The organism is Novosphingobium sp. HNCC26BN242 (assembly GCF_057180525.1).
In genome coordinates this window covers 340,281-452,967 of the sequence record NZ_JBXUGM010000002.1, presented here as the reverse complement: position 1 = coordinate 452,967, position 112,687 = coordinate 340,281, and the positions used below count along the sequence as shown (strand labels likewise).

Sequence of the window (112,687 nt, the reverse complement as noted above, 5' to 3'; positions counted from 1 at the left end):
TGCGCAGAACGCCGTACTGCACGGCAATTGCGTGGCAAATTGACATCGCAAACTTCCACACCGTCACCCCGTGATCGACACGGGGCTTGGCTTTTCTTGCAGCCATGCGTTCGGCATCACCGCTTAATGGAAAACGGACGCGTCAGCGGCGTTTCGCGAGGATTGCGCCACAAGGCAGCCAAGCCCCGTGTCGAGCACGGGGCGACGAGCATTCTAGGCTTATCGCAAGCTCGCCGGGATCGGCAGCCCCTCAGCCAAGCACCACATCTCTGCGTTCTCCGCGCCCTCTGCGCGAAATCTGTTTTCCTTTGGAACTTCGTCGATTGCAAACACAACCGTTGTGGAAACCCTCCCCGCTGCGACTAAGGCACAACTGCAGTGTGCCAAGTCTCGCTCCCCTCCCTTAAGGGAGGGGTTGGGGGTGGGTTTACGACAGTTGCGTGTGCAAAATCCCTAAGCCCCAAAAATCAGCGCCCCACAACCCGAACCGGCCCGATTCGGGACAGGTGGGATTCTGCCGCTGTGGAAACCTTGGTTTCCTGCCGGTCATGATGGTAAGTTTGCGGTTAACGACCTTTCCCAACAGGGGGAATCCGCAATGCTTGCCCGTCTCACACTTGCCGCGCTTATCTTGGGTGCCACTGTCTCGCCCGCCCTCGCCAATCAGGCACGCGTGCCCGCTGGCGTATCCTATGGTGCCGGTCCCATGCCGGGTCCGGTCCATAACCCGCCGTTGGCAGGCCCGCCCTACCCCACCGTGGTGATGACGCAGCCGGTGAACGGCGCGATGCAGCAGCCGGTCTATCCTCAGGGTTACCCTCAGGGTTACCCACAAAACGCACAGGCCTATCCGCCCGTCGCACAGGGCGGCTATCCTGCGCCCGATCCGCGTTGGGCCGAAATGAACGAGCGTTGCGCCAAGGTCTATGGTGATCGCCATGTCGGTGGCACTGTGCTGGGCGGTGTGGCGGGTGGTGTGATCGGCAATCGCGTTGCCGGACGGGGTAACCGGGTGCTCGGCACCGTGATCGGCGGCGTCGCAGGCGCAGTGGCGGGGAACCTGATCGACAAGGGCGAAGACAAGAACCTGCGCCGCGAATGCGATGATTACTTCGCCTCAATCCCGCAGCAGGGCGCTCAGGGCTACCCCGGCGCATATCCCGGCTATCCGCCCGCCCCTTATGGCTACATGTGGGTTCCGGTCGTCTCCGGTCCGCAGAAGCCTTGCGTGGAAACCACCGTGGTCACCGAAAGGTGGGTCGATGTTCCGGTGCGCCGCCGCGTGATCCATAAGCGCACCCGGATTGTCCCGGACAAGCGCGTAAAGGAAAAGCGCGTCTACACCGGCTGATTCGCCCGGAGAAGCAGACCCACCCCCAACCCCTCCCGCTTGCGGGAGGGGAGCGAGACTTAGCGAGCCGAAGGCGAGATTAGTCGCAGCGGGGTGGGCTTCCAACTTCTCACACTTGCAAACAGCATAAGTGCCTTTGTATTTCTCACCCCCAACCCGCTCATGCTGAGCTTGTCGAAGCATGCTTGCGCCGTGTGGGTGTTACCACCCTTCGACAAGCTCAGGGTGAGCGGGTTGGGGGGAGGAGGCGCGTGCAACCCGCCCCCAAACCGTGTCAAACCAATCAGAGCTTGCGCCCGATCAGCTCCTTCATGATTTCATTCGTGCCGCCAAAAATGCGCGTTACGCGCGCGCCGCGCCAGGCGCGGGCGATGGCGTATTCGTTCATGTAACCGGCCCCGCCGTGCAGCTGCAGGCACTTGTCCATCACTTCCCACTGCAGTTCGGTGTGCCAAAGCTTGGCCGCCGCGCCTTCCTCGGCGGTCAGTTCCTTCTTCAGGTGCCGTGTCAGCGCCCAGTCGAGATGCGCCCAGCCCACCTGCAGCTTGGTCTTGAGGTCGGCCAGCGTGAAGCGGGTGTTCTGGAAATCCAGAATCGGCTTCCCGAAGGCCTTGCGCTCGCGCGTGAACTCCACTGTATCGTCAAAGGCCTTCTGCGCCGAGGATTGCGCGCTGATCGCGATCGACAGGCGCTCCTGCGGCAGTTCGCTCATCAGATAGATGAAGCCCTTGCCCTCTTCGCCCAGGCAATTGGTGATCGGCACGCGCACGTCTTCAAAGAACAGTTCCGAGGTATCGGCCTCGTCCTGCCCGATCTTGTCGAGATTGCGCCCGCGCTTGAAGCCTTCGCGATCAGCTTCGACCAGCACGATCGAAACGCCCTTCCATGCGGGCTGCACTTCGGTATCGGTCTTGCAGCATACCAGGATCAGGTCGGCGTTCTGGCCATTGGTGATATAGGTCTTGGACCCGTTGATCACGTAATGGTTGCCGTCCTTCTTCGCAGTCGTGCGCATGGACTGAAGGTCGGACCCGGTGCCGGGTTCGGTCATCGCGATGGCGGTCACCACTTCGCCCGAGACCATCTTGGGCAGCCACTTCTTCTTCTGCTCTTCCGAACCGTACGAGATCAGGTAGTTCACCACGATGTCGGACTGAAGCGAAAAGCCGGTGGTGACGCGGCCGTAATAGGCGCTTTCTTCGTCGACTATGGCGTTGTAGCCGAAGTCCAAGCCCAGCCCGCCGTATTCCTCGGGCACTGTCGGGCACAGCATACCCACTTCGCCGGCCTTGGGCCAAACCGATTTCGGCACGATGCCCGCGTCTGCCCATTCAGCGGAGTGGGGCGCGATCTCGTCTTGCAAAAAGCGGCGGACGCTGTGGCGGAAGGCTTCGTGATCTTCGTTGTAGGCACTGCGCGGAATCAGGTCGAGCGACATGACGCATTCTCTCCGGTTTCTGGTCTGGTTGCGCACAGCGTAAGCGCGACCCAGTCCCCCGGTCAACGAGAATTTAATCGCCTAATTAATGCCTGATAGTGCAAGTCTGGCGGTTAAAACTCACCGCCCGTCAGCCGCTGGCAAATCAGGTCCAGCTGGTCCAGATTCTTGTAGCGAATCGTCACCGCTCCGCTCACCGGATCGGAATCCGGCTGGATCTGCACTTTCAGACCGAGAAAATCTTCCAGGTGCTGCTGGATCGCCGAAAGATCGGCGGCGCTGACCGAATCTTTCCCCGCGCGGGCCTGCCGCCGGGTTCCTTCCGGACGCGAAGCCTTGCGGACCAGTTTTTCGACATCGCGGACTGAAAGGTCTTTGGCTACGGCCTCGCGCGCCAGCTTTGCCGGGTCGGGCGCATTGATCAGCGCGCGGGCATGGCCCATCGACAGTTCGCTGCGCACCACCATGTCGAGCACGTCGTCGGGCAGGCCGAGAAGGCGCATCATGTTGGCCACGTGGCTGCGCGATTTGTCGACGAACTTGGCAATGTCGGTCTGGCTCAGCCCCTCGCTGTCGGCCAGTCGCTGGTACGCGCGGGCCTCTTCCACCGGGTTCAGGTCTTCACGCTGCAGGTTTTCGATTAGTGCAAGTGCAGCCACATCGCGGTCGTCGAGCTTGCGGATGATCGCGGGAATCTCATGAATCCGCGCCTTCTGCGATGCGCGCCAGCGCCGCTCCCCCGCCACCAACTGGTAGCGCCCATTGCCCATGGGCCGCACCACCACCGGCTGGATCACCCCGCGCGCGGCGATGGACTGCGCCAGTTCCTCCAGCGCCTCTTCATCAAAGTGCCGCCGCGGCTGATCGGGGTGGGGTTCGATCGAGGCAACCGTCAGCATCGCCAACCCGCCATCGCGCGAGCCTTGCGCATCCTCGCCCGATACCGAAACCCGCGCAATCGGCTCCTCACGCCGCACCTCGCCCATCAGCGCGCCTAGCCCGCGCCCGAGGCCTGTGCGTCGTGTGGGGGTCTTTACCGCTGCTTCATCCGCGCCGCTCATGCCGCTTTCCTCCGTTCGGGCAACCGGCCAATCAGCTCGCGCGCCAGTTTCATGTAGGCCTGCGATCCGGGGCAGGCGTGGTCATAGATCAGCGCGGGCAGCCCATGGCTCGGCGCTTCGGACAGACGCACGTTGCGCGGGATCACGCTTTCAAACACCAGATCGCGCAGGCACGATCGCACGTCATCCGCCACCTGATCGGTCAACCGGTTGCGCCGGTCGTACATGGTAAGCACAATGCCCAGAATGCCCAAGTCCTTGTTAAACCGCTCCTGCACCCGCTCCACCGTCTGCAAAAGCTGGCTCAAACCTTCGAGCGCGAAGAATTCGCATTGCAATGGCACCAGAATCGAATCCGCCGCCGTCAGGGCATTGAGCGTGAGCAGCCCGAGTGAAGGCGGGCAATCGATCAGGCAAATGTCGTGGCCCGTGTCGCCGTTCAGCACCCTACGCAACCGATGCGTCCGATCATCGACGCTGACCAGCTCCACTTCCGCGCCGGAAAGGTCCATCGTGCCCGGCACGATATCCAAGCCGGGAATCCGCGTGGGCATCAGGCAATCGGCAACAGCCGCCTGATCAATCAGCAATTCGTAAGACGACCGTTCACGCTCTGTCGCCGAGATGCCGATGCCGGTGGAGCAATTGCCTTGGGGATCGAGATCGATCAGCAGCGTTTTCCAGCCTGTGGCGGCGAGGGCTGTGGCGATGTTGATGGCGGTGGTCGTCTTGCCCACTCCGCCTTTCTGGTTTGCGACAGCGATTGTGATCATTGGGAGCCTCGTTGACGAAATACATGCGCAGGAGGCGCTTTTTGGCCGAGGAGGCGGCCGGTGATGATGCCGGCTTGGGCATCGGTCAGCGAGTGTTCCACGTGGAACAGGTGATTCCATGATTCGGGGAGCATCTGCAATTCTTGCGTCGCCCCTGCCCCCTTCGGCAACAGCCAAAGCGTGTCGGGTGTGGAAAAGCGGGCGGAAAGAGTTACGAGCTTGTCCAGTGGAGCAAATGCGCGCGCTGATATGACGGCGTGTTGACCAGAGGGCAGATCTTCGACGCGGGACAGGACTACGCGAACGTTGCGCAAGTTCAGAGCATCGGCTGCGCGCTGTAACCATTCGGTGCGCAAGCGGCGCGAATCCACGAGAGTTACCGGGCGGTGCGGTTCAAGCGCAGCGATGACCAGTCCCGGAAATCCTGCGCCGGTGCCCAGATCGAGCCAATCGCCGTCGGGAAGTGTTTCACGTGAAACATGCAGCAGTTGCGCGGAATCGACGATGTGGCGCACCCAGACATGCGGCAAGGTGCCACGCGCCACTAGGTTTTGGCGCTGGTTCTCATCCAGAAGCAAATCGATCAATGTAGACAGTCGCTCCATGGCCGCATCGTCGATACCAAGCACATCGCGCAGCCAGCTTTGGGCGTCCGCCTCGGTGGTCAAGACAGCGGTCATGCAGCAATCCGGCGGCGGGCGTGGACAAGCAGGCTGGCAAGTGCAGCGGGCGTGATCCCGGCAATGCGTCCTGCGGCGGCAAGCGTATCGGGCTGGGCCTTTTCGAGACGCTCAACCATTTCACGTGAAAGGCCGGGGATGTCTGCGAAGGGAAAGCCCTCCCCCAGAGGCACGGCATCCGAGGCGCGCAGATCTCGCAACTCAGCCTCCTGCCGGTCCAAATAGGGCGCGTAGGCGGCGTCTTCTTCCACTTCCTCTGCGAGCAATGGATCGACTGGCTGCGTGCCCACCCATGGCTTGAGCGCCGCCAGATTGACTTCCGGGAAGCGCAGCCATTCCTGCAGCGTCCGGCGGGTGCCATCGGCGCGGACCGGCATTCCGGCGCGGTTGAGATCGGTAGGCGTGACCTGCTGGGCCAAGGCGGCCTCAAGTTCTTCGCGTTGGGCGCGGCGATCATCGAACCAGCGCGCGCGTTCCTCACCAATGCAGCCAACGGCAAGGCCGAGCGGGGTCAGGCGCGTGGAGGCATTATTGGCGCGCAGGCGCAGGCGGTATTCGGCGCGCGCGGTGAGCATGCGGTAGGGTTCGCTGACGCCGTGCAGCGTCAAGTCATCGACCATGACGGCCATGTAGCTATTGGCGCGATCCAGTTCCGGTGCATCGCGGCCCAGCACTTCAGCCGCGGCATTGATCCCGGCGATCAGGCCCTGTGCGGCGGCTTCTTCATAGCCGGTGGTGCCGTTTATCTGTCCGGCGCAATAGAGGCCGGGGATAGCTTTGACTTCAAGACTGCGGCATAGCGCGCGCGGATCGATGTGATCGTATTCCACCGCATAGCCGGGTACGGTGATCTCGGCCTGCTCCAGCCCTTCCATCGAGCGGATCATCGCGATCTGAATATCGGTGGGGAGCGAGGTGGAAATGCCATTGGGATAGACTGTGGGATCGTCCAGCCCTTCGGGTTCGAGGAACACCTGATGTCCGTCCCGGTCCCCGAAGCGGTGGATCTTGTCTTCGATCGAAGGGCAATAGCGTGGGCCTTGCGCGCCGATGGCACCAGTGAACATCGGGGAACGGTCCAGCCCCGACCGGATGATATCGTGCGTTCGTGCGTTGGTGCGGGCGATGGCGCAAAACACTTGGGGCAGCGGGCGCGATGAAGTGAGCGGCGACATGGTCCATGGCTCGGCATCGCTCGGCTGTTCGGGCAGGCGTGCCCAATCGATGGTGCGGCCATCGATGCGTGGCGGCGTGCCGGTCTTGAGGCGCGCCATCGGCAGAGCGGCGGCACGCAGTTGTTGGGCGAGCTTGTGGGCGGAATCTTCGCCGATGCGACCGCCTTCCATGCGTTCTTCGCCGCGGAACAGCCGACCGCCGAGGAAGGTGCCGGTGCAAAGGATCACCGCCCTGCCCTGCAGACGGGTGCCGTCGGCCAGATCGATTCCGGCGACGCGACCTTGTTCCATGTGAAGCGCAGCGGCTTCTCCACCGATCAGGGTGAGATTGGGCTGGGCCGCTATCAGTTGCTGGATTGCGGCTTTGAAGCGTTTGCGGTCTGCCTGCACGCGCGGGCCTTGCACAGCACTGCCTTTTGAGCGGTTGAGCATGCGGTAGTGAATCGCGCCTGCGTCTGCTGCGCGGGCGATCAGACCATCGAGGGCGTCGACTTCACGCACCAAGTGACCCTTGCCGAGCCCGCCGATGGCTGGGTTGCAGCTCATTGCGCCAACGGTTGCGGGATCGAACGAGACGAGCGCGGTGCGCGCGCCCATGCGCGCCGCCACGGCGGCAGCCTCAACGCCGGCGTGTCCGCCGCCGATCGCGATGATATCGAACTGGTGCATTTTGTGGGCGATACGCGAGTTGGAGATTCGCGTCAAAGATTTGGCGAATGCATCCTTTGCTTACGCTGGCGTCTCATGCCCACCCCCGACCCCTCCCGCTTGCGGGAGGAGAGTTAGATTTGCTGAGGTTTAGAAGGGAATTGGTTTCTCGCAGAGGCGCGGAGGAAGCAGAGACCGCGCAGGGACATGCGGAAAAGCCGGTTCAAAATTCTGGATCCTGCGTTTGGCGGAAGGTTATTTTAGTGAATAGCCTATCGGCACAGCGCTTGATCTCTGCGGCCTCTGCGCTCTTTGCGCGAAACCCTTTTTCTTGAGCTGGGTGTTTCACGTGGAACTTTTTTTGGGCTCCACCTCCCCCAACCCCCTCCTCTGAGGAGGAGGAGGCTACTTCATTTTGCGGGGTTTGGTTTTAGGCATATCTCCGTTCGTGTCGAGCGAAGTCGAGACACAGCGACATGTGTCTCGACTTCGCTCGACACGAACGGGACTGGGTGCCTGAGGTTGTTTCAATGAAGCTGTCTGCGGCGGATGCCCGCCTTCACGGAAACGATGAGCGAGTAGTGTGTTTCACGTGGAACACTCTTTCTGCTGCAGGTGCCCCTCCACTTGCAGGGGAGGAGCGCTATTTGCCGATGCAGAATTTGCCGAAGAGGGTGTCTAGCATGTCTTCGGTGCTGGTGCGTCCGATCAGGGCGTCGAGGCTGCGGCGGGCGAGGCGGAGGTTTTCGGCGGCAAGCAAAGGGTCGGGTTCGGTGGTGGCGTGTTGGAGGCTTTGCGCCACATCGCTGAGCAGCGTGTGCTGGCGTTGGTTGAGGGCGGCTTCGCCCGGAGCGGGGAGTGATTGGCGGGCGTGGGTGACGAGGGCTAGGCGCAAGTCATTCATGCCCTCGCCGGTGCGGGCAGAGAGGTGGATGGCGCTGGGGCTTTTGCGCGGTGCGGCGGGATCGTCGGAGCGGGCAGAGACTTCCCATAAGCTGGATTCCCGCCTTCGCGGGAATGATGATGAGAGATCGGGTCCTTCACCTTCAGGGCCCTCCCCTTCTGGACCCAGCCACAGGATCAGGTCTGCCTTTTGGGCGGCGGCGCGCGCGCGGGCTATGCCGATGCGTTCGATTTCGCCTGCGCCTTCATCGCGCAGGCCAGCGGTGTCGACGAACTGGAATGGTATGCCATCCATTGCGCAAGCATGAGTCAGCACATCACGGGTGGTGCCGGGTTCGGCGGCGGTGATGGCGGCTTCCTGTTCTACCAGCGCGTTGAACAAGGTGGATTTTCCAGCGTTGGGCGGGCCTGCCAAAACGACGCGGAAACCTTCTTTCAGCGGTTCGGCGCGCGGGCGGGTGAGCCACGTTTCGAGGTTTTGGGCGAGTTTGGTGCAATCGGCGGTGAAGCCCGAAGGCAGTGCGTCTTCCCCTGCCCCGACATCGTCTTCGTCTGAGAAATCGAGCGCGGCTTCGAGGCGGGCGGAGAGTTGCAGCAGCGTGGCGCGCCAGCTTTCGACTTCACGTGAAAATGCGCCTTCGGCCATGGCGAGTGCGGCGCGGCGTTGGAGTTCGGTCTCGGCGCTGAGCAGATCGGCAAGGCCTTCGGCCTCGGCCAGATCAATCCGGCCATTGGCGAAGGCGCGGCGGGTGAATTCTCCGGCTTGGGCGCGGCGCAGGCCGGGCAGCGTGGCAAGGGCGGCTTCGACCGCAGCGACAACCGCGCGGCCACCGTGGAGGTGGAGTTCGGCACTGTCTTCCCCAGTGGCGGTGCCGGGGCCGGGAAGCCAAAGTACCATCGTGCGATCAAGGTGTGTGCCGCCTTGCGGATGCGCGAGCGTGGCGAGTGTGGCGCGGCGGGGAGTGGGAAGCTTTCCGGCAAGGGCGATCAGAGCGGCACCTGCTTGCGGGCCGCTGATGCGGATGACGGCGATGCCTGCAGGCGGCGGGCCGGAGGAGAGAGCGAAGATGGTGTCTTGGGACATCTGTCCCGCATATTTGGTTCGCGCAGAGAACGCAAAGAGGGAGCGAACGCGAAGAAGGGGGTTGGAGGTTTTATCGCGCAGAGGCGCGGAGGGGTAGTTATGCTAATTCGGGCGCCGGAAGCCTACCCCCAACCCCTCCCGCTTGCGGGAGGGGGGCGATAGAGGCGCCTGTCCTTCTCCGCGAAATTCCTACTCTTTGGGCTTTTTCGAACCGGTGCTGCTGCTCATCGCGCCCATGGTGCTTTGTTCCATGAAGTTCTGGAACAGTTTCAGGCCGATCTCGCCCATCGGGGCGATCTGTTTGGCAAAGCTTTGCAGCTGGTCGAGGCTGCCTGCGCCTTGCATCGCCTTGGCCACCGATTCGACATAGACGTCGTTTGCCTTTGATACATCAGGCAGGCCGAGGAAGCGCCGGGCCTCTTCGGGCGTGCAATCGACTTCCATGGTGACTTTCATTGGCGTTCCTTCCCGCAGCGATGCCAAAGACTGTCATGCGTGCTTGGCAAAGTCCATGGGCAGGGCCAACATGGTGATCGACCAAACCGTTAGAATTGCAGGATGAACAACCATGGGTGAGCATATCACGTTTGCAGCGCTGGATGGCGAAGGCGAGATTCCGGGCTTTCTGGCCACGCCAGACGGGCCGATCCGCGCGGCGATCATCGTGGTGCCCGAGATTTTCGGCGTGAATGCCGGTATTCGGCACAAGTGCAAGGCCTGGGCCGACCTTGGCTATATGGCGCTGGCACCGGATATCTTCTGGCGCTTTGCGCCCGGCGCGGAGCTTGATCCTGATGTGCCTGAGCAGTTGCAGGAGGCCTTCGGTTATTTCGGGCAATACGATCCCGACAAAGGCGTGCAGGATATCGAGGCGGCGATTCGCTATTTGCGCGGGGTTGAAGGGATCGCCAAGGTGGGGCTGGTGGGCTTCTGCCTGGGCGGGCGCATGGCCTATATGGCGGCGACGCGGACCGATATTGATGCCTCGGTCGGCTATTATGGCGTGATGATCGACCAGATGCTGGGCGAATCGCACGCCATCGCCAATCCGCTGATGCTGCACATTCCCACTGCCGACCACTTTGTGGGGCCGGAAGCGCAGAAGGCGATTCATGATGGGCTGGACCCGCATCCCAAGGTGACGCTGTTCGATTATCAAGGGCTGGACCACGGCTTTGCCGCCGAAATGGGCGACAGGCGCGATGAAGAGGGCGCGCAACTGGCGGACCGGAGGACGCGGGATTTCTTTGCCCAACATCTGGGGTAACACATTTGGGGTGATTGCTGGCGGGAGTTGCACCGGATCAATGGCGGTGCGGCTCCCCTGCCCTACACGGATGCTGGATATTGGGAGAACGGCGATGAAACTTGGGTTGGCAGCGTGGCATCGGTACATGATTAGCGGCGATCCAGCGTTGCTGGATGAACTGGTGGCCGATGACGCGGTGTTTCATTCGCCGGTGGTGCACACCCCGCAAGAGGGGCGTGACAAGGTGTTGATGTATCTGACGGCGGCGGGGCAGGTCTTTGGCAACGGCACGTTCCGCTATGTGCGCGAATTGGTGGACGGGCCTGAGGCGTGTCTGGAGTTTGAATGCGTGATGGATGGGGTGCAGGTTAACGGGATCGACCTGATCCGCTTTGATCTGGAAGGGCGGATCGTTGACTTCAAGGTCATGGTGCGGCCGCTGAAAGCCATGAACAAGGTGTGGGAGCAGATGGCGGTGCGGCTGGAGAATACGTGAAAAAGCCCCGGTTTTGAGGCCGGGGCTTTTTCGCAAGACTTTGATTTCGCTTTGAAATCAGCCCTAAATCTCAGCCGTCGTAATCGGCGCCCAGCGAGGTGTTGCGCACAGGGGCCGCAGCGGTGATGCGCAGGGCTTCGGCAGATTGCGACAGCGAGCCGATTTCATCGACCTCATCATCGTCATCCGGCAGGACGCGCTGGAGCGACTGGATCAGGTTTTCCTTGAGCACGGTGGGGCGAACAGTCTCTTCGGCAATTTCGCGCAGGGCGACGACGGGGTTCTTGTCGCGGTCACGATCGACGGTGAGTTCTGCGCCACCCGAAATCGCGCGGGCGCGTTCGGCGGCGATCAGGACCAGATCGAAACGGTTGGGGATCTTGTCGACGCAATCTTCGACGGTTACGCGCGCCATCCGGGCACTCCGATATGCAAAAGGGTGTGGAAAGGGGTGCAGCTAGGCCGGGGGTGTGGAAAAGTCAAGGATTCATGGGAAGCGCTTACTCATCGTTCCCATAAGCCGCGCGCAGATCGTCCGAGGCGAGATCGGAGAAGCGGGTGATGCGGGCTTCGAAGCGCAGGCGGACCTTGCCGGTGGAGCCATGGCGCTGTTTGGCCACGATCAGTTCGGCAAGGCCGAAGACGCGCTCCATTTCGGCCTGCCAGGCGGCGTGGGCTTCCTGTGTTTTGGCGTCATCGGAGCCTTGGGGGACTTTGGGTTCCTTGGCGGCGACGTAGTAATCCTCGCGGAAGACGAACCAGACCATGTCGGCGTCCTGCTCGATCGAGCCGGATTCGCGCAAGTCCGAGAGCATCGGGCGCTTGTCATCGCGCTGTTCGACCGCGCGGGAGAGCTGCGAGAGGGCGATGACGGGGACCGAGAGTTCCTTGGCCAAGGTCTTGAGGCCGCGGGAGATTTCGGAAATTTCGTTTACGCGGTTGTCGCTGGCGCGGCCCGAGCCCTGGAGCAGCTGGAGGTAATCGACGACGATCAGGCCGATGTCGTGGCGGCGCTTCAGCCTGCGGGCGCGGGCGCGAAGGCTGCCGATGGTGAGCGCGGGCGTATCGTCGATGTAGAGCGGCAGTTCGGCGAGGCGCTGGCTGGCGAAGGAGAGCTGCTGGAAATCCTCGCGGCTGATGCGGCCCATGCGCAGCGCTTCGGAGCTGATACCGGACTGTTCGGCAAGGATACGCGTGGCAAGCTGGTCCGCGCTCATTTCCAGACTGAAAAAGGCGACGGCGGCGCCGACCGAGTCCTTGAGCGCGATGCCATCGGCCATGTCGCGGCGCAGGCGATCGGCGGCGTTGAACGCGATGTTGGTGACGAGCGAGGTCTTGCCCATGCCGGGGCGGCCGGCGAGGATGATGAGGTCCGAATCGTGCAGGCCGCCGATCTTTTCGTTGACCGAGGTGAGGCCGGTGGTCTTGCCGGAAATGTGGCCGCCTGAAAGCAGCGCCTTTTCGATCATTTCCAATGAGGCGCGGGTGGCGGTGGCGAAGCTTTGCGCTTCGCTGCCGGTCTGCGCGCCTTCGGAGACGGCGTAGAGCGCGGCTTCGGCTTTCTCTACCTGCTCTAAGGGTGCGACCGAATCGCTGGTGTCGAGCGCGCCTTCGACCAGATTGCGACCGACGGTGATCAGTTCACGCAACAGGGCCAGATCATAGATCTGTTCTGCCAGTTCGCGCGGGTTGAGCAGGCCCTGCCCGTCTGACGTGAGGCGGGCGAGATAGGCGACGCCGCCCAGTTCCTTCAGCCCTTCATCCGATTCGAAATAGGGCTTGAGCGTGACCGGGGTGACCACCGCTTTGCGATCAACCAGTGTGTGGATGCGTTCGAACACGCGGGCGTGGACGGCGGCGAAGAAGTGTTCTGGCTTGAGCGGGGTCTGCAGTTCTTCAAGGATGCGGTTGTCGATCAGGACTGCGCCAAGGAAGGCGGCCTCGGCCTCGACGTTGGAGGGGAGCGCGCGAATCTCTGTGGGTTCGCGGGTTAGGATGGCTTCGCTGGCGGACATACGGCGCATAGTGCCCGAGTGCGTGCGTTGCGGCAATGCATCGCCCCTGTGGATAGCGGGGAGGGAACCGGCAAAACCCTTGCTCGCCTCGCGCGCGTCTGCAACACAGTATCCCTCTATGGCTGACCCGCGCATTTCGCATATCGAGCTGGATGATGCGACGATCATCTGGCGCAACGCCGATATCGAGCAGGAGCGGCGCATTGCGATCTTTGATCTGATTGAAGAGAACACCTTCAAGCCGCTGCGCGCGTTCGAGGCGGGGCATACCGGCCCCTATCGGCTGAAACTTTCGGTGGACGACGGACGGCTGGTGCTGGCGGTTTCGGACGATGGCGGCAGTCCGCTGGAGACGGTGATTCTGGGCCTTGGGCGGTTTCGGCGGCCGATCCGCGAATACTTTGCGATCTGCGACAGTTACTATCAGGCGATCCGCAAGGCGACCGCGATGGAAATCGAGACGATCGACATGGCGCGGCGCGGCATTCATAATGATGCGGCCGATACGCTGCTGGAGCGGCTGGAGGGCAAGATCGAGACCGATTTTTCCACCGCCCGGCGGCTCTTTACCCTGATCTGCGTGCTGCATATCAGGGGCTGACCATTCGAATTTTCGGGGCGCGATTCTCTCTCCATGGCCAAGCAACCAAACAGGGTCCGCCCCCATGCTGCGCGCGCGCCGAAACGGCGGGCAGGCAGCGCGCGGCGGCGTGTGCTGGGCGCCGTGCTGCTGCTGGCGATGGTGGCGAGCGGGTTTGGCTGGTGGAAAGCGCGAACGTGGCTGCCCGACCGCAAGGACTATGCGGTCCAAGGCGTGTGGTTGAGCGATGACAATGGCGCGGTGGACTGGCGGTTGCTGCGCGCGGGCGGTGCAGACTTTGCCTATCTGACCGCCAGCGAAGGCACCGATACGCGCGACATGGCCTTTGCCGAGGGTGTGGCAGCGGCGCGCAGCCGGGGCATGCAGGTGGGCGCGGTGCATGTTTACGATCTGTGCGCGCCAGCCGACAAGCAGGCGGCCAACTTTGTGACGCTGGTGCCGCGCGACAAGGACCTGCTGCCGCCAGCCATCCGCATCGACATTTCATCGCGCACCTGCCCCGATGTTCCGGGCGAAGCGCAAATGCAAAGCGAGCTGACCACGTTCCTCAATCAGGTGGAGAAGCACACGGAAAAGCCCGTGATCCTGATGGTATCATCTGCGCTGGAAAAGCAGTTCCATCTGGCCGCGCGGATTGACCGCAATATCTGGGTGGAGCAGGACTTTTTCGAACCCGCCTATGCCGGGCGGCCCTGGGTAATGTGGACGGCAAACAGTGGCTTGCGGTTGAATGCGGCAAACACGCCGCTGCGGTGGGTGGTGGTGCAGCCGTGAGAGGCAGAATGGCATGAGTGATGTGGTGATTCCTGAAAGCCGTGAGGTGTTGATTGCGGCAGCGCGGGCAGCGATGGGCAATGCCTATGCGCCCTACTCCGGCTTTCACGTGGGTGCGGCGCTGCTGTTTGATGATGGCGCGATTGTCACCGGCGCAAACTTTGAGAATGCCAGCTATGGCCTGTCGCTCTGCGCCGAGACTGTGGCCTGCGCCAGCGCATCGCAAAGTGGGCGGCGCGGCGGATTGCTGGCCGTGGCGGTGATGGGTGGCATGGGCGGCGCGGTGGATGCCGCGATCAGCCCCTGCGGGCGCTGCCGACAGGTGGTGAACGAACTGGCCGCGCTGGGCGGCACCGATCCGCTGGTGCTGTGCGTGGGGGCTGACGAAACCGTGGAAATGCGGTTGTCGGTGCTCTTGCCCAATGCGTTTGGGCCTGCGAATTTGGTGTAGCGGTTTTGGGGTGACGTTTGCGTTGTGCAAGTGCCCGCCCCGCTGCGACTAAGGCTTGCTGCGCAAGCCCAAGTCTCGCGGCCCTCCCGCAAGTGGTAGGGCGGAAGAGAAGTGCAAGGGAGCGCCAATTGGCCATACTTTCCGATAAGTGGATCCGCGAGAAGGCGTTGAACGAGGGGATGATTGAGCCTTTCGTGGAGACGCAGCGGCGGGATGGGTGCATTAGTTATGGGCTTTCGTCCTATGGCTATGACGCGCGCGTGGCGCGTGAGTTCAAGATCTTCACGAACGTGGATTCGGCGATTGTCGACCCCAAGAATTTTGACGGGGCGAGCCTGGTGGACCGCGAGACCGATGTCTGCGTGATCCCGCCCAATTCGTTCGCGCTGGCCCGCACGGTCGAATATTTCCGCGTGCCGCGTGATGTGCTGGTGATTTGCCTGGGCAAGAGCACCTATGCGCGGTGTGGCATCATCGTGAACGTGACGCCGCTGGAGCCGGGCTGGGAGGGCCATGTGACGCTGGAATTTTCCAACACAACCCCCCTGCCCGCCAAGATCTATGCCAACGAAGGCGCGTGCCAATTCCTGTTTTTGCAGGGGAACGAGCCGTGCGAGGTGAGCTATGCCGACCGCGCGGGCAAGTATATGGGGCAGCGCGGGGTGACTTTGCCGAAGTTGTGAGTTTTTGCGGGCGTCCTTCGACAGGCTCAGGATGAGTGGGGAATGGGGTGGGTTTGCACGACTTGGCCCAATTTTCATCGTCATTCCCGCGCAGGCGGGAATCCAGCGATCGATAGTGTCATCGCGATGCGATGTCTTTCTTGTGGGACTGGATTCCCGCCTGCGCGGGAATGACGAAGTTTGGGGTGGGAAGGCTGAACTGCCTTCAATTTAACCCCGCGATTAAATCCTGTTGCAATCGGCCCTGACTTCGCCAAGCTGGCACGCAAGCACACCTAGCGGAGAGGCACATGGACAAGTCGGCGCGGCCCTATGACATCATAGTTTACGGGGCGACGGGGTTTACCGGGCGATTGGTGGCCGAGTATCTGGCGCAGCATTATGGGCCGGATGGCCCCGGGAAAGACGGGCCGCGCTGGGCGATGGCCGGACGTTCGGCGGACAAGCTGGCTGAGGTGCGTGACCTGATTGGCGCGCCTGCAGACACGCCGCTGATCGTGGCCGATGCCGCCGATCCGGCCAGCCTTGCCGCGATGGTCGAGCAGGCGCGCGTAGTGGTGACTACGGTAGGGCCATATCAGCTGTATGGCGAACCACTCCTTGCGGCCTGCATTGCGGCGGGCACGGACTACGCCGACTTGTGCGGCGAGCCAGTGTGGATGCGGCAGATGATCGACAAGTATGGCGATGCGGCAAAGCAGAGCGGCGCGCGCATCTGTTTTTCCAGCGGGTTTGATTCGATCCCGTTCGATCTGGGCGTGCTGATGCTGCAGAAAGAGGCCGTCGCCAAGTTTGGCCGCCCTGCCCCGCGCGTCAAAGGGCGGATGCGCGGCATGAAGGGGGGCGCTTCGGGCGGCACGGCGGCGAGTTTGAAGGCAACGCTGGCGGCGATGGGCCGCGATCCCTCGCTGATTGCGCTGATGCAGAGTGCGTTTTGCCTGACGCCGGGTTTTGAAGGGCCTGCGCAGCCTGCGGGCAATGGGGTGCAGTATGATGCGGCGCTAGAAAGTTGGGAGACGCCGTTTATCATGGCGGCGATCAACACCAAGAATGTGCATCGCACCAATGCCCTGCTGGGCCATCCGTGGGGTACGGATTTCGTCTATGACGAGATGGTGCTGACCGGGCCTGGCGATCAGGGCAAGGCGATTGCCGAACATCTGGCGAAAACGCCGATGATCGGGCGGCCCGATGATCCAAAGCCGGGCGAAGGCCCCTCACCGCAAGAGCGGGAGACGGGGTTTTATGACGTGCTGTTCGTGGGCGAAATGCCCGATGGGCAAGTGGTGCGTTATGGCGTGAAGGGGCGGTACGATCCGGGCTATGGATCGACCAGCCGAATGATTTCCGAGACCGGCATTGCGCTGCTGGCCAGCGATGCGGCGGGCGGGATTGGCACGCCGGGCGCGATTTTGGGCGAGGCGCTGGTGCAGCGGCTGTGCGAACATGCGCAGATCACCTTCGCGGCGGAGTGATTGGAGCGCCTGCCGTGCCCTTGCGGGTGGCAGGCGCAGCCATGGCGCATTCAGGCGGCTTTGGCGTAGGCTTCATCTTCGGCAGCGATGAGAATGTCGGCCAGCATCCAGTAAGCCTCACCCCAGGCGGCAAGGACTTCATCGGTGGCCACATCGGCGCCCACGACATCGCGAATCGCAGGGAGCAAGGCTTCGGCGACATAGGGGTAGTGTTCAGCCTTTACCCCGCAATCGACATGGCGCTGGACCATGCGGCCGACTGCGGGGCCGAGGTTCTCAAGCTTGTCGATATTCTTGGCATAGGCGAGGATGGCATTGGCAAGGCGGCGCGGCTGTTCGCCCGATTCCTGCGCGGCCTGATCGAACATCGCCTTTACATCTTCGTTCTGGAACAACCGCTTGTACATGGCGGTGGTGATTTCCAGCCCACGCGCTTCGATAACAGGTGCGGTGGATTTGACGATGGTGCGGGCGTGGGCAGAAGCGGTGCGCATGGGGGATCTCCAATCAGGTATTCCAAATACCGGTATTTCATTTGCTTGATTTGTGCAAGCCGAAATTCGATAGTGGGCAGATGCAACTGACCCAGCATACCGACTTTGGACTGCGCTTGCTGATAGTGCTGGCGCGCGATGCCGCTGGGATCAGTCTGCCCGCGTTCTCTGCGCAGCAGGGGCTGAGCTATCATCATGTGGCCAAAGTGGCGCAGGGGCTGGTGCAGGCTGGATTTGCGACCTCGCAGCGTGGGCGCAGTGGCGGCATTGCGCTGGCAAGACCGGCGGCAGAGATTGGCATTGGCGATGTGGTGCGCAAGCTGGAGCGGGGCCTGCGGCTGGCCGATTGTGCGACCTGCGCGCTGAAAGGCGATTGTGCCTTGAGCGGCGTGCTGGCCGAGGCGCTTGAGGCGTTTTTGGGGGTGCTGGACCGCTATACGCTGGCCGATGTAGCGCGTGAGGGCGTGCCGGCCTTTGCGCCCTGGGCGATGTTGCCTGCTACGGTAGGGTGCGCGGCTACGGAGCCTTGCGCAGCGCAGTAACGCAAGCGGCGCGATCAACTTCGCGGCCATCTCCGCGCCGCGCCTCCACATAGGTGGCGGTGGGCCTTGTGCCGCCAGCTTGCGGATAGAGGTAGACGTCGAGGATGCAGGCGGTGCCGGACCATTGCAGCTTGCGCGCGTCATCCTCGATCACATCGAGCCGGGGGGTGCCGAACACGCGGCCAAGCTGGAGTGCGTCGGCACCGATCACGCCTTCGAGGCCGGGGGCCATTTGCACTTGGGCCGTGGGGCGCTGCACCGGAGCGGGGCGCGGGACGGTGGTGCGCGCAGGGACTTTGGTGGTGCGGACGGGCGTGGCCCGGCCCGGCGGCACCATGTTCCCGCCGCACGATGCGAGCAGCAGGGCCAGAGGCAGGGCGACAAGGGCGGGGCGCAGGATCACGCTGTGGGGATGGCGGCTGCGCGCGGGCCGGTCAACCGCTGAAAGCTGCGATGTGGCGCAGGGGCGGGGCGGTCCGGCGCTTCTTGCTGCAATGCGGCAAACGCGCTAGGCGGTGTGCGATACCCCACGAATACGGAGCAAATCCTGCATGTCCGAAGCCGTTTATGATGTGATTGCCATCGGCAACGCGATTGTCGATGTGATGGCACCTTGCGAGGATGCCGACATCGAGCGGCTGGGGCTGGCCAAGGGCGGGATGACGCTGGTCGATACCGCGCGGGCGCAGGAACTTTATGATGCGATGGGCCCGGCGCGCGAGATTTCGGGCGGATCGGCGGCCAATACGCTGGCGGGCATGGCGGCGCTGGGCGCGAAGTGCGCGTTCATCGGGCAGGTGGCGGATGACCAGCTGGGCGAGGTCTTTGCGCATGACATCCGTGCAGGCGGGATTGCCTATGCAACGCCGGTGCGCGCCGACGAGCCGCCGACCGCGCGGTGCCTGATCTTCGTTTCGCCCGATGGGCAGCGCACGATGAACACGTTCCTGGGGGCATCGCAGTTCCTGCCCGCCGACGCACTCGACGATGCGACGATTGCGGCGGCCAAGGTGTTGTATCTTGAAGGCTATCTGTGGGACCCGGAAGAGCCGCGCCGCGCGATGCGCCGGGCGATTGCGGCGGCGCGCGGGGCCGGGCGCAAGGTGGCGTTTACGCTGTCTGACGCTTTCGTGATCTCGCGCCATGGTGATGATTTCCGCGCGCTGATCGATGAAGGGCAGATCGACATCCTGTTTGCCAACGAGCATGAACTGGCCGCGCTGACCGGGATCGAGGATTTTGACGCGGGCATGGCAGCGCTTTCGCCCAAGGTGCCGACGCTGGTGGTGACGCGCAGCGAAAAGGGCGCGTATGCGGTGAGCGGGGGTGAGCATGCCCACGTGCCGGCCGAGCCGATTGCCAAGGTGGTGGACACAACCGGCGCGGGCGACCTGTTCGCCGCCGGATTCCTGTTCGGCTATGTTCGGGGCAAGTCGTTGGCCGAGAGCTTGACGCTGGGCGCGGTTTGCGCGGCTGAGGTGATCTCGCACTATGGCGCGCGGCCTGAGGCCGATTTGCAGGAATTGGTGGCCGCACGTTTGGGGTGACGCCGACGGCCCACCGCCGAATGTCCAGCTTTGGCCCCTCCCGCTTGCGGGAGGGGGAATATGTTGTGCGTTAATCTACGGTTGGCGCGCCCTTCACCAGTCCTTCGAGTGAGCCGCCGTCGAGGCCGAGTTCCTTCATCAGGCCATCGATGATCGGGGCCTGTGCGCGGTAGCTGAGGGCTGCGGTGAGGGCATCGCTGGCGAGGTTGCCGTTTGCATTGCCCTCTCCTGCCCCGCCTGACGCGCGGGTGAGGCCATCGACTTGCACGATCTTGATCGAATCGATGGCTTCCAGCGGCTTGGCGGATTCGCGCACGAGATCGGGCAGAACCTTGAGCAGGGCCATTTTGGTTTGCAGCGAGATCTGGTCTGACGAGAGCAGGTTGGCGGCCTCGTTGATCGCGCGCTGGCCAGCGGCTTCGACTTCGAAACGCACGCGGGCGGCTTCGGCGCGGAGTTTTTCGGCTTCGGCCTCGCCCTCGGCTTCAAGCCGGACGGCCTCGGCGCGGTTGGCGGCGGCGGCTTTTTCGGCTTCGGCTTCAACTTTCACGCGGATCGCGTCGCGCTCGGCGGCTTTGGCGGCTTCGATCAGTTCGATGCGTTTGCCGCGTTCGGCGATTTCGGTTTCGCGCGAGGTGACGACCTGTTCTTCGGCAGCGGCGGCCTTGGCGCGGGCTTCGTCGGCAGTGGCTTTGGCCTGGCTTTCCTCGCGGCTTTTGTTCTGGATCGCGATTTGCTGTTCCTGCTTGGCGATTTCGAGCGCCTGCTGCTGGGCGATGCGGGCCTGCTGCACCGCGCGGTCGGCCTCGATTTGCTGGCTGTCGACCAGCTTTTTCGCTTCGATCCGCGCGCCTTCGGCTTCCTGACTGCGCAAGGACTGTTCGCGCGCCACTTCGGCGGCCTGTTCGGCGCGGCGCATCTCGATTTCGCGCTGCTGTTCGAGGCGGGCGAATTCATTGTCGCGCGCGATGCGGAGCGATTGCTGTTCGGCTTCGAGATTTTTGGTTTCGATCTGGACGCGGGTGTCCTGTTCGATGTCGTTGCGGGCCTTTTTGCGCAGTTCGATCTGCTCGGTCAACTTGGTAAGACCCTCGGCATCGAAGGCGTTGTTGGCGTTGAAGTGTTCGATGCTGGTCTGGTCCAGCCCGGTGAGCGAAACGGATTCGAGTTCGAGGCCGTTCATCGCCAGATCGTTGGACGAGACTTGCTGCACCTTCTGCACGAAATCGGCGCGCTGTTCGTGCAACTGGTTCATCGTCATGCCCGCCGCGACCGAACGCAGGGCATCGACGAACTTGCCTTCGACAAGGTCCTTCAGCGCTTCGGGCTGCATCGTGCGCATGCCAAGCGTTTGCGCGGCCATGGCGATGGCATTGGCATCGGGGCGGACGCGGACGTAGAATTCGGCCTTCACGTCGATCCGCAAGCGGTCGAGCGTGATAAGGGCGTCGGTGTTCTTGCGCTCTACCGCCAGGCGCACGGTGTTCATGTTTACCGGCATGGTTTCGTGCAGCACGGGCAGGACGAGCGCGCCGCCATTGATCACGACCTTTTCCCCGCCAAATCCGGTGCGGACAAAGCCAACTTCCTTGGTAGCGCGGCGGTAGAGCCGGGTCAGCGTGAGCGCGATGATCAGCAGCAGGGCAAGGCCGGTGCCTGCATAGATGCCGATAGGGATAAGCTGGTTCATCGAAAATTCTCCCGCTTTATCAGCGAATATCAAGTGAGCTTGAGGTTGATTTATGTGAGTTTGATCGGGCCATCGGCGTCGATGGCGTAGAACAGTTCGCCCTCGCGCCGCACGAGCAGGACTTGTGCCCCCTCGCCCAGAATGGCGCTGTCTTCGTGCGGTTCGGCCATGACCAGATGAGTCTGGCCGTGGACATCGCGCACAGCGACGCGGGCGGGGCTGCCACGCGTGGCCTTGCCGATTTGCACGGTGCCGCGTTTGCCCACCAGTGCATCGACCGGGACGGCGGTGGTTTCGTCATGCGGCCAGATGCGGCTGACGAGGCGGGTGACAACGGTGTTGACCGGCCATGCCGCGATCAGGCCCATGGCGGTGGCCGCGCCGGGGCCGAATGGGTTGCCGAAGAACGATGCGACCAGTTGCTGAAGCGACAGGCCGACCAGCGCGAACGTGGCAAGGAAGAACGAGAGCCAGACGATGAAGGGCAACGTGCCGATGCCGGTCACGCTGGCAAGGGCAGAGCCTGCGTCGATATCACCGTCGGGACTGTCTGCATCGCCGAGGAAATCGGACAGGCCGGTTACTTGCACCACGACAAGCAGAGCCAGCAGCGCCAGTGCGACCGCGAACGGCAGATTTTCGGGGGCCAGCAGACCGCCCATGTTGTGCAACTCCCCCGAGGTGTGAAGCGATCATGGCAAGGCGGCGGCGCTTGGCCAAGCGGAATCGGACAGTATTGGTGCGGAATTCGTCCTTCGACAAGCTCAGGACGAGCGGGTTTTTGTTGAGGGTGGCTGTGGACGGAGTGAGGCCATGCACAAGCATCCGCTCATGCTGAGCTTGTCGAAGCATCGGGCGTTGTGGGAGCGTCCTTCGACAGGCTCAGGACGAGCGGGAGAGGGGTGTTGCTTGGGAAGAGCTACGCTTGCTGGATGTATTCGCGCAGGGCGCCGGCTTCGGCTTCGATGGTGTCGAGCCGGTGCTTGACGAGGTCACCGATCGAGATGAAGGCGACCATGCGTTGGCCTTCGACCACGGGGAGGTGGCGGAAGCGGCGCTGGGTCATTAACGCGAGGGCTTCCATCACTGGGGTTTGCGGGGTGACGGTGATGACCGGGGCGGTCATCATATCGCGCACTTTCATGTGCAGGGCAGCTTCGCCGTGTTTGTGAAGGCAGCGAATCATGTCGCGTTCGGAGAAGATGCCGGCAACGCCATTGCTGTCATCTGCTACGGGCAGGGCACCAATGCGGTGGCGTGCCAGCATGTCAATCGCGTCTGAAACTTGTGCGTCGGCCGAAACGCTCCACACTTCGCTGCGTCCTGCAATTACCTGCGCAATGGTCATGGCATCCTCCTGTTCAGGGTGCGGACCGTGCGCCTTCGGGCGTCTTTGCGGACCGCCGTATCTCCATTAGCGATCATGACAGTTTACGGCCCATTGTCAAAGCCGTTGCAAACCCCGATTGCGATGCGCAAAGGACCCAGACAATGCACGGCCAATCCCCCCTTGATGATCCTGAAAACGCACGCTTTGCCTTTGCGCGCTATTGGGCGATCATGCGGGCCATGGCGTGGTTCAGCACCGCCGTGGTCGCTGTGGCGCTGGGTGTGCTGTACTGGCAGATCGGGTTGGTTTCGATCCATCTGTACATTGCCAGCGCGCTGGGCATCTGGCTGACGATCATGCTGATGGCGGCGCTGATGGGGCTGGTGTTCCTGTCCAGCGGGACCGGACACGATGAAAGCATCGAAGACCGGCTGGAGGACGAGCGCAACCGTTGAGGTTTCGGGCCATCGTGCCTATGTTGGCTGGATGACCCAGACCGCTCTTGCTTCGCCCGTATCCTTGGCCCGAAATGCTGCCACGCGGGTTGCCGCGATTGCCGCCAAGCAGGGCAAGCCTGCGATCCTGCGCCTGTCGGTGGAAGGCGGAGGCTGTTCGGGCTTTCAGTACAAGTTTGAACTGGCCGATGCGCCGGAAGAGGGCGACACGATTGCCGAAACCGATGGCGTGAAGCTGTTGGTGGACGAAGTGAGCCTGGGCCTGCTGGAAGGCAGCGAGGTGGACTATGTCGAATCGCTGGGCGGGGCGGCGTTCAAGGTTACCAATCCGCAGGCGGCGTCTGGTTGTGGGTGCGGATCGTCCTTCGCGATTTAGTGGCTGATCCGGCGTCGCTGCGCGACGCCTGCCCGGCACCAGCCCGCTCCCCCGCCTGGCCACCCACGGGAGTGTACACTAAATGGGTGGCCGGGCGGGGGAGCGGGCTGGTGCCGGACGCAATCCTGCCACAGCAGGATTGCCAGACATGACTCTCAAGGTCGCTTCGTTCAACATCAACGGGATCAAGGCGCGGTTGCCGCGGCTGCTGGAATGGCTGGAGGAGACGCGGCCTTCTGTCGCTTGCCTGCAGGAGATCAAGACGCAGGACGAGGGCTTTCCGGCGGCAGAGTTCGAGAAGATCGGCTATCACGCGATCTGGCACGGGCAGAAGGGCTTTAATGGCGTAGCCATTCTGGCTGACGGCGTGGCCCCGGTTGAGGTCCAGCGCGGGTTGGCCGGGGAGCCGGAGGATGAGCATTCGCGCTATCTGGAAGCGGATGTGTTCGGTCTGCGGGTGGTGTGTATCTATCTGCCCAATGGCAATCCGCAGCCGGGGCCGAAGTTTGATTACAAGCTGCGCTGGATGGAGCGGCTGCGCACGCGGATGGCGCAAATCCGCGCCGAAGAAGTGCCTGCGGTGGTGATCGGCGATTATAACGTGATCCCCGAAGACAAGGACACCTTTTCGGTAAAGGCCATGGCCGACGATGCACTGATGCAGCCTGAATCGCGCGATGCCTATCGCCGGTTGCTCAATGATGGGTGGACCGATGCGATCGACACGCTCAATCCGCAGGGCGGGGTGTGGACGTTCTGGGATTATCAGGCAGGCGCATGGCAGCGCGATCACGGGTTCCGTATCGATCATGCGCTGCTTTCGCCCGAGTTGGCTGACAGGATGGTGAGCGCGGGCGTGGACAAGGCCTATCGCGGGCGGGAAAAGGCCAGCGATCACGCGCCGGTTTGGGTAGAACTGCGCGATTGATTTCGGTCTGCCGCATGTAGAAAACGCTTGGCGGATTTCCATGTGCCCTTTGGGTGCCCTGTGCACGGCGTCACCGAACGTTAATACGAATCGGGCCAAGTGACTGGCTACCGAAGCAATCGATGAAAGCAATCCGATGGGCCTGTTCAAGCCTGACTTTTTCCGCTCGCTGGCCCTTGGGTTCCTGCTGGGTGCTGCCGTGATGGCGGCCTCTACTGGCACGACCGCGCTGGCTACGCCGGATACTGAACAGGTTTCGAACTAAGATGCGCAGCCCGGCCCTGACGTTGATGGTGGCGCTGGGCATCGGGACCGCTGCTTGCCAGCAACCTGTAATGGCGCAGGAAACGATGGCCACACCTGCCGCCGCTGTGGAAGCGCGAGAGACGCCGGGCAAGAAGGTCGCTATATTTGCAGGTGGATGCTTCTGGGGCATCGAGGCTGTGTTCAGCCACTTGAAGGGCGTGAGCAGCGTAGTTTCAGGGTACCATGGCGGCGAGAAGAAGACCGCCGCCTATGAACTGATCGATAGCGGCAAGACGGGCCATGCCGAATCGGTGCGCGTGACCTATGATCCGGCGGTGGTCCGTTATGACCAGTTGCTGCGCGTGTTCTTTGCCGTGGGCGCAAACCCCACGCAGCTGAATTATCAGGGGCCGGACCATGGCACGCAGTACCGCAATGCGCTGGTGCCGCTGAGCATTGAGCAAAAGGCGGTGGCGGCGGGATATCTGGCGCAGATGAAGCGGCTGGACCTGTGGAAGCAGCCGATTGTGACAGCGATTGAGCCGTACAAGGCGTTCTATCCGGCTGAGGAATATCATCAGGACTTTGCCGCCAAGAACCCCGACCATGGCTATATCCGCCGATGGGATGCGCCCAAAGTGCGGGCACTGAAGGCGATGTTCCCCGATATGTACAAGACCGCCTTCACACGGAACTGATTTGCGGTTCGTGTCTCACGTGCCTATCTAGGGCGCATGGCAACGCAGCATCAACATCGCGATCTGGAAGGCGAAACGCTGATAACGGCGGCGCGTGATGCGCTGATCGAATCGGGCGAGCAGTGGACCGACATGCGCGCCGATGTGTTCGAGCAGCTGGCCGGGTGCGAAAAGCCTGCCAGCGCCTATGACATTGCCGAACTGGTGGGCACAGCGCGGGGCAAGCGGGTGGCGGCCAATTCCGTTTACCGGATTCTTGACCTGTTCGTGCGCACCAATCTGGCGCGGCGGGTGGAAAGCGCCAATGCCTATGTTGCCAACAGCCATCCGGGGTGCCGCCACGATTGCATCTTCCTGATCTGCGACCTGTGCGGAAAGACCGTCCACAGCGACGATGACAAGCTGACCGGCGCGTTGCGGCTGGCAGCGCAGGGCGCAGGCTTTGCCGAAGTGCGCCCGGTGGTGGAGATTCGCGGGCATTGTGCGGATTGCGCCAGCGGGGATTAGGGCCTGCGTTTTTTGTGCCTTTGGGGGAGGGCCGCTTGCACGATCAGAACCATGCGCCGCAGCAACTGCCGACCAGAAAGCAGTTCGTGGCGGTCATTTCCGGCAATGCGCTGGAATTCTATGATTTCCTGAGTTTCAGCTTCTTTGCGGTGAACGTTTCGCGGGTGATGTTTCCGGCGGGCGCGCCGGGCAGCGCGCTGCTGCTGACTCTGATGACGGCGGGTGCGGGGTTTGGCGCGCGGCCTTTGGGCGCGGTGCTGTTTGGCGTGTTGGGGGACCGCGTCGGGCGGAGGCCAACGATGCTGGCGACGTTTGCGCTGATGGGGATGAGCGCGCTGGGGCTGGCGCTGACGCCAAGCTATGCCGCCATCGGTATGTGGGCGCCGGTCATGGTGGTGGTGTTCCGGCTGTTGCAAGGGCTGGCAGCGGGCGGCGATGTGGGGCCGACGACGGCGTTTCTGGCCGAAAGCGCTCCGCCCGAAAAGCGCGGGATGCTGATTGCGCTGCAACTGGTGGCGATGCGCATTGGCGTGCTGGCAAGCGGCACGGTGGGGTTGGTGCTGGCCAGCGTGCTGAGCCCGGCGCAGCTTGATGCCTACGGCTGGCGAATCGCTTTTGCGATTGGGGCGGGAATCGTGCCGCTGGCCTTCATCCTGCGGCGGCGGCTGGATGAGACATTGCACCGCCCCGAAGTGGGGCCGAACGTGGTGACCGTGCTCGACGTGCGCGCCTATGCCGCGGCGCTGCTGGGGGTGTGCGGGTTTTTGCTGGCAGGGGCGACGGGGGATTTCCTGTTCGTTTATGCGGTGACCTTTCTGAAGATCCCGGTGACCAACGGCTATCTGCTGCAGATGGCGGCGGCCGCGACGCAGATCGTGGGCCTGTTGGGCGGGGGCTGGCTGGGGGACCGAATCGGGCGGCAGAAGGTGAACTTTGCAGCGGCCTTGCTGGCGGCGGTGGTGTCCTTGCCCCTGTTTCGCTGGGGGATTGCTGACGGAACGTTGGGGCAATTGGCATTGGCCGCCGCGCTGCTGCTGCTGATGGCGACGGTTTCGGCGGCGGTGGCCTATGCCGCGCTCGTGGAGATCACGCCCAAGCGGCATCGCGCAGGGCTGGTGGGCATCGGTTATGGCGTGGTGGTGGCGCTGACCTTTGGCCTGACGCCGGTGCTGTTGACGCGATATATGGCGCGGACAGGGGATCTCGCGGCGCCGGGTTATGCGTTTGTGGTGGCGGCGGTGCTGTTGATGGTGTCTTCGGTGCTGCTGGGAAAAAGAGCGTCACGGACATTGGGGAAGCGCACAAAACGATGAACACGTTCGACAGCGCGAAATCATCTGTGTAAAGGCAAAGGGATGAATTCAGAACCGGCCACGCCGCTGCTCGACACGGTCAATACACCTGACGATCTCCGCAAGCTCGCTCCATCGCAGCTGCGACAGTTTTCGGACGAATTGCGTGCCGAAATGATCTCTGCCGTCGGCACGACCGGCGGGCACCTCGGCTCAGGCCTCGGTGTGGTGGAGCTGACCGTGGCGATCCACTATGTGTTCAACACGCCAACGGACAAGCTGGTGTGGGATGTGGGCCATCAGGCCTATCCGCACAAGATCATCACCGGACGGCGCGACCGCATCCGTACGCTGCGGCAGGGCGGGGGGCTTTCGGGCTTTACCAAGCGCAGCGAGAGCGAATACGACCCGTTCGGCACCGCGCATTCGAGCACGTCGATTTCCGCTGCGCTGGGCTTTGCCATTGCCAACAAGCTTTCGGGCCGTTCGGGCAAGGGCATTGCCGTGATCGGCGATGGCGCGATGAGCGCGGGCATGGCCTATGAGGCGATGAACAACGCAGGCGCTGCGGGCAACCGGCTGGTGGTGATCCTGAACGACAACGACATGTCGATTGCGCCGCCGGTGGGCGGGCTTTCGGCCTATCTGGCGCGGCTGGTATCGTCACGCCCGTTCCTTGGCCTGCGCGAGATTGCCAAGAAGCTGGCCCGCAATCTGCCGCGTCCGCTGCATCAGGCAGCGCGCAAGACCGACGAATTCGCGCGTGGCATGGCGATGGGCGGGACGCTGTTCGAAGAGCTGGGTTTCTATTACGTTGGGCCGCTGGACGGGCACAATATCGACCAGCTGATCCCCGTGCTGGAAAACGTGCGCGATGCGGCTGAAGGGCCGTGTCTGGTCCATGTCGTGACGCAGAAGGGCAAGGGCTATGGCCCGGCCGAGCAGGCGGCGGACAAGTATCACGGCGTGCAGAAGTTTGATGTGGTGACCGGCGAGCAGGTGAAAGCCAAGCCCGGTGCGCCCGCCTATCAGAACGTGTTCGGGGAAACGCTGGCCAAGCTGGCCGACACCGACCCCACGATCTGCGCGATTACCGCCGCAATGCCGGGCGGGACGGGCGTGGACAAGTTTGCCAAGGCGCACCCGGACCGGACGTTTGACGTTGGTATTGCCGAACAGCATGCGGTGACGTTTGCTGCGGGCCTTGCGGCAGAAGGCATGCGCCCGTTCTGTGCGATCTACTCCACGTTCCTGCAGCGCGCCTTTGATCAGGTGGTGCATGATGTGGCGATCCAGAATCTGCCGGTGCGCTTTGCGATTGACCGCGCGGGGCTGGTGGGTGCCGATGGCGCGACGCATGCGGGATCGTTTGACGTGACCTATCTGGCGACGCTGCCCAACATGGTGGTGATGGCCGCGGCGGATGAGGCCGAACTGGTCCACATGACTTATACCGCCGCCTGCCACGATAGCGGGCCGATTGCCTTCCGCTATCCGCGCGGCAACGGCACCGGTGTGGCCATGCCTGACGTGCCGGAACGATTGGAGATAGGCAAGGGCCGGATCGTGCGGGCAGGCAACAAGGTGGCGCTGCTGTCGCTCGGCACGCGGTTGGCCGAGGCGCTAAAGGCGGCAGAGCAGCTGGAGGCCAAAGGGCTATCGACCACGGTGGCCGACTTGCGCTTTGCCAAGCCGCTGGACCATGACCTGATTCGCCAGTTGATGGCGACGCACGAAGTGGTGGTGACGATCGAGGAAGGATCGATCGGCGGTCTTGGCGCGCATGTGCTGACCATGGCCAGCGACGAAGGGCTGACCGATGCGGGCCTGAAGATTCGCACGATGCGTCTGCCCGATCTGTTCCAGGACCACGACGCTCCCGACAAGCAATATGACACGGCCGGGCTGAACGCGCCGCATATCGTGGACATGGTGCTCAAAGCATTGCGCCACAATTCTGCGGGTGTGAGCGAAGCGCGGGCGTGATGGTATGAATGGTGGAGCGTGGCTCGTTGCGGGCTGCGTTGCTGCCATCGGCATTGGCAGCGTGTGGATCGCCGCCAAGCGCAAGTGGGATCGCATGGCAACGATACTGCTGGCGCGCCGTCCCAATCCTTCGCGCGAAGAGTTTATCGCGTTGTTGGCGGGGGACGTTTCGGCGGAAACGGCAGAGTGGTTCTGGCAAACGCTGCAAGTGTATTATCAGCCTTTGCTGACACCGCATCCAGACGACGATCTTCTGCAAGATTTGCCATTGGATCCTGAAGAGCCGGAAGACTGGGTGCGCGACTTTTGCCACTTGCACGGATTGAAGGAGCGTGAGCTTGGACTCTGGCTCGACGGGTTACTCATAACGCCGCGCAATCTTTTGCGCTGGTTGGAATGCGAACGCCGCAGACTTGCGCAGTCAATCTGCGCCTGACTACCTTACCCACATCCACAGACCGGCCGGGATGCCGAAGAAGTGAACGTGGACCCAGGAGGCGAGGAACCATACCAGGAAGGCGATGATCCAGACTATGCCGATGGCGCCGAATTCCGAGAGTTTTGGCCAGAAGCTGGTACGGCGCTGCCAAGGCTGAAATTCGCGCTTGTTTCCGGCGAGTTTCCGTTTGTCCTGCAGGTGTGATCCGACAAGGGCGAGCACGATCATGCCGGTCATCAGGATAAACGAGCGGGCCGTGGGAGCGGCGATGGCGTGGCCCAGTGCCCACAGGGCAATGCCCCACATCATCGGGTGCCGCGTGATCTTGAACACGCCACTGGGAATGACGGTGCCAAGCCCCGCTGCATTATTTCCGGGAAGGGCCGGATTGCGAACGAAGGAAGGCAGCAAAAAGGCCATGGCGGCAATGGTCAGCACGCTGGCCACCATCCAGGGCAGTGGGTGCATGCCATTCCAAAGACCGGGACCGGCTTCGGCCCGATCAAATACCACGATGGCCCACGCCAACGTGCCAAGTGAAACGAACGAATATACAAGAAGAAAAACCTGTTCGCCCAGACGCGTGATCAGGATCCTGCGCAAGGCACCCGACATGACGAAGTGCGATACCACAAAACTGAAAGTTGCCACCAGAAGGTGGACTAACGAAGCATCCATCTCCGTCCTCTTGTCTATTGGTTCAAAACGGACCAAACCTTTGTTATGAGGATCACAGTATTAGGTTGATCAGTGCATCACAAGCGACACTTGGCAAAGATAAATCCAATGCGGATTAAGAGCCTGATCCGAAAGTCTCCGAGTAGGCACGACGGGTCTTTTTCCGGTCAGGTTACGCCATGCATGAGCTTCTTCAGCGGGATCGCGACAAGCAGGAGTATGGCGCCAATGCCGACTGAGACCCAACCAATCGTGGTGAATACGCCGACATAAGTATCAAGGCTGACCTTCAGGTTGGTGACCTGCCCGCCCACCGTTTCGACACTGGCGATCTGTGCGACCATGCCGGCCACATATTGCGCCACGGCAATCGACAGGAACCATACGCCCATCATCATGCCGACAATTCGCGCCATCGAGAGTTTGGTGATCATCGACAGGCCGACCGGCGAAATGCACAGTTCGGCCATCGAGTGGATCAAATAGAGCCCAGCCAACCAGACCAGCCCGACCTTGAACTGCGCATCGGCAAATTGCGCGCCCCAGACCAGCAAGAGGAAGCCCCCGCCCACACCCATCAGTGCGATGGCGAACTTGACCGGGATCGAAGGTTCCACACCGCGTCGCGCCATGGCGTTCCACATCACGCTGAACAGCGGGGCCAGCGTGACGATGAACAGCGCGTTGAAGATCTGCGTCTGCCCGGCGGGCATGACGTAAACGGGATCGTTGCCGAAACCCAACGCACGGGCATAGGCCATGCCGCCAAAGCCAGCGAGCATGACCGCACCGAACGCCAATGACATCTTGCGCTTTGTTTCGGGCTGCTCACCGTTGCCGAAAAACCAGGACAGCGCCCAGCCTAGACCGCCCAGCAGAAGGGCAAAGAAGATGTAATAGCTGGCAGGTGTTTCCCGGAACATGGCGAACAGCGGACGTGTCCAGCCCACTTCGAGCACAGTGTTGCGTTCAGCAAAGAGCGTGAGCGAAGAGCCGGCCTGCTCGAACAGGGTCCAGAACACCGTGTTGAAGACGATCAACACCATCGCGGCCAGCATCATCTGGAATTCCTGCTTGCTGCCCGCCGACAAGGCCCAGATCAGGATGGCAGGTACGGCAATCAGGAAGGTGCCGAACATCATCTTGCCCATGATCGGCAGGCCGAAGAAATAGCCGACCAGACCTTCACCCGCTTGTGGCGGGACATAGGCCATCAGGTTGGTGAACAGGAAGAAGAACAACGGCACGCAAACCAGCGCCGCGCCATAGATCAGCCAGTCCTTGCGCGGATCGGCCCCGGCAGGGCGTTCGCCATAGCCATCAAGGCGGCCGCCATCGAACTGGAACAGCACCCACGAAAAGGTCATGCCCAGCGCGGCAAGACCAAAACCTGCCCACCAACCAACCGCTTCGGCCAGGATCGGGCAGAAGAACTGCGAGATCAGCGAACCCAGATTGATGCCCATGTAGAAGATGGTGAAACCGGAATCGCGCCGCCGGTCTCCATCTGCGTAGAGCGTGCCGACAATTGTGGAAATATTGGGTTTGAAGAAGCCGTTGCCGACCGTGACGAGCGAAAGGCCAATAAGCAGGATGCCGATGTGGAACGGCGAGCGTTCGCCATCGGACTGAAAGCCGCCGGGGGCAACGCGCTTTGCCTCGGTACCGTCAGCCGTTTTTAACGAGACCGATTTGTCATCGTTGCCAACGATTTCAAGCCGCTGGCCTGCCATTTCGAGCGAGCGGATTTCGGATCCGGCGGACTCGGTGACCGTCACGTCATAACGCTGGCCTTCGATCACGGCATAAGGCTTGGCCGCCTCACCGCCGAAACAGAGCATGAAATAGCCGATGGCCATCATGATCGCGCCGAATTTTACCGAGCGCTTTGAGCCGAGGTAGCGGTCGGCCAGCAGCCCGCCGATCAGCGGGGTGAGATAGACAAGTGCAGTGAAGCCGCCATAGATGCCGGTGCTGGTGCTGTCATTGAACAGGAAATGCTTGGCGAGATAGAGCGTCAGGATCGCCCGCATGCCGTAGTACCCGAAACGCTCCCACATTTCGGTGGTGAACAGGCGTTTGAGTTGGCCCGGGTGGCCAAACCATTCGCCAGCAGCGGAAGCGGGGCCAGAAGCGGGGCCAGAGGTGGTATTCACGGTTTCCTGAGCCATGCGGGCGCGCGTTCTCGCTGTTGTTGCATCAGTATGGGTTGTGCTGCGCCCAACGTGCGCAGCAAAGCGAGGGGCACTAGTGCCACGAACGTGAAAGGCAAGAAACTATTTTCATTCGCAACCAGTATGCCGATCATGCCCGATGGTGCAGGCCAGCAGGATATCACCGCCAGTTCGCGTGGCAGGATCTGTCAGGCGTTGTGAGTCTCGCTGTATTATGGCAGTGCATCACCATGAGCGCCAACCGCCCAGTCTATTTGCGTCTGCGTGACGAAATATGCGCAGCGATCCTTGATGGGGTCTATCCTGAAGGCGCGATGCTGCCGTCAGTACGGGCCTATGCTGCAAGTCAGGGGGCCAATCCTTTGACTGTGGCGAAGGCCTATCAGCAGTTTCAGGAAGAAGCGCTGGTGATCGTGCAGCGTGGCATCGGCATGTTCGTGGCACCCGGGGCACAGGCCGCATTGCGTGCGCGCGAACGTGATGCATTTTTGCGCGAAGAATGGCCAGACATCGCTTTGCGGATGCGACGCCTTGGTCTGACGCTGGCTGATCTGCCTGAAAAGGCCTGATCTGGTCCATTTTTGGCCACGACCGACACTATCAACCGATTGTAATGAATCTTGCAGCGTGGCAGGAACAAACAACGCGCCCGTGACGGGGGTCTTGGGCGCGGGGATCGAAAGCAATTTGGGGGGCATTCCACAGGAATGCCAGGCGGAGGGATAAGCATGATACGATCAGAGCTGCTCCAGGCACTCGCAAAAGAGAGCCCAGGGATGCGCAGCGAGGAAATCGAGCGCGTAGTTGACGTGTTTTTCGATGAAATCGGAAAGCGGCTGGCCGAAGGAGGCCGGGTTGAACTGCGCGGCTTTGGCGCGTTTTCAACGCGCGAACGCGATCCGCGCAAGGGCCGCAATCCGCGCACCGGGGAAACCGTGGAAGTACCCGGAAAGCGCGTGCCCTATTTCAAGGCAGGCAAGGAAATGCGCCTGCGCCTGAACGCGGACTGATCTTTAATTCGCGTAAAAAAAGCGGAAGGGCGTGGTGACGGAAGTTGCCGCGCCCTTTGCGCTGTGGCAGGCGCATCAGGGCATGCCCAATCAAGCAGGCGGACGTGGCGGAATGGTAGACGCCGGGGACTTAAAATCCCCTGATCCTTGATCGTGCGGGTTCGAGTCCCGCCGTCCGCACCACGGGTTTTCCGCCATTTTCTGGCCGTTCACACGGCAATAGCAGGTTGCTCCATATCCTCTGCCTTCAAGGCTTCGGCCAAATTGGGCGGCATGGGTTGTTCACGCTGTCCAGCCTTTGCTCTGGGAACGTGAATGCGCCGGTTCTCAGTGTCGATCTTTTCCGATCTGATCCGCAGAATCTCCGCGTGACGCATCCCTGTGCCAAGGGCGACAGCTACGAATATGTGATGCGTCGTTGCGGCTGATGACCTGCTGCCAATCGTCCAGTTCGAAACACACATCTGCCGCAGCACCCATGTTTGCGATCATGTGCTTTGTCAGACGTTCGTAATGGCTGATGAACAGGGCAATTTGCCTGTCGTCCATTGCTGCCGGGGCATCCGGCGTGGCGGCGCGCAGCTTATGTTCCTGTTTCAGGCGATTGCGCAGAACGGCTGCAAATGACGGTGCCTTCAGCATCACCAGACGGTCGATACGGGAGAACCAATCGGCATAAGGGCCGGATAGCTGTGCGTTCACATAGTGTCGCCAGCTGCCCGCCGGATCGCGGTCCGCCTCCAGCGCATTGACGGGCACGGCAAGCGCCGATGGTGGCTGAGGCGTTGCGCCGACGCACCAGCCTTCGAACAGGATCACATCGACCTTGCCGTGAATGTGCCGCGCCTGATGCGGTGGAAGCCTGTCGTCAAGCGCTTTGCTGAATTGCGGGAACTGCGCCGAGCGACCGGCCAGCAGGTTTTCCAGCAGCGATTGCCCCAGTGCTGCATCGTGCGTGCCAGGGACGCCACGCGTGGCCAGCAGGGGGTGGACAGTGCGGGCCAATTCATCGCGCTCTGCCCGCGTCAAGTAGAGATCGTCCAGCGCAACGGTGACGGCGCTGAGCCCCAGTTCGGGCAACAAGGCGCTTTCGAGAAACCGGCAGAGCGTTGATTTTCCGCTGCCTTGCGCACCGTTGATGCCGATGACCAAGGGACGGCCAGCCATGTCCCGCCACTGCGCAATCTGGACCGCCAGCGGACGCCACCATCGGGTTATCAATTCGTCATAAGCTGCGGGCAACCGTTCTGCTTCGATGATTGCCCGGATTTCGGGTGTCATGTCAGGCAGTTGCGCGGTTTGCGGCCTTCGCGCCAATCATCAAGATTGGCAAGGGCACATAGCCCCATGGCCTCGCGGGTTTCGATTGTAGCACTGCCGAGGTGGGGCAGGAGAACGGTGTTGGGCGCGTGGAGCAGGTCGGGATTGACCGCCGGTTCGCCCACGAACACATCGAGGCCAGCCCCCGCGATTGCGCCATCGGTGAGCGCCTTGACCAGCGCGGCCTCATCAACAACGTCGCCACGCGCGGTGTTGATCAGGATGGCGTGGCGCGGCATCCGGGCAAGGACGGCGGCGTTGATCATGTTGTGCGTTGCAGGGCCGCCAGGAACATGGAGCGACAGAAAATCGCAATGACCCGCCAGTTCATCCAGCGTCGGGAAATAGCGCGCGCCAAGCCGGTCTACCGCGTCTTGGGGGCCGGGTTTGCGTGAAAAATACGCGATATCCATGCCGAACCCGAACCGTGCGCGCTCTGCCGTGGCTTGCGCGATCCGGCCGAAGCCGACCAGGCCAAGCGTTTTGCCGCGCAGACTGGTGCCCAGCAAGTGCGTTGGCCGCCAGCCCTGCCATGCGCTGGCGCGCAATTCGCGCTCGCCTTCACCAGCGCGGCGCGAGGCCATGAGCATGAGCGTGATGGCAAGGTCTGCCGTCGCATCAGTCAGCACGCCGGGCGTGTTGCTGACCAGCACGCCGGCCTTTTCGGCGGCGGCCAGATCGATGTGTTCGAACCCTGCACCAAAGTTTGCAATGATCTGCGCCCGCCTGCCATCAACGCCCAGAATATCCGCACCGATCCGGTCGGTGATGGTGGAGCAGATGGCGTCATAGTCCCGCATCGCTGCCGCGAGCTGATCAGGCCCGAGGGGCAAGTCGGATTCATTGAAGGTCGCGTCGTAGCGTTCTGCGATCAAGGCTTCGATGCGTTCAGGCCATTTGCGCGTCACAAGCACGCGAACCCGGTCAGGCGCGGTCATCCTTCAGCTCTCCGGCACGGACGCTGCGAAGTATTCAGTGAAGGGATCGTCGGCCACAGCAGGCGCAGCGCCTTCGCGCACGGTTGTGCGGCGCATGTCGCGCCTTTCGTTGAAGATGTCGAAGTCGCCTCCACGGTGCATTGTGGCAAGATTATCCCAGATCACCAGATCGCCCGGCTGGTAGCTGACATCGAACACATACTGCGGCTGCGTGGCAAATTCGATCAGGTACTTGATAAAGGCCTGACCTTCGGCGCGCGGCATTCCGACGACATCGATGGCGTGGCTGCCGATGTAGATCGCGGTGCGACCGGTGGCTTCCTGCCGGATCGTCATGGGTTGACGCGCTTTGGGGCGGCCATCGATTTCCTCGATGGTGATCGGGAAACCAGCAAGCAGACGCGAATACCACAGCGAATGTTCGGCTTCTCCGGTATCGATGATTTTTCGGATGTCTTCAGGCAAGTCTTCGTAGGCCGAGCGCATATCGGCGAAATGGGTCAGCCCGCCAACCTTTGGCACTTCATAGGCCAGCAGCAGCGAATAGGATGATCGCATTGCCATGAACGATGAATCTGTGTGCCACAGCCGATCACCCTTCTTGTGAAGCACCATGTTCTCGTCGACCAGGATTTCGCCCTCCGGCGTGAGATTGCTGGCATCAAAGATTTCGGCATCGTCTGGATGGCGGCGCGGGCGGTTCTTCACGGCGGGCGCAGTTTCGAGATGGCCGAGATTGCGGCTGAATTCGATGTGCGATTTGTTGTTAAAGCCGGTGCCGCGCAGCACGCAGACGCCCCACTGGTTCATCGCATCGATCAGCGCATCGCGATCTTCGGCCGTGATCGGTTTGCTGAAATCAATGCCAGAGACTTCCGCGCCAAAGCGCGGTGTGATGGGGGTTACGGTCAGGGCCATGGGCAATTACCTTTTCAGGGTTTGGTCGTCTTAGGGTTTGGTCGTCAGCGGCCCAGCCATCGAGACGGCAGGATCGGCGGAATGTGATGGAATGGGAGTTGCCACCCGGCGCGCGTGGATGCGTCCGAGCAGGAAAAGCGAGATTGCAGATAACAGCGGCGTCACGGCCAGCAGCACGAACAGGTGACGCGGCGGAAGGTTGGTTGACAGCAAGTAGCCGCCGAGCAGCGGCGCGAAGATCGATCCGATCTTGGCCACCGAAGTTGCCCACCCGGCACCGTTGCCCCGGATGGCGCTGGGGTAGAATATCCCGGCAATGCTGTGCATCCCGAAGTGGGTGCCGCTGATCATCGCCATGCTGCACAAGGAGAAGATCGCAAGGCCCTGCAGTGACACATCGGCAAGGCCCATCAGCAGCAGCAACGGAACCGCCAGCGCCGGATAGAACGTGATAGCGATTGGCCCGAGCCGGTCGGTAAACCGCATCAGTGCAAGGCCTGCAAACAATCCCAGAACCGAACTGACGGACATGATCCAGGCGGCGTCGGTCCGCGAGAAGCCGACATCTTCGAAGATGATCGGACCCCAGTTGGACTTGAAATAGACCGCCATCGAACTGCCGATATAGGCCAGCCACAAGAAGCTGGTGATCGGCCGCAGATCGCCTTTGAAAAGCGTTGCGATGCGGAACTTCTGCGCCGGAGCGTCTGACCCTTCGTCGGTCACAACGAACCGGTCTTGCGCCTGCGCGCCCAAGCCGGGTTCCAGCGCATTGAGCGCCCTTGCGACCTTTTCGGGCGAGCGGCCAGTTACCGCGAGATAGCGGGCGGATTCAGGCAGAATCGCAAAGAGGATCGGCACGAGCGCAAGGGTGGCTGCCCCGGCAACGATGAACACCGATTGCCAGCCGAAATGCGGTGCGAGCCAGACTGTAAGCGGCCCGGCAACCACGCCGCCCAGAGTATAGCCCATCATGATGACGGTCACGACCGAAGCACGATAACGGGCGGGTACGAATTCGATGTTCAACGCCCAGATCAGCGGCATCAGTCCGCCCAGCGCCACCCCATTGACGAAGCGCAGGACCAGCAACTGGTCCATGTTTCCGGCAGCGGCAATCGCCATCCCCGTAAGCCCGAAAGCCGCGACCGAGGCGATGATGGTGGGCCGCCTGCCGAACCGATCACCCAGCCAGCCAAACCCAATCCCGCCAAGCATCGCGCCAAACACGCCTACGGAGAACAGTTGCCCGAGGGAGATCGCATCCGCTCCGAACCCGTCACGCAAATAGGGCGCGACAAACGAGATCACCAGCATGTCGAGACCGTCCAGAAACGTGACGGTCCACGAAATCACCACCAACCGGATGACGAATGCATTGATCTTCTGTCGCTCGATGACTTCGGTCACCGCGATGGTGGTGGGCGGTCTGGGGTCGGCTGCGGTCATCATGCTGGTTTCCCGATCAGGCCCTAACCACCGAAGTGGAAACGGGCTCCGATCTTGAACGCGCGGCCGACCGGATCGAACAGGATCTGGTTGGTGCCACCCGATGGGCCAGGGATAGCTGGCGGCTGGCGGTCGAGCAGGTTGTTGACTGTGGCGAACAACTGGAAGGTGCGGCCGGTGCCGGTGGCGACATTTATCTGGGCAGTCATATCCAGGTAAAAGCGACTGGGAACGCGGTTGTTGTCAACGCTGTTGGACAGGTTGACGGAATAGCCATCCTGATCGGGACCGATAAAATTGGTCCAATAGATGCCTGACGGTATATAGCGCCCACGCCCGGTGAGCTGAAAATCGCCCTTCGTCCAGGTTACGATTCCATCGATCATGTAATCTGGCACACCTGCGATAGTGCCGGTGCGCTGACCTGTCTGGCCGGCGCGGTCAACCGCACCCAGGGCGTCGACTGTTGTCAGCTTTTCGGTGATGTTGGCAATGATCTGGGTATTGAGGCTGCCAAGACCACCAAGCGGCTGGCGATACTGCAATTCGATATCGTAGCCGCTTGTTTCCAGCGCATTCGAATTGAGGATGACATCCCTGACTTCAAGGATCTCGTTCGAAGCATCGCGGGTAATCTGGCTGCAGAAAGCTGTTGCACCTTGTGCGCAGCGATTGACCAGCGTTTGCGCACCAAGTGCGCCGATCGCGTCGGCCACTTCAATTCTATAATAGTCGAACGAAAGGCGGAAACGTCCAAAAAAGCCACCGCGCGGTGCGATTACGACGCCCAGTGTAAGACTGTCTGCCTTTTCCACGCGAAGATTGCTGTTGGATCCGGTAATGACATTGGGGTTAGTTTGCAGACCGCCGTTGAGCGGATCGGACAGGCCGATCGATCGGCGCACTTGCGGACCAAACAGTTCGAAGATGTTCGGTGCCCGGATATCGCGCGAGCGGGTGCCGCGAAAACGGATACCTTCGACGGGTTCGTAGACCGCGCCGGCCTTCCACGTCGTTACTGCCCCTGATGTGCTGTAATCGGTGCGGCGGATGGCACCATTAAGGTCAAGAGCATAGCCGACTGCGGAATCGCGCAGCACCGGCACAGCGATTTCACCATAGGCTTCCTTCACCGTCACGCCGCCCGCCAGGGCCGAACCGTTAAGCGAGTAAAAGCCGTTGGCCGCCGAGACGGCATCTGTAGTGCCCGCAACCGTATCACGCCGATATTCGGCACCAATCGCAATCGAAACAGCCCCTGCGGGAAGTTGGAAAAGATCTCCACGCAGATCGACGCTGGCGACATGCTGCTCGTTCACAGTGCGCTGCAGACCATCGCCGGTGATGTAGCCCAGCGCATCAGCGCTGTAATTGCCTTCGCCAAAAGGATTATAAGGGCGGCAAGCCGCATCGTCATTTGCACTGCTGGCATCAGCGTTGACACGGCAGACGATCTGATCACCGACTTGCACGGCATCGGTTGCCTTTAGCAGATTGATTTGATTGACGAGGTTTCTGCCGCGTTGAGTGAAGTTGGTCCGACCATATTGATAGGCTGCTTCCACTGTCCAGCTAGAACCCAGGTCTGCCTTGACGCCAAGGACGCCGCGATAGGTCTCGGTGGTTGAAGTGGCTTGCCCCGGTCCGATATCGAACGCGGCTTTGCCAAGGATGAACGAGGCTACACCGTTGGCATCCATGGCAGCGGCCACGCCAGCAGGAATAAACGGATTGTCGCGCTTGATCCGGCCAAGCAACGTGCCATTGAAATCACGGAACAGGGCGCCGTCAACTGTTCCGGTTACCTTGCCATAAGACAGGTCGGCATTCAGCGTTACATCGTCGGTCAGGTCGGCGGTCACTGCGCCGTAGGTCGAAATACGCTCAAGCGGAACCTTCAGCCTCAGGCCGGAAATGAAGCCGTTGCGGCCTTGTCCTTCGCCACCAAGCATGAACAGCGGACCGACCAGCGTTCCATACTGGAATGGTGCCGGTGTGCCGTCGGCCAGAAACTTCGTTCCGCGCAACGGATCGGTGGCAGTGCTGCCGATGACTTGGCCTGCCGCATTGTACGACCGGTTGATCAACCCGCTCGGTGCCATCGTTGATGTATTCACCCCGGCGATAATCAGATTGGCAGGGCGCCCGCCCGCGCCTGGAGGCGTGTTGCCAAGGATCAGGGTCTGGCTGTTGCAGAAGGCGCGTGTGGTGCAGTTGCCCAGACCTTCGAGCTTTTCGTATTCGATCGCGCCAATTACGTGGATGCGATCGCCAAGGCTTGTGCCGCCTGAAAGGCTGGCAAAGAAGTTGCCATCATCGCCCCGCTGCGAAACGCCTGCTGCGACCTGACCGTCCAACCCGACCTTTTTGCGATCCAGCACGAAGTTGACCACGCCCGCGACTGCATCCGAACCATAAGCGGCTGATGCACCGCCGGTCACGACGTCGATCGTACGGACGAGCGAGGAAGGGATCAGGTTGGTATCGACCGAACCTTGCACGGTGCTGGGCACGAAGCGACGGCCATCGACAAGGACCAGCGTACGCTGCGGATCAAGACCGCGCAGATCGAGAAGGCGTGCACCGATGTTGCCACCAAGGTTGGCTTGCGCGGCTGGACCGGTCGAGGCACGAAAACTGGGGAGTTGGGTGAGCGCTTCACCGACGTTGGTGATACCAAGGGCATTGAGCCGCTCGGCTCCGACCGAGGTTACAGGCGTAGGTGCCCGGAAGCTCGATCCAAGACGTGTTCCGGTGACGACGATACCGTTTGCAGGACTGGCTTCGGGTGCAGACGGTTGTTCTGAGACAGGCGGCACCGCCTCGGCTTCATCGTTCGTGACTTGCTCCTGCGAGACTTGCTCCTGCGCAGACGCAACGCTGGGCAAAACCGATACGGCAGCGCTGATGATGGCCAGAAAACTTGCGCCATTCAGCGCCACTTGCGTGCTCAATCGCATTCCTAAACTCCCACTCGCGGCCCATCTAATGTGGACCTCGGTACGTAGTTTTTATGTATCATGATACTTATGTCGTCAACCTTCGATGTGAGACAATTTTCGGCACTTGGAAATTCCTGTTTGGTGCAGTCTGAAACTGCCCGCTAAGAGCAAACGCTGCGGCCTTTCAGGGGGCGCGGGATGGGGAGTTAAAGGTGGATCAGGAACAATCGGCTGACCCGTTCGACAGCACCACGCCGCAGTATCGTGCCTTATTTCCTGAAGACTCCCGCGATGAGGCAGAGTTTCGCCTCACGCGCATCCTGTCACTTTCCGCGCGCCGGTGGGGCACCCATGTGGAAAGCCAGATGCTGGCCGCGACCAGTCAATCGCGGTCACGCTGGCAAACACTGTTTGTGCTAAGTGTCGCGACACCGCCTGTCACCACATCGCTGCTTTCAGCCCGACTGGCAATTCAATGGCCACCGCTGATACGCACTTTGCATTCGCTGGAAGCAGATGGTCTGATTCGGCGGATCGCCAATCCGCACGATAAGCGCTCACGCTACATCGAGCTTACACCTGCCGGGCAGGCCGTCGTGGATGAAGTCCAGCCGGTCCTTTCAAGTATCCGGTCAGCCGTTTTTGCCTCCCTTAGCGAGGAGGAAATCCGCACCGCGACAAAGGTGCTCGAAAAGATTGTCGTCGGCGTCGCCCATGCACAGCTGGATCAGCGATCAGAATAGGTTGGAAAACCTGTAATCGTGATCTGCGGTGGACTGATCCGCGGCAGATTCGGCTCCAAGCCTTCTCGGGCCGATATCGCCATCGTCTATCGCGCCGCCGCGACGTTTAACGTCCCACGCGGTGCAGCCTCAGGGCCAGCCTGCATCCAGCGCACAAGGCAGCGCTGTATCAGGGAGAGACCTGCGGATGCGCAGGCAGGAGCCGAGCCAACACTACAGAAGCGGTAATCCGTCGTACCTCCGGCAGTATTTCAATCAGTCGATCGCGCAGACCTTCATACTGGCTGAGCTGACTGATGGAAACGCGCAGCCAATATCCGCTGTCGCCCGAGAGCCTCATGCCCTCAATGATTTCTGGAAAGTCGCAGATTACTTTGGCAAGATCGACTTTTCCAGGGGCCCTTCGCTTATCGATTTGCAGATGCAGCATAAGCTGCAACTGGTCCGGCTGATCGGTGAGATCATCGTTCATCGGACTTGCCCGGATTTGTGACCCGTTGAATGGAGAGTCTTCGGTATCGCCCTTGTAAATCTGGCCAGGAGATTGACTGCCCCTCGCTAAGTCCGATCAACCCTGCGCCAATCGGGGACATGACTGAAACACGGTCCAGGGCGATGTCCGCCTGACTCGGGTAGACGATTTCAACGGTTCGAACTGCGCCACTGCCCTCATCGTGAAAGCGGACGATCGAGCCAATGGTGGTGACGTTTGAAGGCAGATCACTTTTTGCCACGATCTTTGCGCGATCCACCTCGTCTGCCAGCATACGGCAAAGGTCGGGACAACGGTCACTCAGCGCTATGGCAAGTTCAAGTAAGGTATCGGCTTCTTTGTCAGCCAAAATGATGGCGGGCCGCAGTGACGCGGGTGCATCAGCAATCATGTTAATTCTTTCCGGTGAGCGGACGAATCAGGAGTGCTTGTTCAGCACTTGCTATTCCATCTTGCCCCGAGCCCGGCGCGCGCAGCGCCAGTACCCGGGGCTAATTGCCCACGAGAAGCTGACCTCCAAGACCAGCGTAGCGGAAAGTGCGCGTATGCGACTGCATATAAAGAGTTTTGCCTGACGACGGCAAAAAGGTCAAATGCAACTGTCGATGAGGCGACGCGTCCTGCTTTCAAGGCGATTGGCGAACTGCACACCAATGCATCGCACAAACTTGAGGGTGGCTTTTTAGGGATTGCCTGCACCAGGAACGCTGACTTTTAATGTGTCAACGCGGCCCGCCAGCAGCGAGGTGGTCAATTCGGGATCATGATCTGGCGCGCAGCAAATGTGTAATTCGCGCCGATCGCGACCGCCGAGCACACACGCATAGGGATTGGCGCCGATTGTGACGACCCGGTCAGCAATCTCTCCGCCTTCCCTGACACGGATCACGCATCTGTCGAGCGCGATTGCTGCCCAGACGCAGCCTTCGGCGTCCATGCAAATTCCATCGGGTGAGCGCCCGGCCAGATCCGCAAATACCCGGCGGTTGGAAAGACTGCCATCTGGCGCGATATCAAACGCCGTAAGGCGAAATCCAAAAGTCTCTGCAACAATCAGAGTTCGTCCATCGGGACTGATAACCATGCCGTTAGGGCAAAGCAGATCATCAGCCACGATTCGAGCCACACCGCCAACTTCTATAGCCACCAAGTTAGTGGGCTGGGGCAAATCACCCTTGAAATAGTCGAATCCTACATTTCCAACATAGGCTCGCCCATTATGACTGACGATCATATCATTACTTTGGCCCAGATGAAGGTGGCCCAATTCAGCATGGACCGCCAGCCCGACTTCTGATCGCCATCTGTAAACGCAGCGCTCATTCATCGATACGACCAAAAGGTCCCCATCGGGTAGCCAACCCATGCCAGAAGGCCCGCCGGGGGCCGCAATGTTCAGCACGCTAGTGCCGTCAGCCCCCAGAGCGTGGACTAAGCCCGTGTGCTGGTCGGCAAGCCACAACTGCCCCCGATGCCATCGGGGACTTTCTGGATATGCAAACCCTGTCGCGATGGTGATGGGCGTCGCGGATCGTACGCTTTCGTCTCGGGTGACATTTCGGCCAGTCATAGCGGCACCTTTCCGTATTCAATCTCGGCTTTTTAAAAAGTTGGCAAGTAATACAAGCACATACTGCGGCCCATGGGGCCTAGTGGTTTATGGCATGCTTTTTTAGCGCCCCGAGTTCGCGGTGCCTTGCATAGGGCGACGTATCATATGACGGGCGCGATCCGATAGCGCAGCTGCGACTGCCTCTTTATCCCAGGATAACCTTGCCGATCAGGAGCGAGTGCTTCGTCGCGTGGCGAACGGCAGAGATGGCCCGCCCCTTGCCGACCCATTTCGCTGTATAAGAGCGTGATTCGAACGCTTCCGGGTCGGCCTGACGGGTCTTTTTCGCGCTGATTTCGTCGCGATCTTGCCACGATTCAACCACATCGTGGCTGCGATCACGCCTCATCAGCACAAAAAATCCCAAGCCAGTCTTCAACCGGCGACTTTCGGATCAGGCTCTAAGACATGGCTCGCAGGCGTTCGCAACGAAGGCGGCGCCGGTCTGCGAAACACCAGCCCGAATGGAGCTTGGTGCGGTCTTCATGATGAAAAACAATGCTGCCGTGCCGTGCGCGCCATGCCTGTTGCAGTTCTGTGATAGCGCCGCACATGTTGTCACCAAACAGTCTCCGTACCGTCGCAAAACGGTCAGCAACGATCCCTAGATGGCGACGCAAAGCAAAGCGTTTCCATGAGGGATATCATAATGACCAAGCTTTCAACGCGCACACAGCGCGCAATCTTGCTGTGCGGCGCTGCTCTGTGCCTTGCCACGCCCGCCTTTGCGGCCGATGAACAACCCGTTCCTGCATCAGCCGACGACATGGCCGATGAGCAGACCCGCACGGCTCGCGAAATCGTGGTTCAGGGCTCGATCGGTTTTCGCAACCACAGCGATGAAGCCGAACCCAAGCTGGTTTATGATGAAGAATACTTCCGGCGCTTTGAACCGCTTACCGCAGGTGATGCGCTAAAGCGGGTGCCTTCGGTTACGTTCCTGTCGGACGTGCTGGAATCGGATGGTGCCCGTCTGCGCGGGCTTGATCCGGGCTATACCCAGATCCTTATCAATGGTGACCGCATTCCCGGATCGAACGTTGACCGTTCATTTTTCCTTGATCGCATCCCGGCCGAACTGGTGAAGCAGGTCGAGATCGTCCGCTCGAACTCGGCACGGCGCACCGGCGATGCCGTGGCGGGCACGCTCAACATCGTGCTGCGCGATGCGTTGACCATGGATGGCGGGTACTTGCGTGGCGGTGCGCTGATCTTTGACAACGGCGAGATCAAGCCTTCAGGCGGCCTGTATTATGGTGGCAAGTTTGGCCCCGGGCGTTTGCTGGCGGGGATCAACGTGCAGGGGCGGTACAACCCCAAGAAGAAGAGCAGCCTGCGTTATGGCGATTCGCCGGAAAACAATCCGAACTTTGCGACACAGGACTTCGACAACCGCGAAGATCAGACCGATGTGCGCGATGGCACCGACTATGCCGGTAACCTGAGCTGGGCCTATGATGATGGCGAGAACAAGTTCGAGATCGCCGGCAACTATGTGCGCACGGATCGCGATCAGATTGAACGGTCTTTCGAGTACAACAACGAGACGGCCATTTCGGGACCGATCAACATCAATGCCAGTGGCAACCTGCTGACCGACAACTACAATCCTCTGTTTATCAAACAGGAAAGCTGGGCCGCGACGGCAAAGTATGTGAAGGAGTGGGACTTCGGCAAGACTTCGGTGCGGATCGGCTTTGCCCGGTTCGACAACGAGGAAGACGAATTTGAACACGAAATCGACTTCAATCGCAACACGCCGCGCTACACCGGTGATCAGCTGCAAACGCGGATCCGGGACGATGAAATGTCTGCGCAGCTTGAGCAGACCTTCAAGTTTTCCGAAGGGATGGCCATTGCAGTGGGCGGTTTCCTGCAGAACAAGGACCGCGATACCAACATTTCGGAAGCACCGCGCAACCGCTTCAACATCTCGCGCACGACGCTGGCCCGGTACAGCCAGTTCAGCAATGCGCCGCAAGAGTATGCGATTGCATTTGGCGCCGTCGCCCCCATCAATGGCGGCCTGAATACGATCGAGGAAGATCGGCGCGATGTTTATGCGCTCGTCGAAGGTTCGAACGGACCGATCAAGTTTGAAGCAGGCTTGCGCTGGGAAAACACCACGGTCCGCATCAATGACCAGACGGTGGCAGCCGCTTTGGCGCAGACTAATACGAAGTTTAACTTCCTGCTGCCGTCGGCCTCGGTCAAAGTCCAGCTGGGCGATGGCCGCCTGACCGCTTCGGCTGCGCGCACCGTGCGCCGCCCGCGCTTTGACTATATCTCGCCTGCGCTGCTGGAAGCTGAAGTGGGTGACAACGACCTTCAGGGCAACCCCAATCTGAGGCCGGAAACGGCGTGGGGTGGTGACCTTGGCTATGAACACAAGCTGGGACGCACTGGCGTGGTTGGCGTCAACGTGTTCTATCGCAAGATCCAGAACCTGGTCGAGCTGACCAACACCGGCCTTGAAGGTTCGGAGAGCAATCCGCCGGAAACGCTGGCCTTCATCTACCAGCCGCGCAATGTGGGCGATGGTAATGTGTGGGGTGTCGAATTTGATCTTTCGGCAGATCTTAACGTGATCGGCCTGCCCAACACCGGCGTGTTCGGAAACCTTTCGCTGATCGACAGTTCGGTGCGCGATGAGTTCGGCAGCCGCCGCTTCAACGGCCAGTCGAAGTTTGTCTACAACTTCGGCGTGATCCAGAACCTGCCTGAAGCGGGTGCGTCGTTCGGTGCGACCTACCGCAAGCAGGGTTCGGCCTTTGACCGTACCGTGGGTGAAGAAGTGACGACGACTTACGGTGCGGATCTTGAGATTTTTGTCGAAAAACGTTTTGGCAAGAGCTTCACAATTCGCGCTGTCGGTTCGAACCTGCTCAATTCCAGCAAGGACGAAGTGTTCAACAAGTTCGCAGCCGGTGATGACCGGTCCACTTCCGGCAACCAGATCGCTCGCAATTTTGACGAATATGAACTGGAGTCCGAAGAAGCCGGTCCCGTGTTCCAGATCGTTGCACGGTATGCGTTCTGATGGGGCGGACTTCTGCTGTTATGTCAGGGCCGGGGGCATTGCTCCCGGCTTTGGCCGTTTCGCTTTGCGCTAGCCTGTTAGGTGGTTGTGCGGGGATGCAGGCTGCGCCTCGTCCGTTCTATCCTGCGACCGATGTTCAGGCCACGGGCGAGACTGCGCCGGTGGGCACGGGCAACAAGGCCGATGCTGCCGATGACCCGGCGATCTGGCGCAATGCGGCAAATCCGGCTGCCAGCCTGATACTGGGGACGGACAAGAAGGCCGGGCTCTATGCCTATGGGCTGGACGGCAAAGTGCGCGATTTTGTGGCGGCGGGGCTGCTCAACAATGTGGACCTGCGCGAGGTTGCGCCGGGGCGGATCGTTGTTGGCGCAAGCGACCGGACCAATGGTGCGGTGCCCAAGATTGCGTTGTTCGCGCTGGATGGGGCCACGGCCAAGCTGACTGCGCTGGGCGCGCAACCCTTTATGCCAGCAGGGCGCGCACCGGTGGAGGCTTATGGCTTTTGCATGGGCGCGGCCTTGTCAGCAGGTGAACTGGCGCGTGCCTATGTGGTGCTGAAAGACGGTGAAGTGGCCGAAAGCCGCCTGATCGAAGCGGGCGGGGCGATCCGGGCGGAATATCTGCGCTCGGTCAAGTTTGCGACGCAATCGGAAGGCTGCGTGGTCGATGATCGCACGGGCACGCTGTTCGTGGCCGAAGAAGACGTGGGCATCTGGAAGGTCGATTTGAAGGCAGCAACGCTGACCGCACAGGCTTTTGCCATGGTTGGCCCGGAAAAGGGGCTGGTCGATGATGTTGAGGGGCTGGCGCTGGCTCCGCAGGGGGCAGATGGCGGCTATCTTGTGGCTTCGAGCCAAGGCGACAATGCCTATGTCCTGTTCGATCTGGCCACGGCCCGGCCGCAGGGTCGATTCAGGATCGCTGCTGGCAAATTTGGCGCAACCAGCGACACTGACGGAATCGAACTGGCACTTGGTGATTTCGGACCGGCATTCCCCAGTGGCCTGTTTGTGGCGCAGGACGGAGACAATGCTCCCGCTGCGCAGAACTTCAAGTTGCTGGGATGGGACCAAGTTATCCAAGCAATTCAGAGATAAACAGCCTTAAAATTGCATGGAATGTGCGCTGAGTAACTTCACGGTAGGACTTTGTGCGGTAATCTGACTGTATCCGGGGATTGCGCGATTCCCGGATGTGGGGACCCATGCGCAAGGGGACAGGGCTTGGCCCAGCCGGATGATGACATGCCTGACGCCCTGAGAAACGGGGAAAGCGCCAACCACAACGTGGAGCGGGAAGCAGATCAGCGCGCTGCACCCCGGTTCATGCTGATGATCCGGGCAGCCAAACTGATCGTTGATGATTCACGTGAATTTCTTTGCGTGATCCGTGATGCTTCGACATCGGGCCTGAAAATTCGCCTGTTCAACCCGTTGCCGTCGCATCGCAGCCTTGCTGTGGAACTGAGCAATGGCGATCGCTACTCGCTGGAGCATGTGTGGACCGACGGTGAATTTGGCGGTTTCCGCTTTGGCAACGAGGTGGATATTGAACGCCTGCTTGATGAATCGCATGGCGCATTCCCCAAGCGCCAGGTGCGGTTGCGCATCCATCTCGACGCAATTCTGCACTCTGGCGGGGAGGCTGTGCGCATTGCCTTTCAGGACATGTCGCAGCAGGGCGCGTGCGTGGAATGCGACAAGTGGCTGATGATGAACGAACTGGTGCGACTGGAAACCGATGTTTTGCCGCCGATTTATGCCAAAGTGCGCTGGCGCAGCCACCCGCGGTATGGCCTGCTGTTTGAACAGACGTTCAAGCTGGATGAACTGGCACGTATAGCCGGGCCGCTGCAAACAGGTGATCCTGCGCCCGGCCTTGGAAACCAGACGGACCGCTTTCGCCGTCCTTGATCGCGGAACATGGCCTGATCGCTAGAAAATGAGACCTATGCAGAGCGTGCATTTTCGCGAAACCCGCGTGTATCGTTAACCATCCTTTATCCATTTTCCTTCACTTCTGAGCGTGCGGAATACGCTTCAGACGGGGGTTTTGATGGTTAACGGCGGGATTCGGGCAGGCAGTGAAGCTGCCAAGACGCAAAGCCGCAAGGTGGATGTTGCAATCATTGGCGCGGGCCCTGCGGGCCTGACAGCCGGGTATTTGCTGACCAAGCGCGGTTTCACAGTGGCGATTATCGAGCGCGACGCGACCTATGTCGGCGGGATCAGCCGCACGGTGGAGCACGAAGGCTATCGCTTCGACATCGGCGGGCACCGCTTCTTTTCCAAATCGCAGCAAGTGGTCGATCTGTGGAACGAGATCCTGCCCGACGATTTCATCCAGCGCCCGCGCATGAGCCGCATCTATTATGAGGGCAAGTTCTACTCCTATCCGCTGCGCGCGTTCGAAGCGTTGTGGAATCTGGGAATCGTGCGTTCCACCTTGTGCATGGCAAGCTTTGCCAAGGCCAAGGCGTTTCCGAACCGCAATGTGAAGAGCTTTGAAGACTGGACCGTCAACCAGTTTGGCAGCAAGCTCTATTCGATCTTCTTCAAGACCTATACCGAGAAGGTGTGGGGCATGCCGTGCGATGAAATGAGCGCCGACTGGGCTGCGCAGCGGATCAAGGGCCTGTCGCTGTGGGGCGCTGTCACCGATGGGTTGAAGCGTAGTCTTGGGCTGAACAAGCGCCCGAACGACGGGATGCAGACGAAAACGCTGCTCGAAACGTTCCGCTATCCGCGCCTTGGGCCGGGCATGATGTGGGATGCCGCGCGCGACAAGATCGTGGCCACCGGCAAGGGTGAAGTGCTGATGGCGCATGCCTTGCGGCAGCTTGCCGCCGATGGGCAGGGCGGCTGGCGCATGGCTGCCACGGGGCCTGAGGGCGATGTCGTGATCGAAGCGGCCCATGCGATCAGCTCTGCGCCGATGCGCGAACTGGCCGCGCGCCTGCATCCGTTGCCGCAAACGACGCTGGAAGCGAGCCGCTTGCGCTATCGCGATTTCCTGACCGTGGCGTTGAAGATCCGGTCGGAGGAGCTGTTCCCCGACAACTGGATCTACATCCACGACAGCAAGGTGAAAGTCGGCCGCATCCAGAACTTCCGTTCATGGTCACCCGAAATGGTGCCCGACGAAAGCGTGGCTTGCGTTGGCCTCGAATACTTCTGCTTCGAAGGCGACGATCTGTGGGATTCATCGGACGATGACCTGATCGCGCTGGCGACGAAGGAAATGGCGATCCTTGGCCTGGTCAGCCCTGACAAGGTGATCGGCGGCGTGGTGGTGCGTCAGGAAAAGGCTTATCCTGTCTATGACGACGAATATGCCGCCAATGTGGCCGCGATGCGCACCGAACTGGAAGCTGCGCATCCGACACTGCACTTGGTGGGGCGCAACGGCATGCACCGCTACAACAACCAGGACCACGCGATGATGACCGCGATGCTGACGGTGGAAAACATCGCGGCGGGCGCACGCATCTATGACACCTGGTGCGTCAATGAAGACGCTGAATATCACGAGGCAGGCAATGAGGGCGCTGAGCAGGCGATCCCGGCCCGCGTTGCTGTGACCGAAGATCAGGCTGCTGCACTGGCTTCGGTGCGCGCTGTTCCCGAAAGGATCGCGGGCGACCGCAAGGCTGCCTGACAGCTGCGACAAACCGGCGAATTTTCATGACGGAACTGGTCCTGCCGATGATCGAACGCCTGCGTCGCGCCATGATCCTGCGCTACCTCTTTGCCAGCATCGGGGCACTGGCGGTAGATATGGGAGCGTTTCTGGCGCTGCTGACGCTGGGCGTGGTGCCGGTGATGGCCTCGACACTTGGCTATGTGCTTGGGATCGTTGTGCACTGGTTCCTGTCCAGTCGTGCTGTTTTCACTGACAGCGTTTCTGACGAGCGCGGTGCGCGCAACCGGCAAAAGGCACTGTTCGTAGGATCGGCGCTGGTCGGGTTGGCGTTGACGGCCCTGATCGTCGGCACGGGATCGGCACTGGGGCTGGATTCGCGCGTGGCCAAGATCGTGGCGGTGGGGGCGAGTTTCATGGCCACCTGGCTGCTGCGCAAGCAGGTGGTGTTCCGGTGAGGCCGGCTGCATTGCCATGGCGCGCTGTCCTCTTGCTGTGGGCAGTTGCGTCTTTGGGAATGATGGCGCTGCTGTGGGGCAAGCTGGCCGTTACAGATTTTGTCGATGCCGATGATGCACTGCGGCTGCAGCAGGTGCGTGATTGGCTGGCGGGGCAGAGCTGGTTCGACGTTACGCAATTCCGCGCGGCTCCGCCTGCCGGTGTGCCGATGCACTGGACGCGGCTGGTTGATGTGCCGATTGCGGCGCTGATCGTGGTGTTGAGGCCGCTGCTGGGGGCGGCAGGGGCCGAAGTTGCCGCCTGCATTGCCGTGCCTTTGTTGACGCTGCTGGCCGCGATGCTGATCGTGGCGCGGCTGGCCACGCGGTATTTCGGGCGGGATGCAGGCGTGTTGGCGGCGGTGCTGGCGGTGTTGGCGGCACCTGCTTCGATGCGGATGATGCCGCTGCGCATCGATCACCATGGCTGGCAATATGTGATGGCGCTGGTGGCGCTCTATGGCATGGCCAAATCGCAGCCGGACCGGGGTGGAGCCATGGCGGGAGCTGCATTGGCCCTGTCGCTGGCGATTTCGCTGGAAGCGCTGCCATTGGCCGTGGTCTTTGCGCTGGTCTGCGCGCTGCGGCTGCAGCGCGGTGATGGGCGCTGGCTGGCGGCCTATATGGCCTCGTTGGCTTTATCAGCCACGACCCTGTTTTTTGCCACGCGCGGCCTTACCGATCTGGTGGACCACTGTGATGCGCTTTCGCCAGTGCATTTGCTGGTCCTGATATGGGCAGCAGTGGGCTGTGCGTTGATCCTGCCAAGGCTGCGCCATCAACCGGCGGGCGTGAGTTTTGCTGTATTGGGCGCATTTGGCGCAGGCGCTGCTGCGATCATGTTGCTGCGCGCGCCGCAATGCCTTGGCAGCGATGCCTTTGCCGCGCTCGATCCGCTGGTGCGGCTGGTTTGGCTCGATGCGATGAAGGAAGGCCTGCCGGTGTGGCGGCAGAATCTTGGCGTGGCAGGGGCGGTGGTGATCGTGCCGCTGCTGGGCCTGGTGGCGTGCCTTCGGCTGTGGCGGCGAGAGGCAGACCCGGCGCTGCGGGCGTGGTGGATGGATCTTGCGCTGCTGATCGGCGGGGCCACGGTGATCGGCATGCTGGTAATCCGCGCATCGGCGGTGGCCTGCCTGTTTGCGGCGGTGCCGGCGGCCTGGCAACTGCGCGAACAGATTGCGCGGTGGTCTGGTGAGCGGCTGATGCTGCTGCGGATGGCGCGAGTGCCTGTGATTGTCGGCCTGCTGGTGCCTTGGGCCGTGATGGCCGCCATTGCAGGCTGGGTGGCGCCAGCGCCCGTGGCATCGGGGGAGGCCCGGCAGGCTTGCGACTTTGGTGCGCTAACGCCCGGGATTGCAGCTATTCCGGCCACGACAGTGCTGGCCGGAGTTGATCTTGGCCCGTCAATTCTGGTGACGAGCGACCACAAGGTTGTGGCGACTGGCCATCACCGTGCCAACGTGGCCATACGCGATCTGATCTTTGCATTTCTGGGGCCGGATTACGGCGTTCGGCCGCTCATGGCGCGATACGGAGCGACGTTGGTGATGATCTGCCCATCAGGGCGCGAAGCCGACCGCTACCGCCAGCTTGCCCCCGATGGGTTCATGGCGCATCTGGTGGCCGGACGCGCGCCGGGCTGGCTGGAACAAGTGCCGGTTGCGCCTGAGAGCGGCATCAAGGTGTGGCGGATCAAGCAGGCGGATTGAACGCGCCAGCGTTCCCGTAACAGCCAATGCGAGAGCTTTGGAAACGGTAGCAATTGCCACGGGAAGTTACGCCATTTGTTGCCAGCATGAATGGTGCTTGGCGGATCAAACCGTAGGGTTGGTTCCATGCAAAAAGGGCGGCCGATGAAGGCCGCCCTTAAGGCTTTTGGATATCTTGCCTGCCGCGTTCTCCGAAAGAAGTGGGGTTTCCACTCCTCTTCGGAGAACGGGCGTGCAGGGCGTTTCTTCCTTAGAAGCGGAAGTCCACGCCAGCGTAAAGCATTCTGCCGAACACATCGTAGGTGTTTGCCACCGTACGCGTGCCGGGGAAGCTCACCGGGTTGGTATCACCATAGAGCGGCGGCTGACGATCGAAGATGTTGTCAACGCCGAGGAAGAAATCAAACTTCCGATCTTCGCCAACACCGATCCGCAGCTGCGCATCATGATACCACACCGAACCCGTTGCAATCGCGTTGGCGCTGGTGATGTCATCCACGACCGAGCTCATGTAGTTCACGCGCCAGTTGAGCGACACGTTTTCCCAGTTGAGGGTTGTCGATACGTTCACGCGGTCGCGGAAACCGGTTCCGAGACGGCCGCAGCTGTAGCAGTCAAGCTGACGGAGTTCGCCCTGCGTAGGGCCACCCGGGAACGACGTCTGGCTCTGTTCCAGCAGATGGGTCCAGCGCACGGTCATGTCGACCGATGCATCGCTGCCCAGTGCGCGACGATAGTTCGCCTGGGTATCGATGCCTTCGACCTTGTACGAACCCGTGTTCAGGTTGAGTGCGTTGATCGTCTCCACCCGGCCCGCGTTGTCACGCACGATGTTGTCGCAGAACAGCGCCGTGCCGACACCGGTAAGGCATTCGTCAAGCGAGGTCTGCTGGCCGATGATCCCGATCGCGCCTTCAACGGTGATGCGGTAGTAATCAACCGACAGGTTGAAGCCGGGCACGAACGAGGGCGTGAACACAGCGCCGAGCGTCAGGGTGCGGGCAACTTCTTCCCGAAGGTTGGGGTTACCGCCAACAAACCCATTGATGGTCTGGATCTGAGCCGTGGTGTAGGTGAAGCCTCCTGCCGTGTTGGCGGCAGCAGCAATCGCCGCGTTCGCAAGGCAAGCTGCCGGCAGCTGGGCAGCCGTCAGCTTGATTGCGCCGGTGTCACCACCACCTTCCTTCTGGTCGCACGGGTCGATCACAGCAGGAAAGGTTTCGCTCTGAGCCGAGAACAGCTCGGAGATGTTCGGTGCGCGCGTTGCTTCTGAATAGATGCCACGGAAACGAAGATCGCGAACCGGAGCCCATTCGCCACCGGCCTTCCAGCTCCACACGCCGCCGACTGTCGAATAGTCAGCATAGCGGGCTGCGCCTTCGAAGCCGAGGTAGTGGAAGAACGGACGGTCTTCGAGCACCGGAATCTTGAGCTCGCCGTAGACTTCCTTCACGTTGAACGAACCGCGCGTATCGCTCAACTGGTTGCCCAGCGTAAGCCCGAGGTTGGTTGCGGTGTCGAAGTCTTCCGAGCTCTGTTCCTTGCGGTATTCAGCACCGACTGCGAATGCGACCGGGCTGGCGCCGAACAGGCTGAACAGCGAACCGGTGAGGTTTGCAGCGGCAACATCCTGCTTGACGCGCGCGGTGTAGGTCGACTTCTGACCATTGTTGGTGATGTAAGCCGCAGCTGCGGGCGATACGGTGTTGAAACCGAAGATGTTGATCGGAACGCAGGCCGCATCGTTGTTGGTCGTGTCGGCATCAGCGTTGATGGCGCAGACCGGACCGTTGGGGCCAGCAACAGCATTCAGCGCGTTGGCATAGAGCGGAGCAAGGACGACACCCGAGCTGGTAAAATCCTTGGTTTCACCGTGCGAGTAGCTCACGTCCCAGTTCAGCGTTTCACCGATGCTACCGCGGAAGCCACCCATGACGCGCCACGTGTCACGATCGTTCACGTTGGAGCGGCTGAAGATGTCGTTCGAACGGCGACGGAAGGGCAGGAAGTCTACACCTTCAGCGATCATTGCATCGCGGACAGCCGTGGGGATGAACGGGTTGGCAATCGGAATACCGTCAAAATCCGAACCATCAGCATAGGCCAGATCGGTGTAGGCCACGGCCGACGGTTCAAGGCTCGAATTTGACTTGCTCTTCGCATAGCTGCCTTCGAAGAACGCGGTTACCGAGTCTGACAGTTCGAAGCTGCCCAGGACCGTGCCGAGGTAACGCTCGACCGGGACGGCGAGGTAACGGTCACCGGCGCGGTTGTACCCGTCGACGTTGGCGCTGGTGTAGTTCTTCAGGTTGTTGTTCGCATCATAGGTGAAGGTGCCTGGACCCGCTGCGAAGTTGCCATTGGGGCTGAAGAGGCCCTGTGCCGCGAACGAGCTGCGGCTCGGCTCGTCGCGTTCCGAAAACGACCGGTTGCGCGAACGCAGACCATCATCCTTGTCGTACTGGCCGTTGATCACGATGTGACCGGCGCCGCCCGCAAAGGACTTGCCAGCAGTCAGCGAGACCAGACGACGGCCAGCGTCACCCTTGTCGGAGATATTGCCCTGAGCGCGAACGCGCAGGCCTTCGAACTTGTCGTCCAACACGAAGTTGACCACACCGGCGATAGCTTCCGAACCGTAAACTGCCGAAGCACCACCGGTAACGACTTCAACGCGCTTGATCAGATCAGTGGCGATGGTGTTGAGGTCGACAATCGAGGTGCCGGGCAGGCCGGGAACGAAGCGACGGCCATTGACCAGCACGAGCGTACGGGCCGAGCCGAGGTTGCGCAGGTTGACAGTTGCCTGACCGTTGCCGGTTGTGGAGAAGTTGGTGGAGGTACGGCTGATGTTCTGACCTACGGCCGGAAGTTCAGCCAGAACGTCCTGAATGTTGTTCGCACCGGTCTGGGCGATCAGTTCCTGGCCGATGACGGCCACTGGAACCGAAGATTCCAGATTGGCGCTGGCAATACGTGAACCGGTAACAACGATGCTATCGGCGGGCGCTTCGTTTTCAGCCTGCGCTTCTTGAGCGAACGAAGGCGTTGCAAGCAATGCAATACCCAGCGCAAGCGGGGCTATCCCTGCACGCAGGGCGTGGCCGTTGATTTTCTTCATGAGTTCAGTCCCTCTTATACTGCTTGCCTGCGCCCCCTGAAATGGCTGGCTGCAAGCACTTTCTCATCACGCATTGCCCGCTGCCGTCAGGTTTTCCCGACCGGCCGTCTGGTTACAAACGAGAGAAGATTGCTCTATGTGGCGGAAACATGCCTTTCGTTCAAAACAGGAATGTAAGTTGCTGATTAAATCCCCGAAGCATGTAACAATTTTGACACACCTCCTAAAGGGCAGGCGACGGGGAGCAGGGATTCCACTGGCTTAAGAGTGGTGCAGGAAAATTACACCATCTGTGTGGCGAATTTTCGATAATTTCAATTGCTACCGGTTTTCGGGCAACAAGCAGCATGATGGTGCAGCGGATGCGCAATCACTGGACGCATCGGGAAATATGCCATCTGGCAGGTCCGCACGCATGTGCAGACAAATTCGTGCTTCCTACGCTGGCCCCAGCAGCAGCAGCGGGTCAATTCGGCTGTCGCGCCATTTGACCGACCAGTGCAGGTGCGGGCCGGTGGCGCGGCCGGTGCTGCCGATGCGCCCGATGGGATCGCCACGCCGCACGGTGTCACCCTCTTTCACCAGCAGCGCCGAGCTGTGCAGGAATGCGCTGTTGAGACCCATGCCGTGATCAAGCATCAGCAGGTGGCCTTCAAGGCTGAACGGTTTGTCGGTTGCAGCCAGAATCACCACGCCATCGGCGGGCGCGAGATAGGTGGTGCCTGCGCCGCCTGCGATATCAAGGCCCGAATGATAGGCGGCGGGTTCCCCCTTGTAGACGCGCTGCGATCCGAAGCGGCCCGAGAAGCGGCCGGGGGCTGGGCGGAGGAAATCTTGCCGCCAGCCTTGCGCGGTGGTTTCCATGGCGCGGGCCGCGCCGATGCGGGCCAGTTCGGCGCGGCGCAGGCGCAAAAAGTCCTCGTTCGTCACGCCGCCGGGTTTGCGCGCCACGTTGATATGTTCGATCTGCCATGCGCGCGGGGCCACCACGAGATCGTGCGTGATCATGCGGCCATCGGCCAGCGTAGCGATGAGGCTGGCGGTGGCTGCAGCATCCCGGTCAAACGCGGCGATAAAGCTGCCGTCGCCGGCAAAGGGTAGCGGCTTTCCGGCAAAGGTCAGCGCCCTGACCCCGGGCGCGACTTTGCCGCGAAGCCATCCGCCTTGTGTCAATCGACTGACGGGTTCGATCATTACGGGGCTTGCGGTCGTAACGGCACCTGCATCGGTGCTCCATGCAAGGCCTGCCAGACTTGCTGCTGAACCGCCAAGAAAAGCCCGGCGCTCCATCGCGTTACCCTTCAAGATGACGCCGGGTGGAGATTTCAGCCGTGGCATAGGCCTCCTGCCGCTTGGCGCACCAGTACCGCAGGGCATCGAGCGGGATCTGTACGCCAGAGACGGCACACAACACGTGGTCTCCGCCCGAAAGCTGGCGGAAGGAGCCGGAAAGGTAGTGAAGGCGCGCAAGGCGACCGGATTGGGACATCAACATGGGGGCAATGTAGCGCGCATGGCGCTTCAGAACAATTCCTGCTGATTGCCGGGTGTCGCAGGGGTGCGCGGTTTTGGCGCTGGGCGGGATGATGGGGAGGCTGCGCCGGTGCTGACATCGAGGCTGCCATCGGCAAATTTCAGCGTCAGGCTGGGACGGTTTGCGGCAGTGGCACAGTCTTTGACGAGTTGGCCGTCAGCATCGGCTACGAGCACGTAGCCGCGTTTGAGCGGGGCTTCGGGATCGAGCGAGAGGCGCAGGCGATCAAGCGCGACGACCTTGCCGCGCGCGTGTTCAATGCGCTGGAGCAGGACTTCGGGGCGCAGGCGGCGCGCGGCGAGACGTTCGGACTCACGCTCCAGCCGCGTGGTGAGCAGGGCGGGGCGTAAGGCTCCGGCGTGGCGGGCGAGGAGCGATCCGGCAATTTCGGTCCGGTGGAGCAGGGCGCGGCGCAGGCGTTCGGCCAGATCGTCAACCCGCTGGGCCTGGCCCTGCAGAAGGGTTTGCGGTTGGGGCAGGCGCTGGCTGCGGGCTTCGAGGCGTTCCTTGGCCTGCGCAAGCTGGCGGGCAAGCGCGCGGCGCTGACGGGCGTTGAGATCGGCGACGAGGGCGGCAAGTTCGGCCTGCACCGGCACGGCGAGTTCGGCAGCGGCAGTGGGGGTGGGCGCGCGCAAATCGGCGGCGAAATCGCACAGCGTGGTGTCGGTTTCATGCCCCACGGCGCTGATGATCGGGATGGTGCAATCCGCTACGGCGCGGACAACCTCTTCCTCGTTGAAGCACCACAGGTCTTCGATCGAGCCGCCTCCGCGCGCGACGATGACGAGGTCCGGGCGGGGGATCGGACCGCCGGGTTCAAGGCTGGAGAAGCCGCGCACTGCGTTGGCGATCTGCGCGCCTGCGCCTTGGCCCTGCACCAGCACCGGCCAGACGACGACGCGGGTGGGGAAACGGTCGGACAGGCGGTGGAGAATGTCGCGGATGACAGCGCCAGTGGGCGAGGTCACCACGCCAATCACGCGCGGCAGGAAGGGCAGGGGCTGCTTGCGGGCAGGATCGAACAGGCCTTCGCCTTCGAGCCGCGCTTTCAGCTTGGCCAGCAGGGCCAGCAGCGCGCCTTCGCCCGCGATCTCCATCCGGTCGATCACGATCTGGTAGTTCGAGCGGCCGGGATAGGTGGTGAGCTTGCCGGTGGCGATGACTTCAACGCCGTCTTCGGGGCGGAAGTTCAGGCGCTGCACACTGCCGCGCCACATCACGCCATCAAGCCGCGCGTTCTCGTCCTTCAGGCTGACATAGAGGTGGCCGGAGGCGGCGCGTTTGACGCCCGAAAGCTCGCCGCGCACGCGCACGAAGCCGAAGCGATCTTCGACTGTGCGCTTCAGCAGTTGCGAAATCTCGGAGATGGAGAGGGCCGGAGCGTTGTCGCCCGCCGATTCCCTCGCTAGGAGCCGCCCCGAGCCGTTGTTATCGTCGTCTTCAAAGGGCGCGGAAGGGGAAGCCATGAATATCCTGCTGCTGGGATCGGGTGGGCGCGAACATGCCCTCAGCTGGAAACTGGCGCAATCGCCGCTAGCGGGCAAGCTCTATGCGGCACCCGGAAACCCTGGCATCGCCGATCATGCGCAGATCGTGGCGCTGGACCTGACCGATCATGCGGCGGTGGTGATGTTCTGCGAGACGCAGCGGATTGGCTTGATCGTGGTCGGTCCGGAAGCGCCGCTGGTGGATGGACTGACGGATTCGCTGCGGGCTGCGGGCTTTTCGGTGTTCGGGCCGAGTCAGGCGGCGGCGCAACTCGAAGGATCGAAGGGCTTTACCAAGGATCTGTGCGCGCGGGCCAATATTCCGACGGCGGGCTATGTGAGGGCCAAGTCGCTTGAGGAAGCGCGGGCGGCGCTGAAGCAGTTCAGCGCGCCGGTGGTGATCAAGGCTGATGGACTGGCGGCGGGCAAGGGCGTGGTCGTGGCGATGACCATGGCCGAGGCGGAAGCTGCGGTGGACGACATGTTCGATGGCGCGTTCGGCTCTGCCGGGGCCGAAGTGGTGGTCGAGGAATTCCTGACCGGTGAGGAAGCCAGCTTCTTTGCGCTGACCGATGGCGCGACGATCGTGAGCTTTGGGTCGGCGCAGGACCACAAGCGTGTGGGCGATGGCGATACCGGGCCGAACACCGGCGGCATGGGGGCCTATAGCCCGGCGCGGGTGCTGACGCCCGAGCTGGAAGCGCTGGCGATTGCGCAGATTGTCGCGCCTACGGTGAAAGCCATGGCGGATGAAGGCATGCCCTACTCGGGCGTGCTCTACGCTGGGCTGATGCTGACCGAGCAGGGGCCGAAGCTGATCGAATACAACGCGCGCTTTGGCGATCCTGAATGCCAGGTGCTGATGATGCGGCTGGAAAGCGATCTGGTGGAACTGCTGATGGCCTGTGCCGACAACAAGCTGGCGAGCATCCAGCCGCCGCACTTTTCGCCCGATGTGGCGATGACGGTGGTGATGGCGGCGCAGGGCTATCCGGGCACGCCGAAGAAGGGCGGGCGGATTGATGGCATTCCGGCGGCCGAGGTGGACGGGGCGAAGGTGTTTCATGCAGGCACCGCGCTTTCGAACGATGGCGTGCTTTCGGCCAATGGCGGGCGGGTGCTGAACGTGACGGCGCGTGGGGCCAGTGTGAAAGCGGCGCGCGATGCGGCCTATGCGGCGGTGGATGCGATCCGTTTTCCTGAAGGGTTCTGCCGCCGGGACATTGGTTGGCGCGAGATTGAGCGGGAAGAGGCGGGGGGCTGACGTAAGTTTGGCTTTGAGTGCCCCCGTTCGCCTGTCGGCGAATGCCCACCCCTAACCCCTCCCGCTTGCGGGAGGGGCATTAGCTGGCGCAAACCGCAAACTTCTTTCCCCCCTCCCGTTCACGGGAGGGGTCGGGGGTGGGTTTGCGACGTCCGTTCAGATCACCCCGCTTGCTGCCATCTCTGCCAGTTCCGCTTCGCCCAGCCCCAGCAATTCGCCATAAATCTCAGCGTTGTGCTGGCCAACTTTTGAAGGGGCGGGGCGGCGGACGGAGCCGGGGGTGGCGGAGAAGCGGGGGAAGCTGGATTGCATTTTCAGCGGGCCGAAGCGTTCGGTTTCGACCTCGATGATCGCCTCGCGCGCTTTGAAGTGCGGGTCTTCCAGCATGTCGGGCGCGCGGTAAACGCGGCCTGCGGGGATCGAGTGTTCGATCATCAGCGCATCGACCTGCTCCATGGTCAAAGTTCGGGTCCAGTCGTTGATCAGGGCGTCCAGTTCGTCCTGATTTTTCCCGCGCGCAAGATGCGTGGCATAGCGCGGATCTTCGCCCAATTCAGGGCGGTCCATCGCCACGGCCAGTCGCCGCCACAGCGAATCCTTGTTGGCGCCGATCATGAATTCGCCATCGATGCAGGCATAGACGTTGGACGGGGCAATGCCTTTCAGCACCGAGCCGGAGCGTTCGCGGATGATCCCTGAGCGGTCATATTCGGGCACCAGCCCTTCCATGACCTGCAGCACCGATTCATAAAGCGCCGCATCAATTACCTGCCCGCGCCCGGTCTGCGCGCGTTCGTGGAGCGCGGCGAGCACGCCCATGCAGCCATAGGTGGCGGTCAGGGTATCGCCGATAGAGATGCCCATGCGGCTGGGTGCGCGGTCCGGTTCGCCCACGATATAGCGCCAGCCGCCCATCGCCTCGCCAATGCCGCCAAAGCCCGCGCGGTTGGAATAAGGCCCGGTCTGGCCATAGCCCGACATGCGCGCGATGATCAGATCGGGCTTTTCGGCGAGCAGCACGTCCGGGCCGAGGCCCCACTTTTCCATGGTGCCGGGTTTGAAGTTTTCGATCAGCACATCGGCGTGGGCGATCAGCCGCTTTACCAGCGCTTGTCCTTCGGGAATGCGCAAGTTGGCGCTGACCGAGCGTTTGTTGCGCGCGATCACTTCCCACTGCACTTTTTCCGCGCCCTGACCCCAATCGCGCATCGGATCACCGGTTACGGGCGGTTCGACTTTGATCACATCGGCGCCCATATCGCCGAGCAACTGGCCGCAGAACGGGCCTGCGAGCAATTGGCCGAGTTCGACCACGCGGATGTCGCGTAAGGCTCCGGGATTGTTGGCATTCATCGTCATTACTCCGCCGCTTCCAGAAGCGGCCATTCAGGCTGAATCGGCGCGGGGAGGCCGGTTTCTGTCTCGCAATTGGCGCGCAGGGCTTCAATGCCGGGGCCGTAGTTAAATAGCGGCAAGTCTCCGCGCGTTGCGCGCAGTTCAGTGCGCAAGGCTTCGGTGGCGGCTTCGTCGATAACCCCAAGAGCATCGGCGATCACGCCATAAGCCTTCGCGCCTTCAGCGGTGATCAGGCCTTGGCGGATTTCCAGCCCGACCAGCGCGGGATCACGCGCCAGCGCATCGCCCCAGCCACCGCCGCCCCAAGTGATGAAGTGCAGCATGTCGCCTGCTTCAACCTCGAGGTCTTCCACCTTGTTGCCGACGATGGTTTGCGAGCCGTCGGGCTTTTCAAGGATCTTGCGCGCGCGCGCGCCCGGCTCACCGCCGTTGACGCCCCATGGCGGCACGAACCAGCGGTCATCGTGGATCGCAATCGTGCCCTTGGACAGGAAGCGATAGGTCATACGGATGCCGTTGCCGCCGCGATGCAAACCTGCGCCACCCGAATCCGGCTCGCATTCGTAGCGTTCGATCACCATCGGGAAGTACCGTTCGAGAAATTCGTTGGGCACGTTGGTAAAGCCCGGCCAGAGCGAGTGGCCATCGGGGCCATCGCCCATGGGCCGCCCTGGAATGCCGCCGAAGCCGATTTGGAACAGCTGGAACCATTCGGCATTCTTGCCCGCGCGCTCATCATTGCCCGAATAGAACAGGTGCGGGCTGGAGGAGAACCCGGCGGCGTTGAGGAATTCCGGGGTCTTTTGCCCCAGCAATCCGCCCAGAATATCGAAAATGCGGCCCAGCGCGTGGGTGCGGCCCGAGAGCGCGGCGGGGAATTTGGGCTTGAGCAGCGATCCTTCGGGGATGCGCACATCGATCAGATCATAGAACCCGTCGTTGAACAGGATCTGCGGATCGAACACCATGATCATGTAGATGCCGAAGAACATCTTGAACATGTTCTCGTTCAGCAGGAAGTTGATCGAGGCGACCGATTGCGGATCGGTGCCGGTGAAATCGAGCACGACCTTCTCGCCATCGCGCCACATCGTGCATTTGATCTTGTAGGGGCCAAAGCCCATGCCATCATCGCAGATGTAGTCTTCGAAGCTCACCGGCTCTTCGGCGATGGCCATGCCGATCAGCGCCTTCATCGCACGGTGGTTGCGCGCCAGCAGTTCCTGCGTGGCTGAGACATAGACATCATCGCCGAAGCGCTCGGCCATTTCCACCACACGGCGCGCAGCGACACGGCACGATGCGATCAGCGCGTTGAGATCGGCTGCGCACCAATCGGGCTTGCGCGTCTGGTGCATGACAAGGCGGACGAGGTCTTCGTTAAACTCGCCTTTCTTCCAGATCTTGACCGGCGGAATGCGCACGCCTTCTTCGAAGATCGAATGGGCGTTGATCGGCATCGAGCCGACGACCTTGCCGCCGATATCGGACTGGTGGCCGAACATCGAGGTATAGGCGATCAGGCGCCCGTCCTTGAACACCGGCAGCAGCACCAGCCAGTCGTTCGAATGGCTGACCGCGCCGCCGACCGAATAGGGATCGGACAGGAAAATCATGTCGCCATCTTCGAGCGTTCCGGCATAGTTATCGAGGAAACCGCCGATGAAGCTGCCGAACTGACCGACGATCATCTTGCCGGTGTGATCGGCGATCAGCGGGAAGGCATCGCCCTGTTCGCGAATGCCCGGAGACATTGCGGTGCGGACGAGCGTGGCGTCCATTTCGATACGCGCATTGCGCAGCGCGTTCTCGATAATGTCGAGCGTTACCGGATCAATGGGCACGCGGTTGAACGGGATGTCATTGGTCTGGATGATGGTTGCAGGCATGGTTTATGCTCCCTCAGGCCAGATGGATCAGGATGTTGCCGACGGCGTCGACAGTGCCGGTGCAGCCGGATTCGATCAGCGTGGTCGAATCCATTTCGCAGACGATTGCGGGGCCGGCGATCACGTCTGCGGCGCTTAGCTTGGCTCGGTCGTAGATCACGGCGGGCTGTTCGCGCCCGTCCATCCACAAGGTGTGATCGCGCATCTTGGCGGCAATCGGGTTGCCATCGCCCTGTTCCAGTGGCGCGGCGGGCAGATCGAGCGCGCGGCCCATGGCGACGGCGCGCAGGTTCACGATCTCGTGCGGGGTTTCCATGTTGAAGGTGAACAGGCGTTTGTGTTCGGCATCGAAGCGGGCAAGGATTCCGGCCACGCCATCACTGGTCAGAACATCGGCGGTGATTGTCAGCGGCACTTCGAAGGCCTGGCCTGCATAGCGCACGTCGACTTCGAAAGCGGTGGTGATCTCGTCTTCGGGAACGCCATCCGAAATCAGCTCGGCGCGGGTTTGCGCGGCCATTTCATCGAGGATGGCGATCAGGTCTGCGGCTTCGGTCTGCGTGGCGAGGCGGCTGAACGAACGCGCGGTTTCGGTGCGCATCCGCGTGGTGGCATCGCCCAAAGCGCAAAGCACGCCGGGGCTGACCGGCGATATGGCGGGCCATGAGCCCATCAGACGGGCGACGGCATTGACGTGGAGCGGCCCTGCCCCGCCAAAGCCCATCAGCGCAAAATCGCGCGGGTCATAACCCTGCTGGACCGAGATCATGCGCAATGCGCCGAACATGTTCTCGTTCACGATGTCGATGATCCCGCGGGCAGCGGCCATCAGATCGATCCCGAGCGCATCGGCGATGGTCTGCACCGCTTTCTTCGCGCCTTCACGATCCAGATTGAATGTGCCGCCCAGAAGGTTCTCGGGAAGGTAACCCAATACCACGTTGGCATCGGTTACCGTGGGCAGGGTACCGCCTTTTCCATAGGCGACCGGCCCCGGCACTGCTCCTGCGCTTTGCGGCCCGACCCGAAGGGCTCTTGTCAGCTCAGGAACATAAGCGATTGATCCGCCGCCTGCGCCGACGGTTTTGACGTCAAGGGCAGAGGCGCGGACCGAAAGGTGACCCACTTCGGTGGTACGCTGGCGGCGCGCTTCGAGGTTTTCGATCAGGGCGACGTCGGTGCTGGTGCCGCCGACATCGAGCGTCAGGATGTTCTTGATCCCGGCATTGCGCCCGACCCAGATTGCGCCGGTGACGCCGCCCGCAGGCCCGGACATCAGGATGTTGACGGGATGCTCTTCTGCCTTCTGCGCGCTCATCAAGCCGCCGTCGGAGCGCAGCAGCGAGAGCTTGCCGTTCATTCCGGCATCGGCGAGGCGCGAGCGCAGATTGGATACATATTTGCTGACGATCGGGCGCACGGCTGCATTGGCCACGGTGGTCAGCGTGCGTTCGTATTCCTGCATTTCGGGCAGGACTTCGTGGCTCAGCGAGACCGGAACGCCGGGGAGAATTGCAGCCGCGAGTTCACCCACGCGCGCTTCGTGCGTGCCGTTGGTATAGGCGTTGATCAGGCTGACCGTGATGGCTTCGACATTGTTGGCCTTCAGCAGGCCCAATTGCGTGCGGATATCGGCATCGTCGATGGGGCGGATTTCGGTGCCTTCGGCGCTCATCCGGCCCTTGATCGTCACCGTATCTTCCAGCGCGGCCAGCGGCTGCGGCTTTGGCCAGACAATCCATCCGGCAAGCCCGCCCGGCACATAGCTGCGCGCGATCTGCATGACGTGGCGATAGCCCTCGGTGGTGACGAGGCCGACACGCGCGCCTTTGCCTTCGAGCACAGCGTTGGTGGCCACGGTCGTGCCGTGGAGGAAGAAATCGACCTCGGCAGGTGTGATCCCCGCGCTCTGGCAGATCGCGGTCACGCCGTTGAGGATGCCTTCCGAACTGTCGTGCGGAGTGGATGGCGTCTTGTGCCGCCAGAACGCGCTTGATGCGGTGTCGAACAGCAACAGGTCGGTGAAAGTGCCGCCGACATCGACGCCAAGGCGATAGCCCATGGTCTCAAATCTCCTGAACGGGTTTGGGAAATGGCGGCGCTTTGGCCACCATGGAAGGAAGTTCGCGGTCCATCACGCCGGCCAGCCAGCGGTTGGTTTCAATCAGTGCCAGAAGGTCCATGCCGGTTTCGACGCCGGCGCGGTGCAGCATGTAGACGACGTCCTCGCTCGACACATTGCCTGCAGCACCCGGCGCGAAGGGGCAGCCGCCAAGGCCACCCAGCGCAGCGTCGACGACGGTCGCTCCGGCCTCGACCGCGGCCCAGACATTGGCGATGCCGGTGCCACGCGTGTTGTGGAAGTGGACGCGCACCGGGATCGGGCCGACGGCTTCGACCACGCGGCGAACAAGGCGCGCAACATGCGCCGGATCGGCCACGCCGATGGTATCGGCCAGTGCGACCTCGATGGGGCTTGCCTCGGCGAGAGCCGCTGCCATGGCCACAACGCGGTCTTCGCTGACTTCGCCTTCGAACGGACAGCCGAAGGCTGCGCCAATGGTGGCTTGGCCCTTAAGGCCAGCGGCCTGCGCCATGGCGATGATGGCCTTGGCTGCGTCCACCGATTCGGCGCTGGTTTGGCCTTGATTGGCCATGGCAAAGCCATCGGTGGAAACGCACACTGCACCGAGTTCCTGCAAGGTGCCGGTGGCAATCGCCCGCTCCGCCCCGCGACCGTTCATCACCAGGCCGATGTAGCTGACGCCGTCTGCTGCAGGCAGTCCGGCGCAAACGGCTTCGGCATCGGCCATTTGCGGCACCCGCTTGGGATTGACGAAGCTGGTGACTTCGATCCGCCGCGCTCCTGCTGCGATGCTGCGCCGAATCAGGTCCAGCTTGTCTGCCGTGGCGACAAGCGTCTTTTCGTTCTGGAGCCCGTCACGCGGGCCAACCTCGACGAAAGTGATCGCCCGCGCGGTCATGCCGCTGCTTTCGTCAGGAGGCGGGGCAGGGTGGGAATCTGTTCTCTCCGTATCACTTCGCCATGTCACTTCGTATGCAATCTGACTGTGGGGCCAATCGAAATCCCCGGAAAACCTGCCCGTAGGTGCAGGATTCTTAGGCGCTTGACCATTGCACTTTGTATACAATAAGCTGCCCTTGTCACAAGCGTGCGTCAAGAGGGGGGTGAAAGCCCGAGCGCAGGCAAGAACAAAATCAAGTCGTGATCGAACGAGCGACGTCGAACCATCAGGGAGGTTTGAGAATGCGTGCCACCCGTTTTCTGTTGAATACCGCTGCAATCGGGCTGTTTGCGGCTGCCACGCCATCGCTTGCGCAAGAAGCGCCGCAGGATGAAGCCGTAACTGAAGAGGGAGACGGCATCATCGTGACCGCCCGCCGCCAGAATGAGCGGCTGCAGGACGTGCCTGCTTCGGTCTCGGTGCTGACGGCCAGCGCGCTGCAGAACACCGGCGCGGTCAAGGCCGAGGATTTCACGCAGCTTACCCCCGGCGTCACTATCGTGACCGGCACAGCTGAGGCGGGCGATACGCAGATCAACATTCGCGGGATCAACGGCGCGCGCGATGCCGAAAGCTCGGTCGCACTGGTCGTTGACGGCATCCTGAAGACGAACACCGCGCAGCTGAACCAGCCGCAAGGCACGCTGACGCAGGTCGAAATCCTCAAAGGCCCGCAAGGCGCGCTCTATGGTCGCAATGCTGCGGCAGGGGCGATCGTGCTGCAGACCATGAAGCCGACCGATACACTGACCGGGGGCCTGCGCGCGTCTTATGCCAACGAGGCGACTTATGAAGCGACCGGCCATATCGCCGGGCCGCTGGGCGACAATGCCGGGTTTGTGCTCTCAGGCTATTACTTCACCACCGATGGCTGGTGGCGTAACACGTTCCTGAACAATTCCAAGACCGTGGACGACAAGGAAAACTGGGCCGTCGATGGCCGGTTCATGCTGGGCCAGGGTACGGCCACGCAGATCGATGTCAAGGCACGCTATGCCGAGTTTTCGGGCGCATCGCTTCCGTTCAATGCCGCATTCCACCTGCCGCTGTTCGGCGGCGCGTTTTATGAAGACGTGAACAAGCACCCGTTCAACTTCTACAACAACATCCGCGCCACCAATGACCAGAAGAGCATCGACGCCTCGATCAAGCTGGATCACGAGTTTGGCAATGGCATGAAAGTGGCCGCCTGGGCGCTTTATTCCGATACCGATCAAGATCTTGTCGCTGATGGCACATCGGCAGACTTTGCGCGCTTCATCAGCGCGGCGAACCCCGCTGTGGCCAGTTCGGTAAACAGCTGCTTTGCCAGCACGGCGGCGCTCACCGGCTTCCCGGTCAATCCGCCCGGAGCCATTGGCGCGATTCCGGTGCCGTTTATCTTTGCGCCTGCCAACGGCTCCACTTTCGGCCCTTATAGCCCGACGACATGCGACGGCACGCAGTACCAGCTGCGCCAGCAGGAAGACATCAGCGCCGAAGTGCGGCTGCTGTCCAACACCGATGGTCCGCTCACTTGGCAGCTTGGTGCCTATTATTTGCACATCGACCGCAAGACCGGTGTCAGCCTTGGTGCCGATACCGGCCAAGGCGTGATCAAGCAGCTTTACAACGCACCCAATTCGTCCAACCCGACCTCGTTGTTGCTGGCCGACGAGTTCAGCACCAACGTTTATGCGGCGTTCGGCGCGGCGGAATGGAAGCCTTCGGAGCAGTTCACCGCAGGGCTTGCGCTGCGCTATGACATCGAAGACCGCGCGGCCAGCTCGCTTGTACCCAATGTGCTGGACCCGTTCACCGGTGGGCCGATCAACCCCGGCCTCGCCTTCGGTCCGTTCGTGCCCAAGAACGCCACGTTCAAGCAATTGCAGCCCAAGGTCACGCTCAGCTTCCGGCCCACGCCCGATCTCAACATCTATGCCAACTGGGGCATCGGCTTCAAATCGGGCGGCTTCAACAACCAGGGCTCGTCAGCCGTGGTCAACGCCAGCTTCAACGATGGTGTGACGCCGGGCACGATCGATGCCGATGTGACGATCAACGACCTGTACCGCAAGGAACGGTCGAGCGCGTTCGAAGCGGGCATCAAGGGCGAGCTGTGGGACGGGCGGATCACGTTTGATCTGGCCGGGTACTACACCCGCGTGACCGACCTGCAGTTCTTCGAATTCTTCGTGGGCAGCTTTGGCCTGTTGCGCGTGGTTTCGAACATCGATCAGGTCGATATCAAGGGTGCCGAAGTGAACGTGACCGGCAAGATCGTCGATGGGTGGAAGGTCTTCGGATCGTTCAACGTCACCGACAGCGAGATCAAGAAGAACGCCTCGCGCCCCTACACGGTGGGCAACAAATCGCCCTATACCGCCGATTGGACGATCAATCTGGGGTCGGAAATCACCGCACCGCTGAGCGACAGCGCCAAGCTGCTGTTCCGCGCAGACTATCGCATCACCGGGCCGACGTGGTTCCATTCGGTGCAGGATCAGGAACGTCCGACGATCTTCTCGGCCTTGCTGCCGATCTCGGCGCTGGCGGCTCCCGGCTTTGTCGGCAATGCCCGTTATGACGTGGCGCAGCGTGATGCCTTTGGCGTGCTGAACTTGCGCGCGGGTATCAATCTGGAGCGCTATCGCATTGCCGTGTTTGCAGAAAACCTGCTGGATCGGCGCTATATCTCCGAGGCAATTCCGGCCATTGAGTTTGGCGGATCGTTCATAACACCGGGCGCGCGCCGCCTGATCGGGGTTGAAGTGGGCGCCACGTTCTGATGTTAGGGCGGGGAGCGGGCATGCGTCCGTTCCCCATCCAAGCCATACCCACATGCGCCTGCTGTTTCCGGGCGAGGAGTCATCGTGTCCAAAGCCTCGCAGGAAGCCTATCGCATGATCCGCGCAGGGATCCTTTCGGGGCATTTCCCGGCAGGGCAATTCGTGCCCGAAGATGAATTCGCCGCGTTCTGCGGCCTGTCCCGCACCCCGGTGCGCGAGGCGATTGCCGAACTCGTGGCCGAAATGCTGCTTCAGCGATCAGGCACCAACCGGGTGTTCGTGCCGGTCTGGTCCGACGAGGACGAGGAGGAGCTGTTCACGCTGCGCGCGATTTTGGAAAGCCACTGCGCGACACGGGCAGCACGGTTGATCACGGACGATCAAATTGACGAATTGCGCCGCCACTGCGATTTTATCGACAAGGCGATTGCGCAGCCAGAGGCCCCTGATGTTTCAGGCTTTGTTGAAGGCAACCGCCATTTCCACGCGGTGGTCCTTGCCGCCGCGCAATCAGAGCGGCTGGCGCAACTGATGAAGTTTGTGGTCAGCCAGATTGTGGTCCATCGCACGGCTGAGCAATATTCGCGCGAAGACATGGAGCAAAGCCAGCGCGATCATCGCGATTTGGTCAGCGCTTTCGAGATGCGTGACGAGGATTGGGCGAAGGCGCTGGCCAACACACATATCCGCCGCGCGGCCAGCGTTTATCGGGCTATGCGTCTATCTAGTGATGGGGGGTAAGGCTTAGCCGGTCAACACAGGTGGTGCCTTGAGGCGGTAGTCTTCCACCGGCACGCCGCCGATGACGTGTTCCTGCAGGATGCGTTCGAGCACCGGTGGGGTGCAGGAATGGTACCAGACATTGTCCGGGTAAACGACCGCGACCGGGCCGACGAGACACACGCGCAAGCAACCCACCTTGTTGCGCAAAATGCCCTGCGCGCCGCCCAGCTTCAGTTCGCCCATGCGCTTTTTCAGGTAGTTCCACGCCTGATCGCCCACTTCGCGCGGGGCGCACTTGTCCTTGTCAGGTCCGGCGCAGAGCAGGATGTGGCGTTGCGGGGCGAAGCCGCCCAGCTTTTCCAGCGCGATTTCGGCCTGAAGGATCTCTTCAGGCGACACTTCGAGGGAAGGAGCGGTCAAAAACTGTCCTGCATGTTGAGAGGATTTTACCTCGCCCAGATCAGCCGCGCTTTCCGGCAATCCGAGCAATCTCGGCGGCGACCATCTTTTCCACCATGGCGGGCAGGTTTTTGTCGAGCCATTCAGCCAGCATCGGGCGCAGCAATTCGCGGACCAGTCCTTCGAGCGAGGTTTCGCCCGAACGTACAATTTGTGGCGCAGCGCCAGGCTGCGCAAGCATCGACAGCGCCGCCAGCGATTCGCGCATCGAAGCGGCTGCGGCATCTGCAATCAGACCGCCGCTTTCGGCCTCGTCGGTGTCATCATGCTCTGCGGTTTCGGTCAGTTCCAGAACTTCACGCCGGGGGGCAGGTTTTGATTCAAAGCGCGATTCCGAACGCAGGCGGGCTTGTGCTTCAACCTTGCTGTCGCGCGCGATCACGCTTTTGATCGATTCGAGGATTTCCTCGACGGACGGTTCACCGGCCTGACGCATAGCAACTTTAACCCCCGACTGCTTCAACTGCGCCGATTCTCTTACGGACGGGCGACGGGCGCGATTGTCGCATCCTGCGCGGGCGTGTCAACGGTGCGTGTGGAGACGGCTTGCGGATCGGGATCGCGGTCCCAATCCCAGACGCGGCGACGGACACGCTCATAATTGACCTGCGGATCGTAGAGCGCGCCGCCATCAAGGCCCAGATCATCGGCATCGGCCTTGCCCATGGCCGAGAGCAGGTTGAACCCTGCGACATAGGCATTGCGGCGTGCAGCGACGAGTTGCACTTGCGCACGCAGCAGTTCCTGTTCGGCATCGAGAATGTTCAGGATGGTGCGGTTGCCCACGCTGTTTTCCGCACGCACGCCTTCGAGACTGAGCGCGGCAGCATCGACCGCGGTCTGGTTCATCGCGATGATTTCGTTCGCGGCCCGCCATGAGGCAAACGAGGAGCGGACCGAGGCGATGACCTGCCGCTCAACACCGATTTCCTGCTCAAGCGTTGCGGTTTCGCGGGCTTGAGCCTGACGCGTCTGCGCAGCCGGACCACCGCCCTGGAACAGCGGGACGGACAGGTTTACCCCGGCCTGCGCGGTGGTGTTGCCCTGCCGCAGCACTTCGTTGGAGCCAAGGAACTTGCCCTGGAAGGCCTGGTAGCTGCCGTTGGTTGACAATGAGACGGTCGGCTTCTTGGCGGCATCGGCCACTTTCACATCGAACGCGGCGGCTTTGCTGCGTTCGCGGGCAGCGAGGAGATCGGGGTTGTGTTCGAGCGCAAATGCCACGGCATCATCGGGCGTTTCGGGCAATCCGGGCAGCGGCGGCGGCGGCGCGAGATCGACCGGGGGTTTGCCGACCACCTGAATGAAGCGTTCGCGGCTGGACAGCAGGCTGACTTCGGCAGTGCGCAGATCGCTGCGCGCCAGGGCGAGGCGCGAGTTGGACTGCGCCACATCGGTGCGCGTTACGTCGCCGATATCGAACCGGTCGCTGGTGGCGCTGAGATTGACTTGCAGGACTTCGACATTGTTGCGGTTGAGGCCGACGATCGCCGCATCGCGGATAACGTCCATGTAAGCCGCCACGGTTTCGCTGAAGATGCCGGCCTCGGTGGCGCGCAGGTCTTCCTGACCCGCCTCGACGCGGGTCTTGGCGGCGCGGATCGAATTCTTGACCGAGCCGCCTGAATAGACCGGCACGCCCAGATTGAGACTGGTGCTGGCAGACCAATCAGAGATCAGGAACGAGTTCGGGTTCGGCCGCAGGACCTTGGTATAGTTGGCATCGCCCGACAGGCTGGGCAGTGCGCGGGCGCGGGCGATGGGCACGCCTTCATCGGTTGCGCGCTGGTTGGCGCGGGCTGCCTGCAGCGTGGGGTTGGTGTTGTAGGCACTGGTCAGTGCCTCACGCAGATCATCGGCCAGCGCAGGTGCAGTGCAAAAAGCAATGGCGCTGGCCGCCGATAGCAGGCGCAGCGCGCGGGGAACTGTCATGAGGCTCAGAAGCTCCAGGTCTTTGGGGCGGCAAATTCTGCGAGCACAGCGAAATCAGCTTCGCCCAGCGCGGTGGCGGAGATCTTGCCCAGAACCTTGCGGGCCACGGCCAGCCGGGTCACGCCACGGTCGGCCATGCCGGTGATCACGCGGCCTTCACCGGTGAGCAGCGCTGCCAGCGATTCGGGCAGGATTTGCGCGGCACCATCGATCAGGATCAGTGAGTAGGGGCCGCCTTGAGCAGCCGCGAGAGTTTCGGCGCGCGTGACGCTGCCGGCCAGACGCTCTGCCAGTGCGGCGAGATATCCGTTCGGCGAAATCACCAGCACCGTATCGTCTGCGGTGGTGCCTGCCGCTTCGAGCATCTGGCCATAGGTCAGGGCTGGCGACAGGAAGTGCCCTTCGCCCAACGGCACTGCGCGATCCATATAGGCGACGGCGCGGCGGTCAGCGGGTACGAAATCTTCACGGGCAACGGCGGCGAAAGCGGCCAGAATGCCGGGGGAGTTGACGCCGCTGACGCGAAGCTGGCTATCGATCATTGCGCGCCGCGCAACTGCCATATCGTCCGATGCTGGTCGATCTTCAACCACGGTCATTGCAACCCTCATGTCCGAAAAGGCACGCTGCTGAAAAGCTGCGTCGCCTGTGTGGTAACGTGCATGTGCCTGTAGATTATCGACTTGCCGTTTCCAAGGGATTTGCATGTCGATTGTCGACGCGTAAGGGGCTTTCGCAGTTTCTCAGGCTTTAGAGGAAGTTTCGGATGGCCGACATGGTGACGATCAAGGAAACAGACCTGATCGAAAGCGTTGCCGATGCGCTGCAGTATATCAGCTATTTCCACCCGATGGATTACATTCGTGCGCTGGGCGAGGCTTATAAGGCCGAACAAGGCCCGGCGGCCAAGGATGCCATCGCGCAGATCCTGACCAACAGTCGCATGTGCGCCGAAGGCCATCGGCCGATCTGCCAGGACACCGGGATCGTCAACGTCTTCATCGAATGGGGGCAGGACTGCCGTCTCGAATCCGACCTTTCCCTGCAGGATGTGGTCGATGAAGGCGTGCGCCGCGCCTATCTGAACCCGGACAACAAGCTGCGCGCCTCGGTACTGGCAGACCCCGCCTTTACCCGCCGCAACACCCGCGACAACACGCCCTGCGTGCTGCACGTGGAGATGGTCAAGGGCAACAAGGTGACGGTGGATGTGGCGGCCAAGGGCGGCGGCAGCGAGAACAAGTCGAAGTTCAAGATGATGAACCCGTCCGAAAACATCGTGGACTGGGTGGTCGAGATGCTGCCGCAGATGGGCGCGGGCTGGTGCCCGCCGGGCATGCTCGGCATCGGCATCGGCGGCACGGCAGAACACTGCGTGCTGCTGGCCAAGAAGGCGCTGATGGAGCCGATCGACATGGCGCAGTTGAAGCTGCGCGGGCCGCAGACCGATATCGAGCGCATGCGCATCGAGATTTTCGACAAGGTCAATGCGCTCGGCATCGGCGCGCAGGGCCTTGGCGGCTTGTCGACCATCCTCGATGTGAAGATCATGGACGCGCCGTGCCACGCCGCCGGAAAGCCGGTGGCGATGATCCCCAATTGCGCTGCCACCCGCCACGCGCATTTCACGCTCGACGGTTCAGGGCCGACCTATCTGGAGCGCCCGAAGCTGGACGAATGGCCCCAGGTTCACTGGGCACCCGACAGCGCCGCCAAGCGCGTGAACCTCGATACGCTGACTCAGGAAGAAGTGCAGGGCTGGAAAGCCGGAGACCGCCTGCTGCTGAACGGCAAGATGCTGACGGGCCGCGATGCCGCACACAAGCGGATCAAGGACATGCTGGCCAAAGGCGAGGAACTGCCCGTCGATTTCAAGGGCCGCGTGATCTATTACGTCGGCCCGGTCGATCCAGTGCGCGAAGAAGTGGTTGGCCCTGCTGGCCCCACCACCGCCACGCGCATGGACAGCTTCTCCGACCTGATGCTCGACCTTGGCTTGCTGGCCAGCGTGGGCAAGGCCGAGCGTGGTCCGGCCGCCACGCAGTCCATCGCCAACCACAAGAGCGCCTATCTGATGGCGGTGGGCGGCGCGGCTTATCTGGTGGCGCGCGCGATCAAGCAATCGAAAGTCGTCGGTTTCGAGGACCTTGGCATGGAAGCCATCTACGAATTTACCGTGGAGGACATGCCGGTGACCGTGGCCGTCGATAGCGAGGGCGAAAACGTCCACAAATCCGCACCGCTGGTGTGGAAGAAGAAGATTGCGGACGAAGGCTTGCTGCCTGCCTAACCTTCTGGCGTAACCTTTCGCTCCGATGAACAGCTTATGCCGCCCGACCGCCGTTATGGCGTGTCGGGCGGTTCGCGTTTAGGATTTTGACGATGACAGCACCCATCGATCCCGGAATCCCGCACGTACCGGCCCGGCAGGTCATCCTGTCGGCGGCGGCCTTGTGGCTGTGCTATTTCGTGCTGATCACCGTGCGCGGGCTGGTGGTGGAGCTGGGTGACTTTACCGATCTTCTGTGGCGGCGCGGGCTGGTGACGCTGGCGGGCATTATCGTGACCGTGGCCTGCTGGCCGCTGCTGCGCCGTTTTGATGCAAAGCCCCTGATAGTGCGCGGAACTGCGGCGCTGCTGATCATGCTGCCCGCTGCGCTGGCGCTGGCTGCGGTAAACCAGTGGGCATTTGCCCCGGTTGAAAAGCGCATGCTGGAAAAGAAGATCACGCAAGGCCGGGACAGTGGGCGCGTGGGCTCCAGCGACAGTGACACGGCAGCCGATGGGAGCAGAGTGCCGTCGGTCAAGATCAGGCGCGATATGGCGGGCAACGTGCTGCTTGATGTGCTTGACGAACGGCTGGTCCCGCCCGAGCCGCCTGCGCCGCTTCCCGAACCCGTCCCGCCCGAACCTTCTGAACCGGGTACAAGCGTCGCGCCTGCCGCACCGGTCGCTCCGCCTGCTGTTCCGGTCCCATTGCCAGGAAGCGCGCGCACGGCTGACACCGATCACGTTTCTGACACAAGTAATGTCACGATCATTCGCAAGCTGGTGGAAGAAGAGGGGCTGTGGCGGCAATTGACCGACGTTGCGCTGGGACGCTATTTCCTGCTGGTGGCGTGGGCCGCGCTTTATCTGGCGCTCGGAAATGGCGAGCAATTGCGGGCGGCGGAATACCGCGAAGGGGAATATCGCCGCGCTGCCAAAGCGGCGGAACTGCGCTCATTGCGCTATCAGGTGAACCCGCATTTCCTGTTCAATACACTGAATTCGCTGTCTGCCTTGGTCATGGTCGGGCGGGCTGAGCAGGCCGAGCGGATGATCCAGTCGATCTCGCGGTTCTACCGGCACAGTCTGGCGGGCGACCCCACCACCGACATGCCGCTGGAGGACGAGATTGCGTTGCAACGCCACTATCTGGAAATCGAGGCTGTGCGCTTTCCCGAACGGCTGCGGTGCGAATTCGATGTGCCGGACGATCTGATGAGCGCCTGCGTGCCGGGGATGATCCTGCAACCGCTGGTGGAAAACTCGATCAAATACGGTGTGTCGACCACGACGCGCCCTGTCACCATCCGCATTTCCGCGCGTGAGGCGGGCGGATTCCTGATCCTGACCGTGGCCGATGATGGGCCGGGCGAAGGAATCGAGAGCGGCAGCACCGGTATCGGGCTCGAAAATGTGAAAAGCCGCCTGATCGCGCGTTTTGGCGATGAGGCGAAAGTGGAAAGCGGACCGCTGCCCGCCGGGGGCTATGCCACGGTGCTGACCATGCCGGTGGTGCGCAATGTATGCTGAGAGGGACTGAATGCGGACGCTGATTGTCGATGATGAACCCTTGGCGGTGGAGCGCATGCAAATCTTGTGCGCGCGCATTCCGGCGCTGCAGGTGGTGGGCACGGCCAGCGATGGCGCAGCGGCGTTGCGCCTGATCGCGGCGCTTGAACCCGATCTGGTGTTGCTCGATATGACCATGCCCGAAGTCGATGGGCTGGGCGTGGCCCGCGCGCTGGCCGGGCAGGCCAATCGCCCCGCCGTTGTCTTCGTGACCGCGCACGAGGATTTCGCGGTCGCGGCGTTCGATTGCGATGCGGTGGACTATGTTCTGAAGCCCGTGGCGCAGGACCGGCTGGAACGCGCTGTCGAACGCGCTCAGGCGCGCCGGGGGGCGCCAGCGGAAACCCCGCTCACTCCTGAAAAGGCCGCCAGCGAATGGATCGAGGAGTTCTGGGTGCCGCACCGTTCGGAACTGATCCGGGTGGCCGCAAGCGATCTGGAACGGATTGATGCCGAGCGGGACTATGTGCGGCTGCATGTTGGCCATTCTGGCGGGCAGGCGCGCAGCTATTTGATGCTGCACACCATTGCAGGGCTTGAGGCGCGGCTTGATCCCGAACGCTTCATCCGCCTGCACCGCTCCACCATCGTGCGGCGGGATCGCATTGCAGGGCTGAAACATGATGGGCTGGGTGTATGGTCAGCCGAATTGGTGGACGGCACGATGCAGCGCATCGGGCGGACTTATCTGGCGCGGGTCAAGGCGATGGCTGGGCGGTAAATCCAAAACCTACCCCAAACACCGCTCAGCCTGAGCTTGTCGAAGGCCCCTGTTGGCGAGCGCTGTGCGGGCATCCTTCGACAGGCTCAGGATGAGCGGAGTGCGGGGTCTGAAGTGTGACAATCAGGCCTTGTACAGCGCATCCACTCGCGCGCTGTAGCGTTCGCGGATTTTGTGGCGGCGGATTTTCATGCTTGGCGTCATTTCCTCGTTGTCGATGCCGAAGGCTTCATCCGCAAAGGTGAACTGGCGGACCTTTTCGATCACCGACAGGTCCTTGTTCACCCGGTCCACCGCCGCGCGGATGGCGTTGCGGAAGGCGGGCAGGTCTTGCAGGGCCTTGAAATCGAACGTTTCGCCTTGCGCGCGCGCCCAGGCCAGCGCCCATTCGGGATCGGGCACGATCAGGCCCACGATGTAGGGCCGCTTGTCGCCGCTCACCATCGCCTGCGCGATTTCGGGTTGCAGCGTCAGCATACCTTCGATCTTCTGTGGAGAGACATTGTCGCCCTTGTCGTTGACGATCATGTCCTTCTTGCGATCGGTGATCACGATACGGCCCTTGGCATCCAGATGGCCGATATCGCCGGTATGCAGCCAGCCTGCATTCGGGCCTTCTTTGGGGATGGCGCGCGCGGTTTCAGCCTCGTTCTGCCAATAGCCGTGCATGACCAGCTCGCCGCGCACGAGGATTTCGCCATCTTCGGCGATCTTCACCTCCACGCCCTTCATCGGCGGGCCGACGGTGTTCATGCCGATGCCCACGCGGGGGCGGTTGCATGAAATGACCGGTCCGGATTCGGTCTGGCCATAGCCCTGCAGCATGGTCAGCCCCATCGCATCGAAGAACACGCCGACATCGGGATTGAGCGGTGCGCCGCCCGATACCATCGCCTTCATCCGACCGCCAAAGCGCGCGCGGATCTTGGGCCGTAAGGTGCGTTCAAGGATCAGGTTCATCGGCAGATCGGTGATCCGCCCCTTGCCCGCCGCCTTGCGCCCGCCGATAGTCAGCGCGCGGTCCATCAGATAGTTGGCAAGCTTCCCCTGCTTTTCCACCTGCTTCATGATGCGTGTGCGCAGCACTTCGAACAGGCGCGGCACAACCACCATCATGGTCGGGCGCACTTCTTCGATGTTCGAAGCGAGCTTTTCGAGGCCCTCGGAATAGTAGATCTGCGCACCCATGCCGATGGGCAGATATTGCCCCCCGGTATGTTCATAGGCGTGGGACAGCGGCAGGAACGACAGGAACACTTCCTCGCCCCAGCCCAGATCTTCAGCCAGAATGTGTGCTGCGCCTTCCACATTGCACAGGATCGATCCGTGGTGCAGCCGCACGCCGCGCGGGGAGCCGCCGGTGCCGCTGGTGTAGATGATGCAGGCCAGATCCTTGCGGCCCATGGCAGAAAGGCGCGCATCCACGGCGCGACGGGCTGCTGCGCCATCACCAGTGGTCATCGCCTGCCAATCGTGGAAGGACAGCTTGCCCGCCTGCATCTGGCGCAGCGGCTCCATGCCGATCACATGTTCCACCCCCGGCGCGGCAAGCGCTGCGGGCAGAAGGGACTGCGAAAGCTTGGCGGTGGACACGATCACCGCCCGGGCGCCGGAGTTTTCCAGGATGTGCAGATGATCCCGTTCGGTATTGGTGATGTAGGTGGGCACAGTGACCAGCCCTGCGGCCATGATGGCATGGTCGGCGATGCACCATTCGGGCCGGTTTTCGGATACCAGCGCCACACGGTCTCCGGGGTTCAGGCCCAGCTTGCGCAGGGATTCGGCCAGAACGCAGACTTGCCGCGTGGCTTCGGCCCAGCTGATCGGCTGCCAGGAGCCCTGCTTCTTTGCCCACAGGAACGGACTGTCGCCGCGATAGTCCGCGCGGTTCAGGAACATCGCGACAAGATTGGGGAAGCCTGCAAAATCGGTAAGCTGCACGTCTGGTTCCTCGGCCCGATGGCTTGCGGAGCGGCTATTAGCGAGCCGCTCGCATTGTTGCACCGGAACCTAGTGACGCGCTGCCCTTACGGCAACTGGTGTTCCACCGATCAGGGTGCGACGGCGGCCCCTTCGCTGCGGGGATCGGCCGCACCGCGCCAGACCCACTTGCCGCCCACGCGCACCCGTTCAATCGCGTTTGCCTTGAATCCCGGCGGACGAGCCGTGACTTGCGCATGGCCCAGCGCCTGCAAAGCCGGGATCATGGCTTCGAGGCTGGTGCCCTTTTCCACCGACACAGCATTGCCCGGCGCAAAGATCACCGGCAGCGCAATCGCATCGCGCGCCGACAGATCCCAGTCGAGCACACCGATGATCGCCTTGGCCACTTGCGCCGGAATGGTCGTGCCGCCGGCTGCGCCCACGGCAAGGCGCAGGCTGCCGTCTGGGCCATAGATCAGCGTGGGTGACATCGAACTGCGCGGGCGCTTGCCACCTTCGATGCGGTTGGCGGTCGGCTTGCCGTCCTTGTCGGGCACGATGTTGAAATCGGTCAGCTCGTTGTTCAGGTAGTATCCGCCCACCATCAGCCCCGATCCAAACGGCCCTTCGATGGTCGAGGTATAAGTGGCGGCATTGCCCCAGCGGTCCACGGTCACGAAGTGCGTGGTCCCGTGCTCCTCCTGATAGGCGGGCCGCGCAAAGGCCAGTTTGGCCCCGGCGGGTGTGCCGGGCAGGGCCGTGGGCATCGTCGTCTTGTCGGAAATCAGCGCGGATCGTGCGGCAAGATAGGCCGGATCGACAAGCCCTGCCACCGGCACGGGCACAAAATCGCTGTCGGCCAGATGCTGTTCGCGGTCGGCATAGGCAAGTCGCTGCGATTCGGCGATCAGGTGCCACGCCACCGGGTTGGTGGGGCCGAGCGCCCTCATGTCAAACCGTTCAAGCTGCTTCAGGATCGCGTAGACCGTGGTCGCGCCGGAGCTGGGCGGACCCATCCCGCACACGCGATACTGCCGATATTGCCCGCACACCGCCGGACGTTTGACCGCCTTGTAGGCGGCAAGATCAGCCGTGGTCAGCGGCGAGGGGTTTTGTGGCGCGGTGCCGACCTTGCTGGCCAGCAGCATCGCATTGTCGCCGGTGTAGAAGCTATCCACTCCGCGCGATGCGATGGATTCGAGCGTGTCGGCCAGCGCCGGGTTGCGCACCAAGGTGCCCACTGGCAGTGGTTCGCCCGCAGCGTCATAGAACAGAGCGCGGGCCGCCGGATCGAATGCGCCGGTTCGCCTGGCTGCGCCCAGAATGGTGCGCATCCGTGGCGTAATCTCGAACCCGTCGCGCGCCAGCCGGATCGCGGGCTGGAACAGCGTGCGCCAGGCAAGCTTGCCGCGTTCGTTGTGCGCCATGGCGGCCAGCCGCAAGTTGCCGGGAACACCGACACTGCGTCCGCCGATCACCGTGTTTGGCCAGACCAGCGGTTTGCCATCGACATAGAACCAGTCCGGCGTTGCGGCCTTGGGCGCCGTTTCGCGCCCGTCAATCGTCTCGACCCGGCCCGAAGCATCGCCCAGCACCAGAAATCCGCCGCCGCCGATGCCGGAGCTTTGCGGCTCCACCACGGTCAGCGCCAGCATTGTGGCAATGGCCGCATCGGTGGCGCTGCCGCCCAGCCGCAGCATCTGCACCCCGGCCTGCGCCGCGCGCGTATCGGCGGCAGAAACAAGGCCGGGGCCATCCATCGGCACGCCATCGGCCGCCGAGGCGACCGGCGTGGGATTGGGCGCGAATACTGTTGCATTGGGTGGCGGCACACAAGCCGAAGCCAACAGGGCACCAGAGAGCGCCAAACAGCGAAACCGGGACAGCGCGCGAAGCATGGAAGAAGAGTTCATGGCAGAAACGCTATTCCTTGCCGACAGCCTCTGCAATGGAGGTCATGCCTGCTTCCCGCACCTTTCTTTCAAGGCCTGAGACAATGCGTTTGGCAAGGCCGGGGCCTTCGAACACCATCGCGCTGTAAATCTGGATCAGGCTGGCGCCTGCACGGATGCGCGCCCATGCATCTTCGACTGTGGCGATGCCGCCCACCCCGATCAGCGGAATCGCCCCGCCGCTGGCCTTGCGGAAATCGCGCAGCCGCTGCAGCGCCAGCGCCCGCAAAGGTTCCCCCGAAAGGCCTCCTGCTTCAGCGGCATGGCGCGAAGCGAGAGTAGGGCGGGTGACCGTGGTGTTGGAAACGATCAGCGCTGCCAGCTGCTTTTCGAGCGCGATGCGGCAGATTCCGTCGATGTCTGAAGGTTCCAGATCGGGTGCCAGCTTCAGGAAGATCGGCACATTGATGTTGCCGCGCGCCTCGATCACGGCATCCAGCAAGGCCGAAAGTGCGCCTTCATCCTGCAGTGCGCGCAGGCCCGGTGTGTTGGGCGAGGATATGTTGACCGTGAGGTACGACGCCAGCGGCGCCATCATCCGCGTCATCTGCGCATAATCGGCAATGCGATCAGACGAATCCTTGTTTGCGCCGATGTTTACGCCGACTATTCCGGGCAGGCCGAACTTGCCCGTTTCCCGCCGCCGGATCAAACGGTTGGCCACAGCCTTTGCGCCGTCGTTGTTGAAGCCCATGCGGTTGATCACCGCGCGGTCCTCCACCAGTCTGAACAGCCGCGGCTTGGGATTGCCCTCCTGCGGGAGCGGGGTGACCGTGCCCACTTCCACGTAGCCGAAACCCATTCCCAGCATCGCGTCGGGAACTTCGGCATTCTTGTCAAAACCCGGGGCCATACCGACCGGGTTGGGAAAGGCGATTCCCGCCACGCGTTGCGAAAGACTGGGTGTTGGCGCGCTGGCACTACCTGATTGATTCACCGATTGATTAAGGGCGAGCGCTTTTATCGTCAGGCGATGGGCGGGTTCTGCAGGCATGCGAAAAATCAGGGGGCGCAAGAGCGAATAGGGCGTCACAAGCAAGTGGTTCCGGTTCTGCGATCGGTTAGAGGCGATTCGGAGCCAGTCAGGGCCGCGTTCAGATGCAAACGTCCCACTCCGTTCTCTATCCTTGCGACGATTATCGTCCGGGGCCAAGTTCGTTTCTGTCGGAAATGACGGTATTTGTAATTGATTGCGCCACATATGTTGCCCGATTGTCACCGAATTTGTCGAATCCATACAATTCACGATTGCGGCTTCTGCCTAGGAAGGCGTCGCGACCCGAAGGACTCGGTGCAGCAATGTGCTGGGTTCTCGACTTCAAGGCGGCCGATGATCCTTTATGGAGCGCGGCCGCCCTTTTTTTGTCGCTCTTGCGCCAATGGCGATGCGCGCCTAGATAACCGGAGCGATTCGGTCTGATTTGCAGATCGTCCACCCGGAACACCGCCAATGCGCCTTTCCAGCATGGCCGATTATGCCGTCGTCACGATGAGCGCTGCTGCGCGCCATTGTGGCGGGCAGCGCGTTTCGGCCCAGCAACTGGCCGATGAAACCGGCTTGCCTGCGCCCACTGTGCAAAAACTGGTCAGCAAGCTGTCTGCCGCCGGCCTGCTCAAGTCCGTGCGCGGCGCGCGTGGCGGTTTGAAGCTGGCCCGCCCGGCTGCTGCCATAACCTTGGCCGATATTGTCGAAGCGGTCGAAGGTCCTATTGCACTTGCCCCATGCAGCGATCATGGGCGCCATGATTGCACGCTCGAAGGGGCTTGCACCGTCCGTCCGCACTGGCCCGCGGTAGACGCCGCCTTGCGCGGTGCGCTGGCCGGTATCCCGCTCACCCAATTGTCCCGTCCTGCCGCCCCGCTTTCCATAGCGGCTGCGGCCTTGGGGGCGGAGGTTATGGCATGACTGATAACGTAGAACTCAAAGATCAGGCCGCACACGATGCTGCCGCCAAGGTCGCCGATTACGAACACGGCTGGTCTTCCGACATCGAGCAGGAATACGGTCCCAAAGGCCTGTCCGAAGATACCGTCCGCTATATCTCGGCCAAGAAGGACGAGCCGGAATGGATGCTCGAATGGCGGCTCAAGGCCTATCGCCACTGGCTGACCATGCCCACGCCCGATTGGGCCAAGCTGAACGTGCCGCCGATCGATTATCAGGACGCCTATTACTGGGCCGCGCCTAAGGCAAAGCCCAAGCTCGGCAGCCTGGACGAGGTCGATCCCGAAATCCTGCGCATCTACGAAAAGCTGGGCATTCCGTTGGCAGAGCAGGAAGTGCTGGCCGGGGTTGAAGGCGCGCGCAGGGTGGCGGTGGATGCGGTGTTTGATAGCGTCTCGGTCGCCACCACCTTCCGCAAGGAGCTGGAACAGGCTGGCGTGATCTTCCGCTCGATCTCCGAAGCAATCCGCGAATACCCTGACCTTGTGAAGAAGTGGCTGGGCAAGATCGTGCCGATGCACGACAACTACTTCGCCACGCTCAACTGCGCGGTCTTTTCGGACGGGACGTTTGTCTACATCCCCGAAGGCGTGCGCTGCCCGATGGAGCTGAGCACCTATTTCCGCATCAACGCGGAAAACACTGGGCAGTTCGAACGCACGCTGATCGTGGCCGAAAAGGGCAGTTACGTGTCCTACCTCGAAGGCTGCACCGCGCCGATGCGCGATGAAAACCAGCTTCATGCCGCCGTGGTGGAACTCGTCGCCATGGACGATGCCGAGATTAAGTATTCCACTGTCCAGAACTGGTATCCCGGCAACGCCGATGGCCTTGGCGGCATCTACAACTTCGTCACCAAGCGCGCGCTATGCCAAGGCGCACGCAGCAAGGTGTCATGGACGCAAGTGGAAACCGGCTCTGCCATCACGTGGAAGTATCCCTCGTGCGTGCTCAACGGCGATGATTCGGTGGGCGAATTCTATTCGGTCGCGGTCACCAACAATTATCAGCAGGCCGATACCGGCACCAAGATGATCCACAACGGCAAGCGGACCCGCTCAACCATCGTGTCCAAGGGTATCTCTGCGGGCAAATCAAACAACACCTATCGCGGCCTCGTCCGCGTGGCCCCGCAGGCCGAAGGCGTGCGCAACTTCACGCAGTGCGATTCGCTGCTGTTGGGCGCAGACTGCGGCGCGCATACCGTGCCCTACATCGAAGTGCGCAACCCCAGCGCCACGATCGAGCACGAGGCCACCACCAGCAAGATCAGCGACGATCAGTTGTACTACGCCATGCAGCGCGGCCTCGATCAGGAAAGCGCGGTGGCCCTGATCGTCAACGGCTTCGCGCGTGACGTGCTGAAGCAGTTGCCGATGGAATTTGCGGTTGAGGCACAGAAATTGCTCGGGATTTCGCTCGAGGGGAGCGTGGGGTGATGCCCTTCGCTACCCTCCCCCGTCACCCCGGCCCCCGAGCCGGGGTCCCGCTTCCCTTCGCGGCGGATGACGCAAAAAGCGGGACCCCGGATCAAGTCCGGGGTGACGACGATATGAATTGCAAGGCGCACGCAGAATGAAAAAGACCCTCACCCTGCGCCCCGCCAGCGAGCGTGCCGACGCGCCGAAGATCCAGAAGAAGGGTCGCGGCTGGGCCATTTCCGGCTCACGCCTCGATTCGATCCACGACACCGCGCGCGAAATGCGGCGCGATCCTGATGCTGCGCACACCGCGCTGGCCGATGAACTGGCCAAGGAAGATCTGGGCGAATTCAAGTTCAAGCACTTCGCTGTGATCGGCTCGGCCATCGTCGATTTCGCGAGCCAGCCGTTGAAGCTGGTGGTGTATCTGAACCGTGATGAAAACCCCGAGATCGAACAGCGCCGTGATGCCAGCCTTGCCGCCGTCGGCCTCAAGGTCATCCGCTATGACGCCGCCGAAGTGCTGGCCGATCCCGAAGGTGCAGCCCGCGCGCTGCTTTCGACGATGAAGGCCCGCTACGACGAGTTGCGCGCCGCCCGCCCGCAACGCCCCAGCTACTCGCGCTCAGGCGCAAGACCGCAGCGCACCCCTTACACCCGTGCGCGCGACTGAGAGACAGACCCATGCTCAACATCCAGAACCTCTCCGCCACCATCGCCGACAAGCAGATTCTCAAGGGCCTGTCACTCACCATCAACGCGGGGGAAATCCACGCGATCATGGGGCCGAACGGCGCGGGCAAATCCACGCTGGGCTACACGCTCGGCGGGCGGCCCGGCTATGAAGTGACCGGCGGCAGCGCCACGCTGGACGGCGTGGACCTGTTCGAACTCGAACCGCACGAGCGCGCTGCGGCTGGCCTGTTCCTCGGCTTTCAGTATCCGGTGGAAATCCCCGGCGTGTCGTTCGTCCAGTTCCTGCGCGAATCTGCCAATGCACAGCGCAAGGCGCGCGGGGAGGCCCCGCTTTCGGGCGGCGAGTTCCTGAAGCTGGCCAAGGAAAAGGCCGCTCTGCTGCGCATGGACATGGACATGCTCAAGCGCCCGGTGAACGTCGGCTTTTCCGGCGGCGAAAAGAAGCGCGCCGAGATGGTGCAGATGGGCATTCTTGATCCGAAGCTGGCAATCCTCGATGAGACCGATTCCGGCCTTGATATCGACGCGCTGCGCATCTGCGGCGAAGGCATCAACGCAATCATGCGCAAGCCAAACAAGGCCGTGCTGCTGATCACGCACTACCAGCGCCTGCTCGATTACGTGAAGCCCGACTTCGTGCATGTCCTTGCCGGTGGCCGCATCGTCAAGACTGGCGGCGCGGAGCTGGCGCTGCAGCTGGAAGAGCATGGTTACGAGGCTGTGGCGGCATGAGTCAGGCGCTTACCCTGCCAACGCGCAAGGACGAGGCGTACCGCTACGCCGACCTTGCCGCGCTGGAACCGCTGTGGCCGGTGCCCGTGCAGGAAATTCGTGTTGCAGCAGGCGAGCATGGGGCGCTTGCCGTCATCCTCGATGGCGCGAATGACGCCGCGCGCGATATTGCCATCACGCTGGAAGACGGCGCGGAGTTTGACTTGCGCCTGCTCAACGCCGGGTCCGGCTATGGGCGCGTCGCCATCACGGTCACGCTGGGCAAGGCGGCCAAGTTCCACCTCGGCGCAGCGCAGATCGCAGGCGGCGACCAGACGGTCGAAGTCGTCACCGAAGTCAGGCATACGCAACCTGATGCCGTGTCCACGCAAGTCGTGCGCTCGGTCCTCGGCGGCCATGCCACCGGCACCTACCTCGGCAAAGTGGCTGTGGCGCGCAGGGCCATTGGCACCGATGGTTCGCAATCGATCCGCGCGATGCTGCTCGATCGCACCGCCACCGCCAACGCGCGGCCAGAACTCGAAATCTATGCCGACGATGTGAAGTGCGCACATGGTTGCGCCGTGGGCGAACTCGATCCGCAAAGCCTGTTCTACCTCGCCCAGCGCGGCCTGCCGCCTGCCGAGGCCAAGAAGTTGATGCTGCAAGCGTTCATCGCCGAGGCTTTTGTTGGTGCAGCTGACGAGGAAGCGTTGACCGAAACCGCGCTCAAGGCGCTGGAGGCAATGCTGTGAACCGGCCCGCCACCAATACCAACCTGCTCCCCCGCGAAGGCGGGGGCCTCGGTGGTGATACAGAACGTCAGCGTAAACCGACTGAGGCCCCTGCCCCCAAAGATTCATCAGGCGCGGGGGCGCAGGGAGCTGTAACCTGGCCCGGCCTGATCAACGCTGACGGCACCCGCTGGCACTACCTTGACACCGCCGCCACCGCGCAAAAGCCGCAAGCTGTGATCGATGCGATGGCCCATGCGATGGGCCGCGATTACGCTACCGTCCACCGCGGCGTCTATGCACGCTCGGCCGACATGACGCTGGCCTTCGAAGCTGCGCGTCGCAAGGTGGCCACGCTGATCGGTGGCGAAGAAAACGAACTCGTGTTCACCCGCGGTGCGACCGAGGCGATCAACCTTGTTGCGCAAACATGGGGCGTCCAGAACCTGAAAGCGGGTGACCGCATCCTGCTTTCCACGTTGGAACACCACGCCAATATCGTGCCGTGGCAGATGCTGCGCGAACGCACAGGCGTGGACATCGACGTGTGCCCGATCACCGCTGACGGCCAGATCGATCTTAACGCTGCCGAACGCATGTTGACCCCGGCGCACAAGCTGGTGTCGCTCGCGCACGTTTCTAACGTGCTCGGCTCGGTGCTCAATGCCCCCCGCGCCGTCGCGCTCGCTCACAATGTCGGCGCAAAGATCCTGCTTGATGGATGCCAGTCCGTCGCCCGCCTGACCGTGGACGTGAAGGCTCTGGATGCAGACTTCTACGTTTTCTCCGCGCACAAGCTCTATGGCCCCACAGGCATCGGCGCATTGTGGGCCAAGGCCGAAATCCTTGATGCCATGCCGCCATGGCAGGGCGGCGGAGCGATGATCGACAGGGTGTCGTTCGACGGCACCACTTATGGCCCCGCGCCGCAGCGGTTTGAAGCAGGGACGCCCGCCATCGTCGAGGCCATCGGCTTTGGTGCAGCGGTCGATTTCGTGAATGCGCAAGGGCTGCCTGCCATCCACGCGCACGAGACTGCGCTGGTGGCCAAGGCGCGCGAGGCGCTGCAGGCGTTCAATTCCATCCGCCTGTTCGGACCGGAAGACAGTGCTGGCATCCTGAGCTTTGCGATGGAAGGCGTCCACCCGCACGATCTGGGCACGATTCTGGACGAGGAAGGCGTGGCCATCCGCGCCGGGCACCACTGCGCACAGCCACTGATGGCGCACCTTGGCGTGCCCGCCACGGCGCGCGCCAGCTTTGGCATCTACAGCGATGACAGCGATATTGCCGCGCTTGTGCGCGGCATCGAGAGGACCAAGAGGATCTTCGGATGAGCGAGAACGAAACCAAATTCGTGGTAGAAGAAGTAGAGGCCGTGGCTCCACCCAAGCGCGCCTTTGTCGAGGATGTGGTTGAAGAGACCGCAGCGGACAGCGCGGAACGCAAGCGCGATTATCTCGAAGGATTCCTTGCGGCCACGCCCGAAGCTGTTTCCCCGGCAGAGCCCGGCGGCGACATCTATGAAGGCGTGATTGCTGCGCTGAAGGAAATCTTTGACCCGGAAATCCCGGTCAATATCTATGATCTTGGCCTGATCTATGGCGTCGAAGTATCGCCCGATGCCGATGTCACCGTATCGATGACGCTGACCACGCCGCATTGCCCGGTGGCCGAAACGATGCCGGGTGAAGTGGAACTGCGCGTCTCGTCGGTGCCCGGCGTGCGCGATGCCGAAGTTAATCTGGTGTGGGATCCGGCCTGGGACCCTGGCAAGATGACCGATGAAGCCAAGCTTGAACTGGGCATGTTATGAGTTTCCCCCCTCTCGCTTGCGGGAGGGGTTGGGGGTGGGCAGAGACCCAGACCATCCCTATATGAAAACAAGCCCTCCCCCGACCCCTCCCGCAAGCGGGAGGGGGGAGATTTTGAAATGACCACCGAGACCAAAGTCCGCCGCCCCCGCCCTGCCGCCGTGATCCTCACGGTCAGCGCCGAGGCGCGCGTCAAGCATCTGATGGACACAGCGCCTGCCGATGCGATCGGCGTGAAGCTGTCCACCCCGCGCCGGGGCTGTTCGGGCTTGGCGTACTCGGTAGACTATGTAATGGCGGCTGATCCGTTTGACGAAAAGATCGAAACTCCCGGCGGCCTGTTCTTCATCGACAGTGCCTCGGTGCTCTATCTGATCGGCAGCACGATGGACTGGCAGGAGGATGATTTCACTGCCGGTTTCGTGTTCCAGAACCCCAATGCCAAGGGCTCCTGCGGCTGTGGTGAGAGCTTCACCGTCTGAACCGGTCCTAACGGGCGCTTGTATTCGCTCTCAAGTGCAGGCTTGATCAATAGCGCAAGCCGCCAGCGGAGTAGCGCGATGCAGAGCCTTGAAGACCTGCGCCGGAAAGTCGAAAGCCAGCGGGCCGATAACCCCGCGATGTATGGCAGCATCGATTTTGCCGCCCAGCCTGAACGCCTGCTGGCGGGTGAAGTTCACCTTTCCGAATTGCGCGGTCGCTTTGCCGCAGATGCCTCGCGCCTGCTGGCCAATCCAGATCTGATGGGCCGCATGGCGCTCTACACCATGCTCGGCGATACCGTGGCGGATCCCTATGCCGCGCTGATGCCGCAATTTGGCTTTCGCCCGCTGGTCGAGATGCTGGTCACCGCCTGCGACAAGGGCGTGGACGCCATGTCCGATGCTCCGCCCGAACTGGTGCGCTTTATCCGCGCGATGGAAGATACGCCGCCCTGGGTCGATATGGCGCTGATCGAACGCGGCGCACGGTTGCAACGCAATGCCATGGCCAATTTCGCGCCTTGGGCCATCCGGGGCGGCTTCATCGCCACGTTCATGAACAAGTACGCCGCCCTGCCCATGGCGCTGACCGGCACGCTGACGCACAAGACGGCGGCGCGGCGGATCAAGGAAACCGCCAACTTCTTTGGCACCAGCACGCTGCCCGGCGCGCTCAAGCGCCATGGCCCAGGGTTCAAGGCGGCGGCGATGGTGCGGCTGATGCATTCGATGGTGCGCTTCAACGTGCTATCGCAAGGGCGCTGGGATCAGCGCGTTTTCGGCATCCCGATCCCGCAAGTGGACCAGATGCCCGCCGGGCTGATTGGCGACTTTTTCCTTTCGGCAGGCGCGCTGAAGGAAGGCCGCAAGACTTTTAACGCCGATGAGCGTGCGCAAGTGGAACTGTCGCGCTATCGCTGCTTCCTGCTGGGTCTGCCGCAGGATCTGCTGGGGGATAGTCCGCAGGACATCGTCGATTTCTGGAACGCGCGCATGCTCACACTGCGGCGCGGGTTCGATCCGGCCACGTGCGGCGCGCTGCTGAAGGCAACGCTGGAGGCCGAACTCACCGATACTTCCACGCCCGCAGGCGCGCTGCGCGAACGGTTCGAAAGGAGCTTTGCCAAGCTCTATTTCTTGCAGAATTTCTGTGAGGGCAAGGAAGCCCAAGCCCGTCAGTTTGGCGTGCGCATCACCCCAGTGGACCGCGCGCGCGCAGCCGCCGTTGGCGCGCACGTGTTCGGGCGGATGCGCGCCTATAGCGCGGTTACCAAAGTGCCCGTTATCGGCGAGCTTGCCGATTGGCGGCTGACGTCAAATCTCAAGCGCTATCTTGGCACGCTGGGTCATGCCGAATTTATCAGCGATGGCGCGAAGTATCGGCTCGCCAGAAAAGACGCGTCGGCTACCGCCTGAATCGGCAAAGCAGGTTGGTGGTCGGCGCTCGCGGTCAGGCGTCCTCAACCAGAAATCGCAGCAGGGCCTTTTCCAGCGGATCAATCTGCCCATCGGCATCGATCCGCGCTTCCAGCCACAGCTTTTCGGCATCATTTACAGCATGGTCGCGCGCTGCTTCACCGGCAACATCGCGTCCCGGCTGCTTGCGGCCAAAACCCACTTCACGCAGGGCATCGGCAAATCCGGTCGCGTCGGTTCGGGCCATGCGTCCAAAAAAGCGGCCCATGCTGCTGCTGCGGTCGTTCATGAAGGCTTCCAGTTCGCCTGCGCGCTCACGCGTCACGCCTGCGGCACCATTCCAGCCCTGCAGATAATTTGCCACACCCTGCACAAACAGGCGCTCCCACGCAGGCGCATTGTCTGCATCCAGTGTTGCGTCCTTCAGGCGGAACAGCATTTCGGCTTCGCGCTGACTGACGCCTGCCGGACGGTCCCCGCCCGAGGCAAAGATGGTGCGACGGATCAAGGTGCATTCGGCGGCCGTGATGCTTCCGGGATCGAGCATGCCGCCACAGCGAACCGGTCCTTCACCGGTCAACACTTCGCGCTCGATCTGCTGCAACACGAACACGCGCAAGGCATCGGGCGCGGACAAGGCCTTTTCCAGCACGCGCACCAGCAATTCCAGTTCGGTCAGGCTGTCCACCTTGCCATCGTGCGAAACGCGTTCGATCAGCCAGCGGGCATTTTCTTCTGACACATACCCGCGTGGTTCGGTGCCGTTGACGGTAAACTCGACCAGCGCTTCCAGAAAGAAGTCCGACCATTCGCGCGTCGGCTCCTTGATCTGGTCATTGAGGATAAAGATGGCCTCGGCCTCTTCGGGATCGATCTTGCCATCCGGCCATGCGGCGCGGCGCAGCGCCAGAATTTCCTGCGCGGAGATCGCGCTGTCTTCGGCGGCCTGTGCGGCCAGAGCGCGGAAATGCAAGGTCATGCGTGTCGGTCCCTCAAACGTCCTGTCGGGACCGGACATAAGGAACACCGCTTAATTTGGCGTTATCAGGCGTACCACAGCCATCAATGCCGACATCGCCAGCAGGAATCCGACGAACCCGCGCCAAGCCGGATCGCTCACTTTCCCGAACGCCATACTGCCCAGATGATTACCCGCCAGCACCGGTCCGAACAGCAGGAGCGCGAACAACGCATCGCGCCACGAAGCCAGCCCCAGTGCCAAAGCCGCCACCGTGCTGGCAATTGAGGTCAGCAGGAACACCGTTAACATCGAAGCGCGCGCCACCTCACGCGGGATCGGGCGGCGCAAGTAGTATGGCACCACCGGCGGCCCGGGCATCCCGGCAAAGCCCGTGAGCAGCCCCGCCGCCGCCCCGGTCAGCCCGGTTTCCAGCGCGCCCGGCGCGTGACCCGGCTTTGCAGGCAGCAGGACCAGCGCGAATGCCACAATCGCCACTCCCGCAATCAGCACCCGCGCCAGTCCCGGCGGCGTGGCAAAAAGCACCAGCAGTCCCACCGGCGTCAGCACCATCGCCGTCCCGCCGATCACGCCCGCGCTCTTTTCGCCCGCGTTCCACACCTTGCGCGCGCCGACCAGCCCGATCAGCAGCCCGAGCATGTTGGAGACGACCACTGCCTCCCCCGGAGAGATCACCAGCCCGATCAGCGGCACCAGCAGGATCGCCATGCCAAACCCAGCCAACCCGCGCACGAACGCCGCGACAAACGCGGCCAACGCGCAAAGGCCGAGGGAGAGGAGTGGCAGGCCGAGCAGCATCAGGCGTCCTTCGACAGGCTCAGGACGAGCGGTTCTGGAAAGTCATGCTCCCAAAAACCCGCTCATGCTGAGCTTGTCGAAGCATGCCCACCAAGCTCACCGCAAATCAGGAGCCAGCGCCTCACCCTTCAGCAAGACAATCGCCTCATCCAGCGGCATCACCTTCTGGTGCTGTTCGCCCAGGATGCGGATCGCCACGGTGCCTTCTTCGGCCTCGCGCTTGCCCACCACCAGCAGGTAGGGGACTTTTGCCACCGAATGCTCGCGCACCTTGTAGTTGATCTTCTCGTTGCGCAGGTCGCTCTCGGCGCGGATGCCTGCGGCTTTCAGCTTGGCCAAAGCCTCACGCGCATAGTCGTCCGCGTCCGAAACGATGGTCGCCACCACCGCCTGCACCGGGGCCAGCCAGGTCGGCAGACGCCCGGCAAAATGCTCGATCAGGATGCCGATGAAGCGTTCATAGCTGCCAAAGATCGCGCGGTGCAGCATGACCGGGCGGTGCTTGTCGCCATCCTCGCCCACGTAGTTCGCATCCAACCGTTCGGGCAGGACGCGGTCAGACTGGATCGTGCCGACCTGCCAGGTGCGGCCAATCGCATCGGTCAGGTGCCATTCCAGCTTGGGCGCATAGAACGCGCCTTCACCGGGCAGTTCCTCCCAGCCATATTCGGGCGTGGCAAGGCCCGCGCGCACCACGGCGGCGCGCAACTCGCTTTCGGCCATGTCCCACATCGCTTCGGTGCCAAAGCGCTTTTCGGGGCGCAGGGCCAGCTTGATCGAATAGGTAAAGCCGAAGTCCTTGTAGATGCGGTCGGCCAGTTCGCAGAAGGCCTGCACTTCATCGACAATCTGGTCTTCGCGGCAGAAGATGTGCGCATCGTCCTGCGTGAACTGGCGCACGCGCATCAGTCCGTGCAGCGCACCATGCGGTTCATTGCGGTGGCAGCAGCCGTTTTCATACAGACGCAGCGGCAGATCGCGGTAGGATTTCAGCCCCTGCCGGAAGATCAGCACGTGCGCCGGGCAGTTCATCGGCTTCAGGGCCATCCAGTCGGCCTCGCCGCTGATCACCGGGCCTTCATCATCCACGTTGGGCACTTCATCGGGGATCACGAACATGTTTTCGCGGTATTTGCCCCAATGGCCGGACTGCTCCCACTGGCGCGCGTCCATCACCTGCGGGGTCTTCACCTCGCGGTAGCCTGCCGCATCGATAGCGCGGCGCATATAGGCTTCCAGCTCGCGCCAGATGACATAGCCCTTGGGATGCCAGAAGACCGAACCATGGGCCTCGGCCTGCAGATGGAACAGGTCCATCTCGTTGCCCAGCTTGCGATGGTCACGCTTGGCCGCCTCTTCCAGCCGCGTCATATGCGCGTCCAGTTGCTTCTTGTTGAGCCAGCCGGTGCCGTAAATGCGGCTGAGCATCGCGTTGTTCTGATCGCCGCGCCAATAGGCACCCGAAACGCGCGTCAGCTTGAACCCATTGGGATCGAGCTTGCCGGTTGAGGGCAAGTGCGGCCCCCGGCACATGTCGAGCCAAGCGTCTTTGTCATCTGGGGCCCCTGACCAGTAGACTGTCAGCGGCTCATCCCCCGGCAGTTCCGCCGCCCATTCGGCCTTGAAGCTCTCGCCCTGCTGCTTCCAGCGGCTGATCAGCTGCTCGCGGCTCCACTCCTCGCGGCGCAGCGGCTTGTTTGCACCGATAATCTTGCGCATCTGCGCTTCAATCGCGGGCAGGTCTTCCTCGGTGAAAGGACGCTCGGCAGGCGCAAAATCGTAATAGAACCCGTCATCGGTGCTCGGCCCGAAGGTGATTTGCGTGCCCGGAAACAATGCCTGCACCGCCTCGGCCAGAATATGCGCAAAGTCGTGCCGCGCCAGATCGAGCGCTTCGGCCTCGTCCTTTGCGGTCACCAGCGCCAGTTGCGCATCAACGGTGAAGGGCCGCGACAGGTCCACCAGTTCGCCATCGACCTTCGCCGCCAGCGCCGCCTTGGCAAGGCCGGGGCCAATCGCAGCGGCAATGTCGGCCGGAGTGGTGCCGGGCGCAACTTCGCGCACGGAACCATCGGGCAGGGTGATCTTCAGCAGTTCGGACATCGGGGACTCTCTAACGCGATTTCGCCGGTGCCTTGCCACAGGAACCGCCGGACCGAAAGGGCGGGCGTCAGGATTTCAACGCGGTGGGGCGGAGGCGTGCCTGTCCTGCTGCACCGGGACTTGGCTGACATCCATTGCTAAAGGGTCAAGCGTCATCGCCACTATGACAATGATGCTTGACACTCTTCCGAATCTAGTCAAGTAACCTTGTCATCAGATCAAGGAGGCTTGACCAATGGTTTGGAAGAACAACAATCCGGCCGTGCGCCGCTACACGATCAGGCTGGCTGTCCTGATGTCCGCCTATATGGTGCTGCTCATTTTCTCGAAGCTGATGTTCAAGCATGGCTATGGGCAGGGCGCGCTGGCCTATGTTCTGGCACTGCTCCCGGCGCTTGCAATCATCGGCGTGGTCTGGGCGGTGATGCGCCTGCTGGTGGAGCAGACCGATGAATATCTGCGGATGTTGATGGTGCGCCAAACGCTGTTTGCCACCGGCTTTACGCTGGTGATCACCAGCGTGCGCGAATGGCTGCAGAACTTCGATCTTATCTCGCCTGAAGACGGCGGCTTTGGTGCCACGTTCTTCTGGTTCGTCGGCCTTGGCATTGGCGGAGCGATCAACGCGCTGCTCGAACGGCGCGGGGCGCGCTCGGAATGAAGAACCGCCTCAAAGTGCTGCGCGCCGAACGCAATTGGAGCCAGGCCGATCTTGCCGAAAGGCTTGATGTCAGCCGTCAGTCGGTCAACGCTATTGAAACCGGCAAGTATGACCCGTCGCTGCCACTCGCCTTCCGCATCGCCGATCTGTTCGAATTGCCGATAGAGGCGATCTTTCAGCGCGGCGAATGAATCAGGTCAGGCGACCATTTCCTTCAGCGGCACGCCTGCATCGGCCAGCAGCTCAGGCGCAATGTGCGCGCGGGCTTCGACCAGCTTCTTGCCCTGAACGTAGTCCTTGACCATGTTCACGCAATCGAGCGCAATCACTTTGCCGCCCTTGAGGTAGACCACCGAGAACGAGCGCGTGGCCGGATCGCCGCGTAGCACGGCGTTGTCATGGCCGGTTGAAAGGCCCACGGTTTGCAGACGCAGGTCATATTGGTTTGACCAGAACCAAGGCGTTGCCTTGTAGGGCACCGGCACGCCGCAGATGTCCTTGGCCGCCGTGGTCGCCATGTCGTTGGCGTTCTGCACCGATTCCAGCCGGATCACTGCGCCATCGGCAAAATCGTTGGCGTGGGCTGCGCAATCGCCGATGGCATAGACATCGGGCAGCGATGTGCGGCAGAATTCGTCCACATCCACGCCGTTCGCCCCTGCGGCGCCGGCCGAGAGCAGCGGCGCGATGCACGGGATTATGCCGATGCCCACAATCACGATATCGGCGGGTAGCACCGATCCGTCCTGCATCTTCACCCCGGTCACTTTGGTGCCATCGCCCTCGATGCAGTCCATCGCAGCACCAGTGCGCAAATCCACGCCGTGCGCGCGGTGTTCGGCCTGATAGAATTCGGACAGCGCCTCGCCCGCTACGCGGGCCAGCACGCGGGGCAGGGCTTCGAGCAACGTGACTTGCACATCGAACTTGGTCAGCACCGCGGCCGCTTCCAGCCCGATGTAGCCTCCGCCGACGACGACAGCACGCTTTGCTCCTGCATCAAGTTCCCGCATCAACCGATCGGCATCTTCACGGGTGCGCACCGCGTGCACACCGGCAAGGTCTGCACCCATGCACGAAAGCCTGCGCGGATCGCCGCCGGTGGCCCAGATCAGCTTGCCATAGCCGATTTCCGAGCCATCACCGAGCTTCACGGTGTGTGCCGCCGGATCGAGCGAGACAACCTCGCTCGACAGCGTCATCTCGATATTCTTGTCCACCCAGAATTGCTCAGGGCGGATGCAGATGCGCTCAAACGTTTTTTCGCGCGCCAGATATTCCTTGGACAGCGGCGGGCGTTCATAGGGAATCTCCGGCTCGCGTCCGATCACCAGCACACGGCCTTCGAAACCGTTCTGGCGCAGCGCAATCGCGGCTTGTGCGCCGCCGTGGCCCGCTCCCACGATGATTACGTCTGCCTGTTCCATCTTCGATTCCTTCCGGCTTTGAAATTCCGTTTGGCCAAAAGGGGCGAAGCGTCAACCGGCTTGCGCGAAAAAGTCCGCTGCGGCCAAACGCGCGTTAGCTGTCTTGTGGCATTAACGCCCCAACAGCGTCCGCGCCTGACTGGCCACTTGCGCCAGCATGGCCGGGGCGACCACGGGGGCAGACTGCGCGCGGGCGACAAGGCTGCGGAACTGCTTCACGTTTGCGGCATTTGCCTCCAGCCAATCGGCCACGAACCCATCGGGCACTCCGCCGCGGGACCGCGTCAGGAAATCCAGCCGCATCTGTTCGAAATCGCGCGAAAGGCCTGCCACCAGCAGCCGCTCCCACGGATCGGACGGGTTCATCCGCCGCGCCGCTTGTTGCGCCCAGTCCAGCCCCAGCGCTGCGCCAAGATCGGCAAAGGCCCCGGTCAGCACGGCGGCATCCACGTTCAGATCGCCTGCCAGATGGGCCAGCCCCACCGCGCCGTCCATATCATAAAGATGCACCAGCCGCGCCGCGATAGCCGCAGGCGCTCCGGCTGTTGCCAGTTCATTGGCCATGGCCTGCGCCTGAGCCTGCGCTTCGCCGCGCAGCAATTGCGCCACGGTGTGTGACAGCAGTTCAACCCCACCGGACAGGTTCTTGATCAGATCGCCCGGTTGGACCGAGCCATGGCCTGCACGCAGCACATCGGCAATCTGCCCGCGAGCGCCCAGCGCGGTGCGTTCAAACAGCGCCAGCCGCAGCGCTTCGGGCATGGTCGCAGTATCGAGCATATCCCACGTGGCGCGCAGATCAAACAGGCGTTCTGCTGCCACAAACGCGGCCACCACTTGCGCCAGCGACGCGCCCTCTTCCTCGCACAGTTCAAACGGCATGACCGGCCCAAGCCGGTTGATCACGCGGTTGGCCAGCTTGGTTGCGATGATCTCGCGGCGCAACTGGTGGGCCGTGATCTCGGCTGCAAAAGCTTCGCGCATCTGGGGGGGAAATGCGGCCACAAGTTCTGCTTCCAGCACTGGATCGTTCACCAGCTGGCTGTCTTCCAGCGCGCGTTGCAGCGCCAGCTTGCTGCTGGAAAGCAGCACAGCAAGTTCCGGCCGGGTCAGCCCCTGTCCGGCGGCTGCACGCCGCGCCAAGTCTTCCGCGCCTGCCAGCCCTTCAGTCTTCCGGTCCAGATCGCCCGATTCCTCCAGCACATCGATCAGGCGCGACCACGATGGCATGGCCGCTGCACCGCCGCGCTCGGCGATGGACAGGGCGAGCGCTTGCAGCCGGTTGTCCTCCAGCACCAGATGCGCCACATCATCGGTCATCGAAGCCAGCAGTTCGACGCGCGCATCCTCCGTCAGCTTGCCCGAACGCTTGGCCGCGGCCAGCGCGATCTTGATATTCACCTCGTTGTCCGAACAATCGACGCCCGCTGAATTGTCGATAAAGTCGGTGTTGATGCGTCCCCCGGTTCCATTGCCACCTTCCAGTGAAAACTCGATGCGCGCTGCCTGTGTGGTGCCAAGGTTGGCGCCTTCGCCGATGACCTTGGCGCGCACTTCATTGGCTGAAACGCGCACCGCATCGTTCGAAGGATCGCCCACGTCCACGTTGTTCTGGGCGCTGGCCTTCACATAAGTGCCAATGCCGCCAAACCACATCAGGTCAACCGGCGCGCGCAGGATGGCGGTGATCAGCGAATCTGGGTCGATCTCAGCCACATCCAGATCAAGCATCGCCTGAACTTCGGACGATAGCGGAATCGCCTTCATCGCGCGTGGAAACACTCCACCGCCTGCCGAAATCAGGCTCTTGTCGTAATCGTCCCAGCTTGATCGAGGCAGTGCAAACATGCGCGCGCGCTCGTCCCAGCTTGCCGCCGGATCGGGATCGGGATCGAGGAAAATGTGCCGGTGATCGAACGCCGCCACCACTTTCAGCGTCTTGGACAGCAGCATGCCGTTGCCGAACACGTCGCCCGACATATCGCCGCAGCCCGCCACGCGCACCAGCTCGCTCTGCACGTCCACGCCCAGTTCCAGGAAATGCCGCTGCACCGAAAGCCACGCACCCTTGGCGGTGATGCCCATCGCCTTGTGGTCATAGCCCTTCGATCCACCACTGGCGAAAGCATCGTCGAGCCAGAAGTCCTTTGACTCCGCAATGGCATTGGCCACGTCAGAGAAGGTCGCGGTGCCCTTGTCGGCGGCCACCACGAAGTACGGGTCCTCGCCATCGCGCACCACCACGGCGTCTGGGTGAACCACCGCGCCTTCAACGATATTGTCGGTAAGCGAAAGCAGCGTGCGGATGAACACCTGATAGCTGGCCTTGCCTTCGGCCAGCCAGCCTTCGCGGTCCTTGGCCGGATCGGGCAGCTGTTTGGGATAGAACCCGCCTTTGGCCCCGGTCGGCACGATCACCGCGTTCTTCACCCGCTGCGCTTTCATCAGGCCCAGCACTTCGGTGCGGAAATCGTCACGCCGGTCAGACCAGCGCAGGCCCCCGCGCGCCACTGGCCCGGCGCGCAGATGAATGCCTTCCACGCGCGGGGAATAGACAAAAATCTCGCGCCACGGCAGCGGCTTGGGCAGGCCGGGCACCAGGGACGAATCGATCTTGAACGCCAGCGCCTCTGCCGCCGCAAGGGCAAAGGCATTGGTGCGCAGGATTGCCCCCATCAGCGCACGGAATTGGCGCAGCAGCCGGTCATCGTTGATCGCGGCCACGCCGGAAAGGCCCGTCTTTATGCGCTCTTCGGCTTGGGCAAAAGCGGCGTCACGGTCTCCAGCGAATGCCGGATCATGCCGCGCGACAAAGGCATCGATCAGCCCGCGCGTCACCGCAGGCGCGGCTTTCAGCGCCTCGACCACGGTGGCTATGCTGAAGGTCATGCCCGCTTGCCGCAGATAGCGGTAGAACGCACGCAGCCAGTTGGCCTCGGTCGCGGAAAGGCCAGTGGCCACGATCAGGCGGTTGAAGGCATCATCTTCGGCCGCGCCGTTCAGCACGGCGGCCAGCGATCCTTCGATGGCTTCGGCGCGCGCCAGCAGATCATCCACCGACGCATCTGCCGGATGCGAAACAAGAAAATCGTGGATATAGCCCAGCCGCCCGCCATCCAGCGGGGTGGGCATTTCTTCCAGCACGCGGAAGCCGAAGTTTTCCAGCACCGGCACCGCATCGGACAGAACGATTGCGCCTTCGCGTTGATAAAGCTTCAGTCGCAGCGCCAGTTCTCCGGCATTGCGGTGCAGACGCGCGGCGCGGCGCGGGGCCGTGCTACCGGCCAGCGTGCGCAATACGCGGATGTCGCTGGCGGCCTCTGCCGGGCCAGCGGCATTGCGGTACGCAATCGGGAAAGCATCGGCAAAGCGCGCGGCAATCGCTGCAGCGCGTGATGGGTCTTCGGCCTTGGCCAGTTCGGCCTCCACCGCGCCTGCCCAGCCGCGCACCATCGATTGCAATTGCAGGTCCAGCGCGTCCTCGTCTGCCCGGGCATTCTGCTCGCGCACGTCGAGCACAAAGCGCAGCATGGCCAGCGTACTGGCCTCTACCTGCAGGGCCCAATCGATCACCTGCGCGCCGGCGGCGCTTTCCAGCATCGCCTGAATGGCAAGGCGCATCTGCGTGGACAGCACATCGCGCGGCAGCCACACGAAGGCGAACATGTGCCGCGCCAATGGCGCTTCTACTAGCGCAAGGCGCGCGCGGGGCCGGTCAACCAGGCTCATCGTTGCGGTGACCACCCGCTCCAGATCGGCTTCGGCAAAGGAGATCAGCAGATCGTGCGGCAGCGCGGTCATCGCATGGACCAGCGCCTTTCCGGCGTGGCCATTGGGGGCAAAGCCGAACTTGACCATCAGCTCGGAAAGCTGCGTGCGCAGGCGCGGAATGCGGTCGGGCGCGGCGGCCAGCGCGGCGCTGGTCCATACGCCTGCATGGACGGACAATGCCACCACCGCGCCGCCTTCGATGCGCGGCACGATGAACAGGTCCAGCGGCACGCGGCGGTGCACGTTGGCAATGCGGTTGGCCTTGACGATCAGCGGCGCACGGCCCTTGCCGCTTTCAAACCACGCAAAGGCACGGTCATAGGAAGCGTCGGCCAGCAGGCCAAGATCGCTTGCGCGGCAGATGCCCAGCGGCTTTTCCTCGGTGCCATCGCGCAGGCGGGTGACGCAGCCCAGTTGCGTGAGCATGCCGTCCGCCAGCCAGCGCAGCAGCGCTGCGCCTTCGGGATCGGCCAGACTATCGGCATCGGCGCGCATCGCGGCCTGCATCGTCGGCCAGTCCGCCACTGCGGCGCGCACATCGGCCAGCGTTTCTTCCAGCGCGGTCAGCAAGGCACGCCGCTGGCGCGCATCGGCGCGTTCGGTTTCAAGATAGACGATGGATTCGCGCCGCTCTCCGCTGGCATCGCCCGCTGGAAGGTCGGTAAGCCGCCCTTGCGCATCACGGCGCACGGCGGTTACCGGATGGACCAACCGGTCAATGGTCAGCCCTTGCGCAGTGATGGCCGAAGTTATTGAATCGACGAGGAAGGGCATGTCGTCATTGATGACGGCAAGGCGCAGATGGCGCCCAGTACTGCCCGATCCGCTGACACTTTCGATGGCGATGGCAGGCGCGCTGCCGTTGCGCACGGAGGCGGCTGTGGCGGTGAAGCGGGCAGCCTCGGCAAGGCGCGCAGTGTCAAAATCGCGAGCTTCATCGGGCAGGAGCGCAGCGGCGAAGCGCTCGGCCAGCGCAAAGGCCAGAACATCGGCGGAGTCGGACAGGGTTGCGGATGTTGACGCCATGGCGATTTTCCGACTCTCCAGTAAGAGAGAAATATTACTCTCTCTTGTAATTATACGATACGGCTTTGTATCATTATTGCAGATGCTAATCCAGCCGCGGCAAAGCCACAAGTCCGGTTCACTGGCGCGTCCGGCTTAACCTGCTGTTCTCAACCCCTAGCACACCGATTGGTGCCGGTTCGTGGCATCTGTGTGTCGCCAGGTGCTGCTAGGTGCATCTAGGTGCACTTCAGGAATCCACCATTTCACGCGCGGCCTGTGCAGTCAGCGCGATGGATTTCAGCCGCGCCTTTTGATCAAAAATTGATGCAGCAACAATAATTTCGTCCGCGCCCGTACGCTCGGCAAATGCGGCCAGACCGGCCCGCACCGTCTCCACCGATCCGGTCGCGCTCACTTGCCGCACATGCTCCAGCATGGCGTGGGCTTGCGGCGGAAGTGAGTCGCGATAGCCGGGCACCGGCGGCTTGAGCTTGCCCGGATTGCCGGTGCGCAGCGCGACGAACGCCTGATCCATCGACGAGGCGAGCAATTGCGCCTCCTCATCGGTATCGGCAGCCACCACGTTGATCGCAGCGGCGCAATAGGGAGCGTCCAGTTCCTCGGATGGCTGGAACCGTTCGCGGTAGATTTTCAGTGCGGAATCAAGTTGATCGGGCGCAAAGTGCGAGGCGAAGGCATAGGGCATGCCGAGCATCGCCGCCAGTTGCGCGCCGAACAGGCTCGATCCCAGAATCCACATCTGCACCTTTGCGCCGCTCGCCGGATAAGCCTGAAGCGGCACGCGTGGATCGCCTGCGAACAGGGCGCGCAGTTCCACGACGTCTTGCGGAAAGTCCTCCGCCGCGCGGTTCGTGTCCTTGTGCAGCGCGCGCATGATGCGCTGGTCGGCCCCCGGCGCGCGGCCCAGCCCCAGGTCAACGCGGCCCGGATAGAGCGCATCGAGCGTGCCGAATTGTTCTGCGATAACAAGAGGATTGTGGTTGGGCAGCATGATCCCGCCCGCGCCGATGCGAATGCGCGACGTGCCTTGCCCGATATGCGCGAGCGCCACGGATGTGGCGGCCCCGGCAAGGCCTTCCATCCCGTGATGTTCGGCCACCCAATAGCGCAGGAAGCCGGATTCTTCGGCCACGCGGGCGGCGGCCGCAGAATTGCCGAGCGCCTGTCGTGCCGTACCACCTTCGACCACGCTTACCAGATCGAGGATGGAGAGTTTCATGGCGCGGGCTTTTCGGTTGTTGCAGAAGCACTTGATGTAGGGGCGGCCCCAAGCTGTTCAAGGTAGCCTTTTGCAACCTTTCCCGCCTCGCCGTTCGGGTCCATCGCCACAACCGATTCCCACGATTTGCGCGCAGCCTCATCCCGGCCTGAAAGCACGGCGATGACGCCCGCTTCGATCCCCACCAGCGGATCGCGCGGGGCATATTTTGCTGCCATTTCAATGTCTCTTTGGGCGCGGGGCAGATCGTCCATGCGCCGGGCCAGCGTGGCCGAAAGCAGCCAGCCTTCGCCGTCTTCCGGGGCAAGGCGGTGCGCTTCGACCAGCGCAGCGTCAGCCTCGGCATTGCGGGACAGCGCCACCAGCGCGCGTGAGCGGTCGATCTGGATCGCACCAAGCGCCAGTGCATCGGCATAGTCCTTTACCGTCAGCGCCCGGTCGAACCAGCCAAGCGCGGCTTCGGCCTTTCCCCCTGCAAGGGCCGCGTTCCCGGCCATCGCCATCAGCGGAACGGCGGCCACTTGCTGCGGTTGAGGCACGCCTGCCACGGCTTGGGCAAAAGCCTCAAGCGCACCTTCGAAATCGCCCATGCCCGAACGCACCATGCCGAGGCACTGGTTGGCGCGCACTTGCTGGCCGGTATCGCGGCTTTCTCCCAGCCAGGTCTGTGCTTCGACCAGCGCAGCATCGGGATTGGTCCGCGCCTTGGCCAAGCAATCGGCCAAACGGTCTTGTTCGGGCAGATCGGGCCGCTCCAAACCCGCTTCGCGCTCTGTTTCACGCTGTTGCTCTGGGGTCCGGCGGCGCGGGATTGGCAGGTCGGACGGGCGCATCGGAATGGTGGCGGGGCCGATCTGCATGAGGGACATTTCCTGCGCCTGTTCCATTGCAAACAGGGGAGTAGGCAGATCGAACATGCGGGTCTTATCCTTCAAGATCGGCCAGCTCGCGCAGCAGCAGCGCAATGTCGGCGGGGCGCGAAAGACGGTGATCGCCGTCCTTGAGCAGGTGGACCTGCACATCGGCTGAACGCAAGGCGCGGGCCAGCCGCAAGGAGATTTCCCACGGCACATCGGCATCGGCCTGCCCATGCAGCAGCCGCACCGGACCATCGAAGGCAATTTCCCCGCCCAGTTGGCGGTGGCGTTCGGCATCGGAAAAGAACCCGGCGTGGGTTGGCGTGGGGTTTGGCCCGTAAGGATTGTCCTCGTAGATCGTCCGTCCGGCGGCAAGCGCGATGCGTTGCGATTGTGACAGGCCCCATTCGGTGAAATCAGGCGCGGGCGCGATGCCGATCAAGGCTTTGGCGCGGGCCCCCAAGCTTTGCGCGATTAGCATCATAAGCCAGCCGCCCATGCTGGAGCCGACCAGTTGCACGGCCTCGATGCCAAGGTGGTCGATCAGCGCCACCACCTCGTTTCGCCATTGCGACAGGCGGCCATCGGCAAAGTCGCCCTCGCTTTGCCCGCAGCCGGTGTAATCGAGCAGCAGGCAGGCGCGGCCCCGTTGCTCCGCCCATTCCAGCACAGCTTGCGCCTTGCTGCCCGCCATGTCGGACATGTATCCGGGCAGGAACACGATTGCAGGGCCGGTGCCTGCGAGGTGGCGATAGGCCATCTGCAGGCCGGAGGGCAGGGTGAAGCGGTGAACGGCGGTCATGCCCAAAGTCATGGCGCGGTGGCAGCGGTGGGGCAAGCGGGCTTGCGAGGAAGCGCGCCTGCCAGCCGGTCTGCTGCCCATTGCGCGGCTTCGGCCACCACCGGATCGGGATCGGCAAGGAGGGCCTGCACCGCCGGGATCAGGGCCGGATCGTTGCTGTTGCCTGCGGCATAAAGGCAATTGCGAACCCAGCGATTGCGCCCGATGCGCTTGATGGGGGAACCGCTGAACACGGCACGGAACGTGGCATCATCAAGGGCCAGCAATTCGGCTAGCTTCGGTGCGGCCAGTTCCGCGCGGGGCAGAAAGGCACGGTTGGCCTGTGCGGCAGCGGCAAAACTGTTCCACGGGCAAGCGGCAAGGCAATCGTCGCAGCCATAGATACGGTTGCCTATTGCGGCGCGAAATTCGTGCGGGATCGGGCCTTTGTGTTCGATGGTCAGGTAGGAAATGCAGCGGCGCGCATCCAATCGGTAGGGTGCGGGAAAGGCGTCTGTCGGGCAGGCCACCTGGCAGGCGGTGCAGGTGCCGCAGCGGTCTGCGTGGGGTTGGTCAGGGCAAAGCTCAAGCGTGGTGTAGATTGCGCCGAGGAAGAGCCATGAGCCGTGGGTGCGACTGACGAGATTGGTGTGTTTGCCCTGCCAGCCGATGCCAGCCAGTTCGCCCAGCGGCTTTTCCATCACCGGGGCGGTATCGACGAAGACTTTGACTTCTGCGCCCGGTTGGTCCGCCACGATCCAGCGGGCCAGCGCCTTCAGGTTGCGCTTCACCACATCGTGATAATCGCCGCCTTGGGCATAGACCGAAATGCGCGCGCGGTCCGGGTGGGCTTCCAGCGCGCGGGGGTCGGCGGCGGGGGCATAGCTCATGCCCAGCGCAATCACGCTTTGCGCCTGCGGCCACAGCGATTGCGGGCCGCGCCGGTGGTGGAGGCGGGTTTCCATCCATTCCATCGTGCCGTGATGGCCGTCGCCCAGCCATTGTTCTAGGCGTTTCGCGCGCACGGGATCGTCGGCGGCAGGCGCGATGCCGCAGGCGGCGAAGCCAAGGCGCGCAGCTTCGGCCTTCAGCCGGTCTTCCAGACTTTTTGCCGTGCCGTTAACCAAACTTGCTGCCTCGCTCGTTCATCGCCTATCGTTAATGCCATGACGTATGAAGATCGAGCTAGGGGAATGGCCTGTGTCAGGCAATGCGGTTGACCTGACGGGCGTGGAGCTCGCTATCGAAGCGCGCGGGTTGGTGAAGCGGTTCGATGGCTTTACGGCTGTTGATGGCGTGGACATTTCGGTGCCCAAGGGCGCGATCTACGGCATTCTGGGGCCGAATGGTGCGGGGAAGACCACCACGCTGCGCATGCTGCTGGGCATCATCGATCCCGATCAGGGCTATCGCCGGGTGCTGGGGGCGGAACGGCCCACCGATGTGGCGCGGCGCATTGGCTATCTGCCGGAAGAGCGTGGGCTTTATCCGGCGATGAAGGCCTATGAGGCCATCGGATTTCTGGCCGCGCTGCGCGGGATGTCCTTGAAAGAAGGGCGGCGCAAGGGGCGCGAGATGCTGGAGGCGCATGGGCTGGGCTATGCCGCAGACCGGCAGATCCGGCAGATGTCCAAGGGCATGGCGCAGACCGTGCAATTGCTGGGCACGCTGGTGCACGAACCCGATCTGGTGGTGCTGGATGAGCCGTTTTCCGGCCTCGACGCGCTCAATCAGGGCAAGCTGGAGCGGATGATCCGCGATCTGGCGGCAAAGGGCACGACGGTGATTTTCTCCACCCATGTTATCGCCCATGCCGAGCGGCTTTGCGATCAGGTGGCGATCATCGCAGGGGGCAAAGTGCCGTTTGCCGGGCCGGTCGATCTGGCGCGCGACCGGTTGCGCCCGCAAGTGCGGCTGGAAACGCGCGCGCAGGATGGGGCTTGGCGCGTAGCGCTTCCCGCTGATGCGCGGCACGAAGGATCATTCTGGTATTTCTCGCTGCCTGAAACCGGGGTGGAGCCGCTGCTGCGCGCGCTGATTGAAGGGGATGCGGGGATTCTGAGCCTTTCCATCGAACGCGCCGGTTTGCACGATGCTTTCGTCGCCATTGCCGGAGAGGCTGCGGCCAAGGCGCTTGAAGAAAGCCCGGGAGACGCAAAATGAGCATGTTTGGCGACAAGCTGCAGGCCATGCTGGTGATCGCGCGGCGTGATTTTGTGGCGGTGGTCTTTTCCAAGACGTTCATCTTCTTCCTGATCGGGCCGATTTTCCCGGTGCTGGTCGGTGGCCTTGCCGGAAGCATCGGCGGCAAAGTGCAGCAGAATGTCGATCGGCCAACGATTGGTCTTGCGATGAGCGCTGAGGATTCGCGCGCCTTGCTGGCCGCGCGGGACGAATTGCAAGGGCGCGTGCCGGGCTTCATTCCCGATATCGTGGTGCTGCAGGATGTGAAGCCGGGCGAGGAATTCGATGCGCGCGCGGCGCTGGCCAATGGCGATACGCCGGTGTCCGCCGTGGTGAGTGGCACGCTGGAGGCTCCGCTGATGACCGCTCCGCGCGAACGGGCGCGGCAGTGGGTGGGGATCGTATCGAACCTTGCCGCGCGGGCGAAATCGGCCACGCCGACGGCCTATCCCGAAGTGGCGGTGGCGGAAGTCGCCACGTCTGTTGCCAAAGTGAAGACCGGGCAGATCTTCACCGCGCAAGGATCGCAAGTGGTGCTGTTCCTGCTGACGATGTTGCTGGCGGGCATGGTGCTGTCCAACCTGGTGGAGGAAAAGGCCAACAAGATCATCGAAGTGCTGGCCGCCGCCATCCCGATGGACGCGATGTTCATGGGCAAGCTGTTTGCGATGCTGGCCGTCAGCCTTGTCGGCATTGCGGTGTGGGGCGGCGTGGGCGGGGCGATTGTGCTGGCAGGCGGCAGGGCGCTGCCGGTGATGTCGGTTCCGGCGGTGGGGTGGCCCTTGTTCCTGACGCTGGGTTTTCTCTATTTCACGATGGCCTATCTGCTGATGGGATCGCTGTTCCTGTCCATCGGCGGCATGGCGACAACGGTGCGCGAAGTTCAGACGCTGTCGATGCCGGTGTCGATGTTCCAGCTGATGGTGTTCTTCTTTTCGAGCTACGCGCTGTCATCGCCCGGCACCTGGGTGGAATGGGCCTCGATCATATTCCCGGTAAGCTCGCCTTATGCGATGCTGGCGCGCGCGGCGCAGGACCCGCAAGTCTGGCCGCATGTGGCGGCGCTGGGCTGGCAGGCGTTGTGGGTGATCGTGATCGTGCGCAGTGGGGCACAGCTGTTCCGGCGGACGGTGATGAAATCCGGCCCGGCCACCGGGAGCAGGAGCGTGTGGGCGCGCGTCTTCAGGCGTGCAAAGGCTTATTGACATTGGTGTAGGTTGTGGCAGCTTGTCATTGTGACGAGGACCGCGCGCGAAGGTGCGGCCCGTGAGAGAGGATGACCATGGCCACGCAGCTTTCCCCCGAAGCGCCGCAGTTTGCCTATCGCAGTTCGCCCACCGCGATTGAGGCTTTTTCCGCATGGTTGCGTGACAATCCGCAAGCCTTTCCGCCGCATACGCACCCGTGGGATGTGAGCCGTTCGGACATCTATGTCGAGGATCGTTGGCAGCCGATCTTCGCCCAGATGCGCGCAGATGCGCCGGTGAACTTCGTGCCCGAATCACCCTATGGTGCGTACTGGAACGTGGTGAACCACAAGGCGGTGAGCCATGTGGAGGCGCTGCCCGAGCTGTTCTCGTCATCGTGGAAATACGGCGGGATCACCATCGGCGATCCGCCCGCTGACACCGATCCTGCGCTGCTGGCCGAACGCCAATTGCCGATGTTCATCGCGATGGACCGGCCCGAACATACTGGCCAGCGCCGCACGGTTGCCCCGGCCTTCACGCCGGGCAAGATGGCCGAAATGGAAGCCGAAATCCGCAAGCGGACTGGTGAAGTGCTTGATTCGCTGCCGTGGGGCGAAAAGTTCGACTGGGTGGACAAGGTTTCGATCGAGTTGACCACCGGCATGCTGGCGCTGCTGTTCGGCTTTCCGTGGCAGGACCGGCGGCTCCTGACCTTCTGGTCAGACTGGGCGGGGGATGTGGAGCTGATCCTGGCGCGTGAGCTTTCGGACATGCGCTTCAGCTTTCTGGGCGAAATGGCGCACTATTTCCAGCGGCTGTGGGGCGAGCGGATGCGGTCTGAGCCAACCGGCGACCTGATCTCGATGATGATCCATTCCGAGGCCATGAACCACATGAGCCCGCAGGAATTCATGGGCAATCTGGTGCTGCTGATCGTGGGCGGCAACGATACCACGCGCAACACCATGTCGGGCATCGTCCACGCGCTTGACCAGTTCCCGGATCAGCGTGATCTGCTCGAGCGTGATCCTTCGCTGATCCCCAATGCGGTGCAGGAATGCCTGCGTTTCGTCACGCCGCTGGCGCACATGCGCCGCACGGCCACGGCGGATGCGGACCTGTTCGGGCAGGAGATCAAGGCGGGCGACAAGCTGGTGCTCTGGTATCTTTCGGCCAACCGTGACGAGACCGTGTTCGAGAACCCGGACAAGCTGATCGTGGATCGGCCCAATGCGCGGCGGCACTTGTCGTTCGGCTATGGCGTACACCGCTGCGTGGGGGCGCGGCTGGCTGAACTGCAATTGCGCATCTTGCTGGAGGAAATGCACGAGCGGCGGATGCGGGTGCGTGTGGCAGGTGAGGTGGAGCGGGTGCGCGCCAACTTCGTGCATGGGTTCCGCAAGCTGGAAGTCATACTCGAAAAGCGGTAAGATTCGGGAGTCATCTGGCAGACAGGTTGGTATGCTATGACCTGCGTCACCATTGCCGGGGTAGGACGGGCCTAGAATGGGCCGTGTCCTGCTGGTGGGCCACCGCCCCCCCGAGGTTTCGCCTCCCGGCCTGTCAGCAGGACACCTGAGGTTTATGATGAACCGCTTCGCCTCCGATCGCCGCCGCTTCATCGCCTTGCTAGGCGCGGGCGCGGTCATGCCGCTGGCTTCGGCCTGCAGCGCCAAGCCTGCGGCCAAGGGCACCTTCCCGATCATGAAGAGCGAGGCCGAGTGGCGGCGGTTGCTGGGGGCCGAACGGTTCCACATCCTGCGCGAGGAGGGGACCGAGCGGCCCTTTACCTCTCCGTTGAACAAGGAAAAGCGCAAGGGCGTGTTCGTGTGCGCGGCCGATGGCACGCCGTTGTTTGCGTCCTCCACCAAATATGAAAGCGGCACCGGCTGGCCCAGTTTCTGGAAGCCGCTGCCCAAGGTTGTGGGCAGCACGATTGACCGGTCGCTGGGCATGACGCGCACCGAAGTGCATTGTAACCAGTGCGGCGGGCATCTGGGCCATGTGTTTGATGATGGCCCTGCGCCTACGGGCCTGCGCTATTGCATCAATGGGCTGTCGCTGAAGTTCCAACCCGCCTGAGGTTGCGCGCGCGCCTTTTTGTTGCAGCGCGTCGTTGGTGGTTGACCGGGCAGGCCAATCTGCCAACGCAAACGCGTGCGCAGATGGCTCGGCCTTGTTTTCCTGCTTTTTCCATTGCTCTGGCTCGGCTGGTCCGCGCCAAGGTTTGATCCGCGCCATTATGATAACCGGATGCGCATCGAAGATGTGACAGCCCGCATCGGCGCGTCGGAACGCCAAGCTTTGGGGCCATTCGCACCGGTGGCGATGTGGCGCCTGAAGGGGGCTGACCGGCGGTTTGGAGGCTATTCCGCGCTGGTGCTGCGCCGGGACGGGACGGGCCTGCGCGCGATCAGTGACCGCAACCGGACGCTGCAGATCAATCTGCCGGTCAGGACCGGCTGGCAAGAGACGGCGATCCCGCGCCTGATCGTGCGCAGCATCGGCCGGGGGTACTATCTGGGTTACGATCCCGAATCGGCCGTGCGTGACAAGGACGGTGCGGTGTGGTTGGGGCTGGAAGATGCCTTCCACGTGGTCCGCGCCGACATGCGCACTGGGCAGGCGCGCTTTTTCCCCGTGCCCGAACTGCGCGATTGGCCGCGCAATGGTGGGGCCGAGGCGATGGCGCGGCTGACCGACGGGCGCTGGATCATGCTGTGCGAAGCGTGCGGCGGGGGCAAGGGCGGCCTGCACCTTGGTCTGATCTTTCGCGGCCATCCCGGCCAGACGAAGGCGCAAAAGTTTGGGCTGATCATGCCACCGGGCTTCGATCCGGTGGATGCAGCAACCCTGCCCGATGGGCGCGTCCTGATCCTGGCGCGACGGCTGGTCCTGTTCCCGCCTCACTTCGAAGCGCGGATCGTGCTGGCTGATTTCGCGGCGCTCGATCCCAAGCGGCCTTTGCCCACGCAAGAGGTGGCGCGCCTTGACGGCTCGCCCATCCGCGAAAACTGGGAGGGCATGGCCTTGATGCCTGGTGCCAATCCGCGCGATCTGGCGCTGTGGCTGATATCCGATGCCAATGATTCGGCGTTTCAGGAAACGTTGCTGCTGCAGTTGCGGTTTGATCTGCAAAGCCTGCCACATTCAGGCGGGCCGCGCTGAAACAGCGCATAGCAAAAGCCCCCATTCCGCGCGGGAAAGGGGGCCTTGGCTATCTCCCTTGCGGGAAAGCTGATTAGGCGGCGTTCGCCTTCACCAGATCGCGCTTTACCTTGAGGGCGCGCGACGAAAGCTTGGTGTCGGCCTGCTTGAGCAGCCAGTTATCAAGGCCACCGTTGTGTTCCACCGAACGCAGACCATGCGTCGAAACGCGGAACTTGAAGCTGCGGTCCAGCTTCTCGCTCATCAGCGTGACGTTCTGCAGGTTGGGCAGGAACAGACGCTTGGTCTTGTTGTTGGCGTGGCTTACGTTGTGACCGACTTGGCGGCCCTTACCGGTCAGTTCGCAGATACGCGACATGGCTAAAACTCGCTTGTGTTCGATAAACTCTATCAGGAAGGCGCGGCTCTTATCGATTCACCGGGCGAAGTCAAGGATTCGGCGTTTGAAAGCGACAATGCGGCAGGTATGGCTTTTGGCATGACACGCTGGCCCCTGCCCGAACCGATGCGCATGGCGCTGGAACAAGCCGCCCGCGCAGGCGATGCAGGCGAAGTGCCGATTGGCGCGGTGGTGGTCAAGGACGGTGTGGTGATTGCTGCGGCGCATAACCAGCCGCGCGCGCTGTGCGATCCCACTGCCCATGCCGAAGTGCTGGCGATTCGCGCTGCGGCGGCGGTTTTGGGGCAGGAGCGGCTTGAGGGGTGCGACTTGTGGGTCAGCCTTGAGCCGTGCGCGATGTGTGCAGGCGCCATCGTGCATGCGCGGATTGCGCGGGTCTATTACGCAGCGGGTGATGCCAAGGGCGGGGCTGTGGAGCACGGCGCGCGGGTGTTTGATCAGCCGACCTGTCTGCATCGGCCCGAGGTCTATTCGGGCATGGGCGAGTCTGAGGCGGCGGACCTGCTGCGGGGGTTTTTTCGCGAGCGGCGGTAAGGCCACGCTTTCCGCTTCAAACCCGTTCGCCCTGAGCTTTTCGAAGGGTGCCGCCGTTGCGTGAGCATGCTTCGACAAGCTCAGCATGAGCGGGTTTTGGGGGGCGACATTCCTCCTCTTTCTTTCGTCGCCCCGGGCTTGACCCGGGGTCCCGCTTTGTTGCGGTTTCAGCTTTGGTCAAGAAGGCAGCGGGATCCCGGGTCAAGCCCGGGATGACGAGACGGGGGGACCTGATTTGGGAGAATAGGGACTTGGCCTAAAACGACCGCCAGATCTTGACCGGCACCGTGTTGGGCGGGCCGCTGCCGGTGGGGCAGCGCATGGGTTTGAAGGTGCGCGAATAGCAGACGTGGACTTCGCGCAGCCAGCCGTCGCGGCCCAGCAGCAGGCGGAACATGTCTGGTTTCAGGCGCGGGTTGGCCAGTGCCATGGCCTGGCGGACTTTGCCCGCGTCCAGCCCTTCGGTGCGGGAAAGGCGCGCCATGTCGGGGAATTGCAGCGTCTGGAACAGCGTGCGGCCTTTGTCGAAATAGGCGGCAGGATCAGCGCTCATGCAAGTGCCGTGCTTGGCCCATTCGTGCAGCATCAGATCAGCCGACGGCGTGGTGCAGAAATTGCGGCGCAGCACTTGTGCATCGGGCAGGCGGCGCGAGGGACAATATTGCGGGTATTTGCCGCCCTTCCCGTCTGGCCAGAGGCCGTGGAGGATGAAGCCAAAGCGGCCCTGCTTGCCCGAACATTGCGTGGCATGGCGCGGATCGGCCTTGCGCGTGCGGCAGAATTCAGGGGACCAGCTGGCGGCAAGCGTATAGCTTGTGATCGGCGTGACGCGTGGCGGAGCGTCTGGTTCGGGCAGCGGCGGCACGCTAAGCTGCGGCGGGGCTTCGCATTGCCAGCCTTGCGCCAAAGCCGGAGACGCGAGCGCGAGGAGAAGGATGCTCAGAACACTGCGCATCGCAATCAGCCCTCCTTGCGCGCGGCTAGCCATGCGCTGGATGCGGGCAGCCACATCAGCACGCCAGCGGCCAGCATCAGCAGAATCGCGATAGCCGAGACGATAGCAAAGGGCATGCCGATCATCGTGGCAGCCACCGGGATCCCGGCAAGGCCCACCACATCAAGTGCGATGACGACCGAGAGGAACCAGCGGGCCATGGCAAAGCCGCCGCGCGCAATCACCAAGGCCAGGCCGATGGCGATTAGCGCATTGGCAAAGGGGCCGATCATGATCTGCAAGGGTGGCGCATCAAGCGCTGCAGCCATGGCACCAAGGTGGGCGGCGACATTGGCGATGCGGATAAGCTGGCTGAGGATTACGCCTTGTTCGAACAGGCGGATCGTGGTGGGGCGGGGATTGGTCATCAAGCCGTTCTTTCAGTCCAGCGGCGTGAAGTCGAGACCGATGTCGGCGGCTGGCGCGCTTTGCGTGAGGCGGCCGACCGATACGTAGTCCACGCCGGAGGCGGCGATGGCACCGATCGTATCGAGCCGCACTCCGCCCGAAGCTTCGCATGGCACGCGGCCTGCGACCAGCGCGACGGCCTGACGCAATAGATCAGGCCCCATGTTGTCGAGCAGCAGGCGTGTGGCTCCGGCTGCCAGCGCGGGTTCGATCTGGTCGATGTGGTCGACTTCGCAGATCACGTCCTTCACGCCAGCGGCCAGCGCGCGGTGCACGGCTTCGGCTACGCCACCTGCGACAAGGACGTGGTTGTCCTTGATCATGGCCGCATCCCACAGGCCCATGCGGTGATTGCTCCCGCCGCCGGTGCGCACGGCGTATTTTTCGAGGTGGCGCAGGCCGGGGATAGTCTTGCGGGTAT

The 112,687-nt window shown here is 62.3% G+C and carries 105 protein-coding genes and 1 tRNA gene (1 of these 106 running past the window's edge); 52 read left to right on the top strand and 54 right to left on the bottom strand.

The genetic code is table 11. The features are described 5' to 3' along the window. Nucleotides 1–598: 598 nt before the first annotated feature. A complete protein-coding gene (locus AC2A1F_RS09755; protein ID WP_484208564.1) occupies nt 599–1,351 on the top strand; it encodes a glycine zipper 2TM domain-containing protein in 753 nt (250 codons plus the stop codon). Nucleotides 1,352–1,634: 283 nt separating this feature from the next. On the opposite strand, the gene AC2A1F_RS09750 is transcribed toward AC2A1F_RS09755, so the two are convergent. The 7 genes from AC2A1F_RS09750 to AC2A1F_RS09720 all read right to left on the bottom strand — a co-directional run bounded on the left by AC2A1F_RS09750 (nt 1,635) and on the right by AC2A1F_RS09720 (nt 9,569). Beyond that, on the bottom strand, nt 1,635–2,789 hold the full coding sequence (locus tag AC2A1F_RS09750; RefSeq protein WP_484208563.1) for an acyl-CoA dehydrogenase family protein: 1,155 nt from the start codon (nt 2,787–2,789) through the stop codon (nt 1,635–1,637). A 113-nt stretch (nt 2,790–2,902) separates the two neighbouring features. Beyond that, nucleotides 2,903–3,850 carry a ParB/RepB/Spo0J family partition protein gene (locus AC2A1F_RS09745; protein ID WP_484208562.1) on the bottom strand — a complete coding sequence of 316 codons (948 nt, stop codon included), beginning with the start codon at nt 3,848–3,850 and terminating at the stop codon, nt 2,903–2,905. Beyond that, nucleotides 3,847–4,623, bottom strand: a complete 777-nt coding sequence (locus AC2A1F_RS09740) for a ParA family protein (protein WP_484208561.1) — start codon at nt 4,621–4,623, stop codon at nt 3,847–3,849. Before AC2A1F_RS09740 ends, AC2A1F_RS09745 begins: the two co-directional genes overlap by 4 nt. Continuing rightward, entirely contained in the window at nt 4,620–5,303 is a 684-nt protein-coding gene (gene rsmG, locus AC2A1F_RS09735; RefSeq protein ID WP_484208560.1) for a 16S rRNA (guanine(527)-N(7))-methyltransferase RsmG, read from the bottom strand. Before rsmG ends, AC2A1F_RS09740 begins: the two co-directional genes overlap by 4 nt. Next, on the bottom strand, nt 5,300–7,147 hold the full coding sequence (gene mnmG, locus AC2A1F_RS09730) for a tRNA uridine-5-carboxymethylaminomethyl(34) synthesis enzyme MnmG (RefSeq protein WP_484208559.1): 1,848 nt from the start codon (nt 7,145–7,147) through the stop codon (nt 5,300–5,302). Before mnmG ends, rsmG begins: the two co-directional genes overlap by 4 nt. 622 nt (nt 7,148–7,769) lie before the next feature. After that, nucleotides 7,770–9,113, bottom strand: coding sequence for a tRNA uridine-5-carboxymethylaminomethyl(34) synthesis GTPase MnmE (mnmE, locus tag AC2A1F_RS09725; RefSeq protein WP_484208558.1), 1,344 nt, complete (start codon nt 9,111–9,113; stop codon nt 7,770–7,772). A gap of 189 nt (nt 9,114–9,302) precedes the next feature. After that, entirely contained in the window at nt 9,303–9,569 is a 267-nt protein-coding gene (locus tag AC2A1F_RS09720) for a DUF6489 family protein (RefSeq protein ID WP_484208557.1), read from the bottom strand. 112 nt (nt 9,570–9,681) lie between these two features. On the opposite strand from AC2A1F_RS09720, the gene AC2A1F_RS09715 reads away from it, so the two are divergent. Then, the gene (locus tag AC2A1F_RS09715; protein ID WP_484208556.1) at nt 9,682–10,380 is read left to right on the top strand and encodes a dienelactone hydrolase family protein; all 699 of its coding nucleotides are present in this window, start codon (nt 9,682–9,684) and stop codon (nt 10,378–10,380) included. A gap of 94 nt (nt 10,381–10,474) precedes the next feature. Further along, on the top strand, nt 10,475–10,858 hold the full coding sequence (locus AC2A1F_RS09710) for a nuclear transport factor 2 family protein (protein ID WP_484208555.1): 384 nt from the start codon (nt 10,475–10,477) through the stop codon (nt 10,856–10,858). Nucleotides 10,859–10,928: 70 nt separating this feature from the next. Here AC2A1F_RS09710 and rpoZ read toward each other — a convergent pair whose 3' ends face one another. Both rpoZ and AC2A1F_RS09700 read right to left on the bottom strand, forming a co-directional pair. Continuing rightward, the gene (rpoZ, locus tag AC2A1F_RS09705) at nt 10,929–11,273 is read right to left on the bottom strand and encodes a DNA-directed RNA polymerase subunit omega (RefSeq protein ID WP_292629570.1); all 345 of its coding nucleotides are present in this window, start codon (nt 11,271–11,273) and stop codon (nt 10,929–10,931) included. 85 nt (nt 11,274–11,358) lie between these two features. Beyond that, the gene (locus AC2A1F_RS09700) at nt 11,359–12,873 is read right to left on the bottom strand and encodes a replicative DNA helicase (RefSeq protein WP_484208554.1); all 1,515 of its coding nucleotides are present in this window, start codon (nt 12,871–12,873) and stop codon (nt 11,359–11,361) included. Nucleotides 12,874–12,991: 118 nt separating this feature from the next. On the opposite strand from AC2A1F_RS09700, the gene AC2A1F_RS09695 reads away from it, so the two are divergent. The 5 genes from AC2A1F_RS09695 (at nt 12,992) to AC2A1F_RS09675 (ending at nt 16,857) form a co-directional block, all read left to right on the top strand. Beyond that, on the top strand, nt 12,992–13,474 hold the full coding sequence (locus AC2A1F_RS09695; RefSeq protein WP_292629568.1) for a UPF0262 family protein: 483 nt from the start codon (nt 12,992–12,994) through the stop codon (nt 13,472–13,474). Nucleotides 13,475–13,507: 33 nt separating this feature from the next. After that, nucleotides 13,508–14,248 carry a glycoside hydrolase family 25 protein gene (locus AC2A1F_RS09690; protein ID WP_484208553.1) on the top strand — a complete coding sequence of 247 codons (741 nt, stop codon included), beginning with the start codon at nt 13,508–13,510 and terminating at the stop codon, nt 14,246–14,248. Between the two features lie 13 nt (nt 14,249–14,261). Continuing rightward, the gene (locus AC2A1F_RS09685) at nt 14,262–14,699 is read left to right on the top strand and encodes a cytidine deaminase (protein WP_484208552.1); all 438 of its coding nucleotides are present in this window, start codon (nt 14,262–14,264) and stop codon (nt 14,697–14,699) included. Between the two features lie 128 nt (nt 14,700–14,827). Next, entirely contained in the window at nt 14,828–15,382 is a 555-nt protein-coding gene (gene dcd / locus AC2A1F_RS09680) for a dCTP deaminase (protein WP_292623587.1), read from the top strand. A 290-nt stretch (nt 15,383–15,672) separates the two neighbouring features. Continuing rightward, nucleotides 15,673–16,857 carry a saccharopine dehydrogenase family protein gene (locus AC2A1F_RS09675; protein WP_484208551.1) on the top strand — a complete coding sequence of 395 codons (1,185 nt, stop codon included), beginning with the start codon at nt 15,673–15,675 and terminating at the stop codon, nt 16,855–16,857. A gap of 50 nt (nt 16,858–16,907) precedes the next feature. Here the strand turns inward: AC2A1F_RS09675 and AC2A1F_RS09670 are convergent, their stop codons facing one another. Then, nucleotides 16,908–17,351, bottom strand: coding sequence for a globin domain-containing protein (locus tag AC2A1F_RS09670; RefSeq protein ID WP_484208550.1), 444 nt, complete (start codon nt 17,349–17,351; stop codon nt 16,908–16,910). An 80-nt stretch (nt 17,352–17,431) separates the two neighbouring features. Here AC2A1F_RS09670 and AC2A1F_RS09665 point away from each other — a divergent pair, with 80 nt between their 5' ends. After that, nucleotides 17,432–17,893, top strand: coding sequence for an RrF2 family transcriptional regulator (locus AC2A1F_RS09665; RefSeq protein ID WP_484208549.1), 462 nt, complete (start codon nt 17,432–17,434; stop codon nt 17,891–17,893). Here AC2A1F_RS09665 and AC2A1F_RS09660 read toward each other — a convergent pair. Beyond that, nucleotides 17,868–18,290, bottom strand: a complete 423-nt coding sequence (locus AC2A1F_RS09660; protein ID WP_484209018.1) for a hypothetical protein — start codon at nt 18,288–18,290, stop codon at nt 17,868–17,870. The genes AC2A1F_RS09665 and AC2A1F_RS09660 overlap by 26 nt on opposite strands. Nucleotides 18,291–18,444: 154 nt before the next feature. Between AC2A1F_RS09660 and AC2A1F_RS09655 the strand changes: the two genes are divergently transcribed. Beyond that, a complete protein-coding gene (locus tag AC2A1F_RS09655; RefSeq protein ID WP_484208548.1) occupies nt 18,445–19,440 on the top strand; it encodes an adenosine kinase in 996 nt (331 codons plus the stop codon). 70 nt (nt 19,441–19,510) lie between these two features. On the opposite strand, the gene AC2A1F_RS09650 is transcribed toward AC2A1F_RS09655, so the two are convergent. The 3 genes from AC2A1F_RS09650 to AC2A1F_RS09640 all read right to left on the bottom strand — a co-directional run bounded on the left by AC2A1F_RS09650 (nt 19,511) and on the right by AC2A1F_RS09640 (nt 22,478). Beyond that, complete coding sequence (locus AC2A1F_RS09650; protein WP_484208547.1) at nt 19,511–21,130, bottom strand: flotillin family protein; 1,620 nt, start codon at nt 21,128–21,130, stop codon at nt 19,511–19,513. 50 nt (nt 21,131–21,180) lie between these two features. Beyond that, the gene (locus tag AC2A1F_RS09645) at nt 21,181–21,792 is read right to left on the bottom strand and encodes an OB-fold-containig protein (RefSeq protein ID WP_484208546.1); all 612 of its coding nucleotides are present in this window, start codon (nt 21,790–21,792) and stop codon (nt 21,181–21,183) included. A 257-nt stretch (nt 21,793–22,049) separates the two neighbouring features. Then, entirely contained in the window at nt 22,050–22,478 is a 429-nt protein-coding gene (locus AC2A1F_RS09640) for a CBS domain-containing protein (RefSeq protein ID WP_484208545.1), read from the bottom strand. Between the two features lie 143 nt (nt 22,479–22,621). Between AC2A1F_RS09640 and AC2A1F_RS09635 the strand changes: the two genes are divergently transcribed. The 9 genes from AC2A1F_RS09635 (at nt 22,622) to AC2A1F_RS09595 (ending at nt 29,384) form a co-directional block, all read left to right on the top strand. Continuing rightward, nucleotides 22,622–22,915, top strand: a complete 294-nt coding sequence (locus AC2A1F_RS09635) for a hypothetical protein (protein ID WP_484208544.1) — start codon at nt 22,622–22,624, stop codon at nt 22,913–22,915. 31 nt (nt 22,916–22,946) lie between these two features. Continuing rightward, nucleotides 22,947–23,291 (top strand): iron-sulfur cluster insertion protein ErpA, encoded by a 345-nt coding sequence (erpA, locus tag AC2A1F_RS09630; RefSeq protein WP_484208543.1) that lies wholly within the window; start codon nt 22,947–22,949, stop codon nt 23,289–23,291. Nucleotides 23,292–23,439: 148 nt separating this feature from the next. Continuing rightward, complete coding sequence (gene xth / locus AC2A1F_RS09625) at nt 23,440–24,219, top strand: exodeoxyribonuclease III (protein WP_484208542.1); 780 nt, start codon at nt 23,440–23,442, stop codon at nt 24,217–24,219. Between the two features lie 136 nt (nt 24,220–24,355). Beyond that, nucleotides 24,356–24,484, top strand: a complete 129-nt coding sequence (locus AC2A1F_RS09620; protein WP_484208541.1) for a hypothetical protein — start codon at nt 24,356–24,358, stop codon at nt 24,482–24,484. 1 nt (nt 24,485) lies between these two features. After that, nucleotides 24,486–25,163, top strand: a complete 678-nt coding sequence (gene msrA / locus AC2A1F_RS09615) for a peptide-methionine (S)-S-oxide reductase MsrA (protein ID WP_484208540.1) — start codon at nt 24,486–24,488, stop codon at nt 25,161–25,163. Between the two features lie 36 nt (nt 25,164–25,199). Beyond that, complete coding sequence (locus AC2A1F_RS09610) at nt 25,200–25,670, top strand: Fur family transcriptional regulator (protein ID WP_484208539.1); 471 nt, start codon at nt 25,200–25,202, stop codon at nt 25,668–25,670. A gap of 35 nt (nt 25,671–25,705) precedes the next feature. Further along, on the top strand, nt 25,706–26,983 hold the full coding sequence (locus AC2A1F_RS09605) for an MFS transporter (protein WP_484208538.1): 1,278 nt from the start codon (nt 25,706–25,708) through the stop codon (nt 26,981–26,983). A 42-nt stretch (nt 26,984–27,025) separates the two neighbouring features. Further along, nucleotides 27,026–28,948, top strand: a complete 1,923-nt coding sequence (gene dxs / locus AC2A1F_RS09600; protein ID WP_484208537.1) for a 1-deoxy-D-xylulose-5-phosphate synthase — start codon at nt 27,026–27,028, stop codon at nt 28,946–28,948. 61 nt (nt 28,949–29,009) lie between these two features. Next, nucleotides 29,010–29,384 carry a hypothetical protein gene (locus AC2A1F_RS09595; RefSeq protein WP_484208536.1) on the top strand — a complete coding sequence of 125 codons (375 nt, stop codon included), beginning with the start codon at nt 29,010–29,012 and terminating at the stop codon, nt 29,382–29,384. Here AC2A1F_RS09595 and AC2A1F_RS09590 read toward each other — a convergent pair whose 3' ends face one another. Together AC2A1F_RS09590 and AC2A1F_RS09585 are read right to left on the bottom strand one after the other, a co-directional pair. Beyond that, nucleotides 29,385–30,065, bottom strand: a complete 681-nt coding sequence (locus tag AC2A1F_RS09590; protein WP_484208535.1) for an NnrU family protein — start codon at nt 30,063–30,065, stop codon at nt 29,385–29,387. Nucleotides 30,066–30,232: 167 nt separating this feature from the next. Then, complete coding sequence (locus tag AC2A1F_RS09585) at nt 30,233–32,236, bottom strand: peptide MFS transporter (RefSeq protein ID WP_484208534.1); 2,004 nt, start codon at nt 32,234–32,236, stop codon at nt 30,233–30,235. 233 nt (nt 32,237–32,469) lie between these two features. Between AC2A1F_RS09585 and AC2A1F_RS09580 the strand changes: the two genes are divergently transcribed. From AC2A1F_RS09580 to AC2A1F_RS09570, 3 genes are all read left to right on the top strand, one after another. Beyond that, entirely contained in the window at nt 32,470–32,808 is a 339-nt protein-coding gene (locus AC2A1F_RS09580; RefSeq protein WP_484208533.1) for a GntR family transcriptional regulator, read from the top strand. A 159-nt stretch (nt 32,809–32,967) separates the two neighbouring features. After that, the gene (locus AC2A1F_RS09575) at nt 32,968–33,249 is read left to right on the top strand and encodes an integration host factor subunit beta (protein WP_484208532.1); all 282 of its coding nucleotides are present in this window, start codon (nt 32,968–32,970) and stop codon (nt 33,247–33,249) included. A 98-nt stretch (nt 33,250–33,347) separates the two neighbouring features. Then, nucleotides 33,348–33,432: transfer RNA gene (locus tag AC2A1F_RS09570), tRNA-Leu, on the top strand. Between the two features lie 26 nt (nt 33,433–33,458). Here AC2A1F_RS09570 and AC2A1F_RS09565 read toward each other — a convergent pair. Genes AC2A1F_RS09565 through AC2A1F_RS09540 form a run of 6 tightly spaced genes read right to left on the bottom strand, consistent with a single transcriptional unit; the run spans nt 33,459 to nt 40,834 of the window. Continuing rightward, nucleotides 33,459–33,626, bottom strand: coding sequence for a hypothetical protein (locus AC2A1F_RS09565; protein ID WP_484208531.1), 168 nt, complete (start codon nt 33,624–33,626; stop codon nt 33,459–33,461). Further along, nucleotides 33,577–34,530, bottom strand: a complete 954-nt coding sequence (locus AC2A1F_RS09560) for a kinase (RefSeq protein WP_484208530.1) — start codon at nt 34,528–34,530, stop codon at nt 33,577–33,579. The genes AC2A1F_RS09565 and AC2A1F_RS09560 overlap by 50 nt, the downstream gene beginning before the upstream one ends. After that, the gene (locus AC2A1F_RS09555) at nt 34,527–35,507 is read right to left on the bottom strand and encodes a 2-hydroxyacid dehydrogenase (RefSeq protein ID WP_484208529.1); all 981 of its coding nucleotides are present in this window, start codon (nt 35,505–35,507) and stop codon (nt 34,527–34,529) included. Before AC2A1F_RS09555 ends, AC2A1F_RS09560 begins: the two co-directional genes overlap by 4 nt. Nucleotides 35,508–35,510: 3 nt before the next feature. Further along, on the bottom strand, nt 35,511–36,425 hold the full coding sequence (locus AC2A1F_RS09550; RefSeq protein WP_484208528.1) for a TauD/TfdA dioxygenase family protein: 915 nt from the start codon (nt 36,423–36,425) through the stop codon (nt 35,511–35,513). A gap of 30 nt (nt 36,426–36,455) precedes the next feature. Continuing rightward, nucleotides 36,456–37,877, bottom strand: a complete 1,422-nt coding sequence (locus AC2A1F_RS09545) for an MFS transporter (protein WP_484208527.1) — start codon at nt 37,875–37,877, stop codon at nt 36,456–36,458. Between the two features lie 20 nt (nt 37,878–37,897). Continuing rightward, nucleotides 37,898–40,834, bottom strand: a complete 2,937-nt coding sequence (locus AC2A1F_RS09540; protein WP_484208526.1) for a TonB-dependent receptor domain-containing protein — start codon at nt 40,832–40,834, stop codon at nt 37,898–37,900. A gap of 194 nt (nt 40,835–41,028) precedes the next feature. Between AC2A1F_RS09540 and AC2A1F_RS09535 the strand changes: the two genes are divergently transcribed. Beyond that, nucleotides 41,029–41,559, top strand: coding sequence for a MarR family winged helix-turn-helix transcriptional regulator (locus tag AC2A1F_RS09535; protein ID WP_484208525.1), 531 nt, complete (start codon nt 41,029–41,031; stop codon nt 41,557–41,559). A gap of 169 nt (nt 41,560–41,728) precedes the next feature. Here the strand turns inward: AC2A1F_RS09535 and AC2A1F_RS09530 are convergent, their stop codons facing one another. The 4 genes from AC2A1F_RS09530 to AC2A1F_RS09515 all read right to left on the bottom strand — a co-directional run bounded on the left by AC2A1F_RS09530 (nt 41,729) and on the right by AC2A1F_RS09515 (nt 44,013). Beyond that, on the bottom strand, nt 41,729–42,031 hold the full coding sequence (locus tag AC2A1F_RS09530; protein WP_484208524.1) for an Lrp/AsnC ligand binding domain-containing protein: 303 nt from the start codon (nt 42,029–42,031) through the stop codon (nt 41,729–41,731). After that, entirely contained in the window at nt 42,021–42,443 is a 423-nt protein-coding gene (gene rnk, locus AC2A1F_RS09525; RefSeq protein ID WP_484208523.1) for a nucleoside diphosphate kinase regulator, read from the bottom strand. The genes AC2A1F_RS09530 and rnk overlap by 11 nt, the downstream gene beginning before the upstream one ends. A gap of 291 nt (nt 42,444–42,734) precedes the next feature. Continuing rightward, entirely contained in the window at nt 42,735–43,622 is an 888-nt protein-coding gene (locus AC2A1F_RS09520; protein ID WP_484208522.1) for an SMP-30/gluconolactonase/LRE family protein, read from the bottom strand. Nucleotides 43,623–43,809: 187 nt separating this feature from the next. Beyond that, on the bottom strand, nt 43,810–44,013 hold the full coding sequence (locus AC2A1F_RS09515) for a hypothetical protein (RefSeq protein WP_484208521.1): 204 nt from the start codon (nt 44,011–44,013) through the stop codon (nt 43,810–43,812). Between the two features lie 300 nt (nt 44,014–44,313). Here AC2A1F_RS09515 and AC2A1F_RS09510 point away from each other — a divergent pair, with 300 nt between their 5' ends. The 6 genes from AC2A1F_RS09510 to AC2A1F_RS09485 all read left to right on the top strand — a co-directional run bounded on the left by AC2A1F_RS09510 (nt 44,314) and on the right by AC2A1F_RS09485 (nt 52,552). Continuing rightward, nucleotides 44,314–46,704 (top strand): TonB-dependent receptor plug domain-containing protein, encoded by a 2,391-nt coding sequence (locus AC2A1F_RS09510; protein WP_484208520.1) that lies wholly within the window; start codon nt 44,314–44,316, stop codon nt 46,702–46,704. Nucleotides 46,705–46,799: 95 nt separating this feature from the next. Next, nucleotides 46,800–47,804 (top strand): phytase, encoded by a 1,005-nt coding sequence (locus tag AC2A1F_RS09505; RefSeq protein ID WP_484208519.1) that lies wholly within the window; start codon nt 46,800–46,802, stop codon nt 47,802–47,804. A 147-nt stretch (nt 47,805–47,951) separates the two neighbouring features. Continuing rightward, nucleotides 47,952–48,620 (top strand): PilZ domain-containing protein, encoded by a 669-nt coding sequence (locus AC2A1F_RS09500; protein ID WP_484208518.1) that lies wholly within the window; start codon nt 47,952–47,954, stop codon nt 48,618–48,620. A gap of 142 nt (nt 48,621–48,762) precedes the next feature. Then, nucleotides 48,763–50,364 carry an NAD(P)/FAD-dependent oxidoreductase gene (locus tag AC2A1F_RS09495; protein WP_484208517.1) on the top strand — a complete coding sequence of 534 codons (1,602 nt, stop codon included), beginning with the start codon at nt 48,763–48,765 and terminating at the stop codon, nt 50,362–50,364. 26 nt (nt 50,365–50,390) lie between these two features. Beyond that, nucleotides 50,391–50,804 carry a GtrA family protein gene (locus tag AC2A1F_RS09490; RefSeq protein ID WP_484208516.1) on the top strand — a complete coding sequence of 138 codons (414 nt, stop codon included), beginning with the start codon at nt 50,391–50,393 and terminating at the stop codon, nt 50,802–50,804. 59 nt (nt 50,805–50,863) lie between these two features. Next, a complete protein-coding gene (locus AC2A1F_RS09485) occupies nt 50,864–52,552 on the top strand; it encodes a hypothetical protein (RefSeq protein WP_484208515.1) in 1,689 nt (562 codons plus the stop codon). 250 nt (nt 52,553–52,802) lie between these two features. Here AC2A1F_RS09485 and AC2A1F_RS09480 read toward each other — a convergent pair whose 3' ends face one another. The 4 genes from AC2A1F_RS09480 to xseA all read right to left on the bottom strand — a co-directional run bounded on the left by AC2A1F_RS09480 (nt 52,803) and on the right by xseA (nt 58,673). Then, the gene (locus AC2A1F_RS09480) at nt 52,803–55,673 is read right to left on the bottom strand and encodes a TonB-dependent receptor plug domain-containing protein (RefSeq protein WP_484208514.1); all 2,871 of its coding nucleotides are present in this window, start codon (nt 55,671–55,673) and stop codon (nt 52,803–52,805) included. A 438-nt stretch (nt 55,674–56,111) separates the two neighbouring features. Beyond that, nucleotides 56,112–56,963 carry a M23 family metallopeptidase gene (locus AC2A1F_RS09475; protein WP_484208513.1) on the bottom strand — a complete coding sequence of 284 codons (852 nt, stop codon included), beginning with the start codon at nt 56,961–56,963 and terminating at the stop codon, nt 56,112–56,114. Nucleotides 56,964–56,967: 4 nt separating this feature from the next. After that, nucleotides 56,968–57,168 carry a DUF2093 domain-containing protein gene (locus AC2A1F_RS09470; protein WP_484208512.1) on the bottom strand — a complete coding sequence of 67 codons (201 nt, stop codon included), beginning with the start codon at nt 57,166–57,168 and terminating at the stop codon, nt 56,968–56,970. Nucleotides 57,169–57,194: 26 nt separating this feature from the next. Next, on the bottom strand, nt 57,195–58,673 hold the full coding sequence (gene xseA / locus AC2A1F_RS09465; protein WP_484208511.1) for an exodeoxyribonuclease VII large subunit: 1,479 nt from the start codon (nt 58,671–58,673) through the stop codon (nt 57,195–57,197). On the opposite strand from xseA, the gene purD reads away from it, so the two are divergent. Beyond that, a complete protein-coding gene (gene purD, locus AC2A1F_RS09460) occupies nt 58,672–59,958 on the top strand; it encodes a phosphoribosylamine--glycine ligase (protein WP_484208510.1) in 1,287 nt (428 codons plus the stop codon). The genes xseA and purD overlap by 2 nt on opposite strands. Before the next feature lie 156 nt (nt 59,959–60,114). On the opposite strand, the gene AC2A1F_RS09455 is transcribed toward purD, so the two are convergent. The 4 genes from AC2A1F_RS09455 to AC2A1F_RS09440 are packed head-to-tail and all read right to left on the bottom strand — an operon-like array spanning nt 60,115 to nt 66,187. Next, nucleotides 60,115–61,311, bottom strand: a complete 1,197-nt coding sequence (locus AC2A1F_RS09455) for a CaiB/BaiF CoA transferase family protein (protein ID WP_484209017.1) — start codon at nt 61,309–61,311, stop codon at nt 60,115–60,117. A gap of 5 nt (nt 61,312–61,316) precedes the next feature. Next, nucleotides 61,317–63,203: a hydantoinase B/oxoprolinase family protein gene (locus tag AC2A1F_RS09450; protein ID WP_484208509.1), complete on the bottom strand. Its 1,887-nt coding sequence runs from the start codon at nt 63,201–63,203 to the stop codon at nt 61,317–61,319. Between the two features lie 13 nt (nt 63,204–63,216). Further along, complete coding sequence (locus AC2A1F_RS09445; RefSeq protein WP_484208508.1) at nt 63,217–65,265, bottom strand: hydantoinase/oxoprolinase family protein; 2,049 nt, start codon at nt 65,263–65,265, stop codon at nt 63,217–63,219. A 4-nt stretch (nt 65,266–65,269) separates the two neighbouring features. Continuing rightward, on the bottom strand, nt 65,270–66,187 hold the full coding sequence (locus AC2A1F_RS09440; RefSeq protein ID WP_484208507.1) for a hydroxymethylglutaryl-CoA lyase: 918 nt from the start codon (nt 66,185–66,187) through the stop codon (nt 65,270–65,272). A gap of 284 nt (nt 66,188–66,471) precedes the next feature. Between AC2A1F_RS09440 and AC2A1F_RS09435 the strand changes: the two genes are divergently transcribed. After that, nucleotides 66,472–68,997: a TonB-dependent receptor gene (locus AC2A1F_RS09435; RefSeq protein ID WP_484208506.1), complete on the top strand. Its 2,526-nt coding sequence runs from the start codon at nt 66,472–66,474 to the stop codon at nt 68,995–68,997. Between the two features lie 84 nt (nt 68,998–69,081). Continuing rightward, a complete protein-coding gene (locus AC2A1F_RS09430) occupies nt 69,082–69,738 on the top strand; it encodes a GntR family transcriptional regulator (protein ID WP_484208505.1) in 657 nt (218 codons plus the stop codon). A 3-nt stretch (nt 69,739–69,741) separates the two neighbouring features. Here the strand turns inward: AC2A1F_RS09430 and AC2A1F_RS09425 are convergent, their stop codons facing one another. The 4 genes from AC2A1F_RS09425 to AC2A1F_RS09410 are packed head-to-tail and all read right to left on the bottom strand — an operon-like array spanning nt 69,742 to nt 72,710. Then, nucleotides 69,742–70,140, bottom strand: coding sequence for a (2Fe-2S) ferredoxin domain-containing protein (locus AC2A1F_RS09425; protein ID WP_484208504.1), 399 nt, complete (start codon nt 70,138–70,140; stop codon nt 69,742–69,744). A gap of 40 nt (nt 70,141–70,180) precedes the next feature. Next, on the bottom strand, nt 70,181–70,615 hold the full coding sequence (locus AC2A1F_RS09420) for a DUF2497 domain-containing protein (protein ID WP_484208503.1): 435 nt from the start codon (nt 70,613–70,615) through the stop codon (nt 70,181–70,183). A 41-nt stretch (nt 70,616–70,656) separates the two neighbouring features. After that, on the bottom strand, nt 70,657–72,111 hold the full coding sequence (locus tag AC2A1F_RS09415; protein ID WP_484208502.1) for a TolC family outer membrane protein: 1,455 nt from the start codon (nt 72,109–72,111) through the stop codon (nt 70,657–70,659). Between the two features lie 5 nt (nt 72,112–72,116). Continuing rightward, entirely contained in the window at nt 72,117–72,710 is a 594-nt protein-coding gene (locus AC2A1F_RS09410; protein ID WP_484208501.1) for a protein-L-isoaspartate O-methyltransferase family protein, read from the bottom strand. 167 nt (nt 72,711–72,877) lie between these two features. Between AC2A1F_RS09410 and AC2A1F_RS09405 the strand changes: the two genes are divergently transcribed. The 3 genes from AC2A1F_RS09405 (at nt 72,878) to AC2A1F_RS09395 (ending at nt 76,669) form a co-directional block, all read left to right on the top strand. Next, complete coding sequence (locus tag AC2A1F_RS09405) at nt 72,878–74,401, top strand: fumarate hydratase (protein WP_484208500.1); 1,524 nt, start codon at nt 72,878–72,880, stop codon at nt 74,399–74,401. Between the two features lie 92 nt (nt 74,402–74,493). Then, nucleotides 74,494–75,909 (top strand): sensor histidine kinase, encoded by a 1,416-nt coding sequence (locus AC2A1F_RS09400; protein ID WP_484208499.1) that lies wholly within the window; start codon nt 74,494–74,496, stop codon nt 75,907–75,909. 10 nt (nt 75,910–75,919) lie between these two features. After that, nucleotides 75,920–76,669 (top strand): LytR/AlgR family response regulator transcription factor, encoded by a 750-nt coding sequence (locus AC2A1F_RS09395; protein ID WP_484208498.1) that lies wholly within the window; start codon nt 75,920–75,922, stop codon nt 76,667–76,669. A gap of 123 nt (nt 76,670–76,792) precedes the next feature. Here the strand turns inward: AC2A1F_RS09395 and AC2A1F_RS09390 are convergent, their stop codons facing one another. The 3 genes from AC2A1F_RS09390 to AC2A1F_RS09380 form a co-directional block, all read right to left on the bottom strand. Then, the gene (locus AC2A1F_RS09390) at nt 76,793–78,610 is read right to left on the bottom strand and encodes an AMP-dependent synthetase/ligase (protein WP_484208497.1); all 1,818 of its coding nucleotides are present in this window, start codon (nt 78,608–78,610) and stop codon (nt 76,793–76,795) included. 110 nt (nt 78,611–78,720) lie between these two features. Then, nucleotides 78,721–80,505: a gamma-glutamyltransferase gene (gene ggt, locus AC2A1F_RS09385; protein WP_484208496.1), complete on the bottom strand. Its 1,785-nt coding sequence runs from the start codon at nt 80,503–80,505 to the stop codon at nt 78,721–78,723. A gap of 10 nt (nt 80,506–80,515) precedes the next feature. Continuing rightward, nucleotides 80,516–81,577, bottom strand: coding sequence for a quinone-dependent dihydroorotate dehydrogenase (locus AC2A1F_RS09380; protein ID WP_484208495.1), 1,062 nt, complete (start codon nt 81,575–81,577; stop codon nt 80,516–80,518). 417 nt (nt 81,578–81,994) lie between these two features. Here AC2A1F_RS09380 and AC2A1F_RS09375 point away from each other — a divergent pair, with 417 nt between their 5' ends. From AC2A1F_RS09375 to AC2A1F_RS09335, 9 genes are all read left to right on the top strand, one after another. After that, entirely contained in the window at nt 81,995–82,450 is a 456-nt protein-coding gene (locus AC2A1F_RS09375) for an SUF system Fe-S cluster assembly regulator (RefSeq protein WP_292629519.1), read from the top strand. After that, a complete protein-coding gene (sufB, locus tag AC2A1F_RS09370) occupies nt 82,447–83,928 on the top strand; it encodes a Fe-S cluster assembly protein SufB (protein WP_484208494.1) in 1,482 nt (493 codons plus the stop codon). The genes AC2A1F_RS09375 and sufB overlap by 4 nt, the downstream gene beginning before the upstream one ends. A gap of 136 nt (nt 83,929–84,064) precedes the next feature. Continuing rightward, complete coding sequence (locus AC2A1F_RS09365) at nt 84,065–84,583, top strand: DUF559 domain-containing protein (protein WP_484208493.1); 519 nt, start codon at nt 84,065–84,067, stop codon at nt 84,581–84,583. Nucleotides 84,584–84,594: 11 nt separating this feature from the next. Next, entirely contained in the window at nt 84,595–85,338 is a 744-nt protein-coding gene (gene sufC / locus AC2A1F_RS09360; RefSeq protein WP_484208492.1) for a Fe-S cluster assembly ATPase SufC, read from the top strand. After that, a complete protein-coding gene (locus AC2A1F_RS09355) occupies nt 85,335–86,072 on the top strand; it encodes a SufD family Fe-S cluster assembly protein (RefSeq protein ID WP_484208491.1) in 738 nt (245 codons plus the stop codon). The genes sufC and AC2A1F_RS09355 overlap by 4 nt, the downstream gene beginning before the upstream one ends. 146 nt (nt 86,073–86,218) lie before the next feature. Further along, complete coding sequence (locus tag AC2A1F_RS09350; RefSeq protein ID WP_484209016.1) at nt 86,219–87,388, top strand: cysteine desulfurase; 1,170 nt, start codon at nt 86,219–86,221, stop codon at nt 87,386–87,388. Continuing rightward, complete coding sequence (locus AC2A1F_RS09345) at nt 87,385–87,867, top strand: SUF system Fe-S cluster assembly protein (protein ID WP_484208490.1); 483 nt, start codon at nt 87,385–87,387, stop codon at nt 87,865–87,867. The genes AC2A1F_RS09350 and AC2A1F_RS09345 overlap by 4 nt, the downstream gene beginning before the upstream one ends. Nucleotides 87,868–87,984: 117 nt before the next feature. Then, complete coding sequence (locus tag AC2A1F_RS09340; RefSeq protein WP_484208489.1) at nt 87,985–88,347, top strand: HesB/IscA family protein; 363 nt, start codon at nt 87,985–87,987, stop codon at nt 88,345–88,347. A 78-nt stretch (nt 88,348–88,425) separates the two neighbouring features. Continuing rightward, nucleotides 88,426–89,763: an oxygenase MpaB family protein gene (locus AC2A1F_RS09335; RefSeq protein WP_484208488.1), complete on the top strand. Its 1,338-nt coding sequence runs from the start codon at nt 88,426–88,428 to the stop codon at nt 89,761–89,763. 34 nt (nt 89,764–89,797) lie between these two features. On the opposite strand, the gene AC2A1F_RS09330 is transcribed toward AC2A1F_RS09335, so the two are convergent. From AC2A1F_RS09330 to thrS, 3 genes are all read right to left on the bottom strand, one after another. Further along, nucleotides 89,798–90,742 (bottom strand): hypothetical protein, encoded by a 945-nt coding sequence (locus AC2A1F_RS09330; RefSeq protein ID WP_484208487.1) that lies wholly within the window; start codon nt 90,740–90,742, stop codon nt 89,798–89,800. A gap of 51 nt (nt 90,743–90,793) precedes the next feature. Continuing rightward, nucleotides 90,794–91,540 (bottom strand): TSUP family transporter, encoded by a 747-nt coding sequence (locus AC2A1F_RS09325; protein WP_484208486.1) that lies wholly within the window; start codon nt 91,538–91,540, stop codon nt 90,794–90,796. A 96-nt stretch (nt 91,541–91,636) separates the two neighbouring features. Further along, nucleotides 91,637–93,643: a threonine--tRNA ligase gene (gene thrS, locus AC2A1F_RS09320; protein WP_484208485.1), complete on the bottom strand. Its 2,007-nt coding sequence runs from the start codon at nt 93,641–93,643 to the stop codon at nt 91,637–91,639. Nucleotides 93,644–93,878: 235 nt separating this feature from the next. On the opposite strand from thrS, the gene AC2A1F_RS09315 reads away from it, so the two are divergent. Then, on the top strand, nt 93,879–94,304 hold the full coding sequence (locus AC2A1F_RS09315) for a hypothetical protein (protein ID WP_484208484.1): 426 nt from the start codon (nt 93,879–93,881) through the stop codon (nt 94,302–94,304). Then, a complete protein-coding gene (locus tag AC2A1F_RS09310; protein WP_484208483.1) occupies nt 94,301–94,495 on the top strand; it encodes a helix-turn-helix transcriptional regulator in 195 nt (64 codons plus the stop codon). The genes AC2A1F_RS09315 and AC2A1F_RS09310 overlap by 4 nt, the downstream gene beginning before the upstream one ends. Nucleotides 94,496–94,501: 6 nt before the next feature. Here AC2A1F_RS09310 and AC2A1F_RS09305 read toward each other — a convergent pair whose 3' ends face one another. From AC2A1F_RS09305 to queG, 6 genes are all read right to left on the bottom strand, one after another. Beyond that, nucleotides 94,502–95,731 carry an NAD(P)/FAD-dependent oxidoreductase gene (locus tag AC2A1F_RS09305; protein ID WP_484208482.1) on the bottom strand — a complete coding sequence of 410 codons (1,230 nt, stop codon included), beginning with the start codon at nt 95,729–95,731 and terminating at the stop codon, nt 94,502–94,504. A 111-nt stretch (nt 95,732–95,842) separates the two neighbouring features. Further along, nucleotides 95,843–100,528, bottom strand: coding sequence for an NAD-glutamate dehydrogenase domain-containing protein (locus AC2A1F_RS09300; protein ID WP_484208481.1), 4,686 nt, complete (start codon nt 100,526–100,528; stop codon nt 95,843–95,845). Between the two features lie 229 nt (nt 100,529–100,757). Beyond that, nucleotides 100,758–101,750, bottom strand: coding sequence for an LLM class flavin-dependent oxidoreductase (locus AC2A1F_RS09295; protein ID WP_484208480.1), 993 nt, complete (start codon nt 101,748–101,750; stop codon nt 100,758–100,760). Then, nucleotides 101,747–102,685, bottom strand: a complete 939-nt coding sequence (locus AC2A1F_RS09290; RefSeq protein WP_484208479.1) for a tetratricopeptide repeat protein — start codon at nt 102,683–102,685, stop codon at nt 101,747–101,749. The genes AC2A1F_RS09295 and AC2A1F_RS09290 overlap by 4 nt, the downstream gene beginning before the upstream one ends. Continuing rightward, entirely contained in the window at nt 102,675–103,409 is a 735-nt protein-coding gene (locus AC2A1F_RS09285; protein ID WP_484208478.1) for an alpha/beta fold hydrolase, read from the bottom strand. Before AC2A1F_RS09285 ends, AC2A1F_RS09290 begins: the two co-directional genes overlap by 11 nt. Nucleotides 103,410–103,417: 8 nt before the next feature. Next, nucleotides 103,418–104,491, bottom strand: a complete 1,074-nt coding sequence (gene queG / locus AC2A1F_RS09280; protein ID WP_484209015.1) for a tRNA epoxyqueuosine(34) reductase QueG — start codon at nt 104,489–104,491, stop codon at nt 103,418–103,420. A gap of 70 nt (nt 104,492–104,561) precedes the next feature. On the opposite strand from queG, the gene AC2A1F_RS09275 reads away from it, so the two are divergent. The 5 genes from AC2A1F_RS09275 to AC2A1F_RS09255 all read left to right on the top strand — a co-directional run bounded on the left by AC2A1F_RS09275 (nt 104,562) and on the right by AC2A1F_RS09255 (nt 109,930). Then, nucleotides 104,562–105,551 (top strand): ABC transporter ATP-binding protein, encoded by a 990-nt coding sequence (locus AC2A1F_RS09275; protein ID WP_484208477.1) that lies wholly within the window; start codon nt 104,562–104,564, stop codon nt 105,549–105,551. Further along, nucleotides 105,548–106,777, top strand: a complete 1,230-nt coding sequence (locus tag AC2A1F_RS09270; RefSeq protein ID WP_484208476.1) for an ABC transporter permease — start codon at nt 105,548–105,550, stop codon at nt 106,775–106,777. The genes AC2A1F_RS09275 and AC2A1F_RS09270 overlap by 4 nt, the downstream gene beginning before the upstream one ends. Before the next feature lie 77 nt (nt 106,778–106,854). Beyond that, nucleotides 106,855–108,192 carry a cytochrome P450 gene (locus AC2A1F_RS09265; protein ID WP_484208475.1) on the top strand — a complete coding sequence of 446 codons (1,338 nt, stop codon included), beginning with the start codon at nt 106,855–106,857 and terminating at the stop codon, nt 108,190–108,192. Between the two features lie 157 nt (nt 108,193–108,349). Next, nucleotides 108,350–108,844 carry a peptide-methionine (R)-S-oxide reductase MsrB gene (msrB, locus tag AC2A1F_RS09260; protein ID WP_484208474.1) on the top strand — a complete coding sequence of 165 codons (495 nt, stop codon included), beginning with the start codon at nt 108,350–108,352 and terminating at the stop codon, nt 108,842–108,844. A 75-nt stretch (nt 108,845–108,919) separates the two neighbouring features. Then, nucleotides 108,920–109,930, top strand: a complete 1,011-nt coding sequence (locus tag AC2A1F_RS09255; RefSeq protein ID WP_484208473.1) for an esterase-like activity of phytase family protein — start codon at nt 108,920–108,922, stop codon at nt 109,928–109,930. Nucleotides 109,931–110,003: 73 nt separating this feature from the next. Here the strand turns inward: AC2A1F_RS09255 and rpmB are convergent, their stop codons facing one another. After that, nucleotides 110,004–110,288, bottom strand: a complete 285-nt coding sequence (gene rpmB / locus AC2A1F_RS09250; RefSeq protein WP_292629497.1) for a 50S ribosomal protein L28 — start codon at nt 110,286–110,288, stop codon at nt 110,004–110,006. Nucleotides 110,289–110,408: 120 nt separating this feature from the next. On the opposite strand from rpmB, the gene AC2A1F_RS09245 reads away from it, so the two are divergent. After that, nucleotides 110,409–110,864 carry a nucleoside deaminase gene (locus tag AC2A1F_RS09245; RefSeq protein ID WP_484209014.1) on the top strand — a complete coding sequence of 152 codons (456 nt, stop codon included), beginning with the start codon at nt 110,409–110,411 and terminating at the stop codon, nt 110,862–110,864. Nucleotides 110,865–111,120: 256 nt separating this feature from the next. On the opposite strand, the gene AC2A1F_RS09240 is transcribed toward AC2A1F_RS09245, so the two are convergent. The 3 genes in view from AC2A1F_RS09240 to nadC are tightly spaced (at most 12 nt apart) and all read right to left on the bottom strand, a layout consistent with a single transcriptional unit that may run on beyond the window. Continuing rightward, nucleotides 111,121–111,819, bottom strand: a complete 699-nt coding sequence (locus AC2A1F_RS09240) for a ribonuclease T2 (protein WP_484208472.1) — start codon at nt 111,817–111,819, stop codon at nt 111,121–111,123. A gap of 5 nt (nt 111,820–111,824) precedes the next feature. Beyond that, a complete protein-coding gene (locus tag AC2A1F_RS09235; RefSeq protein ID WP_484208471.1) occupies nt 111,825–112,226 on the bottom strand; it encodes a hypothetical protein in 402 nt (133 codons plus the stop codon). Nucleotides 112,227–112,238: 12 nt separating this feature from the next. After that, on the bottom strand, nt 112,239–112,687 hold the 3' portion of the coding sequence (gene nadC / locus AC2A1F_RS09230) for a carboxylating nicotinate-nucleotide diphosphorylase (RefSeq protein ID WP_484208470.1). The gene runs 418 nt beyond the window's last position; only the last 449 of its 867 coding nucleotides appear in the window; the start codon falls outside the window, past its right edge; its stop codon occupies nt 112,239–112,241.

Coding starts and splice junctions, on each gene's coding strand:
- AC2A1F_RS09755 (WP_484208564.1), top strand. CDS start 599: ATGCTTGCCCGTCTCACACTTGCCGCGCTTATCTTGGGTGCCACTGTC.
- AC2A1F_RS09750 (WP_484208563.1), bottom strand. CDS start 2,789: ATGTCGCTCGACCTGATTCCGCGCAGTGCCTACAACGAAGATCACGAA.
- AC2A1F_RS09745 (WP_484208562.1), bottom strand. CDS start 3,850: ATGAGCGGCGCGGATGAAGCAGCGGTAAAGACCCCCACACGACGCACA.
- AC2A1F_RS09740 (WP_484208561.1), bottom strand. CDS start 4,623: ATGATCACAATCGCTGTCGCAAACCAGAAAGGCGGAGTGGGCAAGACG.
- rsmG (WP_484208560.1), bottom strand. CDS start 5,303: ATGACCGCTGTCTTGACCACCGAGGCGGACGCCCAAAGCTGGCTGCGC.
- mnmG (WP_484208559.1), bottom strand. CDS start 7,147: ATGCACCAGTTCGATATCATCGCGATCGGCGGCGGACACGCCGGCGTT.
- mnmE (WP_484208558.1), bottom strand. CDS start 9,113: ATGTCCCAAGACACCATCTTCGCTCTCTCCTCCGGCCCGCCGCCTGCA.
- AC2A1F_RS09720 (WP_484208557.1), bottom strand. CDS start 9,569: ATGAAAGTCACCATGGAAGTCGATTGCACGCCCGAAGAGGCCCGGCGC.
- AC2A1F_RS09715 (WP_484208556.1), top strand. CDS start 9,682: ATGGGTGAGCATATCACGTTTGCAGCGCTGGATGGCGAAGGCGAGATT.
- AC2A1F_RS09710 (WP_484208555.1), top strand. CDS start 10,475: ATGAAACTTGGGTTGGCAGCGTGGCATCGGTACATGATTAGCGGCGAT.
- rpoZ (WP_292629570.1), bottom strand. CDS start 11,273: ATGGCGCGCGTAACCGTCGAAGATTGCGTCGACAAGATCCCCAACCGT.
- AC2A1F_RS09700 (WP_484208554.1), bottom strand. CDS start 12,873: ATGTCCGCCAGCGAAGCCATCCTAACCCGCGAACCCACAGAGATTCGC.
- AC2A1F_RS09695 (WP_292629568.1), top strand. CDS start 12,992: ATGGCTGACCCGCGCATTTCGCATATCGAGCTGGATGATGCGACGATC.
- AC2A1F_RS09690 (WP_484208553.1), top strand. CDS start 13,508: ATGGCCAAGCAACCAAACAGGGTCCGCCCCCATGCTGCGCGCGCGCCG.
- AC2A1F_RS09685 (WP_484208552.1), top strand. CDS start 14,262: ATGAGTGATGTGGTGATTCCTGAAAGCCGTGAGGTGTTGATTGCGGCA.
- AC2A1F_RS09675 (WP_484208551.1), top strand. CDS start 15,673: ATGGACAAGTCGGCGCGGCCCTATGACATCATAGTTTACGGGGCGACG.
- AC2A1F_RS09670 (WP_484208550.1), bottom strand. CDS start 17,351: ATGCGCACCGCTTCTGCCCACGCCCGCACCATCGTCAAATCCACCGCA.
- AC2A1F_RS09665 (WP_484208549.1), top strand. CDS start 17,432: ATGCAACTGACCCAGCATACCGACTTTGGACTGCGCTTGCTGATAGTG.
- AC2A1F_RS09655 (WP_484208548.1), top strand. CDS start 18,445: ATGTCCGAAGCCGTTTATGATGTGATTGCCATCGGCAACGCGATTGTC.
- AC2A1F_RS09650 (WP_484208547.1), bottom strand. CDS start 21,130: ATGAACCAGCTTATCCCTATCGGCATCTATGCAGGCACCGGCCTTGCC.
- AC2A1F_RS09645 (WP_484208546.1), bottom strand. CDS start 21,792: ATGGGCGGTCTGCTGGCCCCCGAAAATCTGCCGTTCGCGGTCGCACTG.
- AC2A1F_RS09640 (WP_484208545.1), bottom strand. CDS start 22,478: ATGACCATTGCGCAGGTAATTGCAGGACGCAGCGAAGTGTGGAGCGTT.
- AC2A1F_RS09635 (WP_484208544.1), top strand. CDS start 22,622: ATGCACGGCCAATCCCCCCTTGATGATCCTGAAAACGCACGCTTTGCC.
- erpA (WP_484208543.1), top strand. CDS start 22,947: ATGACCCAGACCGCTCTTGCTTCGCCCGTATCCTTGGCCCGAAATGCT.
- xth (WP_484208542.1), top strand. CDS start 23,440: ATGACTCTCAAGGTCGCTTCGTTCAACATCAACGGGATCAAGGCGCGG.
- AC2A1F_RS09620 (WP_484208541.1), top strand. CDS start 24,356: ATGGGCCTGTTCAAGCCTGACTTTTTCCGCTCGCTGGCCCTTGGGTTC.
- msrA (WP_484208540.1), top strand. CDS start 24,486: ATGCGCAGCCCGGCCCTGACGTTGATGGTGGCGCTGGGCATCGGGACC.
- AC2A1F_RS09610 (WP_484208539.1), top strand. CDS start 25,200: ATGGCAACGCAGCATCAACATCGCGATCTGGAAGGCGAAACGCTGATA.
- dxs (WP_484208537.1), top strand. CDS start 27,026: ATGAATTCAGAACCGGCCACGCCGCTGCTCGACACGGTCAATACACCT.
- AC2A1F_RS09590 (WP_484208535.1), bottom strand. CDS start 30,065: ATGGATGCTTCGTTAGTCCACCTTCTGGTGGCAACTTTCAGTTTTGTG.
- AC2A1F_RS09585 (WP_484208534.1), bottom strand. CDS start 32,236: ATGGCTCAGGAAACCGTGAATACCACCTCTGGCCCCGCTTCTGGCCCC.
- AC2A1F_RS09580 (WP_484208533.1), top strand. CDS start 32,470: ATGAGCGCCAACCGCCCAGTCTATTTGCGTCTGCGTGACGAAATATGC.
- AC2A1F_RS09575 (WP_484208532.1), top strand. CDS start 32,968: ATGATACGATCAGAGCTGCTCCAGGCACTCGCAAAAGAGAGCCCAGGG.
- AC2A1F_RS09565 (WP_484208531.1), bottom strand. CDS start 33,626: ATGCGTCACGCGGAGATTCTGCGGATCAGATCGGAAAAGATCGACACT.
- AC2A1F_RS09560 (WP_484208530.1), bottom strand. CDS start 34,530: ATGACACCCGAAATCCGGGCAATCATCGAAGCAGAACGGTTGCCCGCA.
- AC2A1F_RS09555 (WP_484208529.1), bottom strand. CDS start 35,507: ATGACCGCGCCTGACCGGGTTCGCGTGCTTGTGACGCGCAAATGGCCT.
- AC2A1F_RS09550 (WP_484208528.1), bottom strand. CDS start 36,425: ATGGCCCTGACCGTAACCCCCATCACACCGCGCTTTGGCGCGGAAGTC.
- AC2A1F_RS09545 (WP_484208527.1), bottom strand. CDS start 37,877: ATGATGACCGCAGCCGACCCCAGACCGCCCACCACCATCGCGGTGACC.
- AC2A1F_RS09540 (WP_484208526.1), bottom strand. CDS start 40,834: ATGCGATTGAGCACGCAAGTGGCGCTGAATGGCGCAAGTTTTCTGGCC.
- AC2A1F_RS09530 (WP_484208524.1), bottom strand. CDS start 42,031: ATGAACGATGATCTCACCGATCAGCCGGACCAGTTGCAGCTTATGCTG.
- rnk (WP_484208523.1), bottom strand. CDS start 42,443: ATGATTGCTGATGCACCCGCGTCACTGCGGCCCGCCATCATTTTGGCT.
- AC2A1F_RS09520 (WP_484208522.1), bottom strand. CDS start 43,622: ATGACTGGCCGAAATGTCACCCGAGACGAAAGCGTACGATCCGCGACG.
- AC2A1F_RS09515 (WP_484208521.1), bottom strand. CDS start 44,013: ATGAGGCGTGATCGCAGCCACGATGTGGTTGAATCGTGGCAAGATCGC.
- AC2A1F_RS09510 (WP_484208520.1), top strand. CDS start 44,314: ATGACCAAGCTTTCAACGCGCACACAGCGCGCAATCTTGCTGTGCGGC.
- AC2A1F_RS09505 (WP_484208519.1), top strand. CDS start 46,800: ATGCAGGCTGCGCCTCGTCCGTTCTATCCTGCGACCGATGTTCAGGCC.
- AC2A1F_RS09500 (WP_484208518.1), top strand. CDS start 47,952: ATGCCTGACGCCCTGAGAAACGGGGAAAGCGCCAACCACAACGTGGAG.
- AC2A1F_RS09495 (WP_484208517.1), top strand. CDS start 48,763: ATGGTTAACGGCGGGATTCGGGCAGGCAGTGAAGCTGCCAAGACGCAA.
- AC2A1F_RS09490 (WP_484208516.1), top strand. CDS start 50,391: ATGACGGAACTGGTCCTGCCGATGATCGAACGCCTGCGTCGCGCCATG.
- AC2A1F_RS09485 (WP_484208515.1), top strand. CDS start 50,864: ATGATGGCGCTGCTGTGGGGCAAGCTGGCCGTTACAGATTTTGTCGAT.
- AC2A1F_RS09480 (WP_484208514.1), bottom strand. CDS start 55,673: ATGAAGAAAATCAACGGCCACGCCCTGCGTGCAGGGATAGCCCCGCTT.
- AC2A1F_RS09475 (WP_484208513.1), bottom strand. CDS start 56,963: ATGGAGCGCCGGGCTTTTCTTGGCGGTTCAGCAGCAAGTCTGGCAGGC.
- AC2A1F_RS09470 (WP_484208512.1), bottom strand. CDS start 57,168: ATGTTGATGTCCCAATCCGGTCGCCTTGCGCGCCTTCACTACCTTTCC.
- purD (WP_484208510.1), top strand. CDS start 58,672: ATGAATATCCTGCTGCTGGGATCGGGTGGGCGCGAACATGCCCTCAGC.
- xseA (WP_484208511.1), bottom strand. CDS start 58,673: ATGGCTTCCCCTTCCGCGCCCTTTGAAGACGACGATAACAACGGCTCG.
- AC2A1F_RS09455 (WP_484209017.1), bottom strand. CDS start 61,311: ATGAATGCCAACAATCCCGGAGCCTTACGCGACATCCGCGTGGTCGAA.
- AC2A1F_RS09450 (WP_484208509.1), bottom strand. CDS start 63,203: ATGCCTGCAACCATCATCCAGACCAATGACATCCCGTTCAACCGCGTG.
- AC2A1F_RS09445 (WP_484208508.1), bottom strand. CDS start 65,265: ATGGGCTATCGCCTTGGCGTCGATGTCGGCGGCACTTTCACCGACCTG.
- AC2A1F_RS09440 (WP_484208507.1), bottom strand. CDS start 66,187: ATGACCGCGCGGGCGATCACTTTCGTCGAGGTTGGCCCGCGTGACGGG.
- AC2A1F_RS09435 (WP_484208506.1), top strand. CDS start 66,472: ATGCGTGCCACCCGTTTTCTGTTGAATACCGCTGCAATCGGGCTGTTT.
- AC2A1F_RS09420 (WP_484208503.1), bottom strand. CDS start 70,615: ATGCGTCAGGCCGGTGAACCGTCCGTCGAGGAAATCCTCGAATCGATC.
- AC2A1F_RS09415 (WP_484208502.1), bottom strand. CDS start 72,111: ATGACAGTTCCCCGCGCGCTGCGCCTGCTATCGGCGGCCAGCGCCATT.
- AC2A1F_RS09410 (WP_484208501.1), bottom strand. CDS start 72,710: ATGACCGTGGTTGAAGATCGACCAGCATCGGACGATATGGCAGTTGCG.
- AC2A1F_RS09405 (WP_484208500.1), top strand. CDS start 72,878: ATGGCCGACATGGTGACGATCAAGGAAACAGACCTGATCGAAAGCGTT.
- AC2A1F_RS09400 (WP_484208499.1), top strand. CDS start 74,494: ATGACAGCACCCATCGATCCCGGAATCCCGCACGTACCGGCCCGGCAG.
- AC2A1F_RS09395 (WP_484208498.1), top strand. CDS start 75,920: ATGCGGACGCTGATTGTCGATGATGAACCCTTGGCGGTGGAGCGCATG.
- ggt (WP_484208496.1), bottom strand. CDS start 80,505: ATGAACTCTTCTTCCATGCTTCGCGCGCTGTCCCGGTTTCGCTGTTTG.
- AC2A1F_RS09375 (WP_292629519.1), top strand. CDS start 81,995: ATGCGCCTTTCCAGCATGGCCGATTATGCCGTCGTCACGATGAGCGCT.
- sufB (WP_484208494.1), top strand. CDS start 82,447: ATGACTGATAACGTAGAACTCAAAGATCAGGCCGCACACGATGCTGCC.
- AC2A1F_RS09365 (WP_484208493.1), top strand. CDS start 84,065: ATGAAAAAGACCCTCACCCTGCGCCCCGCCAGCGAGCGTGCCGACGCG.
- sufC (WP_484208492.1), top strand. CDS start 84,595: ATGCTCAACATCCAGAACCTCTCCGCCACCATCGCCGACAAGCAGATT.
- AC2A1F_RS09355 (WP_484208491.1), top strand. CDS start 85,335: ATGAGTCAGGCGCTTACCCTGCCAACGCGCAAGGACGAGGCGTACCGC.
- AC2A1F_RS09345 (WP_484208490.1), top strand. CDS start 87,385: ATGAGCGAGAACGAAACCAAATTCGTGGTAGAAGAAGTAGAGGCCGTG.
- AC2A1F_RS09340 (WP_484208489.1), top strand. CDS start 87,985: ATGACCACCGAGACCAAAGTCCGCCGCCCCCGCCCTGCCGCCGTGATC.
- AC2A1F_RS09335 (WP_484208488.1), top strand. CDS start 88,426: ATGCAGAGCCTTGAAGACCTGCGCCGGAAAGTCGAAAGCCAGCGGGCC.
- AC2A1F_RS09330 (WP_484208487.1), bottom strand. CDS start 90,742: ATGACCTTGCATTTCCGCGCTCTGGCCGCACAGGCCGCCGAAGACAGC.
- AC2A1F_RS09325 (WP_484208486.1), bottom strand. CDS start 91,540: ATGCTGCTCGGCCTGCCACTCCTCTCCCTCGGCCTTTGCGCGTTGGCC.
- thrS (WP_484208485.1), bottom strand. CDS start 93,643: ATGTCCGAACTGCTGAAGATCACCCTGCCCGATGGTTCCGTGCGCGAA.
- AC2A1F_RS09315 (WP_484208484.1), top strand. CDS start 93,879: ATGGTTTGGAAGAACAACAATCCGGCCGTGCGCCGCTACACGATCAGG.
- AC2A1F_RS09310 (WP_484208483.1), top strand. CDS start 94,301: ATGAAGAACCGCCTCAAAGTGCTGCGCGCCGAACGCAATTGGAGCCAG.
- AC2A1F_RS09305 (WP_484208482.1), bottom strand. CDS start 95,731: ATGGAACAGGCAGACGTAATCATCGTGGGAGCGGGCCACGGCGGCGCA.
- AC2A1F_RS09300 (WP_484208481.1), bottom strand. CDS start 100,528: ATGGCGTCAACATCCGCAACCCTGTCCGACTCCGCCGATGTTCTGGCC.
- AC2A1F_RS09295 (WP_484208480.1), bottom strand. CDS start 101,750: ATGAAACTCTCCATCCTCGATCTGGTAAGCGTGGTCGAAGGTGGTACG.
- AC2A1F_RS09285 (WP_484208478.1), bottom strand. CDS start 103,409: ATGACCGCCGTTCACCGCTTCACCCTGCCCTCCGGCCTGCAGATGGCC.
- AC2A1F_RS09275 (WP_484208477.1), top strand. CDS start 104,562: ATGAAGATCGAGCTAGGGGAATGGCCTGTGTCAGGCAATGCGGTTGAC.
- AC2A1F_RS09270 (WP_484208476.1), top strand. CDS start 105,548: ATGAGCATGTTTGGCGACAAGCTGCAGGCCATGCTGGTGATCGCGCGG.
- AC2A1F_RS09265 (WP_484208475.1), top strand. CDS start 106,855: ATGGCCACGCAGCTTTCCCCCGAAGCGCCGCAGTTTGCCTATCGCAGT.
- msrB (WP_484208474.1), top strand. CDS start 108,350: ATGAACCGCTTCGCCTCCGATCGCCGCCGCTTCATCGCCTTGCTAGGC.
- rpmB (WP_292629497.1), bottom strand. CDS start 110,288: ATGTCGCGTATCTGCGAACTGACCGGTAAGGGCCGCCAAGTCGGTCAC.
- AC2A1F_RS09245 (WP_484209014.1), top strand. CDS start 110,409: ATGACACGCTGGCCCCTGCCCGAACCGATGCGCATGGCGCTGGAACAA.
- AC2A1F_RS09240 (WP_484208472.1), bottom strand. CDS start 111,819: ATGCGCAGTGTTCTGAGCATCCTTCTCCTCGCGCTCGCGTCTCCGGCT.
- AC2A1F_RS09235 (WP_484208471.1), bottom strand. CDS start 112,226: ATGACCAATCCCCGCCCCACCACGATCCGCCTGTTCGAACAAGGCGTA.